This is a genomic window from Streptomyces sp. M41(2017) (genome assembly GCF_002078175.1).
In the GTDB taxonomy this organism is placed as follows: Bacteria; Actinomycetota; Actinomycetes; order Streptomycetales; family Streptomycetaceae; genus Streptomyces.
The window spans coordinates 3,951,568-4,066,910 of the sequence record NZ_MWFK01000001.1; the positions used below are offsets into that span (position 1 = coordinate 3,951,568).

Consider the following 115,343-nt stretch of genomic DNA (forward strand, 5'->3'; position numbering starts at 1 on the left):
TTCTACGTCCCGGACGCCTCCCGCAAGCTGGTCCAGGAGGGCCGTCCCGGCAAGTACGTCTTCGTGGAGGGCACACAGGCCCAGCTGGAGCTCACGGGCCGCGCGATGGAGGACTCCTACCGCCAGGCCTACGAGGCGTACCAGGAGATGCTCGCCGCCGGCGTGGCCCGCGAGGTCGCCCGCGCCGTCCTCCCGGTCGGTCTCTTCTCCTCGATGTACGCCACGTGCAACGCGCGGTCCCTCATGCACTTCCTCGGCCTGCGCACCCAGCACGAGCTCGCCAAGGTCCCGTCCTTCCCGCAGCGTGAGATCGAGATGGTCGGCGAGAAGATGGAAGCGGAGTGGGCCAGGCTCATGCCGCTCACACACGCGGCCTACAACGCGAACGGCCGTGTGGCGCCGTAAAGCGCCGGTGCGCACCGGTCCGGCACAGATGTACGGATCATCCGGGCGAGGTGTCCGTATTGCGGCATTTCGCGAAGTTCATCTAGCCTGATCAAACGGACCCGGCACTGCTTGAACCCCCGAGCAGGCAGTGCCGGGCTCCACCTTTGTCGTGCTTTGTCGTGTCCCCCGAGGGCAGACCCCGGGTTGAGCAGCGAGTAGCGTGTTACCCATGGCTCCGACCTCCACTCCGCAGACCCCCTTCGGGCGGGTCCTCACCGCCATGGTCACGCCCTTCACGGCGGACGGCGCACTCGACCTCGACGGCGCTCAGCGGCTCGCCACCCACTTGGTGGACGCAGGCAACGACGGCCTGATCATCAACGGCACCACCGGTGAGTCCCCGACCACCAGCAACGCGGAGAAAGCGGATCTCGTACGAGCCGTGGTGGAGGCGGTCGGCGACCGCGCCCACGTCGTCGCCGGCGTCGGCACGAACGACACCCACCACAGCATCGAGCTGGCCCGCGCCGCCGAGCAGGTCGGCGCGCACGGCCTGCTCACCGTGACGCCGTACTACAACAAGCCGCCGCAGGAGGGCCTCTACCGGCACTTCACGGCCATCGCCGACGCGACCGGCCTGCCGGTCATGCTCTACGACATCCCCGGCCGCAGCGGCGTCCCGATCAACACCGAAACCCTGGTGCGGCTCGCCGAGCACCCCCGTATCGTCGCGAACAAGGACGCCAAGGGGGACCTCGGTCGGGCCAGCTGGGCCATCGCCCGCTCCGGACTCGCCTGGTACTCCGGCGACGACATGCTGAACCTCCCGCTGCTCTCCGTGGGCGCGGTCGGATTCGTCTCCGTCGTCGGCCACGTCGTCACCCCGGAACTCCGCGCCATGCTCGACGCCCACCTCTCGGGCGACGTGCAGAAGGCCACGGAGATCCACCAGAAGCTGCTCCCCGTCTTCACCGGCATGTTCCGCACCCAGGGCGTCATGACGACCAAGGCCGCACTCGCCCTCCAGGGCCTGCCGGCCGGTCCGCTGCGCGCCCCGATGGTCGAGCTGTCGCCCGAGGAGACCGTCCAGCTCAAGATCGATCTTGGCGCCGGCGGGGTAGAGCTCTGAACACAGACTTCACAACTGAATAAGCACCACCGCGGGCCATGGGTCCGCACCCCACACAGACAACTGCTACTGCACGAACGTCACGCGCGCCACGTGCCTTGCCAGGTACGTGGCGTCCGTGGTGAGGAGAGTCTTTTGAGTCATCCGCATCCTGAACTCGGCGCACCGCCGGTCCTGCCGAAGGGCGGCCTGCGCGTCACCCCGCTCGGCGGCCTCGGCGAGATCGGCCGGAACATGACGGTCTTCGAGTACGGAGGCCGCCTCCTGATCGTCGACTGCGGAGTGCTCTTCCCCGAGGAGGAGCAGCCCGGAATCGACCTGATCCTGCCGGACTTCACGTCCATCCGGGACCGCCTCGACGACATCGAGGGCATCGTGCTCACGCACGGTCACGAGGACCACATCGGTGCCGTCCCGTTCCTCCTGCGCGAGAAGCCGGACATCCCGCTGATCGGCTCCAAGCTGACCCTCGCCCTCATCGAGGCGAAGCTCCAGGAGCACCGCATCCGGCCGTACACGCTGGAGGTGGCCGAGGGCCACCGCGAGCGCATCGGCCCCTTCGACTGCGAGTTCGTCGCGGTCAACCACTCCATCCCGGACGCCCTCGCGGTCGCCATCCGCACCCCCGCGGGCATGGTCGTCCACACCGGCGACTTCAAGATGGACCAGCTTCCGCTGGACGGCCGCCTCACGGACCTGCACGCGTTCGCGCGTCTGAGCGAGGAAGGCATCGACCTCCTCCTCTCGGACTCCACCAACGCCGAGGTCCCCGGCTTCGTCCCGCCCGAGCGCGACATCTCGAACGTGCTGCGCCAGGTCTTCGCGAGCGCGAGCAAGCGGATCATCGTGGCGAGCTTCGCCAGCCACGTGCACCGCATCCAGCAGATCCTCGACACCGCCCACGAGTACGGCCGCAGGGTCGCCTTCGTCGGCCGGTCGATGGTCCGCAACATGGGCATCGCCCGTGACCTCGGCTACCTGAAGGTCCCGCCGGGCCTGGTGGTCGACGTCAAGACGCTCGACGACCTCCCGGACCACGAGGTCGTGCTCGTCTGCACGGGCTCCCAGGGCGAGCCGATGGCCGCCCTCTCCCGGATGGCGAACCGCGACCACCAGATCCGGATCGTCCAGGGCGACACCGTGATCCTGGCGTCGTCACTGATCCCCGGTAACGAGAACGCGGTCTACCGCGTCATCAACGGCCTGACCCGCTGGGGTGCGAACGTCATCCACAAGGGCAACGCCAAGGTGCACGTCTCCGGTCACGCCTCGGCGGGCGAGCTGCTGTACTTCTACAACATCTGCAAGCCTCGCAACCTGATGCCGGTCCACGGCGAATGGCGCCACCTGCGGGCCAACGCCGAGCTCGGCGCCCTCACCGGTGTCCCGCACGACCGCATCGTCATCGCCGAGGACGGCGTGGTCGTCGACCTGATCAACGGCAAGGCGAAGATCTCCGGCAAGGTCCAGGCCGGGTACGTGTACGTCGACGGCCTCTCGGTCGGTGACGTCGGTGAGCCCGCGCTCAAGGACCGCAGGATCCTCGGGGACGAGGGCATCATCTCGGTCTTCGTGGTCATGGACGCCAGCACGGGCAAGCTCACGGGCGGTCCGCACGTACAGGCCCGCGGCTCCGGCATCGACGACGCCGCGTTCGCCGACGTCATCCCGAAGGTCACCGAAGTCCTGGAGCGGTCCGCTCAGGACGGTGTGGTCGAGCCTCACCAGATGCAGCAGCTCATCCGCCGCACGCTGGGCAAGTGGGTCTCCGACAACTACCGCCGGCGCCCGATGATCCTCCCGGTCGTGGTCGAGGTCTGACCCCCGGAGCACGTCAACCGGGAGCGGGCCGCCTCGATTTGCATCGAGGCGGCCCGCTCCAGTACGTTTACGTCTCCGCCTGAACGGGAACCCGACAGCTTCGTGCCTCGGATCAAGTCCCCGAAGGGGGCGGGAAATCCGACTCAGAACTTCTGATAAAGTCGGAGCCGCTGAAAAGGAAAGCGCGAAAAGCGCGGAACTTGATAGCATCGAGGAAATCGGGCCCGAAAGGATCTGATAGAGTCGGACTCGCCGGAAAGGGAAACGCGAAAGCGAAAACCTGGAAAGCACCGAGGAAATCGGATACGGAAACGGTCTGATAGAGTCGGAAACGCAAGACCGAAGGGAAGCGCCCGGAGGAAAGCCCGAGAGGGTGAGTACAAAGGAAGCGTCCGTTCCTTGAGAACTCAACAGCGTGCCAAAAATCAACGCCAGATATGTTGATACCCCGTCTCCGGCCGATCGGCCGGGACGAGGTTCCTTTGAAAAAGTCCTGCCCCTCGGGGTAGGCGCACAGCGAGGACGCTGTGAACGACCGGTCCTATTCCGACCGGTTGTTCCGCTCTCGTGGTGTCGTCCCGATTACGGGAAAACATTCACGGAGAGTTTGATCCTGGCTCAGGACGAACGCTGGCGGCGTGCTTAACACATGCAAGTCGAACGATGAAGCCCTTCGGGGTGGATTAGTGGCGAACGGGTGAGTAACACGTGGGCAATCTGCCCTTCACTCTGGGACAAGCCCTGGAAACGGGGTCTAATACCGGATAACACTCCTGCCTGCATGGGTGGGGGTTAAAAGCTCCGGCGGTGAAGGATGAGCCCGCGGCCTATCAGCTTGTTGGTGAGGTAGTGGCTCACCAAGGCGACGACGGGTAGCCGGCCTGAGAGGGCGACCGGCCACACTGGGACTGAGACACGGCCCAGACTCCTACGGGAGGCAGCAGTGGGGAATATTGCACAATGGGCGAAAGCCTGATGCAGCGACGCCGCGTGAGGGATGACGGCCTTCGGGTTGTAAACCTCTTTCAGCAGGGAAGAAGCGAAAGTGACGGTACCTGCAGAAGAAGCGCCGGCTAACTACGTGCCAGCAGCCGCGGTAATACGTAGGGCGCAAGCGTTGTCCGGAATTATTGGGCGTAAAGAGCTCGTAGGCGGCTTGTCACGTCGGTTGTGAAAGCCCGGGGCTTAACCCCGGGTCTGCAGTCGATACGGGCAGGCTAGAGTGTGGTAGGGGAGATCGGAATTCCTGGTGTAGCGGTGAAATGCGCAGATATCAGGAGGAACACCGGTGGCGAAGGCGGATCTCTGGGCCATTACTGACGCTGAGGAGCGAAAGCGTGGGGAGCGAACAGGATTAGATACCCTGGTAGTCCACGCCGTAAACGGTGGGAACTAGGTGTTGGCGACATTCCACGTCGTCGGTGCCGCAGCTAACGCATTAAGTTCCCCGCCTGGGGAGTACGGCCGCAAGGCTAAAACTCAAAGGAATTGACGGGGGCCCGCACAAGCAGCGGAGCATGTGGCTTAATTCGACGCAACGCGAAGAACCTTACCAAGGCTTGACATACACCGGAAAGCATTAGAGATAGTGCCCCCCTTGTGGTCGGTGTACAGGTGGTGCATGGCTGTCGTCAGCTCGTGTCGTGAGATGTTGGGTTAAGTCCCGCAACGAGCGCAACCCTTGTTCTGTGTTGCCAGCATGCCCTTCGGGGTGATGGGGACTCACAGGAGACTGCCGGGGTCAACTCGGAGGAAGGTGGGGACGACGTCAAGTCATCATGCCCCTTATGTCTTGGGCTGCACACGTGCTACAATGGCAGGTACAAAGAGCTGCGAAGCCGTGAGGCGGAGCGAATCTCAAAAAGCCTGTCTCAGTTCGGATTGGGGTCTGCAACTCGACCCCATGAAGTCGGAGTTGCTAGTAATCGCAGATCAGCATTGCTGCGGTGAATACGTTCCCGGGCCTTGTACACACCGCCCGTCACGTCACGAAAGTCGGTAACACCCGAAGCCGGTGGCCCAACCCCTTGTGGGAGGGAGCTGTCGAAGGTGGGACTGGCGATTGGGACGAAGTCGTAACAAGGTAGCCGTACCGGAAGGTGCGGCTGGATCACCTCCTTTCTAAGGAGCATCTAGGCCGCCAAGCTTGCTTGGTGGTCCAGGGCCATTACGTCGGCACACGTTCGACGGTGGTTGCTCATGGGTGGAACGTTGATTATTCGGCACTCTTGACTGTCTTCTCCTTCGAGTACTGTCCTTCGGGGCGTGGAAAGAATGAGGGAAGCAGGAAGAGGGTCGGGCACGCTGTTGGGTGTCTGAAGGTACGGCCGATGGTTGGCTGCCTTCAGTGCCGGCCCCAGTGAACTCCGGTGGTAACCGGGGGTGATGGGTGGTTGGTCGTTGTTTGAGAACTGCACAGTGGACGCGAGCATCTGTGGCCAAGTTTTTAAGGGCGCACGGTGGATGCCTTGGCACCAGGAACCGATGAAGGACGTGGGAGGCCACGATAGTCCCCGGGGAGCCGTCAACCAGGCTTTGATCCGGGGGTTTCCGAATGGGGAAACCCGGCAGTCGTCATGGGCTGTCACCCACTGCTGAACACATAGGCAGTGTGGAGGGAACGCGGGGAAGTGAAACATCTCAGTACCCGCAGGAAGAGAAAACAACCGTGATTCCGGGAGTAGTGGCGAGCGAAACCGGATGAGGCCAAACCTTGTATGTGTGAGACCCGGCAGGGGTTGCATGCAGGGGGTTGTGGGATCTCTCTTTCACAGTCTGCCGGCTGTGAGGCGAGTCAGAAACCGTTGATGTAGGCGAAGGACATGCGAAAGGTCCGGCGTAGAGGGTAAGACCCCCGTAGTCGAAACATCAACGGCTCGTTTGAGAGACACCCAAGTAGCACGGGGCCCGAGAAATCCCGTGTGAATCTGGCGGGACCACCCGCTAAGCCTAAATATTCCCTGGTGACCGATAGCGGATAGTACCGTGAGGGAATGGTGAAAAGTACCGCGGGAGCGGAGTGAAATAGTACCTGAAACCGTGTGCCTACAAGCCGTGGGAGCGTCGGATATGTGCTTGCACATGTCTCGTGACTGCGTGCCTTTTGAAGAATGAGCCTGCGAGTTTGCGGTGCGTTGCGAGGTTAACCCGTGTGGGGAAGCCGTAGCGAAAGCGAGTCCGAATAGGGCGATTCAGTAGCGCGCTCAAGACCCGAAGCGGAGTGATCTAGCCATGGGCAGGTTGAAGCGGCTGTAAGAGGTCGTGGAGGACCGAACCCACCAGGGTTGAAAACCTGGGGGATGACCTGTGGTTAGGGGTGAAAGGCCAATCAAACTCCGTGATAGCTGGTTCTCCCCGAAATGCATTTAGGTGCAGCGTCGTGTGTTTCTTGCCGGAGGTAGAGCACTGGATAGGCGATGGGCCCTACCGGGTTACTGACCTTAGCCAAACTCCGAATGCCGGTAAGTGAGAGCGCGGCAGTGAGACTGTGGGGGATAAGCTCCATGGTCGAGAGGGAAACAGCCCAGAGCATCGACTAAGGCCCCTAAGCGTACGCTAAGTGGGAAAGGATGTGGAGTCGCACAGACAACCAGGAGGTTGGCTTAGAAGCAGCCACCCTTGAAAGAGTGCGTAATAGCTCACTGGTCTAGTGATTCCGCGCCGACAATGTAGCGGGGCTCAAGCGTACCGCCGAAGTCGTGTCATTGCAGCAATAGGGCCAACGCCTGCTGTGATGGGTAGGGGAGCGTCGTGTGCCGGGTGAAGCCGCGCCGGAAGGCAGTGGTGGACGGTTCACGAGTGAGAATGCAGGCATGAGTAGCGATACACACGTGAGAAACGTGTGCGCCGATTGACTAAGGGTTCCTGGGTCAAGCTGATCTGCCCAGGGTAAGTCGGGACCTAAGGCGAGGCCGACAGGCGTAGTCGATGGATAACCGGTTGATATTCCGGTACCCGCTGTGAAGCGTCAAACATCGAGCCCATTAATGCTAAGGCCGTGAAGCCGCCCTGATCTCTTCGGAGTTGAGGGGAGTGGTGGAGCCGCCGGCCCAAGGTGGTAGTAGGTGAGTGATGGGGTGACGCAGGAAGGTAGTCCATCCCGGGCGGTGGTTGTCCCGGGGTAAGGGTGTAGGACGTTGTCTAGGTAAATCCGGACAGCACATAGTCTGAGACCTGATGCCGAGCCGATTGTGGTGAAGTGGATGATCCTATGCTGTCGAGAAAAGCCTCTAGCGAGTTTCATGGCGGCCCGTACCCTAAACCGACTCAGGTGGTCAGGTAGAGAATACCGAGGCGTTCGGGTGAACTATGGTTAAGGAACTCGGCAAAATGCCCCCGTAACTTCGGGAGAAGGGGGGCCATCACTGGTGATCCGATTTACTCGGTGAGCTGGGGGTGGCCGCAGAGACCAGCGAGAAGCGACTGTTTACTAAAAACACAGGTCCGTGCGAAGCCGTAAGGCGATGTATACGGACTGACGCCTGCCCGGTGCTGGAACGTTAAGGGGACCGGTTAGTCACTCTTCGGGGTGGCGAAGCTGAGAACTTAAGCGCCAGTAAACGGCGGTGGTAACTATAACCATCCTAAGGTAGCGAAATTCCTTGTCGGGTAAGTTCCGACCTGCACGAATGGCGTAACGACTTCTCGACTGTCTCAACCATAGGCCCGGTGAAATTGCACTACGAGTAAAGATGCTCGTTTCGCGCAGCAGGACGGAAAGACCCCGGGACCTTTACTACAGTTTGATATTGGTGTTCGGTTCGGCTTGTGTAGGATAGCTGGGAGACTTTGAAGTCATGGCGCCAGCCATGGTGGAGTCGTCGTTGAAATACCAGTCTGGTCGTGCTGGATGTCTAACCTGGGTCCGTGATCCGGATCAGGGACAGTGTCTGATGGGTAGTTTAACTGGGGCGGTTGCCTCCTAAAGAGTAACGGAGGCGCCCAAAGGTTCCCTCAGCCTGGTTGGTAATCAGGTGTTGAGTGTAAGTGCACAAGGGAGCTTGACTGTGAGACCGACGGGTCGAGCAGGGACGAAAGTCGGGACTAGTGATCCGGCGGTGGCTTGTGGAAGCGCCGTCGCTCAACGGATAAAAGGTACCCCGGGGATAACAGGCTGATCTTCCCCAAGAGTCCATATCGACGGGATGGTTTGGCACCTCGATGTCGGCTCGTCGCATCCTGGGGCTGGAGTCGGTCCCAAGGGTTGGGCTGTTCGCCCATTAAAGCGGTACGCGAGCTGGGTTTAGAACGTCGTGAGACAGTTCGGTCCCTATCCGCTGTGCGCGTAGGAATATTGAGAAGGGCTGTCCCTAGTACGAGAGGACCGGGACGGACGAACCTCTGGTGTGCCAGTTGTCCTGCCAAGGGCATGGCTGGTTGGCTACGTTCGGGAGGGATAACCGCTGAAAGCATCTAAGCGGGAAGCCTGCTTCGAGATGAGTATTCCCACCCCCTTGAGGGGTTAAGGCTCCCAGTAGACGACTGGGTTGATAGGCCAGATCTGGAAGGCGGGTAACCGCTGGAGGTGACTGGTACTAATAGGCCGAGGGCTTGTCCTCAGTTGCTCGCGTCCACTGTGTTGGTTCTGAAACCACGAACAACCGTCGTAGCTATGCCACGGCTCCGGTTGACAGTTTCATAGTGTTTCGGTGGTCATAGCGTGAGGGAAACGCCCGGTTACATTCCGAACCCGGAAGCTAAGCCTCACAGCGCCGATGGTACTGCAGGGGGGACCCTGTGGGAGAGTAGGACGCCGCCGAACTCATATTGAAGAGCTGGTCCCCGAACTTCGGTTCGGGGACCAGCTCTTTTTTGTTTTGCGTCACTTGGAGTTCACGTTGCGCGACCACGATTCCAGGCATGGGTACTGCTGCAATGCTCAGCGCCGCGGGCGTCGGAGCCGGTGACGAGGTCATCGTCCCGGCCTTCGGGAACGTGGAGGTCGCCGAGGCCGTGCACGAGGCCGGCGCCACCGTCGTCTTCGCCGACATAGACCCGGCGACGTACTGCCTCGATCCCCTCGCCGTCGACGCCGTCACAACGGCGAGGTCCGCGGCCGTCGTGGTCGTCCACCGGTTCGGCCGGACCGCCGACCTGCCGCGGCTGCACGAACTCGGCCGCCGGCACGGGCTGTTGGTGTTGGAACAGGGAGAATCCGCGTCGCCGTACGACGAGATCGCGCAGCGCCGGGAGCGGGCCGCCTACCTCGACGGCCGGCTCAGCGGAGTGCGGACGCCGGACGGCGGAGACGGACACACGTACCAGCAGTACGTGGTGCGGGTGCCCGGCAACGGGCGGCCCGACCGGGACGCCTTCGCACGAGCCGCGCGGGCCAAGGGGGTTGAGTGCCGGGTTCCGGTCAAGACGCCCGTGCACCGCATGCCCGGGTTCCGTCGGGACGTGCACCTTCCCGAGACCGAGCGGGCGGCGGACGAGACCCTTTCGCTGCCGGTGGAGGGGGCGTTGACCAAGCGGGAGATGCAGCGGATCGTCTCCGCGTGCAACGCGCTCGGGGGACTCCTCCAGCCCGCTTTCTGATCTCCATACCGGTGGTTGGGAACACCGTTGTGTTCGGGGTATGATCTATCTCGTTGCCGCGAGGGAAACCTCGCAGAGGCGGCAGGCCCCCCTAGCTCAGTCGGTAGAGCGTCTCCATGGTAAGGAGAAGGTCAACGGTTCGATTCCGTTGGGGGGCTCCAGCAGAAAAGGCCTCCGCCCTTGTGGGCGGGGGCCTTTCGCATGTCCGGAGTCTTTCGCATGTCCGGGGCCGACCGGAGGTCCGGCCGGCCCCGTCGACCACTAGTCGTTCTGCAGGCCCGGGACACGCATCGCGAGAATCGCCATGTCGTCCGACGGGGCGTCAGAGGCGAAGCGTTCCACCGCCCGCATGATGCGGGCCGCGACCGCTCCCGCCGTCAGACCCGTGCAGGTGGTGAGGACGTCCGCGAGACCGTCGTCACCGAGCATGCGCGTGCCTTCGCGGCGCTCCGTGACACCGTCCGTGACGCAGAGCAGGACATCGCCCGGATCGAGGGTGACCGTCTGCTCGTAGAGCTCCAGGTCCTCCATCACGCCGAGGAGCGGCTGGGGTTCGGCGGCCGGTTCGACCGTGCCGTCCTGGCGCAGACGCAGCGGGAGCGGGTGTCCGGCGCAGACCACCTTCAGGACGGCGCTGCCGTCCTCCTGGGGCCACAGCTCCCCGTACAGGAGGGTCAGGAAGCGGCTGCGGGCTCCCTCGTCGAGGATCGCGGAGTTCAGGCGCTCCAGGACGGCCGGGCCGCCGTAGCCCTCACGGGCCAGCAGGCGCAGGGCGTGCCGGGCGAGGCCGGTGACCGCCGCCGCCTCCGGGCCCGTCCCGCAGACGTCGCCGATGGCGAAGCCGTACGCGCCGTCGCGGATGGGGAAGAGGTCGTAGAAGTCGCCGCCGACTTCGTTGCCCTCTCCGGCCGCGCGGTAGATGACCTCGACCTCGACGTTCTCGATGTGAGGGAGCTCCGGGGGCAGGAGGCTGCGCTGGAGGGACTGGCTGATGGCCGTGCGCTCCGAGTACAGGCGGGCGTTGTCCAGGGCGAGGGCGGCCCGGCGGGAGAGGTCCTCGGCCAGTTCCAGGATCTCCTGGCGGAAGTGCTCGTCCGAGGGCTTGCCGAGGGTCAGCATGCCGATCACGCGGTTGCGGGCCACCAGGGGGAGGACGACGGTCTCGCCGCCGACCGCGGCGGCCGTGGCGAGCGTGGTGCCGATACCGGTGGTCGCCGAGGCGGTCTCGCCGAGGCCCAGGCTGCGCATGGAGGTGCGCAGGGCCGCCTCGTGGGCCGCCGCGGCGGGTGCCGACCAGACACGCGCGCCCGGGGTGGGCACCGGGTCCGGCGGAGAGATCTTCGACAGCAGCGCCTTGAGGCCGTCGATGCGTTCCTCGTCCTCGTGCAGCACGTACGAGAGGTAGGGCTCCGAGGACTGGTCGGCGATCGTGTAGACCGCGCACCAGGTGGCGAGGGTCGGGACGGTCATCTGGGCCATCAGGGCCAGCGTCTGGTCGCGGTCCAGGGTGCCGGCGAGGAGGTCGGAGGCCTCGACGAGGAACGACAGGGAGCCGCGGCGCAGGCGCTCCAGCTCGCCGAGCCGGGCGGACTCCACGGCGAGGGCGATGCGGTCGGCGGCGAACTGGAGGCGCAGTGCCTCCTCGTTGGAGTAGCGGCCCGGGGCTTCGGCGGCGACGCCGAGGGAACCGGTGAGGCGGCCCTCGACCTTCAGCGGGACCGTGACGACCGAGCGCATGCCGGTGCCGCCGAGGAGCGGGACGGCGCCGGGGACGACGGTCAGGTCCTCGTGGACGGCGGGCATCCTGGCCGAGCCGTAGCGTCCGGGGCCGGCTTCGACGGGGACGCGGGCGAAGCGCTGGCGGGCGGAGGGCAGGCCCGTCGAGGCGCGCACCTCCAACTCCGTCTCGTCGTCGGTCGCGAGGAGCAGGAACGCGGAGTCGGCGTCGAGCATGTCGCGGGCGCGCTCCACCGTGCGCTGGAGGAGTCCGTCGAGGTCGTCCGGGGCGGGCGAGCCGATGAAGATCTCGAACGGGTCCGTGGTCTGGCCCTCGGCGGTGGTGCCCGAGTCCGCCGCGGCGAGGCGCAACGGGGTCTGCAGGACGGCACGTTCGTGGTCGCGGACGAGGAGACAGACCGTCGACGGTTCTCCGCTCGTGTCCCGGACCCGAAGGTGCGAGGCGTAGACGGGGGTGACCCGGCCGTCGGCGCAGCGGATGCCGTAGCTGCCTTCCCAGCGGGAGAGTTGGAGGGCTTCGACGATGCCGGTGCTGGTGCCGGGGGTGTGCGGCCAGGCGGCGAGGTCGGTGAGCGGTTTGCCGGTGACCTGCTCGGCCGCGTACCCGAAGAGTTCCTCGGCGTCCTCGTTCCAGGCGTTGATGGCGCCGGTGCGGTCGATCTGGACGACCGCGACGCGGACGCGGCCGTCGGCGAGGGGGAGGAGGTGCGCGGGCAGGGAGGGGCCGGCGGCGCGGGTGCCGACCGCGCGCTCGGGGAGTTCGAGCTGGAACCAGACCTGCTTGTGGGTGGGCGTGTACTCGACACCCCAGCGGCCGGCGAGGGCGGCGCAGAGCTGGAGCCCGCGACCCCCCTCGCGGTCGGGGCTGCCCATGTTGATGGCGGCTCCCTGGAGTGGGATCTCGCGTTCGGGGTAGTGATCCGCCACCTCGATGCGCACGCCGTCGTCGCTGCGCAGACACAGAACGTCGGCGGAGGTGCCCGCGTGCACGACGGCGTTGGTGACCAGTTCGCTGGTCAGGACGACGGCGTCGTCCACGATGTCGGCGAAGCCCCAGCCCTGGAGGGTGTCGCGGACGAAGGAGCGGGCGGTCGCGACGGAGCGTCCCACCGGCTCGAAACTGGCGGCCGCGCGCGCGGTGATCACAGAACTCCTCTTCCGGTTGTCGGCGTGCACGGCTGCGTGGCCGCCCCGCTCCTGCGTGGGAAGAGCGTGGTTCCCCGTCGGCCGGGGATCCTGAGGGGCTTCCTCTGGATGCAGTCCGGTGGTCATGGTGCGGTGCCCCTCCGATGCCTGCCCGCTCGTGCTCGTGCCACCGCCCAGGCCGGACAGGTCCGGCATGGCTGGACAGCCGCATGCAAGGTTACTTACCTTCGCCGTCCATGCGGATGCCGGTCGCCAGTGTTTCCGTCCGGAAGGGCCGGGAGTTTCCGTTCCGCCGCGTGCCTGTGGTCGTCCGCGACCGGGGCCGGCTCCCGTTCCGCGGGGGCGCGGACAAGGCCCGATCGTGTGCGGACGATGTGCGAAGCTGCCGAACTGTTATGGCCTGGTTCAGCCGGGGTGAAACACTGGGCAGGCTCCATGGAGAAGGTCCGGGCACGCCGAGTGCCTCCTTCGCACGCCGAGCAGCAGTACCCGAGTACGCCGAGCAGTAATGGTCGACCCTTGCGGGAGGGACACAGTGGAGTCTGGCGCAGCGACGCGGGGCGGTAGGACGCGCGCGAAAGGCGGACAGTCCCTGAACAGCGGGCGTGCGTCGCGGGGAGGCACCACCGAGGTGGACACGGCGGCCCTCAACCGCATGCTGGCCGCCCTGGTGTCGATGCGGGACGGGAACTTCCGCAAGCGGCTCACGGTCTCCGGCGACGGGGTGATGTCCGAGATCGCCGCGGTGTTCAACGAGGTCGCCGACCGCAATCTGCACCTGACCGGCGAGCTGTCGCGAGTACGGCGGGTGGTGGGCCGTGAGGGAAAGCTCACGGAGCGGCTGGAGACGGGGGTCAGCGAGGGCTCCTGGGCGGCCGCGATCGACGCGTCGAACGCGCTGGTCGACGATCTCGTACGACCGGTCTCCGAGGTCGGCCGCGTCCTGTCCGCGGTCGCGGAGGGCGATCTGTCGCCGCGGATGGATCTGCGCGCGCAGGCGGCGGACGGGAACGGGCATCCGCTGCGCGGGGAGTTCCTGAAGGTCGGGCGGACGGTCAACAACCTGGTCGACCAGTTGTCGACGTTCACCGACGAGGTCACGCGGGTGGCCAGCGAGGTGGGTACGGAGGGCAAGCTGGGCGGGCAGGCCCGGGTGCGCGGGATGTCGGGTTCGTGGAAGGACCTGACGGACTCGGTCAACACGATGGCGTACCGGCTGACCGCGCAGGTGCGGGACATCGCGCTGGTGACCACGGCGGTCGCCAAGGGTGACCTGTCGCGCAAGGTCACGGTCCACGTGTCCGGCGAGATGCTGGAGCTGAAGAACACCGTCAACACGATGGTCGACCAGCTCTCGTCGTTCTCCTCCGAGGTGACACGGGTCGCCCGTGAGGTGGGCACCGAGGGCGAGCTGGGCGGTCAGGCGCAGGTGCCCGGGGTGGCCGGAGTCTGGAAGGACCTCACCGACTCGGTGAACCTGATGGCCGGCAACCTGACGGCCCAGGTGCGCGGGATCGCGCAGGTGACGACGGCGGTCGCGAGCGGTGACCTGTCGCAGAAGGTGACGGTCTCGGCGCGGGGCGAGGTCGCGCAGCTCGCCGAGACGATCAACCAGATGACCGAGACGCTGCGGACGTTCGCCGACGAGGTCACTCGCGTGGCCAACGAGGTCGGAGCCGGGGGACAGCTCGGCGGCCAGGCGAACGTGCCGGGCGCCGCGGGCACGTGGAAGGACCTGACGGACTCGGTCAACACGGTCTTCCGGAACCTGACGACGCAGGTGCGTGACATCGCCGCGGTGACGACGGCGGTGGCCAACGGCGACCTGTCGCAGAAGGTCACCGTGGACGTGGCCGGCGAGATGCTGGAGCTGAAGAACACCGTCAACACGATGGTCGACCAGCTGTCGTCGTTCGGTGTCGAGGTCACGCGGGTGGCGCGCGAGGTCGGCGTCGAGGGCGAGCTGGGCGGCCAGGCGCAGGTGCCGGGTGTGGCGGGGACGTGGAAGGACCTGACGGACTCGGTCAACACGGCGTTCCAGAACCTGACCGGTCAGGTGCGCAACATCGCGCAGGTGACGACGGCGGTCGCGAACGGTGACCTGTCGCAGAAGGTCACCGTGGACGTGTCCGGCGAGATGCTGGAGCTGAAGAACACCGTCAACACGATGGTCGACCAGCTCTCCAGCTTCGCGGACCAGGTGACGCGGATGGCCCGGGACGTGGGCACCGAGGGCCGGCTGGGCGGTCAGGCCCGGGTGGACGGCGTGTCCGGTACGTGGAAGGAACTCACCGACTCCGTCAACTTCATGGCGGGGAACCTGACTTCACAGGTGCGGCAGATCGCACAGGTGACCACGGCGGTGGCCCGGGGCGACCTCTCGCAGAAGATCGACGTGGACGCGCGCGGCGAGATCCTGGAGCTGAAGAACACCATCAACACGATGGTCGACCAGCTCTCCGCGTTCGCCGACCAGGTGACGCGGGTGGCGCGCGAGGTGGGTACGGAGGGCCGGCTGGGCGGTCAGGCGCAGGTGCCCGGCGTCGCCGGTGTCTGGCGTGACCTGACCGACTCGGTGAACGGCATGGCCGGCAACCTCACCGCCCAGGTGCGCAACATCGCGCAGGTGGCGACGGCGGTGGCCCGGGGTGACCTGTCGCAGAAGATCGACGTGGACGCGCGCGGCGAGATCCTGGAGCTGAAGAACACCCTCAACACGATGGTGGACCAGCTCTCGAACTTCGCCGAGCAGGTGACGCGGGTGGCCCGCGAGGTGGGCACCGAGGGCATGCTGGGCGGGCAGGCCGAGGTCCAGGGTGTCTCCGGCACCTGGAAGGACCTCACCCAGTCCGTGAACTTCATGGCCAACAACCTGACCATCCAGGTGCGCAACATCGCCGAGGTCACCACCGCGGTCGCGAAGGGCGACCTGTCGAAGAAGATCACCGTCGACGCGAAGGGCGAGATCCTCGAACTGGTCACGACCGTCAACACGATGGTCGACCAGCTGTCGAACTTCGCCGAGCAGGTGACGCGGGTGGCCCGCGAGGTGGGCACGGACGGCAACCTGGGCGGTCAGGCGCGGGTGCCGGGTGTCACCGGCATCTGGAAGGACCTCAGCGACAACGTCAACGTGATGGCCAACAACCTGACCAACCAGGTGCGGAACATCTCCCAGGTCGCGACGGCGGTGGCCAACGGCGACCTCACCAAGAAGGTCACGGTCGAGGCGAGCGGTGAGGTCGCGCAGCTCGCCGACACCGTCAACACCATGGTGAAGACGCTGAGTTCGTTCGCCGACCAGGTGACCCGGGTGGCCCGCGAGGTGGGCACGGACGGCATCCTCGGCGGGCAGGCGCGCGTACCGGGCGTGTCGGGCACGTGGAAGGACCTCACCGAGTCGGTGAACGGGATGGCGTCCAACCTGACCGGCCAGGTGCGCAACATCGCGATGGTCACGACGGCCATCGCGAAGGGCGACCTGACCAAGAAGATCGACATCGACGCGCGCGGCGAGATCCTGGAGCTGAAGACCACCATCAACACGATGGTCGACCAGCTGTCGTCCTTCGCCGAGGAGGTCACCCGAGTGGCCCGCGAGGTGGGCACCGAGGGGCAGCTGGGCGGCCAGGCACGGGTGCGTGACGTGGACGGCACCTGGCGCGACCTCACCGAGTCGGTGAACGAGATGGCCGGGAACCTGACCCGGCAGGTGCGCGCCATCGCGCGCGTGGCGACCGCGGTGACCCGCGGTGACCTGAACCTGAAGATCGACGTGGACGCGTCCGGCGAGATCCAGGAACTGCAGGACTACATCAACAAGATGATCGCCAACCTGCGCGACACCACGATCGCGAACAAGGAGCAGGACTGGCTGAAGGGCAACCTCGCCCGCATCTCCGCCCTGATGCAGGGCCGCCGCGACCTCGACGACGTGGCCTCGCTGATCATGAGCGAGCTGACGCCGGTCGTCTCGGCCCAGCACGGCGCGTTCTTCCTGTCCATGCCGCTGGTCGACGGCAAGGACGCGGGCGCCGAGAACGAGGAGGCGTACGAGCTGCGCATGCTCGGGTCGTACGGCTACTCGATGGGCTCCATGCCGACGTCGTTCCGGCCCGGTGAGGCGTTGATCGGGACGGCCGCGCAGGAGAAGCGCACGATCCTCGTGGAGAACGCGCCGAGCGGCTACCTGAAGATCTCGTCCGGGCTCGGTGAGGCGCCCCCGGCGCAGGTCATCGTGCTTCCGGTGCTGTTCGAGGGGACGGTGCTCGGTGTCATCGAACTGGCGTCGTTCACGCCGTTCACGCAGATCCAGAAGGACTTCCTGAACCAGATCGCCGAGATGATCGCGACGAGCGTCAACACCATCTCCGTGAACACCAAGACGGAGGTGCTGCTCCGGCAGTCGCAGGAGCTGACCGAGCAACTGCGCGAGCGCTCGGCGGAGTTGGAGAACCGGCAGAAGGCGCTCCAGGACTCGAACGCGGAGCTGGAGGACAAGGCCGAACTGCTGGCCCAGCAGAACCGCGACATCGAGGTGAAGAACACCGAGATCGAGGAGGCCCGCCAGGTCCTGGAGGAGCGTGCCGAGCAGCTCGCCGTCTCCATGCGCTACAAGAGCGAGTTCCTGGCGAACATGTCGCACGAGCTGCGGACGCCGCTCAACTCGCTGCTGATCCTCGCCAAGTTGCTCGCCGACAACGCGGACACGAACCTGACGCCCAAGCAGGTCGAGTTCGCCGAGACGATCCACGGCGCGGGCTCGGACCTGCTCCAGCTGATCAACGACATCCTCGACCTGTCCAAGGTCGAGGCGGGCAAGATGGACGTGTCGCCGACCCGGATCGCGCTCGTCCAGCTCGTCGACTACGTGGAGGCCACCTTCCGCCCGCTGACGGCGGAGAAGGGCCTCGACTTCTCGGTCCGGGTCTCGCCCGAGCTGCCCGCCACGCTGCACACGGACGAACAGCGCCTGCTCCAGGTGCTGCGCAACCTGCTGTCCAACGCGGTGAAGTTCACCGACTCCGGGGCGGTCGAGCTGGTGATCCGGCCGGCCGGCGCGGACGTGCCGGTGGCCATCCGGGAGCAGCTCCTGGAGTCGGGTTCGCTGCGGGACGCGGACGGCGACCTCATCGCGTTCTCCGTGACCGACACCGGTATCGGGATCGCCGCGAGCAAGATGCGGGTGATCTTCGAGGCCTTCAAGCAGGCGGACGGCACGACGAGCCGCAAGTACGGCGGCACGGGCCTCGGGCTCTCCATCTCCCGGGAGATCGCGCGGCTGCTGGGCGGCGAGATCCACGCGCAGAGCGAGCCGGGACGCGGCTCCACCTTCACGCTGTACCTGCCGCTGCACCCGAGCGAACTGCCGCCGCAGGGCTACGGGCAGCTGGCGCCGGCGATGGAGGCGGGGGAGCTGCTCGCCTCCGAGGCGGAGCTGGCGGGGTCGGGCGTCGAGATGACGGCCGAGGTGAAGTCGTACCAGGAGACCCAGAACGGACCCGCCGCGCTGTTCAGGAGGCGCCGCAGGGCGCTTCCCGCGGCCGAGGAGCACGGCGCCGCCCCCGGGCAGCCCGAGAGCGGTGCGGGAGGCTCTCAGGAGCAGTGGGCGATCCCGGAGACGGGATCGCAGCCGCGCCGGGGCATCCGCTTCGAGGGGGAGAAGGTCCTCATCGTCGACGACGACATCCGCAACGTGTTCGCGCTGACGAGCGTCCTGGAGCAGCACGGTCTGTCGGTGCTGTACGCGGAGAACGGCCGTGAGGGCATCGAGGTCCTGGAGCAGCACGACGACGTGACGGTCGTTCTGATGGACATCATGATGCCGGAGATGGACGGGTATGCGACGACCACGGCGATCCGCAGGATGCCGCAGTTCGCGGGACTGCCGATCATCGCGCTGACGGCGAAGGCGATGAAGGGCGACCGGGAGAAGGCGATCGAGTCGGGGGCCTCCGACTACGTGACCAAGCCGGTCGATCCCGATCACCTGCTCTCCGTGATGGAGCAGTGGATGCGCGAGGGGTGACAGCGGGGTGAGATGGGCGACACCGGGCGGGGGCGCGAGCCGTCCCCCGGTGACGCGGTGTCGACGGGCCGTCGACCGTGCGGCACGGTCGCGGCAGGGGCCCGACCTCGTACGACAGGTCGTACAACGGACTGGGCCCGAGGCCGTGTAGAAGCACGGGAAACGGGGAACCTTCTGGTCTCCCGCGACGTTTCTGCTACGTGCACAGTGACATCACGGTGACAGGGTGTGGCGACAGGCGGGGTGCGGCTACCATGACCGGCACAAGGACGGACGACGTAAGGGAGTCGTCCTCTGGGGCGGCCCCCGGTGGTACCCCAAGTCCTGCGGACAGGGGAGGCCCCATGCCGGGGCGAGGAGGGCGGGCCATGGTGCAGAAGGCCAAGATCCTCCTGGTCGATGACCGGCCGGAGAATCTGCTGGCGCTGGAGGCGATCCTCTCCGCGCTCGATCAGACACTGGTGCGGGCATCGTCCGGGGAGGAAGCGCTCAAGGCGCTGCTCACGGACGACTTCGCGGTCATCCTGCTGGACGTCCAGATGCCGGGCATGGACGGTTTCGAGACCGCCGCGCACATCAAGCGGCGTGAGCGGACCCGGGACATCCCGATCATCTTCCTCACCGCCATCAACCACGGCCCCCACCACACCTTCCGGGGGTACGCGGCCGGCGCTGTGGACTACATCTCCAAACCGTTCGACCCGTGGGTGCTGCGCGCGAAGGTCTCGGTCTTCGTCGAGCTGTACATGAAGAACTGCCAACTCCGGGAGCAGGCGGCCCTGCTGCGGCTCCAGCTGGAGGGTGGCGGCGGCAAGGCGACGCTCGGCGACACCAAGGAGCCCGCCGGGCTTCTCGCCGAACTGTCCGCGCGGCTCGCGGCCGTTGAGGAGCAGGCGGAGGCCCTGTCCAAGCAGTTGGACGACGACTCCGCGGACGCGGCGGCGGTCGCGACCGCCGCCCACCTCGAACGCAAGCTGACCGGACTCCGCAGAGCGCTGGACGCCCTGGAGCCGGGCACCGGGAGCGCACCGCCGCTGCCGTCGCAGAGCTGAACCGACGTCGGCGGAAACGTTGTCGACCTCGGCGCGGCCGACCCGGAAACCGGATGAGGACGCGTCAGTTCCGGTCCCCGGCAAGGGCGACACGAACGGGTGAAGCCGTGGGCACACGTGTCCCCTGTCGTCTCCACCGGTAACCTCACACACATGGCCTCACGTCAGTCCGCAGCCAAGAAGCCGCCCGCGAAGAAGGCGGCCGCTCCGACGAAGGCTCCGGCGAAGAAGGCCCCCGCGAAAAAGGCAGCCGCCAAGAAGGCGCCTGCCAGAAGGACCGCGGCCAAGAGGCCCGCTCCCGCGCCGGTGCCCAGCCCGACCGCGGGCGTGTACCGACTGGTGCGCGCCCTGTGGCTGGGTGTCGCCCATGCCGTCGGAGCGACCTTCCGCGGCATAGGGCGGGGTGCCAAGGGCCTCGACCCGGCCCACCGCAAGGACGGGGTCGCGCTCCTGCTGCTCGGCATCGCCCTGATCGTCGCGGCGGGAACCTGGTCCAACCTGCGTGGCCCGGTCGGCGACCTCGTCGAGATGCTCGTCACCGGTGCCTTCGGACGCCTCGACCTGCTCGTGCCGATATTCCTCGGCGTCATCGCGGCCCGGCTCATCCGCCACCCCGAGCAGCCCGAGGCCAACGGACGCATCGTCATCGGTCTGTCCGCGCTCGCGATCGGTGTGCTCGGACAGGTCCACATCGCGTGCGGGTCGCCCGCGCGCAGCGACGGCATGCAGGCGATAAGGGACGCCGGCGGACTCATCGGCTGGGGTGCCTCCACCCCGCTCACGTACACGATGGGCGACGTCCTCGCCGTGCCGCTCCTCGTGCTGCTCACGATCTTCGGGCTGCTGGTTGTCACGGCCACCCCGGTCAACGCGATCCCGCAGCGGCTGCGACTGCTCGGCCAGAAGCTCGGCATCGTCCAGGCCGACTTCGACGAGGACGCGTTCGGCGACGACGACGAGCGCTACGACGAGCAGTGGCGCGAGGCGACCCCGGGGCGTTCCCGCCGACGCCCGCAGGCTCCCGACGCGTACGACCCCGACAACGCCGAGCAGGACGCGCTCACCAAGCGGCGGAGCCGGCCCCGGCGGCCCGGCGGGCAGCAGCCCGACATGAACCGGCCGATGGACGCCGTGGACGTCGCCGCGGCGGCCGCCGCCGCGCTCGACGGCGCCGTGCTGCACGGGATGCCGCCCTCGCCGCTGGTCGCCGACCTGACGCAGGGCGTCAGCGTGGAGCGCGACGGCTACGAGGAGACCACGCCGGTGCCCGCCGCCCGGGCCAAGGGCCCGGTGCCGGGGGCCAAGCGGCCGAAGCAGGAGGCCCTGCCCTCCGAAGGGGTCGTGCCCGACCTCACCAAGGCGGCGCCGGACGCACCCCGCGACCTGCCTCCGCGCGCGGAGCAGCTCCAGCTCTCCGGGGACATCACGTACTCGCTGCCCTCGCTCGACCTCCTGGAGCGCGGCGGCCCGGGCAAGACACGCAGCGCCGCCAACGACGCGGTGGTCGCCTCCCTGCAGAACGTCTTCCGGGAGTTCAAGGTCGACGCGGCCGTCACCGGCTTCACGCGCGGTCCGACGGTCACGCGCTACGAGGTCGAGCTCGGCCCCGCCGTGAAGGTCGAGCGCATCACCGCACTGACCAAGAACATCGCGTACGCGGTCGCCAGCCCCGACGTGCGGATCATCAGCCCGATCCCCGGCAAGTCCGCGGTCGGCATCGAGATCCCCAACACCGACCGCGAGATGGTCAACCTCGGCGACGTGCTGCGACTCGCGGACGCCGCCGAGGACGACCACCCGATGCTCGTCGCGCTCGGCAAGGACGTCGAGGGCGGCTACGTGATGGCCAACCTCGCGAAGATGCCGCACGTGCTGGTCGCCGGCGCCACCGGCTCCGGCAAGTCCTCGTGCATCAACTGCCTGATCACCTCGGTCATGGTCCGCGCGACCCCCGAGGACGTGCGGATGGTCCTGGTCGACCCCAAGCGCGTCGAGCTGACCGCCTACGAGGGCATCCCGCACCTGATCACGCCGATCATCACCAACCCGAAGCGGGCCGCCGAGGCGCTCCAGTGGGTCGTCCGCGAGATGGACCTGCGCTACGACGACCTCGCCGCGTTCGGGTACCGGCACATCGACGACTTCAACGCGGCCATCCGCAGCGGCAAGGTCAAGCTGCCTGAGGGCAGCGAGCGCGAGCTGACCCCGTACCCGTACCTCCTGGTGATCGTCGACGAGCTCGCCGACCTGATGATGGTCGCCCCGCGTGACGTCGAGGACGCGATCGTGCGCATCACCCAGCTCGCGCGCGCCGCCGGCATCCACCTGGTGCTCGCCACGCAGCGCCCCTCGGTGGACGTCGTCACCGGTCTGATCAAGGCGAACGTGCCGTCCCGGCTCGCCTTCGCCACGTCCTCGCTCGCCGACTCGCGCGTCATCCTCGACCAGCCCGGCGCCGAGAAGCTCATCGGCAAGGGCGACGGGCTCTTCCTGCCGATGGGGGCCAACAAGCCCACGCGTATGCAGGGCGCCTTCGTCACGGAGGACGAGGTCGCCGCGGTCGTGCAGCACTGCAAGGACCAGATGGCGCCCGTCTTCCGGGACGACGTCACCGTGGGCACCAAGCAGAAGAAGGAGATCGACGAGGACATCGGCGACGACCTCGACCTGCTGTGCGCGGCGGCCGAGCTGGTCGTCACCTCGCAGTTCGGGTCCACCTCGATGCTCCAGCGCAAGCTGCGGGTCGGCTTCGCCAAGGCGGGCCGTCTGATGGACCTGATGGAGTCGCGCGGCATCGTCGGACCGAGCGAGGGATCCAAGGCCCGCGACGTGCTCGTGAAGGCGGACGAGCTCGACGGAGTGTTGGCCGTGATTCGCGGGGAAGCAGAAGCGTAGGCACTTCGGCGGAGGAAGACGGGACAGCCGGTCGGGTCAGGATGGACGCACGGCGGGACGTCCGAAGGTGGGGCGTTCGCCGCGCGGGTGGCGGAACGACACGTTCAGCCCCAGTCTGATATTCGAACGTGACTCACCCGTAAGGGATCGACGGGCAACCGTTTCCCTTCGTCGCACGTCAAGTTGAGCGAAGGGACGCGAACTGTCCCGGCGTCAGGATGACCGGCCATTCTGATGGCGTACAAAGTCCCACCGCCCGGTTGCCCCACCCTTTCGTACCCCCCCTAGACTGAACCTCCAGCACAGGTGGCTACACGCTCGAAAGGCGCCCCCGTGTCCATCGGCAACTCCCCTGACGGCAACACCCCCGAAGACGAGCGTCCGTTCGAAGACGACAGTGCGGTCGAGCGGATCTCGGTCGGCCGTGCCCTCCAGCAGGCGCGCATCGACGCCGGCCTGACCGTCGACGACGTCAGCAACGCCACCCGCGTCCGCATCACGATCATCCACGCCATCGAACAGGACGACTTCACCCCGTGCGGCGGCGACGTCTACGCCCGCGGCCACATCCGGACGCTGGCTCGCGCCGTCCAGCTCGATCCGGCACCCCTCCTCGCCCAGTACGACGCCGACCACGGCGGACGTCCCGCGCCGACGCCCGCCGCCCCGCTCTTCGAGGCGGAACGCATCCGTCCCGAGCGGCGCGGACCGAACTGGACGGCCGCGATGGTCGCCGCGATCGTCGCGGTGATCGGCTTCGTCGGGTTCACCGTCGTCAAGGGGGGCGACAGCGGCGACGACTCGAAGACCCAGGTCGCCGAGGGCTCGACGCCCACCGCCAGCAAGGCGGCCTCGCCCACGGCGAACGCCAGCAAGCCCGCCGACCCGAAGCCGGACCCGTCCGACAGCGCCATCGCGGCCGCCCCGGCGGACAAGGTGACCGTACGGGTCAGTGCCCCGGACGGACGCAGCTGGATCTCCGCCAAGGACCACAACGGCCGGATGCTCTTCGACGGCCTGCTGAACCAGGGCGAGTCCAAGACCTTCCAGGACAGCTCCAAGATCAACCTGATCCTCGGTGACGCCGGAGCCATCCAGCTCTACGTCAACGGCAAGAAGATCGAGGACGACTTCCGGCCGGGCGCGGTCGAGCGTCTGACCTACACGAAGGGCGACCCGCAGGTCGGCTGAGACCGGCGGAGACAAGCAGTCCACGGGGTTGGCCAAGATCGGCCAACCCCGTCGACGTGGGGTGTCGGAGAGACAAAGTAGTCTTGAGCCCATGCCTGAACGCCGTACCGTCGCACTCGTCACCCTTGGCTGCGCCCGTAACGAGGTGGACTCGGAGGAGCTCGCAGGCCGCTTGGAGGCGGACGGCTGGCACCTCGTGGAGGACGCCGAGCAAGCGGACGTCGCCGTCGTCAACACCTGTGGCTTCGTCGAAGCCGCCAAAAAGGACTCCGTCGACGCCCTGCTCGAAGCCAACGACCTCAAGGGGCACGGCAGAACCCAGGCCGTCGTGGCGGTGGGCTGCATGGCCGAGCGGTACGGCAAGGAACTCGCCGAAGCCCTCCCCGAGGCCGACGGCGTGCTCGGATTCGACGACTACGCCGACATCTCCGACCGCCTGCAGACCATCCTGAACGGCGGCATCCACGCCTCCCACACCCCGCGCGACCGCCGCAAGCTGCTGCCGATCAGCCCCGCCGAGCGGCAGACCGCGGGCGAGGAAGTAGCCCTTCCCGGCCACGGCGCCCCCACCGACCTGCCCGAGGGTGTCGCCCCGGTCTCCGGTCCCCGCGCGCCCCTGCGCCGCAGGCTGGGCGGTTCCCCTGTCGCCTCGGTGAAGCTCGCCTCCGGCTGCGACCGCCGCTGCACGTTCTGCGCGATCCCGTCCTTCCGCGGCTCGTTCATCTCGCGCCGCCCCAGCGACGTCCTGAACGAGGCCCGCTGGCTCGCCGAGCAGGGCGTGAAGGAGATCATGCTGGTCTCCGAGAACAACACCTCGTACGGCAAGGACCTCGGTGACATCCGTCTCCTGGAGACGATGCTGCCCGAGCTGGCCGAGATCGACGGCATCGAGCGGGTGCGGGTCAGCTACCTCCAGCCGGCCGAGATGCGCCCCGGCCTGATCGACGTCCTCACGTCGACGGAGAACGTCGCGCCCTACTTCGACCTGTCCTTCCAGCACTCCGCGCCCGACGTGCTGCGCTCCATGCGCCGCTTCGGCGACACCGACCGGTTCCTCGAACTGCTCGACACCATCCGGGCCAAGGCCCCGCAGGCCGGCGTGCGCTCGAACTTCATCGTCGGGTTCCCCGGCGAGAGCGAGGCCGACCTCGCCGAGCTGGAGCGTTTCCTCACGGGTGCCCGCCTCGACGCGATCGGCGTCTTCGGCTACTCCGACGAGGACGGCACCGAGGCGGCGACCTTCGAGAACAAGCTGGACGAGGACGTCGTCGCCGAGCGCCTCGCGCGCGTGTCCCGCCTCGCCGAGGAACTGGTCGCCCAGCGCGCCGAGGAGCGCGTCGGCGAGACGGTCCACGTCCTGGTCGAGTCGGTCGACGGCGAGGACGGAGCGTACGGCCGCGCCGCGCACCAGGCGCCCGAGACGGACGGACAGGTGCTGTTCACGAGCGGCGCGGGTCTGACCGTCGGCCGTATCGTCGAGGCCAAGGTGGTCGGTACGGAAGGTGTCGACCTGGTGGCCGAGCCGCTGATCGGCGCGCTCGCGTGTACGGAGACTGAGGAGGCGGCCAGATGACCGGAGTCCCGGCATCCGCGGCGGGCGGCTCCCCCAGCGCCAAAGGCGCGACGAGCGCCCCCGACGCGTCCGGTGCTCCGGGCGACGGCAAGCAGGTACGCGGCGGGAAGCTGCCCGCCGCGGCCGTCGACCAGGCCAGCCTGTGGAACATCGCCAACATCCTGACCATGATCCGGCTCGTCCTCGTGCCCGGCTTCGTGGCCCTGATGCTGGCCGACGGCGGCTACGACCCCGCCATGCGCGCCTGGGCCTGGGCGGCGTTCGCCGTCGCCATGATCACCGACATCTTCGACGGCCACCTTGCACGCACCTACAACCTGGTCACCGACTTCGGGAAGATCGCCGACCCCATCGCCGACAAGGCGATCATGGGCGCGGCGCTCATCTGCCTGTCCGGCCTCGGCGATCTGCCCTGGTGGGTGACCGTCGTCATCCTCGGCCGTGAGCTGGGCGTCACCCTGCTGCGCTTCGTCGTCATCCGTTACGGGGTCATCCCGGCGAGCCGTGGCGGCAAGCTGAAGACGCTGGCCCAGGGCACGGCGGTCGGGATGTACATCCTGGCGCTGACGGGGGCGCTGGCCACCCTGAGGTTCTGGGTGATGGCCGTGGCCGTCGTCCTGACCGTGGTCACCGGACTCGACTATGTGAGACAGGCCATCGTGCTGCGCCGGCAGGGAATCGCCGCGCGCCGGGCAGCAGCCGAGGAGGCCGCACGGTGACGTCCGCGGCCACCGAGGTGGTGCGACTACTCACGGTGAGGGGCGAGACCCTCGCCGTCGCCGAGTCGCTCACCGGTGGCCTGGTGGCCGCCGAGCTCACGGCGGTGCCGGGCGCCTCGAAGGCGTTCCGGGGCTCCGTGACCGCGTACGCCACCCCGCTCAAGCACCAGCTGCTGGGTGTCGACGCCACTCTGCTGGCCCAGCGCGGGGCGGTGGATCCGCAGGTCGCGGCCCAGATGGCGGCCGGAGTGCGCACGGCGCTCGGTGCGGACTGGGGGATCGCGACCACCGGCGTCGCCGGTCCGGATCCCCAGGACGGCCAGCCGGTCGGCACGGTGTACGTGGCCGTCGCGGGACCCTCCCGCGGGACATTTCCTGCCCCTGGCGGCGGGAAAGTGGCGCCACTGCGGTTGAACGGTGGCCGTGCGGAAATCCGTATGGAGAGTGTACGCAGCGTGCTCGCCCTGCTCCTGAAGGAGCTGGCGGGCGAACAGACCGGGAATGAGCGGGCACAGGATACGGAACAGAACGGGGGGTTTTGATGTTTGCAGCCCTGAGTGAACACGACATCGCTCCCCGCACGGCCGCGGCGCAAGGCGGTACGGTGGGGCGTGAAGGATGCGGCTACGCGGTCCGAGGAGGGAGCCACCGATGATTCTGCTCCGTCGCCTGCTTGGTGACGTGCTGCGTCGGCAGCGCCAGCGCCAGGGCCGTACTCTGCGCGAAGTCTCCTCGTCCGCCCGAGTTTCACTCGGCTATCTCTCCGAGGTGGAGCGGGGGCAGAAGGAGGCATCCTCCGAGCTGCTCTCCGCGATCTGCGACGCGCTGGACGTACGGATGTCCGAGCTCATGCGGGAAGTGAGCGACGAGCTCGCTCTCGCCGAGCTGGCCCAGTCGGCTGCGGCCACCGAACCGGTGCCCGCACCGGTGCGTCGCCCGATGCTCAATTCCGTATCGGTGGCCGGTGTCCCACCGGAACGGGTCACCATCAAGGCGCCTGCCGAGGCGGTCGACGTCGTCGCCGCCTGACGTTCACGGACTCACACCCTGAGCCGATCACGCACAGGGAAAGCCCCGGCCGGGGCGACCTCCAGGGAGACCTTGAGGGGCCTGGCCGGGGCTTTCGCGTTGTCCGGAAGCGGGTAGGGGAGAGCGGTATGGGTCCATTTGCCGGTATCCGGCCCGCCCTTCATGGTGGAGGGACGGGGCGAGGCCGACCGCCGGACCCGTCGTGAATCGGAGGTTGTGGATGTACGTCGTGAAGAGCCCCCTGTCCGACGCGGACCTGAAGACCGTCGCCGAGGCCTTGCAGGGCGCCCTGGTCGACCTGGTGGACCTCTCCCTCGTCGCGAAGCAGGTGCACTGGAACGTCGTGGGGCCCCGTTTCCGCTCCGTCCACCTGCAACTCGACGAGGTCGTGGACACCGCGCGCCTGCACTCCGACACCGTCGCCGAGCGCGCCGCGACGCTGGGCGTCCCGCCCGACGGACGCGCCGCGACGGTGGCGACCAGCAGCGGCATCGGCGTGACCCCCGACGGCTGGATCAAGGACGAGGACGCGGTGGCGGCCCTCGTCGACGCGCTCGGCGCCGTGATCACCCGGATGCGGGAACGCGTGGACTCCACCGGTGAGCCGGACCCGGTGAGCCAGGACATCTTCATCGGCATCACGGCCGACCTGGAGAAGCATCACTGGATGTTCCAGGCGGAGAACGGCTGAGGCTTGTCGGCCGACCGGGCCGACCGACGGACCGGTGCTTCGCCGCCGACCGTCCCCGTCGGCCGCCGATGAGATCACTCGTGACGCGTGTGTGGAATCGATGGCCCGGAGCCGGGCCGGAGGAGGGCGCCATGGCGGGGCGAATAGTGCGCCGGGGGGCCGCTCTGGTGCTGGGCGTGCTGTGGTGGTGCAGCGTGCTCCGGCTCGCTCTCGCACCCGACGCGGGGGTGCTCGAAGGGACGATAGCCGCGGGCGGGTGGGGGCTGAGCCTGCTCCCGGTGCACTGTGTGCCGAAGTCGCGCGCGGCCGGCGCCGTGGGTTCCGACCGGTGGTGGGCGTACTGGCGGGAGGCCTGGCGCCGCCGCGGGAGCGGCGAGGGGAACGGGCCGGCTCCGGGGGTGGGCTAGGCGGAGGCCGGGCCGCTGAGGGTGCCGTGGCCGGTCGCGCCGTTCCCCGCGCTCCTTTGGCGGGTCGTCCGGGTTGGCGGCTTCGGCGCCGAGGGCGGGGTGGGGGCCTTGGCTGTTTGTCCGGGGGCCAAGCGCTGTGCCTCGTCGCGCCGCTCTCCGGGCACCTCGACCCGAGCCCTGTCTCGTGGCTCCGGCTCCGTGGGACAGGGGTGCGGCCCGTGGCCGTTGTTCGGGTGCCGGGGTGATGGGGGTGCCGTGCTACCAGGGCATCGCGACGCCGCCGTTGGGGCGCAGGATCTGGCCTGTGGTGAACCCCGAGGCCTCCGAGGCCAGGTGCAGCACGGCGTGGGCGATGTCCTCGGGTTCTCCGACGCGGCCCAGCGGTGAGAGGCGGGCCATGAACGCCTCGGTGTGGGCCTGCTTCTCGCCGTGGTGGTCGGTCATGGGCGTGCGGACCCAGCCGGGCGCGACCGCGTTGACGCGGATCCCGTGCGGACCGACCTCCGTGGCGAGCGTCTTCGTCAACTGGACGACGGCCGCCTTCGAGACGCTGTAGCAGAACAGGCCCGGGCCGCCGGTGTCGATTGCGCCCGACGCCATCGTGACGATGCTGCCCCGGACCCTCTGGGCGATCATGGCCCGCGCGGCCTCCTGGCAGGCGTGGAGCACCCCTCTGAAATTGACGCTCAGCACCCGGTCGAGGTCCTCGTCCGCCGTCTCCAGGACGGGGCTGCTGTGCATGATCCCGGCGACCGCGGCCATGATGTCGACGCGGTCGCACGAAGCGACGGCCTGCTGGACCTGGGCGCGGTCGGCGACGTCGATGTGGTGGGTGTGGGCCGTTCCGCCCTGGTCCTTGACCAGGGTCGCCGTCTCGTGCAGGCCCTGGGCGTCCCGGTCCGCGCAATGGACGGTGGCGCCCGCCTCCGCGAGCAGAAGCGCCGACGCGCGGCCGATACCGCTCGCCGCGCCGGTGACGAAGGCGGTGCGTCCGGTGAGGTCGTACGCGACGAGGGTCATGAAGCGACGGTACGAGCGTTTCTGACGGTCCGTCAATTAGTTGTTCGGTGTTGATGTACGGCTCGCCGGCCGCCCGGCGGCGTGGGGCCCGCCTGGCAGTGGGGGCACCAGTACGTGGGGCGTTCGCGGGATCCGTCGCCCTGGTCGGCGACGCGGATCGGTGTTCCGCAGCGCAGGCAGGGCCGCGGGGCGCGCCCGTACACGTAGAGGTGCTGGTCGCTGCGGCCCGTGGTGATGCGGGCCGGGCGGTCGCGGTTGAACTCCAGCAGCTTCTTCGCCAGGTCGGGCAGCTGGGCGGCCAGGCCCGAGGGCAGGGCGCCGACCGGGAGCCAGGGGGTGACGCCGAGGAGGAAGCACAGCTCGCTCTTGTAGACGTTGCCGATCCCGGCGAGATTCCGCTGGTCGAGGAGGGCTTCGCCGAGGGCGCGGTCCGGGTCGCGCAGCAGGTTCTGCAGGGCCTTGTCCGGATCCCAGTCCGGGCCCAGGAGGTCGGGGCCGAGGTGTCCGACCGCGCGGTCCTCGTCCGTGGTCCGGAGCAGTTCGAGGACGGGGAGGCGGTACCCGACCGCGGTGCGGTCCGCCGTGCCGAGGATGGCGCGGATCTGGTGGGCGGGTCCCCCGCTCCAGCGCCGGCCCGGCTCGAACACCTTCCAGGAGCCGTCCATCCGCAGATGAGAGTGCAGTGTGAGGTCGCCCTCGATGCGGGTGAGCAGGTGCTTGCCGCGCGGAGTGACGTCGAGGACGGTGCGACCGGTGAGGTCCGCCGTGGCGAACTGCGGCACGCGGAGGTCGGAGCGGGTCAGTACCTTGCCCGCGAGGGCCTCATGCAGCCGCTTCGCGGCGTGCCAGACGGTGTCTCCTTCAGGCATGGGTCCAGGGTGGCACGGGTGGGGAGCGGGTGCCCCGGCGCGCGGGGCGAGGTCAGGCGCGCAGCCGCAGCCCGCGGGGGGTGGCGATGAAGCCCGCGGCTTCCAGAAGGGTGCCGAGGGGGGACGTCAGGGCCGACGCTCCGTTGACGCGCTCCACGGTGACCGTGCCGAGCGAGCCGGCGCGGGCGCATGCCGCGAGGGCTTCGGCCGCCGCGTGCAGGCGTACGTCCTCGCCGACCGGGCTCTGCGGATCGGCGGGCCAGGCCAGCAGGGTCTTGCCGCCGCGCTCCATGTAGAGGGTCAGCTCGCCGTCGACCAGGACGACCAGGGACCCCGCCTTGCGGCCCGGCTTGTGTCCCGCCTCGGTCGGCGACTCCGGCCAGGGCAGGGCCGCGCCGTACGCGTTCGCGGGGTCGGCCGCGGCCAGGACGACCGCGGGGGAGGTGGCGCGGGAGCGCGAGCGGCCGTTGAAACCTCGGTCGGCGGGGCCCGGGGATCCCGTGGGGCCGTACCCGTACGGCGAGGCGTTGCGCCGGGACGGCGCCGGTGGGTGGCCGGAGGCGTCGGCGTACGGGGAACCGGCCGAGAACGCGGAGTCGGCGGAGAAGGTGTGGGCTCCGCCGTCCCCGGAACCGGGGTCGTCGAAGCCGGGTCCGGCGAGGCCAGGTGCGCCGAATGCGGGCTCGTGTCCGTCGACGCCCGGACTGCCGAAGCTCGTGCCGTCTCCGTCGCCGTCGGGATCGAGCCGGCCCGAGGCATCCCCGCGGCCGCCGGTGCCCGGCAGCCCCGAGAGGTCCGGGAACCCGGGGACGTCCGCCGGGCCGCGGGCGGATCCCCGGCCGCGCGGCAGGCCGTGGTCGTCCGGGAAACCGTGCGCTCCGGGAGAGTCGTCCGGGAAGCCGTGGCCGCCCGGGGACATGAGCGGGGACGAACCGTCGCCGCGGTCCCGTGCGTTCGCCGCGGCGCGCAGGCGGTCCACCGCGCCGTCCATGGCGAACTGGGCCGCGCCGAGGCCCTCGACCACATAGCCGCGGCGTGCCTGGCCGCTGTCCTCGAACGCGGAAAGGATGCGGTAGACCGCGGAGAATCCGCCTTCCACGCCCTCGGCGGCGACGGCGCCCCGAGTGACCACTCCGTGCCGGTCGAGCAGGGTGCGGGCCAGGGCGTGGGCGCGCACGGTGGCGTCGGGCTCGCGGTCGGGCAGGAGCGACCAGCGGCCCGCCACGGTGGGTGGGCCGGTCCGTGACGGGGGACGTGCGCCGCCGGTCAGCGCGCCGTAACGCCCGCGCGGGATCGAGCGCTTGGCGCGGTGGGCGGTCGAACCGGCGGTGCGGCCCGAGCCGAGGAGGGAGCGCATCGGGGCGAGGGTGTCGTTCGTGAGGCGTCCGGACCAGGCCAGGTCCCAGATGGTGTCCGCCAGTTGGGGATCGGTGGCGTCGGGGTGGGTGGTGGCGCGGACCTGGTCGGCGATCTGGCGGAAGAAGAGGCCGTAGCCGCCGGTGAGGGTGTCGAGGACCGACTGGTGCAGTGCCGTCAGCTCCAGGGGGTGCGCGGCCGGAAGCAGCAGGGGGGCGGCATCGGCCAGGTACAGCGAGACCCAGCCGTCCTTGCCCGGCAGTGAACCCGCTCCGGCCCAGACCACCTCGCCGGCGGCCGTGAGCTCGTCGAGCAGCGCCGGTGCGTACCCGGCGACGCGGGAGGGCAGCACCAGCTTCTCCAGCGCGGACGCCGGCACGGACGCGCCCTGCAACTGCTCGACGGCGCGCACCAGTCCGTCGATGCCCCGCAGACCGTGACCGCTGCCGACGTGCTGCCACTGCGGGAGGAACTGCGCTAGCGCGGCGGGCGGAACCGGCTCCAGCTCGTGGCGCAGCGCGGCGAGGGAGCGCCGTCGCAGCCGGCGCAGGACCGCGGCGTCGCACCACTCCTGGCCGATGCCCGCGGGATGGAACTCGCCCTGGACGACCCGTCCGCCGGCGGCCAGCCGGTGCAGGGCGCCGTCCGTGACCGCCGTACCGAGGCCGAAGCGGGCTGCGGCGGTCGTGGACGTGAACGGCCCGTGGGTGCGCGCGTACCGGGCGAGGAGGTCTCCGAGAGGGTCCTTCACCGGTTCCGTGAAGGCCTCCGGGACGCCGACGGGCAGTGCGGTCCCGAGCGCGTCCCGCAGTCGGCCCGCGTCCTCGATCGCCGCCCAGTGGTCGGCCCCCGCGATCCGGACCCTGATGGCGCGGCGGGCGGCGGCCAACTCCTGGGCCCAGTGCGGCTCGGCGCCCCGCTCGGCCAGCTCGGCGTCCGTGAGCGGCCCCAGCAGGCGCAGCAGATCGGCCACACCTTCGACGTCCTTGATGCGCCGGTCCTCGGTGAGCCACTGCAGCTCGCTCTCCAGCTCGGCGAGCACGTCGGCGTCGAGCAGCTCACGCAGCTCGGCCTGGCCGAGGAGTTCGGCCAGCAGGCGGGAGTCCAGCGACAGCGCGGCGGCCCGCCGCTCGGCGAGGGGCGAGTCTCCCTCGTACAAAAACTGGGCGACGTAGCCGAAGAGGAGCGAGCGGGCGAAGGGGGAGGGCTCGGTGGTGGTGACCTCCACCAGGCGGACCTTGCGGGACTCGATGTCCCCCATCAGCTCTGTGAGGCCCGGGACGTCGAAGACGTCCTGGAGACATTCGCGGACCGCTTCGAGGACGATCGGGAACGAGCCGAACTCGCTTGCCACCTGGAGCAGTTGGGCGGCTCGCTGGCGCTGCTGCCAGAGGGGGGTGCGCTTGCCGGGGCTGCGGCGCGGGAGCAGCAGGGCGCGGGCGGCGCACTCGCGGAAGCGGGCGGCGAACAGGGCCGAGCTGCCGACCTGGTCCGTGACGATCTGATTGACCTCGCCCTTGTCGAAGGCGACGTCCGCCGCGCCGACCGGTGCCTGGTCGGCGTCGTACTCGGTGCCCGCCTTCGTGGGGGCCCGGTCGAGCAGGTCCATGCCCATGAGGTCGGCGTCGGGCAGCCGCAGCACGATGCCGTCGTCCGCGTGCATGACCTGGGCGTCCATGCCGTACCGCTCGGACAGCTTCGCCCCGAGGGCGAGGGCCCAGGGGGCGTGGACCTGGGCGCCGAACGGGGAGTGCACGACGACCCGCCAGTCACCCAGCTCGTCGCGGAAGCGTTCGACGACGATGGTGCGGTCGTCCGGGACGTGACCGCACGCCTCGCGCTGTTCGGTGAGGTATGCCAGGACATTGTCGGCGGCCCAGGTGTCGAGGCCCGCCGCGAGGAGGCGGAGCCGGGCGTCGTCCTGCGGCAGGGAGCCGACCTCGCGGAGGAACGCGCCGACGGCGCGGCCCAGTTCGAGGGGTCGGCCCAGCTGGTCGCCCTTCCAGAAGGGCAGCCTGCCGGGAACGCCGGGGGCCGGGGAGACGAGCACACGGTCCCGGGTGATGTCCTCGATGCGCCAGGAACTGGTGCCGAGGGTGAACACGTCGCCCACGCGGGACTCGTAGACCATCTCCTCGTCGAGCTCGCCGACCCGGCCGCCGCCCTTCTTGGGGTCGGCACCCGCGAGGAAGACGCCGAAGAGGCCGCGGTCGGGGATCGTGCCCCCGGAGGTGACGGCGAGCCGCTGGGCGCCGGGTCGGCCGGTGACCGTGCCCGCGACGCGGTCCCAGACGACGCGGGGCCTCAGCTCCGCGAAGGCGTCCGAGGGGTAGCGGCCGGCGAGCATGTCGAGCACGGCCGTGAACGCCGACTCCGGGAGCGCGGCGAAGGGGGCCGCGCGGCGGACGGTGGTGAGCAGGTCGTCGACCTGCCAGGTGTCGAGCGCCGTCATGGCGACGAGCTGCTGGGCCAGGACGTCCAAGGGGTTGGCGGGGATCCGCAGGGACTCGATCGAGCCGGTGCGCATCCGCTCGGTGACCACGGCCGCCTGCACCAGGTCCCCGCGGTACTTCGGGAACACGACGCCCGTGGAGACCGCGCCGACCTGGTGGCCCGCGCGGCCCACCCGCTGGAGCCCCGACGCCACGGAGGGCGGGGACTCGACCTGGATGACGAGGTCGACCGCGCCCATGTCGATGCCCAGTTCGAGACTGGAGGTGGCGACGACGGCGGGGAGACGGCCGGCCTTCAGGTCCTCCTCGACCTGGGCCCGCTGTTCCTTCGACACCGAGCCGTGGTGCGCCCGCGCGATGACGGCAGGCGCCCCCTGAGCCGCCCCCGAGCCGCCCATCAGCTCGGCGGGAGAGTGCGCTTCGTCCAGGGGCTCGCCGGTCGCCCGCTCGTACGCGATCTCGTTGAGCCTGTTGCACAGGCGCTCCGCGAGGCGCCGCGAGTTGGCGAACACGATCGTCGAGCGGTGGGACTGGACGAGGTCGGTGATCCGCTCCTCGACGTGCGGCCAGATGGAGGGCTTCTCCGCGCCGTCCTTGCCGTCGGCGGCCGGGGAGCCGCCCAGCTCGCCCAGGTCCTCCACCGGGACGACGACCGAGAGGTCGAACTCCTTGCCGGAGGGCGGCTGGACGATCTCCACCTTGCGCTGCGGGGAGAGATAGCGCGCGACCTCGTCCACGGGACGCACGGTCGCGGAGAGGCCGATGCGGCGGGCCGGCTTGGGCAGCAGCTCGTCGAGACGCTCCAGCGTGAGCGCGAGGTGGGCGCCGCGCTTGGTGCCCGCGACCGCGTGCACCTCGTCCAGGATCACCGTCTCGATGCCGGTCAGCGCGTCCCGCGTGGCCGACGTGAGCATCAGGAACAGCGACTCGGGGGTGGTGATCAGGATGTCCGGCGGGCGGGTGGCCAGCGCCCTGCGCTCGGCGGGCGGGGTGTCGCCGGAGCGGATCCCCACCTTCACCTCGGGCTCCGGCAGCCCGAGCCGCACCGATTCCTGCCGGATACCGGTCAGCGGGCTGCGGAGGTTGCGCTCCACGTCGACCGCGAGTGCCTTGAGGGGTGACACGTACAGCACGCGGCAGCGCTTCCTGGGGTCCGCGGGCGGGGGCTTCGAGGCCAGCTGGTCGAGTGCGGCGAGGAACGCGGCCAGCGTCTTGCCGGAGCCGGTCGGGGCGACGACCAGCACGTCGGAGCCCGCGCCGATGGCCGTCCACGCCCCGGCCTGGGCCGCGGTGGGCGCGGAGAAGGCCCCCGTGAACCAGCCGCGGGTCGCGGGGGAGAAGCCGTCGAGGGCCCGATGCGTGGAGCTGACCATGCGTCCATCCTGCACCCGCTCACTGACAATCGCTCTGACCTGCGCGGATGCACTGGCGGAACCGGTCCGTCGGCCGGCGTCCGGCGGGATCGGGCGAGGGCCGCGGTGGACGCCCGCGGTGGCTGCGGCTGCGGGATGTGGCGGACGCTCGCGGTGGCCGCGGCCGGGGATGGGGTCGCGTCCACGGTGGCTCCGGCCGAGGTGGCGGAGAATGAGGGCGTGGCAGGTTCGGGGCAGGAGCGGGCACGGCACTGGCAGTACGCGGAGCTGCCCGGTGTCGATCTCCTGCGCGCCCGCTACGTCGAGAAGATCTTCGTGCGGCACACCCACGAGAACTTCGTGATCGCCGCCATCGACGAGGGCGTCGAGGTCTTCCACCACGGCGGCGTCGACCAGTACGCGGGTCCGGGCGCGCTGGCCCTCGTCAACCCCGACACCCCGCACACCGGACGCGCAGGCGTCCCCGAAGGCTGGCGCTACGGCGCCGTGTACCCCTCCCCGGACCTCGTCGCGGAGATCGCCGCCGAGACCACCACCCTGCGCGGTGCCCCCGGATTCACCCGGCCCGTCCTCGACGACCCCTACGCGGCCGGCCTGGTCCACCAGGTGCTCCGGGCCGCCGACGAGGGCAACGCGCTGGCCGCCGACACCCTGCTGCGGGTCGCCGTGACCCGGCTGCTGCGCCGGAACGGCGGGCCCCTGCCGCAGCGGGCCGTGCGGACCGCGGGCGGCCGTCTCGCCGCACGCGCGCGTGCCGTGCTGGAGGAACGGATGGCCGAGCCGCCGACACTGGAGCGGCTCGCCACCGACCTCGGCACCAGCTCGTTCGCCCTGCTGCGCGCGTTCCGGGACGCCTACGGGATGCCGCCCCACACCTGGCTGACCGACGCCCGGGTGCGCCGCGCACGCCACCTCCTGGACGCCGGTTCCGCGCCCGCCGAGGCGGCCGTCGCCGTCGGCTTCACGGACCAGCCCCACCTCAACCGCCACTTCACCCGGATCGTGGGCGTGCCCCCGGGTGCCTACCAGCGCGAGCGCAAGAACGTACAAGACGGCGCGGGGCACCTCCTCGTACCGTCCGACACGTGGCAGAACAGACAGCTCTCGCGGACCGAACCAGTGAAGACGGCGGAAAACCCGACGCCGCCGTCGTCCGCGACGCACTCGGAGTCGGGGTCGCCGTCGGACTGTCCGGTTTCGCCTTCGGGGTGACGTCGGCCGGCAGCGGGCTCAGCCTTCTGCAGACCTGCGCTCTGAGCCTGCTGGTGTTCACCGGCGCCTCGCAGTTCGCGCTGGTGGGTGCGCTCGCGGCCGGAGGCAACCCGCTCACCGCAGCCGCGGGCGCCTTCTTCCTGGGGGTGCGCAACGCCTTCTACGGGCTGCGCCTGTCGCAGCTTCTCGCTCTCCCGCGCGCGGTGCGCCCGTTCGCCGCCCAGTGGGTGATCGACGAGACCACGGCCGTCGCGCTCGCGCAGCCCACCCGCCGCAGCGTCCGGCTCGGCTTCACGGTCACCGGTCTGTCGCTGTACCTCCTGTGGAACCTGACCACCCTGCTCGGCGCGGCCGGGGCCGAGGCCATCGGGGACACCGACAAGTGGGGACTGGACGCCGCCGGCCCCGCCGTCTTCCTGGCGCTGCTCGCGCCGATGCTGAAGACCACCACGGAACGGGCGGTCGCGGGGATCGCGGTCCTGCTCGGGCTCGGCCTGCTGCCCGTACTGCCCGCCGGAGTCCCCGTGCTGGTGGCCGCGCTCGCCGCCCCCGCCGTGCTCTACGTGACGGGACGCAACCGGGCGCGGACCGACGACGGGCCACACGCCCGCACACCGCGGACCCCGTCCACGACCGGGCCCGAGGCGCCGGCCGACGGGCCCGGCACCGCACCGCACGACGCATCTGAGGAAGACCGTTGAACATCTGGATCGCCATCGTCGCCACCGCCGTCGGCTGCTACGTCGTCAAGCTCGTCGGTCTGCTGATCCCCGCCGGGGTGCTGGAGCGGCCCCTCGTGCAGCGGCTCGCCGCCCTGCTGCCGGTCGCGCTCCTTGCCGCCCTCACGGCCCAGCAGACCTTCGCGGACGGGCGGGTCCTCGTCGTGGACGCGAAGGCCGCGGGGCTCGCGGCGGCGGCCGTAGCACTGATCCTGCGTGCCCCGTTCCTGCTGGTGGTCGCCGCGGCGGTCGCGGTGACGGCCGGGGTCCGCGCGATCACGGGGTGACACACGGGCACGCGCGCGTGGACCGCGCCGCGCCCCCGGAGCCGAGCGCGACCCCGATCCCGTCACGGGACGGGAGGGACCGTGGCCGGTGAGGTGGTCGCGGACAGTGGTGTCTGCCGGACGTCCTCAGCCGACGGATCTGCCGTGCGCCCGCAAGGTGCGCAGTGCCTCGATCGTCACCAGGGGACGGCTCTCCAGGGCGATGCCGGGCGCCCACTGACGCCACCGGACCGGCCAGCCGCCGTCCTCCTGCTGCTCGGCCGCGAGGTGGTCGAGGGAGCGTGACATCTCCTCGTCGGTGAACCACGCGCGCGCGAGCGAGCCCGGAGTGCCCGCGTAGTCGTGGGGGAAGTGATGCTCACGCTCCGCGTATCCGGGGGCGACGGGGAAGGCCGCCAGGTTCCCGGGGTCGAGCGCGGCGAGCCGGCTCTCCCGGACGAGGCGGCCCAGCCGGTCGGCGCATGCCTCCGCGCGCGGGCGGTCGGCCGCCGAATCGAGGAAGGCGACCGCCGCCTCGATCTCGTACGGATGGGACCGCTCCAGGGACTCGACCGCCTGCCAGCAGAAGTCGGTGGCACGGAACAGCCAGGCGTGCCACACCTCGTTGCGGTGCAGCAGGCCCACCACCGGACCGGTGGAGAGGAGTTCGCTCGGCGGGTCGTCGACGATCGTGAGGAAGGGGGCGGCCGGGTAGCCGCGCTGGCTGGGACGGATCGCCGGGAGCGCGCCGTCCGCCGTCGACACGGAGGTCAGATAGCGGCACACACGCTCCACCCGCTGGCCGCCGCAGCGCCCGATCGAGTCGAGGACCCGCAGCGCGTGCCCGGTGTGCAGTGGCTGGCTGACCGGGCCGCGCAGATCGGGTTCGAGCGCGTGACCGTAGCCTTCGTCGTCGTTGCGGTACGCGGCCAGCGCGGTCTCCACCGCGTCGGCGCCTCCGTCGAGGAAGTGATAAGCGAAGCGGCGCTGTTCCAGCACGCGCGCGGTGAGCCAGATGAAGTGCTCGGCGCGTGCGAGCGGGGAACGCGCCGGGGGCGTCTGGGGGAGTAGGGATGCTCCTGTTTCGGCCATGCGTCAGACCGTAGGGCGGAAAGCGGTCTCGGCATGGGCTCCCGGCACTGGCCCACCCCCAGGGGCGGGATACTGGTGTCATGCGGTTGACGGTCTTCTGGCAGCGAATGGCTGATCACTTCGGGGCGGGGTACGCCGACACCTTCGCGCGCGATCACGTGATGACGGAACTCGGCGGGCGCACCGTCAACGAGGCGCTGGACGCCGGCTGGGAGGCCAGGGACGTCTGGCGCGCGGTGTGCGCGTCGATGGACGTTCCGTACGAAAAGCGCTGACAGGCACCCGAAAAGGGCCTGGTCCGGGCCGGGAAAGTGTCCGGCGGGCATCGAACAAGGGGGGACCGGGTCCGATTGTCGGTGGCGTGGGCGAAACTTGCCCCGTGGCCCCGACAGACGAGCACCCGCAGGTCGATCAGCAGGCATCCCCGTCCGGCACGACACCACCCGACCCGCCCGGCGCGGGCGTCGTCGCGCAGGGCGGTCGCATGCCGCTCTGGCTGCCGCGTGCCATGGTGCTCGCGCTGACGCTCATCGCGGCGTTCCAACTCGGCAGTTGGGCGTTCCACCAGCTCACGGGCCTGTTGATCAACATCCTGATCTCGTTCTTCCTCGCGCTCGCGATAGAACCCGCGGTCAGCTGGATGGCCTCGCGGGGCATGCGCAGGGGACTGGCCGCGTTCTTCGTCTTCCTCGGCTCGCTGATCCTGACCGCCGGATTCATCACGCTGCTCGGCTCGATGCTCGCGGGGCAGATCATCAAGATGGTCGAGGGCTTCCCGGACTACCTCGACTCCGTCATCAACTGGATCAACGCGCACTTCCACACCGACCTGAGACGGGTCGACATCCAGGACAGCCTGCTCCACTCCGCCTGGCTCCGGAAGTACGTGCAGAACAGCGCCACCGGCGTCCTGGACGTCTCCGGGCAGGTCCTGGGCGGGCTCTTCCAACTGCTGACCATCGCGCTGTTCTCGTTCTACTTCGCCGCCGACGGACCGCGACTGCGGCGTGCGCTCTGCTCGGTTCTGCCACCGGCCCGGCAGGCCGAGGTGCTGCGCGCCTGGGAGATCGCCGTCGACAAGACCGGCGGCTATCTGTACTCGCGCGGCCTGATGGCACTGATCTCAGGAGTGGCGCACTACATCCTGCTGCAGGCGCTCGGCGTGCCCTACGCGCCCGTGCTCGGCGTGTGGGTCGGCCTGGTCTCGCAGTTCATCCCGACCATCGGCACCTATCTCGCGGGCGCCCTGCCCATGCTGATCGCCTTCACCGTCGACCCCTGGTACGCGCTGTGGGTGCTCGTCTTCGTCGTGATCTACCAGCAGTTCGAGAACTACGTGCTGCAGCCCAAGCTGACCTCCAAGTCGGTGGACATCCACCCGGCGGTCGCCTTCGGATCCGTCATCGCGGGCACGGCGCTCCTCGGAGCCGTCGGCGCCCTGATCGCCATCCCCGCCGTGGCCACGCTCCAGGCGTTCCTCGGGGCCTACGTGAAGCGCTACGAGGTCACGGACGACCCCCGCGTCCACGGGCACCGCACGCGCAGCTCGGAGGGGCTCGCCGCGCGCGTGCGGCGGCTGCTCGACCGGTGACCCTCACCAGGTGAGCACCGCGTCGACGCCTGCGGCGAGGACGGCCACGGCGTAGCAGCCGACCGCCCCGTACAGGACGCGCTCCCTGACCCGCTCGCTCCAGCCGGTGCGGGAGAGCAGCCATGCCAGCGCGGGCAGCACGAGAACGGCGTGCAGACTCACGCCGTGCAGCGGCTTGAGCGGTGCCGTCGAGCGGTAGGCGGCCTCCTGGTGGCCGGTACGGGCGAGAACGACCCCGCGGGCGATCATCGCGGCGCCGGAGGCCAGCGCGACCAGCAGGATCGCGAACCCGGAACGCAGGGCGAGCGGCATGCCGGGAGGCCCCGCCGGCCGGTTCCGGAACGACGCGACCGCGAACAGGGCCAGTACCGCGACCAGCACGCCGCCGCCCACGGCGAGCACCATGGACACCATCGTGTCGAAGCCGGTCTCCATGTCCAGATGCGAGGGCACCCGCCGCCACGCCTGAAGCGTGATCCCGCCGACCTCCACGACACAGTCCGCGGCGAACACGACGAGCAGCACCGTGCGCAGCCGGGCCCCGACACGCAGATACGACGTCACCCAGGTGACCGCGATCAGCGTCAGCCCGAAGGAGAGCCCGAAGGTGACGGGCTTGCGCCAGGAGACCGGACTGTCCCAGGGGCCGCCGTCGACGGCGAAGACCAGCAGATGCGCGCATCCCGACAGGACGAGCACGGCGCCCGTGGCATGGCAGAACCGCTCGGCCGCACGGAGCGAGGGCTTCTGCGGAGTCAGGGCGCGGACCCTCGTCGTTTCCATGGCGCACAGCCTGCCGGGCGGCCCCGGACGACGTCGTCGTACGGCCGGAGACACCGGTGCTGCGCCCGGGGGAGTAGCCCGGAACGGGTGCGCGCCGGGCCCGTGACGAGCGCGGATCCCAGGAGTTGTCGGACGGTGAACGTAGTCTCGGAAGTGCCGCGTGGTGCGCTTGACACGAAAATCGAACATCCATTCTTATGGAAGTTCCGGCGGAGCCCTCACCGAGGATTTCGGCAGGGTTTCCATGGAGATGTGCCCGAGTTATCCACAGGCCGGACGGGCGTCGGGGCGCATTGTCAGTGGCAGGCGTTAGCGTCTTTGACGTGAAGCGATCGACTCAAGCAAACCGGGTGGAACCCATGGCAGGAACCGACCGCGAGAAGGCGCTCGACGCCGCGCTCGCGCAGATTGAACGGCAGTTCGGCAAGGGTGCAGTGATGCGCCTGGGCGAGCGGCCGAATGAGCCCATCGAGGTCATCCCCACCGGGTCGACCGCGCTCGACGTCGCCCTCGGCGTCGGCGGGCTCCCGCGCGGCCGCGTGGTCGAGGTCTACGGCCCGGAGTCCTCCGGTAAGACGACCCTGACCCTGCACGCCGTCGCGAACGCGCAGAGGGCCGGCGGCCAGGTGGCGTTCGTGGACGCCGAGCACGCCCTCGACCCCGAGTACGCGAAGAAGCTCGGCGTCGACATCGACAACCTCATCCTGTCGCAGCCGGACAACGGCGAGCAGGCCCTGGAGATCGTGGACATGCTGGTCCGCTCCGGTGCGCTCGACCTCATCGTCATCGACTCCGTCGCCGCCCTGGTGCCGCGCGCGGAGATCGAGGGCGAGATGGGCGACTCGCACGTGGGTCTGCAGGCCCGTCTGATGAGCCAGGCCCTGCGGAAGATCACCAGCGCGCTCAACCAGTCGAAGACCACCGCGATCTTCATCAACCAGCTGCGCGAGAAGATCGGCGTGATGTTCGGCTCCCCGGAGACCACGACCGGTGGCCGGGCGCTGAAGTTCTACGCCTCGGTGCGACTCGACATCCGCCGCATCGAGACGCTGAAGGACGGCACCGACGCGGTCGGCAACCGCACGCGCGTCAAGGTCGTCAAGAACAAGGTCGCGCCGCCGTTCAAGCAGGCCGAGTTCGACATCCTGTACGGGCAGGGCATCAGCCGCGAGGGCGGTCTGATCGACATGGGCGTGGAGCACGGCTTCGTCCGCAAGGCCGGTGCCTGGTACACGTACGAGGGCGACCAGCTGGGCCAGGGCAAGGAGAACGCGCGCAACTTCCTGAAGGACAACCCCGACCTCGCCGACGAGATCGAGAAGAAGATCCTGGAGAAGCTGGGCGTCGGTGTGAAGAAGACCGAGGAGCCCGCGGTCGTGCCGGGAGCGGACACTGCGGTCCCTGCCGCCCCGGACGACGCCGCGAAGACGGTGCCCGCTCCGGCTGCCAAGGCCACCAAGGCCCGGGCCGCGGCGGCCAAGAGCTAGTCCATGACACGGCGAACCGACTGGGCCGAGTACGCCTCCCCTGCCGCCCCCAAGGGGCCGGGGCAGGGGTACGGCGGACGTGACGGCGGCCCGGACGGAGACGGTGACGGAGCGTACGGCGGTGCCGGGGGGTACGGCGGCCGTTCGTACGGCCCCGCCGGCGACGGGTTCGACGGCGGGGAAGGCTTCTCCGGAGACGGTCCTGACGACGGTGATCCGGACGCCGGCGGAGCCTCGGGCTTCGGCCCGGGCCGGAGTGACGGCCCTTCGGGCGAAGGGTCCCGGCGTGGCGGTGGCGCCGCCCGCGGTGCGGGCGGACGAGGGCGTCGGAGGCGCGGCGGTTTCGGCGATCCGTCCGACGACCCGCGGGACGGAGGCGACCCCTTCTCGTCGAGGGCCGAGAAGGCCGAGAAGAGGGAGCAGCCGAAGGACCCGGCCGAGCAGGCGCGCGCGATCTGCCTGCGTCTGCTCACCGGGACCCCGCGTACGCGCAAGCAACTCGCGGACGCACTGCGCAAGCGCGAGATCCCGGACGAGGTGGCGGACGAGGTCCTGTCACGGTTCGAGGAGGTCGGGCTGATCAACGACGGCGCCTTCGCGGAAGCCTGGGTCGAATCCCGGCACCACGGCCGGGGACTGGCCAGACGAGCCCTCGCCCAGGAGCTGCGGACCAAGGGCGTCGAACCGACGCTGATCGACGAGGCCGTCGGGCAGCTCGACTCCGACCAGGAAGAGGCGACCGCGTGCGACCTGGTCGCCCGCAAGCTGCGCTCCACGCGCGGCCTGGACCGCGACAAGCGACTGCGGCGCCTCGCGGGCATGCTCGCCCGCAAGGGCTACTCCCAGGGCATGGCCCTGCGGGTGGTCCGGCAGGCGTTGGAGGAAGAGGGCGAGGACACGGAAGGGCTCGCGGACGAGGGGTTCTGAGCCCGCGGGCCCGATCCCTCGACGGAGCAGCAGCACACGGTGTCCCGGAGTCCGGGCGCCGTCGTCCGGTCACGGGCTTCGGACACGGTGGACGCGCGGGGGCGCCGATCGCGTTCGGGGCCCGGACGGATGTGTGAGTGTGGACGTGTCCACGAGGGCGGCGCAGGAGTGACCGCGGCGCGGCTTACCTGCCGCGACGCCAACTGGTCCCGGACGGGGTGGGGTTAACCCCCGGCGGAAGACGCCTGGTCACCGCAGTGCACAGACACCTGTGCACGGACGACTGTGTACGCATGGCACAGCAACCCGGCACGCAGGAGGCAGCACCCGCACCGGCGCCGCATGGCTCCACGGAACTCTCCGACCTCGCCACGCTCAAGGCCCTCGCGCAGCCCCGGCGGCAGCGCATCCTCCAGCACCTCACCCTGCACGGCCCGGCGACCTCGGCGGGTCTGGCCCGCGAGCTCGGGCTGAACACCGGAGCCACCAGCTACCACCTGCGTGAACTCGCCCGGTACGGCTTCGTCGAGGAGCAGCCGGAAGCGGACGGTCACGGCCGGGAGCGCTGGTGGCGGGCGGTACCCGGGGACCGGCGGTTCCCGCCCCGCAGCCGGCAGAGCGCCGAGATGCGGCTCGTCATGGACGAGCTGAACCACCACGCCTACGCCGCCGACCTCGAACTCTTCGAGAAGGCCCAGGCCCGGATGCAGACGCGGACCGGCGCGGACGAGGACCCATGGGCCGACGCCTTCCCCTACTCGCGCGGCAGCATCCGACTCACACTTCCCGAACTGCACGCGTTCTTCGAGGAGTACATCGCGCTCCTCAACCGCTACAAGCGCCCCGACACCGACACTCCCGACGGCGCGCGCACCGTCCTCACCCGGTTCCTCGCCCATCCGGCCCCCGACAACGACAACCACACCGGAGCCGGAGCCGAGAGTGAGCCGACGCCCCACGGCAGCACGGCAGTCGACGACACCGAGGCATCCCACAACAGAAGAGAGAGCGACCCGACATGATGCTGCGCTACGCGCTGAAGACCGTCCGCGCCCGCAAGGGCGGCTTCCTCGGTGCCTTCGTCGCCCTGCTGTGCGCGGCGGCCCTCATCACCGCCTGCGGCACTCTCCTGGAGACCGGCCTGCGCGGCACGATCCGCACCGAGCGCTACGCCGCGGCGCCGATCGTGGTCTCCGCCGACCAGAACGTCCACCGGACGACCGTCAAGCACAAGAAGGGAAAGACCAAGGTCAAGCACAAGGCGAAGCCGATCGCCGAACGGGCCTGGCTCGCGGACGACCTCGCCACCCGGCTGCGCGGTCTGCCCGGAGTGCGCCGCGTCGTCCCCGAACTGACCTTTCCCGCCCAGCCGCTGACCGCCGCCTCCGCCGTGGAGAAGGACCGTCCCGCCTACGGGCACGCCTGGGACTCGGCCGTGCTCACTCCGTACCGGCTCACCGCCGGCAGGGCACCCGAGTCGGGCACCGACCTCGTCGTCGACCGGCACTTCGCCGAGCGCGCCCACCTGAAGCCCGGCGACCGCCTCACCGTCCAGTCGACACGGTCACCCCGCACCTACCGCGTCACCGGAATCGCCGCACCCGCCTCCGACGTCAGCCACCAGACCTCCCTCTTCTTCTCCACGGCCGAGGCCACGCGGCTGGCCGCCCACCCCGGCCAGGTGGGCGCCATCGGTGTCCTGCCCGAGAACGGCACCGATGTCCAGACGGTCGAGCGGGCCGTGACCGAGGCGCTGAACGGCACCACCGCACAGGTCGCTTCGGGTGACGAACGAGGCCCGGTCGAGTTCCTGGACGCCGCGGCCGCCCGCATCCGGCTGGTCAGCATGGGCGGCGCGATGGGCGGAACCTCCTTGCTGGTGGCCGTGCTGGTGGTCGTGGGCACCTTCGCCCTGTCGGTCCAGCAGCGTCATCGCGAACTCGCCCTGCTGCGGGCCATCGCCGCCACCCAGGGGCAGATCCGCACCCTGCTCGGACGCGAGGCCCTGATCGTCGGAGCGGCCGCCGGTGTCGGCGGAGCCATCGTGGGCCTGCCGCTGGGGAGTTGGCTGTACGACCGCTTCGTCGCCCTGGGTGCCGTCCCCTCCACGCTTCAGCACACCGTCAGTGTCTTCCCCCTGTTCGCCGCCGTCGGCGCGACGCTGGTCGGTGCCTGGGCCGCCGCCCGTATCTCGTCCCGCCGTGTCGTCCGCATCCGCCCGGCCGAGGCACTCGCCGAAGCACGGGTCGAGCGCACCCGCCCGGCATGGGGCCGGATGCTCGCCGGTCTCGTGCTCCTCGCGGGCGGAGCCGCGCTCGTCGCCGTGCTCAGCAGGCTGCGCACCGAGCCCGCGTCGACGCCCGTGACGTTCCTGGCCGTCGTGGTCCTCGCCACCGCCGTCTCCCTCCTCGGACCGCTGCTGGTCCGGGCCGCCACCGCCGGGCTCGCCGGCCCGCTGCGGCTGAGCGGCCCCGCGGGACGCCTCGCCCGTGCCAACCTCCGCGGCAACGCGGCCCGCATGGCCTCCGTCGTCACTCCGCTGACCCTCCTCGTCGGGATGACCTGCACCGTGCTCTTCGTCCAGCCCACGCTCGGGAACGTGGCCCGGGCCCAGGCGCGCGAGGGGGTCCGCGCCGACTACGTGCTCGCCGCTCAGGGCCCCGGTGTTCCGTCGGCGGCGGCCCGGGCCCTGCGCACGCGGCACGACGTCGTCACCGAAGTGGTCCGCACGACGGTCCGGGTGGGCCTCGACAAGTACGCGGCACAGGGCGTCACACCGGCCGGCCTGTCCCGCACCTGGGATCCCGACGTCACGGCGGGCACCCTGGACGACCTCGACAGCGGCACGGTCGCCGTCAGCGAACTCGCCGCGGACCAGCTCCATCTGAAGCCCGGAGACACGCTGCGTCTCACCCTCGGTGACGGAACGCCCGTCCGGCTCACGGTCGCCGCCGTCTACACCCGAGGCCTCGGCTTCGGGGACCTGACCTTCGCCCACGACCTGGTCGCCCGCCATGTCGACAACCCACTCGCCGCCTCCGTCCTGGTCCGCACAGCCCGCACACAGACACAACTCGCGACCAGGCTCCGTGAGTTCCCGGCCGTGCGGGTGCTCGCCCCGGCCGAGGCGGACTCGCTCCGGATCGAGCGGGAGCAGGCGAACGCCGAGGTGAACCTTCTCGCCATGGGGCTGGTGCTGGCCTTCACCGCCATCGCCGTCGTCAACACCCTCGCCATGTCGGTGTCCGAACGGGTCCGCGAGTTCGCGATGCTCCGCCTCGCCGGTGCGACCCGCCGTCAGGTGCTGCGCATGCTGCGGACCGAGGCGCTGTCGGTCCTGCTGCTCGCCACGGCCCTCGGCAGCGGGATCGCGCTCGCCGTCCTCACCGCCTTCAGCGTCGGCATGACGGGCAGCGCGGCCCCCGCGGTCACCCCGCTCGTGTACCTGACGGTCGTCGCGGTCGCCGGGCTGCTCGCCCTGGTCGCCACCGCGCTGCCCGGGCGCGTCGCCCTGAGGACGCGGCCCGTCCAGGTGGCCACGGCCAAGGAGTGAGTCCCGCCGGGTGGCGCGGGGGATACGGCGCCGGAAGGTGCGCGCCACTCCCGAAAGGGTGGCTCGGAAGGATGGTTGTAAGAGGTGGTGCACAAGGGCGGGCGCCCCTTACCCGAGGGGTGCCCGCCTTCGTATGCGCCGCGAGGCGTCAGGGTTCCGCGTGCGCCGGGGGCGGCGGCCCTACTCCTCCCCGTCGGCGGTCGTGACCGGGAGACCGGCCGCTCGCCACGCCTGGAAGCCACCGACCAGGTCGGTCGCCCGGTGCAGCCCCAGCTGACGCAGGGACACCGCGGCGAGACTCGACGCGTATCCCTCGTTGCAGAACACCACGACCTTCAGGTCATGGCTCGTGGCCTCAGGGGCACGATGGCTGCCGGTGGGGTCGAGCCGCCACTCCAGTTCGTTGCGCTCGACGACGAGAGCCCCGGGGACCAGGCCGTCGCGGTCACGCAGGGCGGCGTACCGGGTGTCGACCAGGAGGGCCTCGCCGGCCTGCGCGGCCGCGTACGCCTCCTCGGGTTCCACACGGTCGAGGCCCGCGCGGACCTGCTCCAGCAGCTCGTCGATGCCGACGGGATCGGGGGTGCTCACTGCCAGTCCTCCGGGCGTTCGACGTGCTCCAGACGCAGCAACTGGCCGGTGCGGCTGTAGCGGCGGATCTGCGGGAGCGGCGGGTAGTAGGCGTGGACCGAGATCGCGTGCTCCTCGGTGGACTCGTTGAGGACCTCGTGCACGTGGTGGCGGCCGAAGGCGCGGCCGGTGCCGGCGGACAGCGTGCGGTGCCGGTCGATGTCCTCGGTGAGTTCGAGGGTCTTCCAGCCGTCGGCGGGCAGCCGCGCGGCGAGCGAGTGTTCCTTGAGCTCGCCGGACGCCGTGAGGAAGGCACCGACCGACTCGGCGTGGTCGTGCCAGCCGGTACCGGTGCCGGGCGGCCAGCCGATGAGCCAGGCCTCGCTGCCGCCGGGGCCTTCGAGCCGCACCCAGGTGCGGCCTTCGGGGTCGAGGGGGAGCGAGGCGATCAGCTCGGCGTCGGCGGCCGTACGGCGGACGAAGGCGAGGAGATCGGCCTGGGTGGGGGTTCCGGAGGCGGCGGGGACAGCGGGAGACGCGGAGACAGAGGGTGAGACAGACACTCGGACCGTCCTGAGAGTTCGCGAGAGGGGCGCGCGAAGGCACGAAGCGGCGCGCGGGAGAAAGGATGCGAAGTCAGAAGGACGGGCGACACACGCAGCCCGCATAGCGGAGGAGGTCCATATGGACCCTCCGCCACAGGCGCACACAGGTGTCGGTCACGATCCGGAGTAGACCATGGCCGTGCAGGCGGGTCAACTCACTGTCACTATGTGGACCCCTGAGGGCCCACGGCGACGAATCCCCCAGCTCAGGTGGTCACGGAGTGTTCAACTCCGGCCGGCGGCCGCCTCCGCGGCGGGCTCCGCCGCCGGTCCGCCGAGGGCGGCCTCGGCCGCCTCGTACAGGTCGGCCGGCCGGACACCGCTGAGCGCGGTGACCAGATGGCCGTCGGGACGGACGAGGAGCACGGTGTGCGCCGCCGCACCCGGATAGCTCTCCGCGACGAGGAGTTCGGCGGGGTGCGGCAGCGCGGTCACGGCGGCGGCGAGCCGGGGCATGATGCCGGCCGTCATCCAGTGCTTGCGTTCCCACACCCCGGTGCCCGGCGCGATCAGCACGACGAGCAGGACGCCGCGCCCGAGCCGCTCGCGCAGCGGTACGAACGAGCCGTCCTCCGCCGTCACCCGCACGTCGGTGACCGGGGCGCCCGGCTCGGTGTCGACCGGGGCCTGCGACTCGGTGGGCGGGGGCGCGAGCGGGGAGTCGGCGTACGTCCCCGGCATGCCCAGCGGGCCGCGTCCGAGGTGGCCGTCCGTGAGGAGCGCGTCGTGGCCGCGCGCGGAACCGGGGACGTAGGCCCGAAGCCCTCCGCCGCCCCGCAGGACGGGCAGTGCCTGGTCGGCGGCGCGCAGCCGGGCGGCGACCACGGCCCTCCGCTCCGTCTGGTAGCTGTCGAGAAGGGCCTCGTGCGGGCCGTGGTGCCAGGCGAGCGCCAGCTTCCAGGCGAGGTTGTCGGCGTCCCGCAGGCCTTCGTCCAGTCCTTGGGTACCGAGGGCGCCGAGCAGGTGGGCGGCGTCCCCGGCGAGGAAGACCCGCCCGACGCGCCACCGCCGGGCGAGCCGGTGGTGCACGGTGTGGACGCCGGTGTCGAGCAGCTCGTACGCGGGGGTGGAGCCGCCGCTCCAGCCGCCGAGGGTCTCCCTGATACGGGCGACCAGCAGGTCGGGCGTGACCAGGTCCTTGCCCGGGGGCAGCAGCCAGTCCAGCCGCCACACGTCCTCGGCGAGCGGGCGCGCGGTCACCTCACCCACGGAGGGCCCGGACGTCCGCCACGGCGGCAGACGGTGCAGCAACGCTTCTCCGGGCCAGGGGAGTTCGGCCCGCAGCGCCGCCACCGCGTGCCGCTCGACCGCGGTGCGGCCGGGGAAGCGGATGTCCTGGAGCTTGCGCACCGTCGAGCGCGGTCCGTCGCATCCGACGAGGTAACTGCCGCGCCACCACGTTCCGTTGGGCCCACGGGTGTGTGCCGTGACGCCCGACGTCTCCTGTTCGACGGAGTCGAGACGGCTGTCGGTGGCGACCTTGATGAGCCGCTCGTGGACGATCGCCTCGCGCAGCGCGCCGGTCAGTTCGTGCTGGGCGATGTGCAGCGGAGCGCTGAACTCCTCCGCCTCCACCGTGCTTTCCGCGGCCCTGGAGGCACCCGCGCCCCGTGCGGTGACGGCCCCCCGAGGGCCGTCACCGCGGGACGCCCCGGTGTCCCGGGAACCCGTGGCACCGCCCCGTTCCCCGCTCCCGCTCACCCGGCCGCCGAAGGCGACCTCGCGCATCACCTGCTTGCGTCGCATCGACCGCCATCCGGCCCAACGGAAGCCGATGCCGTCGAGCGGGACCCTCGCGAGCCTGCCGACCAGGGCGGCCGTGTCCTCGCGCAGCACCACACTCCGCGCGAGTCGTTGTTCGTCCTTGCCCGGCCCCTCGTCCAGGACCACGGACGGGACCTCCTGGCGGGCCAGCGCAAGGGCCAGCGTGAGCCCGACGGGCCCTGCTCCGACGATGATCACCGGGTCCACGACGCGGTGCCCCCTGCCCGGAGCGGTGTCCTGAGAGACGTACGGGAACAGGCAGGTGGAGCGGGGTGCACGATCACAGAACGTATGCAACCCATTGCCGGTGCTTGCGTCAAGTGACGAGGGCAGTGGCGATCATGCCACTGCCCCCGCCGGTCAAGCAGATCGACTGTTCATCAGATACCGCCTGCGATGCCGCCGCCACCACCCGTGCCCGCGGTCCCGTCGATCGCGGCGTCGTTCAGCGGGAGCACCGCGCCGGTCGACTTCTTGCCGCGCCGCAGCCGGGCCTCCAGCCAGGAGGCGAAGCTGGTGATCGCGAAGTTCACGATGATGAAGATGACGGCGACCACGATGAAGCTCTGGACGACGTTCGCGTAGTTGGCCGCCAGCGTGCTGCGCGCGGTGAGCAGCTCCTGGTAGCCGATCATCACACCGCCCAGCGCGGTGTCCTTCACGATGACCACGAGCTGGCTGACGATCGCGGGCAGCATGACGGTGACCGCCTGCGGCAGCAGGATGCTGCCCATCGTCTGGCCCTTGCGCAGTCCGATCGCGTACGCGGCCTCCGTCTGCCCCTTGGGGAGGGCGAGGATGCCGGCCCGCACGACCTCGGCGAGGACCGAGGCGTTGTAGAGGACCAGGCCGGTGACGACCGCGTAGAACGGGCGGTCCTCACTGGCGATGCCCGCGGAGCGCGCGTACAGCTCGTTCGCGAACAGCATGAGCAGCAGGACCGGGATCGACCGGAAGAACTCGACCACGGCGCCGGCCGGAACGCGCACCCAGCGGTGGTCCGAGAGGCGGGCGATGCCGAAGACGGCGCCCAGCGGGAGGGCGATCACCATGCTGAGAGCGGCGGCCTTGAGCGTGCCGAGGAGACCCGGCCACAGATAGGTGTTCCAGGCGTCCGCCGTGGTGAACGGCTCCCAGAGGGCCCACTTGAGCTGGTTCTTGTCGTCCATCGCCGTCCAGACCCACCACAGGAACAGGGCGAGCAGAACGACGAAGACCACCGAGAGGACCACATTGCGGCGCTTGGCCCGGGGGCCGGGGGCGTCGTAGAGAACGGAGGTCATCGCTTTACCGCCAGTCGCTTGCCCAGCCAGCCGAGGATGAGGCCGGTGGGGAGGGTCAGGACCACGAACCCGAAGGCGAAGACGGCGGCGATGAGGACCGTCTGCGCCTCGGCCTCGATCATCGTCTTCATCAGGGTGGCGGCCTCGGCCACGCCGATGGCGGCGGCCACGGTCGTGTTCTTGGTCAGCGCGATCAGCACGTTCGCCAGCGGCACGATGACGGAACGGAACGCCTGCGGCAGCACGATGAGCCGCAGCGTCTGGCTGAAGCTCAGCCCGATCGCACGGGCCGCCTCCGCCTGTCCGACGGGCACGGTGTTGATGCCGGAGCGCAGGGCCTCGCAGACGAAGGCCGCCGTGTAGGCGACGAGGCTGAGGACCGCGAGCCGGAAGCCCTGGAGCTTGAAGTCGTCCGGTGCGCCCAACGTCACGCCGAAGATGTCGGCGAGTCCGAGTGAGCTGAAGACGATGATGACGGTCAGCGGGATGTTCCGGACGATGTTCACGTAGGCGGTGCCGAACCCGCGCATGAGGGGGACCGGGCTGACCCGCATCGCGGCCAGCAGGGTGCCCAGGACCAGGGAGCCGAGGGCGGAGTAGACGGTGAGTTTCACCGTCGTCCAGAACGCCCCGAGGACGTCATAACCTTGAAGAAAGTCGAACACGATCTCCCGCGCTTCCGGGTGGTGGCGTACGTGGCGGACGCGGTGCGCCGCCGCCGTGATCGCGGCGGGCGGCGGCGCACCGGCGGAACCCCGCGTGAACCGCGGATTCCTGCGTCACCTGAAGGTCCCTGCGTTACCTGGTGACTTCGGAGGGCCGGGCTACTTGACGATCACGCCGATCTTCGGGGCCGGCTCGTTCTTGTACTCGGCCGGGCCGAAGTTCTTCTTGACCGCCGCGTCCCAGGCGCCGTCGCCGACCATCTTGGTGAGAGCGGCGTTGATCTTCTTCTCCAGGGCGGAGTCGCCCTTCTTGATGCCGATGCCGTAGTTCTCGTTGCTCAGCTTGAGGCCGGCGAGCTTGAACTCACCCTTGTACTTGTCCTGCGCCGCGAAGCCCGCGAGGATCGAGTCGTCCGTGGTCACCGCGTCGACGGCGCCGCTCTGCAGGCCGGCGATGCACTCCGAGTAGCCGCTGTACTGACGCAGGTTGGCCTTCGGGGCGATCGTCTTCTGGACGTTCTGCGCCGACGTCGAGCCGGTCACCGAACAGAGCTTCTTGCCGTTGAGGTCGTCGCCCTTGGCGATCTTCGAGTCCGCCTTGACGAGCAGGTCCTGGTGGGCCAGCAGGTAGGGGCCCGCGAAGTCGACCTTGGCCTTGCGCTCGTCGGTGATCGAGTAGGTGGCCGCGATGAACTTCACGTCGCCGCGGGCGAGCGCGTTCTCACGGTCGGCGCTCTTCGTCTCGACGAAGTCGATCTGGCTCGGCTTGTAACCGAGCTCCTTGGCGACGTAGGTCGCGACGTCCACGTCGAAGCCGGCGAAGGAGCCGTCCGGCTGCTTCAGGCCGAGACCGGGCTGGTCGTACTTGATGCCGACCTTGATCTTGCCGCCGCCCGAGGAACCGCTGTCGTCCTTGTTGTCCGAACCGCACGCGGTGGCGGTGGCGGTGAGGGCGAGCACGGCGGCCGAGGCGGCGACGACCTTGGAGAGCTTCATGGAGAACATCCTTTGCGTGGAGAAAGAAGTACGGGCCGTCGAAGGGCGGTTCGCGCGCTCGGAGCCCCGCGCGCGAGGAGGGACGTCAGGGACGCCGGGAGTGGTCAGTGGTGCAGGATCTTCGACAGGAAGTCCTTGGCACGGTCGCTGCGCGGGTTGCTGAAGAACTGGTCGGGCACCGCCTCTTCGACGATGCGGCCGTCGGCCATGAACACGACCCGGTTGGCGGCCGAACGGGCGAAACCCATCTCGTGGGTGACGACGATCATGGTCATGCCGTCGCGGGCGAGCTGCTGCATGACCTCCAGGACCTCGTTGATCATCTCGGGGTCCAGGGCCGAGGTCGGCTCGTCGAAGAGCATGACCTTCGGGTCCATCGCCAGTGCCCGCGCGATCGCGACGCGCTGCTGCTGGCCGCCCGACAGCTGCGCCGGGTACTTGTCGGCCTGGGTGCCGACGCCGACCCGGTCGAGGAGCGCCCGGGCCTTCTCCTCCGCCGCCTTCTTGTCGGTCTTGCGGACCTTGGTCTGGCCCAGCATCACGTTCTCGAGCACGGTCTTGTGCGCGAAGAGGTTGAAGGACTGGAAGACCATGCCCACGTCGGCCCGGAGCCGCGCGAGCCCCTTGCCCTCCTGGGGCAGCGGCTTGCCGTCGATCGAGATGTCACCCGAATCGATGGTCTCCAGGCGGTTGATCGTGCGGCAGAGTGTGGACTTCCCGGACCCGGACGGTCCGATGACCACGACGACCTCACCCCGTGTGATCGTCAGGTCGATGTCCTGGAGTACGTGCAACGCGCCGAAGTGCTTGTTGACGCTCTTCAGGACGACCAGTTCGTCGGTCCCGGCCAGGTCGTCCTTGGCCACCGATACTTCGGTCATCGCTTTGGGGCTCCGTCCTCCTCGGTTTCGGAGGACAGTAGTGACCCCGCACGACCAGCGTCATTACATCTGAGGGGAACTTGAGCATCACGATCCGGTAGCAATCGGACACGTGTCGTAATGGCCGGCGCGAAGGCGCGTACCGGCTGGGTAACGGAAGCCGCAGGCAACCCGAAGGCCCTTGACGCCGTCCTTGTCCATCGGCGTGACTTCCTTGTTGGCGCACGCGTGCGTGCACCGTTCCACAGGGCACGCGCCGCGACCGTACGCCATTGCACGCGCCGAGACCGTACGACCGATGAACCGGAGGGGGCCGGAATGAGACTGCTGCTCGTCGAGGACGACAACCACGTCGCCGCGGCCCTGTCCGCCGTGCTCGCACGGCACGGCTTCGACGTCACCCACGCCCGCAGCGGCGAGGAGGCCCTGCAGGCCCTCGTCCCGGAGAGCGACGGCTTCGGGGTCGTCCTCCTCGACCTCGGACTGCCCGACCAGGACGGTTACGAGGTCTGCGGCAAGATCCGGAAGCGGACCGCCACCCCGGTGATCATGGTCACCGCGCGCGCGGACGTGCGCTCCCGCATCCACGGCCTCAACCTCGGCGCCGACGACTACGTGGTGAAGCCGTACGACACCGGGGAACTGCTGGCCCGCATCCACGCCGTCGCGCGGCGCACCGCCCACGACGACGCCGCGACCCCCGGTGAGGCCGCACTGCTCCTCGGTCCCGTCCGCATCGAGCTCCCCAACCGGCAGGTCACCGTCGGCGGCACCACCGTCCAGCTGACCCGCAAGGAGTTCGACCTGCTCGCGCTCCTCGCGCAGCGCCCCGGTGTGGTGTTCCGCCGCGAGCAGATCATCAGCGAGGTGTGGCGCACCAGCTGGGAGGGGACCGGACGCACCCTGGAGGTGCACGTCGCCTCGCTGCGTTCCAAGCTGCGCATGCCGGCGCTGATCGAGACCGTGCGCGGCGTCGGGTACCGGCTCGTCGCCCCGGCCGGGTAGCGGCCGCGGTGCGCACGCGTCTCCTCCCGCTGCTCATCGTCCTGATGGCGGCCGTCCTGCTCGCCCTCGGCGTTCCGCTCGCCGTCAGCGTCGCGGCGGCCCGCCAGCAGCGCGTCGTCGTCGACCGCATCGACGACACCGCGCGTTTCTCCGCCCTCGCCCAGTACGTCACCGAACCGCCGAGCGGCACCCAGGGCGGCTTCCCCGACGAACGCGCCGAGACGCTGCGCACCGAGCTGGCCCGCTACTACGAGGTGTACGGCATCCGCGCCGGCGTCTTCTACCGCAACCTGAGGCCCATGGCCAACGCCCCGGACGACTGGGGTCTGCCCCGGACGGGGGTGGCCCGCGACGCCTTCAACGAGGCGCTGGTCAGCCGCCGCAGCCACGACCCCGAGCAGGTCTGGCCCTGGCAGCGCCACCGGCTCGTCGTCGCCTCCCCGGTCATCAAGGACGGCGACGTCATCGCCGTCGTCGTCACCGACTCGCCCACCGGGCAGATGCGGTCCGCGACCCTGCACGGCTGGCTGATCATCGGGGCGGGCGAGATCGCCGCGATGCTCCTCGCGGTCGGCGCCGCGCTACGGCTGACCGGCTGGGTGCTGCGCCCGGTACGCGTCCTCGACGCCACCACGCACGACATCGCGACCGGGCGCCTCAAGTCCCGGGTCGCGGCGGCCGGCGGACCACCGGAACTCCAGCGCCTGGCCCGGTCGTTCAACGAGATGGCCGACAACGTCGAGGATGTGCTGGAGCAGCAGCGCGCCTTCGTCGCCGACGCCTCGCACCAGTTGCGCAACCCGCTCTCCGCACTGCTGCTGCGCATCGAGCTGCTCGCCCTCGAACTGCCCGAGGGCAACGAGGAGATCGCCTCCGTCCGCACCGAGGGCAAGCGTCTGGCCCAGGTCCTGGACGATCTGCTCGACCTGGCCCTGGCCGAGCACGCCGAGGCCGACGTGCGCCTCACGGACGTCGGCGCGCTGACCGCCGAGCGGGTCGCCTCCTGGCAGCCGGTCGCCGAAAGCCGGGGGGTACGGCTGGTGGGGGCCTGCCCGGCCGTCACCGCCTGGGCCGACCCGGTCACGCTGTCGAGCGCCCTGGACGCGGTGATCGACAACGCGGTGAAGTTCACGCCCGAGGACGGATGCGTCGAGGTGACGGTCGAGTCCAACGGCCGGACGTCGACCGTCGTGGTGACCGACTGCGGTCCCGGCCTCTCGGACGAGGACCTGACGCGCATCGGCGACCGCTTCTGGCGCAGCGCCGTCCATCAGAACGTCAAGGGCTCGGGCCTCGGCCTGTCCATCTCGCGGGCCCTGCTGGAGGCGGGCGGCGGCTCCATCGCGTACGACCACCAAGAGCCGCACGGCCTGCGCGTGACGGTGACGGTGCCGAGGTCGGAGCCCGGGCGCGTCACCTGAGCGGGGTGCGTCCGGTACGGCCGGCTACGGCTTGATCGACCGGTAGTAGCGCCGCGCGCCCTCGTGCAGGGGCAGCGGATCCGTGTAGATCGCGGTGCGCAGGTCCACGAGCTGGGCCGCGTGCACCTTCTGGCCGATGCGGTCGCGGCTGGCGATCACCGTGCGCGTGAGTTCCTCGGTCAGGTTCGCGTCCGCGTCGTCCCGTGTGATCAGGAAGTTGGCCACGGCCAGCGTCTGCACGGCCGCGCCGCGCTGTGCCTTCGGATAGGCGTCGGCGGGCATCACCGCGGCCCGGTAGTAGCGCGAGGCGCCGCCCTGCTCGTGCAGCTTCTTGACGAGGTCGCTGCCGATCGGCACCAGACGGATGTCGTCGGCCTCGGAGAGCTCGAGGACGGCGCTGGTGGGGAGGCCACCGGACCAGAAGAAGGCGTCGATCCTGTGGTCCTTGAGCATCTCCGGCATGTCCTTGATGCCGTTGTCGAGAGGCTCGATGTCGCTGTCGGCGTCCAGTCCCGCCGCCTGGAGCACGTGGTTCGCGATCAGCCGCACCCCGGAGCCGCTCGGACCGACGGCGACCTTCCTGCCCTTCAGATCCGCCACCGACCGTATGGACGACGAGCGCCGCACCACCAGGTGCACGTAGTCGTCGTACAGCCGCGAGCAGCCGCGCAGCCGGCCCGAGCCCGGCTTGTTCTGCAGGATGTACGTCTCCACGGCGTCGGCCGCCGCGATGCTGAAGTCGGCCTGGCCGGTGGCCACGCGCCGGATGTTCTCCTGCGACCCGTCGCTGTTCAGCAGCCTGACGTCGACATCGGGCATGTCCTTGGCCATGGCTCCCTGCAGGAGCGTGCCGTACTTCTGGTAGACCCCGGTCGGGGTGCCCGCGCTGAAGGTGATCGTCCCGTGCGGGGACTCCTCGCCGAACGGCAGCAGCCACCACAGCAGCAGCCCGACGACCGCGAGGACGGCCGTCGAGCCGAACAGCGCGCGGCGTCGGCCGATGTGGGGGAGTGCCGGGAACATGCGCGCGATCCTGCCAGCCCGAGGGCGGTCCTGACCAGGCCGGGACGGGCGGGACCGGGTCGTGGGGATCGATAGGCTCGGCCCATGCAGCCGTCCTTCCCGTCGCAGGACCCTTCTCCCGCAGCTCGAGCTGCTTCCCCGACGGCGTCTCCGGAGGCCGCGCGGGGCGCCTCGGCCGTCGGCGATCCGGCCGCCGCCCCCTCGCCCGCGGCCCTCTCACCGGGCTCCCCTTCCCCGGCCGCGCTGGTCCGGGAGTTCCACCGGGCGTTCGGGCTGCACACCGGCAGCGTCCCGGCCGAGGTCTCGCCGGCGCTGGCCGCGCACCGCGGGGAACTGCTGGCCGAGGAGGCCGCGGAAGTGGCGGAGGTCTCGGTCGGGGGTCCGCTCGACCGGCTGGCGCACGAACTCGCCGACGTCGTGTACGTGGCGTACGGCACGGCCCTCGTCCACGGGATCGACCTCGACGCGGTGATCGCCGAGATCCACCGGGCCAACATGACGAAGATCGGCCCCGACGGCCAGGTCGCCCGCCGGGCCGACGGCAAGGTCCTCAAGGGCGCGCACTACCGGGCCCCGGACGTCGCCGAGGTCCTGCGCCGCCAGGGATGGAGCGCGCCGGACGCCTAGGGGTGTGGCGTCCGGGCGGGGCCGTACGTGGCGTTCCGGCCGCCGGGAACCGTGCCGGGTCCTGCGGCCTGGAGGTCGTCCGGGGCCGAGCCGTCGCCGAGGGCACGTTTTCACTCGGGCCTCGGACAGACGTACGCGCGTACCCCTTCCACGGCCTCGGACCCGCTTGTTAACTTCGCGGAGCGGCGCCGTGCGACGTCGCTGAGCGAACCGCCCGGCAAGGTCGCCGGACCGCCCGGGACGAGCAGGGGGAGCGTATGGACGAGCCGGCCGAACTCGATCTGCCCGTCGAGGGCGGAACCCTGCGGGTCCTGCGGTTCGGTGGCGGGCCGCGCACCGCGCTCGCCGCCCACGGCATCACCGCGTCCGGCATGGCGTTCGGCGCCCTCGCCCGCCACCTCTCCGACGAGTGGAGCCTGTTCGCGCCCGACCTGCGGGGACGCGGCGGGAGCACCGACACCCCGGGCCCGTACGGCCTGGACCGGCACGCCGGCGATCTGTGCCGGCTGGCGGAAGGCCTCGGCGACGGGGCCCCGGTCGCGCTGACCGGGCACTCGATGGGCGCGTACGTCGCGCTGCTCGCCGCCGCGCGCAGCCCCGAACTGTTCGACCGGCTCCTGCTCGTCGACGGAGGGCTGCCCCTGCCGGTGCCGCCCGGCGCCGATCTCGACGGCATCCTCGACGTGACGCTCGGCCCCGCGATCGTGCGCCTCGGCCGGACGTACGAGACCGACCAGGACTACGTCGACTTCTTCCGCGCCCACCCGGCCCTGGGCCCGGACTGGAACGCCGACGTCGAGGCGTACGTCCGCTACGACCTCACGGGTCCCGAGGGCGCCCGCCGGTCGAAGGCACGCGAGGAAGCCGTACGGCAGGACGGGCGGGATCTGCTGGCCTCCGGGGACCGCTTCGCGGCGGACCTGGAGCGGCTCTCCGTCCCCGCGCTGCTGCTGCACGCGCCGCTCGGGCTGCTCGGCCAGGAGCCGCCGATGCTGCCCGCCACCGTGATCGAGCGCTGGACCGGCGGGTCGGTGGACCTGCCCGCCGAACTGGTCGAGGACTCCAACCACTACACGATCCTGCTGGGCGCCGCCGCGAAGACGGTGGCGGAACGGTTCACCGGCCTCGCCTGACGCCGGATCGGCGGGCGGCGGGGCCCGCGGGCGGCCGACGGTCAGCCGGAGGACCCGGCGATCCGGTCCAGCCACTCCTCCATGAGCCCGCGCTCCGGTGCGGTCCGGGCGTCGGTCCCCGCGGACCCCGCGCTCGCCCGGCTCCTGGGCCGGCCGACGGTACCGGTCGAGGACGCCCTGCGGCCCTCAGTCACCGCGTGACCTCCGCGGGCCCGGACGGCACGGTGACGGTCCGCCCTGGACCGGGTCCCGGACGGCACGGTGACGGCCGCCAGCGACCGGGCGCGGTACGGCCCGGAGCGCGGGCCGCGGCCGGACCCGTAGCGGCGGCCCGGTCCGCGCCCTGCCCGTGCGCCGTCCCGGCCGTGGGGCGCCTGCGTCCTGACCCACTCCGGCAACCGCCTACCCTTGTCACATGAGCAGCGGCGACCGGAGTCAGGCAGTGGACGTTCAGGAATCCAAGACGTACGAAGTGCGCACCTACGGGTGTCAGATGAACGTCCATGACTCCGAGCGGCTCTCCGGGCTCCTGGAGGACGCCGGATACGTGCGGGCCCCCGCGGGCTCGGACGGCGACGCGGACGTCGTCGTCTTCAACACCTGCGCCGTCCGCGAGAACGCCGACAACAAGCTCTACGGCAACCTGGGCCGCCTCGCCCCGATGAAGACCAAGCGCCCCGGCATGCAGATCGCCGTCGGCGGCTGCCTCGCCCAGAAGGACCGCGACACCATCGTCAAGAAGGCGCCCTGGGTGGACGTCGTCTTCGGCACGCACAACATCGGCAAGCTGCCGGTCCTGCTGGAGCGCGCCCGCGTCCAGGAGGAGGCGCAGATCGAGATCGCCGAGTCCCTGGAGGCGTTCCCCTCCACCCTGCCGACCCGCCGCGAGAGCGCGTACGCGGCCTGGGTGTCGATCTCCGTCGGCTGCAACAACACCTGCACCTTCTGCATCGTCCCGGCGCTGCGCGGCAAGGAGAAGGACCGCAGGACCGGCGACATCCTCGCCGAGATCGAGGCCCTGGTCGGCGAGGGCGTCTCCGAGATCACGCTCCTCGGGCAGAACGTCAACGCGTACGGCAGCGACATCGGCGACCGCGAGGCCTTCAGTAAGCTGCTGCGCGCCTGCGGAAGGATCGAGGGCCTGGAGCGCGTCCGCTTCACCTCGCCCCACCCGCGCGACTTCACCGACGACGTGATCGCCGCCATGGCCGAGACGCCGAACGTGATGCCGCAGCTGCACATGCCGATGCAGTCCGGCTCCGACACGGTCCTGAAGGCCATGCGCCGTTCGTACCGCCAGGAGCGCTTCCTCGGGATCATCGACAAGGTCCGGGCCGCCATCCCGCACGCGGCGATCACCACCGACATCATCGTGGGCTTCCCCGGCGAGACGGAGGAGGACTTCGAGCAGACCCTGCACGCCGTGCGCGAGGCCCGCTTCTCGCAGGCCTTCACCTTCCAGTACTCCAAGCGCCCCGGCACCCCGGCGGCCACCATGGAGGGGCAGATCCCCAAGGAGGTCGTCCAGGCGCGCTACGAGCGTCTCGTCGCGCTCCAGGAGGAGATCTCCTGGGACGAGAACAAGAAGCAGGTCGGCCGCACGCTGGAGTTGATGGTCGCCGAGGGCGAGGGCCGCAAGGACGGCGCCACCCACCGGCTCTCCGGCCGCGCCCCCGACAACCGCCTGGTCCACTTCACCAAGCCCGAGACGGAGGTCCGCCCCGGCGACGTGGTCACCGTCGAGATCACGTACGCCGCCCCGCACCACCTCCTCGCCGAGGGTGCCGTGCTGGACGTGCGGCGCACGCGCGCCGGAGACGCCTGGGAGAAGCGCAACGCCGCCGCGGCCGCCAAGCCGGCGGGCGTCATGCTCGGCCTGCCGAAGATCGGCGCCCCCGAGCCCCTGCCGGTCGCGGCGGGCACGGGCAGCGGCTGCGGCTGCGACTAGCCGGGTCCGGCGGGGCTCCCGCGACGCGGCGCACGCCACGCGCCCCCGGTGTTCCGGGCGTTGCGCGGTCGGGCGGAGTCCGGTCCCGCGCGTCGGGCCCCGGGCAGCCGCCGGGTGTCGGCGTTACGCTGCGGATCATGCTTGTAGCCGCCGCAGTCTGCCCCTGCCCCCCGCTGCTCGTCCCCGAGGTCGCCGCCGGCGCGGCACCCGAACTGGACGCCGCTCGTGCGGCGTGCACGGACGCGCTGGGCCTGCTCGCCGCGTCCCGTCCCGACCTGCTGGTCGTCGTCGGCCCCGCCGAGCAGAGCGGCCGCGGACCGCACCCGGAGGGAACGCGCGGCTCCTTCGCCGGCTTCGGGGTCGACCTCGCCGTCCGTCTCGGCGGGGACGGCGCGGCCGGCACCGGCGCCGACACCGCGGACCGCCCGCTCCCGGCCTCGCTCGCCGTCGCCGCCTGGCTGCTGGAGCGCACCGGCTGGTCCGACGCCCCCGTCGAGGGACTGGGAGTGGGAGAACCCCTGGAAGCCGAGCGGTGCGTTCGGACGGGCGCTCAGCTCGCCGCCCGGGCCGAGCGGGTGGCGCTGCTCGTGATGGGCGACGCCAGCGCGTGCCGGACCCTGAAGGCGCCGGGCTATCTCGACGAACGCGCGGCGGGTTTCGACGCGGAGGCCGCCCGCGCCCTCGGAACGGCGGACGTCGACGCGCTCAAGGCACTGGACGCCGAACTGGCCCAGGAGTTGAAGGTCGCCGGGCGGGCCCCCTGGCAGGTCCTCGCGGGCGCCGCGGAGGGCGCGGGTCTGGCCGGGGCCCTGCTCTACGACGAGGCGCCCTACGGCGTCGGATACATCGTGGCGGCCTGGTCCTAGGTCGCGCCGGGTTCGTGGACGCCGCCGGGATCCGCCGGGCGAAGCCGTCCCCGGAAACGGCGGACGGCCGGAAGCACGGGGCTTCGCGGCCGTCCGCCGATGTCCGCGCCGATCAGGGCGCCTGAGGCGGCGTCGGCATGTCCGGCGGTGTCGACGGCCTGTCGCCCTCCTTCGCCGCGAGGCGGTCCACGGCGTCCCTCGCCTTGCCGGTGCCCGTCCGGATCGTGCCGCTGTACTTGTGCTTGGTCTTCTCGTCCACGATCCTGGCGGCCTTCTCCAGGCCGTCGTTGACCTTGTGCCCGTGCTGCTGCGCGAGCCCCGAGACCTTGTCCCTGGCCGGCTCCAGCCTGGCTTTCAGATTGTCCATCAGACCCATGGTTCGCCTTCCCTCGACGGCAGTTACCTGTGGGCGCTCTCACCGGCTGCGTTGTCGGCGGCCTGGTCGGCGGTCTGCTGCCTGGGGATGTCGACGTCCTCCGTGGTGCCGGCCTCGGCGGTTCCCGCCGTCGCCCCGCCCCCGGTCCCGGACGAACCCTTCGCGTCCACCGCCACCTCCGCCTCGGTGCGGGCCGGCCCTGCGGGGGCCTGCGCCTCGGCGGTCGACGCCTCCTCCGTCGTCTTCGACCTGCGGAGAAGCCATGCAAATACGCCCATATCCACTCCATACGTTACTCGTGAGGGCGAAATCCCGCGTTGCCCGGTGCGTCCGATTGCGTCACCCGGGTCACCGGCTCCCGGCACCGGCGGCCGGAACCTCGCAACAGGCAACGAACCCGGACCGGGCCCGTCACGTAGCTCGTTAGGGGAGAGGCTCCGGGGTTTGCGAGACTGGGACCGTGAGCAGCGCACCCCCCGCCCCCCGGGTCATCGCCGTCGTCGGACCGACCGCGGCAGGAAAGTCCGATCTGGGCGTTTTCCTCGCCAAGAGCCTCGGCGGTGAAGTCGTCAACGCCGACTCCATGCAGTTGTACCGAGGGATGGACATCGGCACCGCCAAACTGACGGACGAGGAACGCGGCGGGGTCCCCCACCATCTGCTCGACATCTGGGACGTGACGGTCACGGCCAGCGTCGCCGAGTACCAGCGCCTCGCCCGCGCCCGTATCGACGCCCTGCTCGCCGAAGGCCGCTGGCCGGTGCTGGTGGGCGGCTCCGGACTGTACGTGCGCGGCGCCGTCGACAACCTGGAGTTCCCCGGCACCGACCCCGAGGTGCGCGCCCGCCTCGAGGAGGAGCTGACCCTGCGCGGCTCCGGCGCCCTGCACGCACGGCTCGCCATGGCGGACCCCGAGGCCGCCCACGCGATCCTGCCCAGCAACGGCCGCCGCATCGTCCGCGCCCTCGAAGTCATCGAGATCACCGGCAAGCCCTTCACCGCCAACCTGCCCGGCCACGACTCCGTGTACGACACCGTGCAGATCGGCGTCGACGTGGCGCGCCCCGAGCTGGACGAGCGCATCGCCCGCAGGGTCGACCGCATGTGGGACGCCGGGCTCGTCGACGAGGTGCGCACCCTGGAGGCGCGCGGCCTGCGCGCGGGGCGCACGGCGGCACGCGCGCTCGGATACCAGCAGGTGCTCGCGGCGCTCGCCGGGGAGTGCACCGAGGACGAGGCGCGCGCGGAGACCGTCCGCGCCACCAAACGCTTCGCGCGCCGTCAGGATTCATGGTTCCGGCGCGACCCGCGGGTGCATTGGCTCAGTGGGGCTGCGGCGGATCTCACAGAACTTCCCGAGCTCGCACTGGCGTTGGTGGAGCGACCGGTCACAGCCTGATCACGTCATGGCATCGGGACGCTCCGGCCGTCATCGGGGCCTCCGGTGGCGTGCCATCATCGAGCTTCGATCGACCAGTGAAGTCCGAGTTGGGAGGGCGCGTGGCGATGGAGGCCGGCCCTCGCGACACTGCACGAGGCACTGAGCACGGTGCCGTTCCGGACGGAGACGGTCTGAGCATCGACCCGGACGCCGATCGCGGCGTCGAGCCCGAGCTGGGCGGGGAACCCCTCAGCTCGGACGGACCCGACGACACCCCGGCCGGGGTGATCGCCGACGGACCGGAACCCGGTGCGATGTCCCCCGAGCCCGAGGTAGAGGTCGAGCTGCGCCCGCAGCGCCGTCTGCGCCTCTGGCAGCTCGCCCCCATCGTCGCGCTGGCGGCCACCGGATCCCTGATGTTCGCCTTTCCGCTGGCCTTCGAGTTCGGTGACGGCGGTGCCGTGGTCGCCATGCTCGGCCTGCTGATCTGCTCGTGCGCCGCCGGCTGGGGCATGATGGCCGCCCGCCGCGTCGGCTACGCCCTGCCCGGCTTCCCCGCGCGCGGCTCCGGCCGCCGCCCCGACTGGCGTGTGGTGATCGCGTACGTCGTGGTCGTCGCCGCGGTGGCGGTGCTCGCCGTGTGGCGCGTGGCGCGACTGCGCTGACCCCGGCGCCGGACCGCGACGCCCGGGCCCGACCCCGTACGATCGAGGAATGAGCACGCGGATCGCCTTCCTCAAGGGGCACGGGACCGAGAACGACTTCGTGATCGTCCCCGACCCGGAGAACGTCATCGACCTCCCGCCGGCCGCTGTCGCCGCCCTGTGCGACCGCCGTGCGGGCATCGGCGGCGACGGTCTGCTGCACGTCGTGCGCTCCGCGGCCCACCCGGAGGCCCGGGCCATGGCCGCCGACGCCGAGTGGTTCATGGACTACCGCAACGGCGACGGCTCGGTCGCCGAGATGTGCGGCAACGGAGTGCGCGTGTTCGCCCGCTACCTCCAGCGCGCCGGACACGTGGCCGAGGGCGACATCACGGTCGCCACGCGCGGCGGCGTGAAGACCGTGCACCTCGCCAAGAACGGCGATGTCACCGTCGGCATGGGCAGGGCCCTCCTCCCCGAGGCGCAGGTCACGGTCGCCGTCGGAGAGCGCAGCTGGCCCGCGCGCAACGTGAACATGGGCAACCCGCACGCCGTCGCCTTCGTGGACGACCTCGCCGACGCCGGCGACCTCTACGCACCGCCGCCGTTCACCCCCGCCTCGGTGTACCCGGACGGGGTCAACGTCGAGTTCGTGGTCGACCGGGGTCCGGGCCACGTCGCCCTGCGGGTCCACGAACGCGGCTCGGGCGAGACCCGCTCGTGCGGCACCGGCGCCTGCGCCGTGGCCGTCGCCGCGGCCCGCCGTGACGGCGCCGACCCGGCCGTCACCGGCACCCCCGCGACGTACACCGTCGACGTCCCCGGCGGCCGTCTGGTCATCACGGAGCGGGCCGACGGCGAGATCGAGATGACGGGCCCCGCGGTGATCGTCGCCGAGGGCGAGATCGACGCCGACTGGCTGGCCGCTTCCTCAAGCTGATCGAACCCGAGGGCGCCGTCCGGTGCCGAGGGGTCCGGGTGGCCGCGGGGAAGCCCGTCGTACCGCCCTCGGCCGTACGTCCGTGCCGCCCCTTTCAGAAGTTCGAAACTGTAAACCCCCGGACAGTCGCTCGAATGGGTGATCCGTTTCACGCTCGGCGAGAGGCGGTCAACCGGGCGTGGTGGGCTCGGTAGCATCAAGCACCGGCCCGGACGGGGGACCGACACCATCCCCTGAGCCGAGTACGCCCTGGGGCACCCGTCCGCCGGTCTTACGCAGCCGGAGGTGCCCATGAGTGCGGAGGCGACGAATCCCGCGACGCCAGGCCCCGCGACGCCCGCCCCGCAGCGCACGGCCCCGCTCGAACCGGGAGTGGCCCCAGCGCACCGCAGGAAGGGACGTCCGCGGATCGATCTGCGGCGACTGGGCCGGGCCGCACTGCTGGGACCCACCGCGCGCGACCGGCTGCCGGACGCGATCGGGCACGTGGCGGAGGCGCACCGCGCCCACCACCCCGACGCCAAACTGGAACCCCTGCGCCGGGCGTGGGTCCTCGCGGAGTCCTCGCACCGCGGCCAGATGCGCAAGAGCGGCGAGCCCTACATCACGCACCCTCTGGCCGTGACCCTGATCCTCGCCGAACTGGGCGCCGAGACCACGACCCTGACCGCCTCCCTGCTCCACGACACCGTCGAGGACACGGAAGTGACGCTGGATCAGGTCCGCGAGGAGTTCGGCGACGAGGTCTGCTATCTGGTCGACGGAGTCACCAAGCTGGAGAAGGTCGACTACGGCGCCGCCGCCGAACCGGAGACCTTCCGCAAGATGCTGGTCGCGACCGGCAACGACGTCCGCGTGATGTCGATCAAACTCGCCGACCGGCTGCACAACATGCGGACGCTCGGCGTGATGCGCCCGGAGAAACAGGCGCGCATCGCCAAGGTGACCCGCGACGTGCTGATCCCCCTCGCCGAGCGCCTCGGCGTCCAGGCGCTCAAGACCGAGCTGGAAGACCTCGTCTTCGCGATCCTGCACCCCGAGGAGTACGAACACACCCGGGAGCTGATCGTCGACAACGCGAGCCGCCCGGACGACCCGCTCGCGGAGATCGCCGAGGAGGTACGGGTGGTCCTGCGGGACGCCGGCATCCAGGCCGAAGTCCTCATAAGGCCACGGCACTTCGTCTCCGTGCACCGCGTGTCGCGCAAGCGCGGCCCGATGCGCGGCGCCGACTTCGGCCGCCTCCTCGTCCTCGTGAACGAGGACGCCGACTGCTACGGCGTGCTCGGCGAACTCCACACCTGTCTCACCCCGGTCGTCTCGGAGTTCAAGGACTTCATCGCCGTTCCCAAGTTCAACCTGTACCAGTCGCTCCACACGGCGGTCACCCGGGGCGACGGCCAGGTCGCCGAAGTCCTCATCCGCACCCACCAGATGCACAAGGTCGCCGAGGCCGGCGTCATCGCCCTCGGCAACCCCTACGCCCCGCCGTCGGAGGACCAGCCGGACGGCGGCGACCGCCCCTTCGAGGGCGAGCGCGCCGACCCCACCCGCCCCGGCTGGCTCTCCCGCCTGCTGGACTGGCAACAGGGCGCCCCCGACCCCGACACCTTCTGGTCGACCCTGCGCGAAGACCTCGCCCAGGACCGCGAGATCACCGTGTTCCGCGCGGACGGCGGCTCCCTCGGCCTTCCGGAGGGCGCCAGTTGCGTCGACGCCGCCTACGCGCAGTACGGGGAGGACGCGCACGCCTGCATCGGCGCGCGCGTCAACGGCCGCCTGGCGACGCTGAGTACGGTCCTCAAGGACGGCGACACCGTTCAGCTCCTCATGGGCCAGGACCCCGCCTCCGAGCCCTCCAGGGAGTGGCTGGAGCACGCCCACACGGCCGCCGCCCGGATCGCCATCCAGCGCTGGATGGCCACCCACCCCGCACCCGGCGCCGAGGAGGCCGCCGCCACGGGCCCCAGGCCGCCCGCCGAGACCCCGCCGACGCGTCCCGCCGCCGCCCACCCCGCCCGCCCCGCCAACGCCCTCGTGGACCAGCCGGGCGCCTCCGTCCGCATGGCAGGCTGCTGTACGCCCGTCCCGCCGGACGAGGTCACCGGCTTCGCCGTGCGCGGGGGAGTGGTCACCGTGCACCGGGTGGAGTGTCCCGGAGCGGCACGGATGAAGGGCGACGGGCGCCCGGAGGTCGGTGTGCGCTGGGGCGCCACCACCGAGTGCCGCGTCACCCTGGTCGCCGAGTCCTTCGGCCGGCCGCACCTGCTGGCCGACCTCACCGAAGCCATCGCCGGGGAAGGCGTCGCCATCGTGTCGGCGACCGTGGAACCTCCCAGCCAGCAGCGCGTGCGCCACACCTACACCCTTCAACTCCCGGACGCGGCACACCTCCAGGGCCTGATGCGCGCCATGCGCAACGTGCCCGGCGTGTTCGACGTGAGCCGGGCCCAGCATCCGGCGGCCGCCCAGTAGCCACCGGCCCCGACGTCCGCGCTCGCCCGATGGGCCTCCGGAGGGACACGTTCGGGTGGGCCGGGCGCGCGTCGCCACCACCGGCCCGGCGCACGCTGGTAGCGGTGGTCCATGCCGCTCGAAGCCGCCCCCGCCCCTGTCCCCGCTCCCAGCCGCCCGAGGAGCCGCCGCGTCCAGGCGGCCCTGCTCGCCTCGGCCGTCTCCGTCTGCCTGATCGCCGCGAGCGCCCCCTCCCCGGGCACGGCCCTCGGCATCGGCGACCGGCTCTTCCCGACCCTCGGCAACCCCGGCTACGACGTCGCGTCGTACGACCTCGCGTTCACCTACTCCGGCGCCAACGACAAGCCGCTCACGGCCGTGACCACCATCGACGCCCTGACGACCGCCCGGCTGGACCGCGTCAACCTCGACTACGCCCACGGAACGGTGCGGTCGGTCGAGGTCAACGGCGCGCCCGCCGACTTCGCGAGCGCGGGCGACGACCTGGTGGTGACCCCGGCCAGGACGCTGCCCGCCGGGAGCCCGCTGCACATCACCGTGCGCCACACCAGCGACCCGGTGCCCGCCAAGGACCAGGACGGCGGCTGGGTCCGCACGAAGGACGGCCTCGCGATGGCCAACCAGGCCGACGCCGCGCACCTGGTCTTCCCGTGCAACGACCACCCCTCCGACAAGGCGATGTTCACCTTCCACGTCACGGCGCCCGAGGGCTACACCGCCGTGGCCAACGGACTCCCGGAGGGCACCCGGCGGGCGGGCGGAACCACCACCTGGTCGTACCGCGGCGAACACCCCATGGCCACCGAGCTGGCCCAGGTCTCCATCGGCCGCTCCAGCGTGCTGCACCGCACCGGTCCGCACGGCCTGCCCGTCCGCGACGTCGTCCCCACCCAGGACCGCGCGGCGCTCGAACCGTGGCTCGCCAGGACCCCCGACCAGATCGCCTGGATGGAGAGCAAGGTCGGGCGGTACCCCTTCGAGACGTACGGGCTGCTGATGGCCCAGGCGCAGACCGGCTTCGAGCTGGAGACACAGACGCTCTCCCTGTTCGAGAAGGACCTCTTCACCGAGCCCGCCTACCCGAAGTGGTACGTCGAGTCGATCATGGTGCACGAGCTGTCCCACCAGTGGTTCGGCGACAGCGTCAGCCCCCGCACCTGGTCCGACCTGTGGCTGAACGAGGGGCACGCCACCTGGTACGAGGCCCTGTACGCCGAGGAGAAGGCGAACCGGCCCATGGAGAAGCGGATGAAGGCGGCCTACGCCATGTCCGACGCGTGGCGCGCCGCCGGCGGCCCGCCCGCGGCACCCAAGGGACCGAAGCCCGGCCACAAGATCAGCATCTTCCGGCCGAACGTCTACGACGGCGCGGCCCTCGCCCTTTACGCGCTGCGCCAGGAGATCGGGCGTCCCGCCTTCGAGCGTCTGGAGCGGACCTGGGTCACGGTCAACCGCGACGGCGTCGCCTCCACGGCCGACTTCGTGGACCTCGCGTCCGCCATGGCGGGCCGCGATCTGAGGGGCTTCTTCAAGGCATGGCTCTACGGCGAGAAGACGCCCCCGATGCCGGGCCACCCCGACTGGAAGAGCGACACCCCGCAGGCCCGCAAGGGCGCGTGAGACAGCGGGGTCCACGCGCGCGTGCGGCGACGGGGTGACGGAAGGTGTCCGGGCGTCGCACCGCGGACCGGTGACGGCGGCACGACGGGGCGTGGCCTCGTGACGACGGCCCGTCGCCGACGCCGGGCGGAACACCCGGGACCGCAGCACGCGCGGGCAGGTCCGCGGGTGCGCGACGGTGCCTGTTAAGTCGCGTGACGAGACGGCCCGTACCGTGCGACCATCTTCGAGCCGACGGAGCAGCCCCCTCACCGGGGGCGATCCGGCGGTGACCGGGAATCTCCCGGCGGCCCCGGACGTTGTTCCCTGTGACGGACGACATCTGTCGGCCTTCCGCTTCCGCTCTACGTAAGGATCCAATGACCTCCTCTTCTTCCCCTTCCCAGGACGCGCAGAGCCCCGCGCAGAACTACCCCGAAGGTCTTCGGGCCGATGCCCTGATGGAAGAGGACGTCGCCTGGAGCCAAGAGATCGACGGAGACCGGGACGGCGACCAGTTCGACCGCTCCGAGCGCGCGGCCCTGCGCCGCGTGGCGGGCCTTTCCACCGAGCTCGAGGACGTCACCGAGGTCGAGTACCGACAGCTCCGTCTGGAGCGCGTCGTCCTCGTCGGTGTGTGGACCACGGGGACCGTTCGGGACGCGGACAACTCGCTGGCCGAGCTGGCCGCCCTCGCGGAGACCGCGGGAGCACTCGTGCTCGACGGCGTCGTCCAGCGCCGCGACAAGCCCGACGCGGCCACCTACATCGGTTCCGGCAAGGCCAACGAACTCCGGGACATCGTCATCGAGACCGGCGCGGACACGGTGATCTGCGACGGTGAGCTGAGCCCCGGCCAGCTGATCCACCTCGAAGACGTCGTCAAGGTCAAGGTCATCGACCGTACGGCCCTGATCCTCGACATCTTCGCCCAGCACGCCAAGTCCCGAGAGGGCAAGGCGCAGGTCGCGCTCGCGCAGATGCAGTACATGCTGCCGAGGCTCCGAGGCTGGGGTCAGTCGCTGTCCCGTCAGATGGGCGGCGGCTCGGGCGGCGGTCTCGCCACCCGTGGTCCCGGTGAGACGAAGATCGAGACGGACCGGCGTCGTATCCGCGAGAAGATGGCGAAGATGCGCCGGGAGATCGCGGACATGAAGACGGGCCGCGACATCAAGCGCCAGGAGCGCCGCCGCAACAAGGTGCCCTCGGTCGCGATCGCCGGCTACACCAACGCCGGCAAGTCGTCCCTGCTCAACCGCCTCACGGGCGCGGGCGTCCTCGTCGAGAACGCGCTGTTCGCGACCCTCGACCCGACCGTCCGCCGGGCGGAGACCCCGAGCGGCCGGCTGTACACGCTGGTCGACACGGTCGGTTTCGTACGGCATCTGCCGCACCACCTGGTCGAGGCGTTCCGCTCCACCATGGAGGAGGTCGGCGACTCCGACCTCATCCTGCACGTGGTGGACGGATCGCACCCCGACCCGGAGGAGCAGCTGGCCGCCGTGCGCGAGGTCGTCCGGGACGTCGGCGCGACGAAGGTGCCCGAGATCGTCGTGATCAACAAGGCGGACGCGGCGGACCCGCTGGTGCTCCAGCGGCTGCTGCGGATCGAGAAGCGCTCCATCGCGGTCTCGGCCCGCACCGGCCAGGGCATCGCCGAGCTGCTCGCCCTGATCGACAACGAGCTGCCCCGCCCCTCGGTCGAGATCGAGGCGCTCGTGCCGTACACGGAGGGTCAGTTGGTCGCCCGCGCCCACACCGAGGGCGAGGTGATCTCCGAGGAGCACACCGCGGAGGGCACCCTCCTCAAGCTGAGGGTGCACGAGGAGCTGGCGGCGGACCTCGCTCCGTACGTCGCGGAGCCCGCGCTCCGCTAGACGTCCGCGCCCCGCACGACGCGAAGTCCCGCCCCCTCACCCGAGGGAGCGGGACTTCGTCGTCCAGCAGGCCGGCGGACGCGCCGGGGGCTACCGGCCGCCGTACTCCTTGCTCATCTGCTCGTACAGCGACCGCGCGCCGCGCCCCAGCCGTGGGCCGGCCAGCCAGGTGTTGCCGGCCGGGCCGATCGACGTGTTCGACACGAGTTCGGTCTTCCCGTCGATGACGCGGAACCAGCCGCCGCCGGACGAACCACCGGTCATGGTGCAGCCGATGCGGTACATCGCCGGCAGGGCCGGGTCCAGCGAGAGACGCCCCGGCCTGTCGACGCACTTGAACATCTTGAGGCCGTTGTACGGCGGCGCGGCCGGGTAGCCCCAGGCGCCCATCGCACCGACCTCCCGCGCGGTCGGCGCGGAGAAGTCGACGGGCAGCGCGTTGCCGACCGTCTCCTCCAGCGACCTGTCCCCCTGCTCCGGCTTCACATGCAGCAGGGCGTAGTCGTACGGAGCGCCCGCACCGCCCGTCTCGTCGCCGCCCGAGATCCACTCCTGGGACGTCGAGGCCCAGTCCGCCCACCACTGGCCGTAGGGGGCGACCTCCGAGGCCGTCGCGGTGCCGAGCTGCGCCTCGGACTTCCCCTGGTCGTTGTACGACGGCACGAAGGCGATGTTGCGGTACCAGCCGCCGTCGCCGCCCGCGTGCACACAGTGGCCGGCGGTCCACACGAGGTTGGACTTCCCGGGGTGGTTCACGTCCTTGACGACCGTGCCCGAACAGACCATGGAGCCCTTGGGGGAGTCGAAGAAGACCTTGCCCACGGGCGCCGCGTGCTGGTGGTACGGGGTCTTCTCCGCCTGTGCCCGCACCGGATCGGGCTCCGGGTCACTGATCCCCTGGTCCGCCGTCGCGTCCTTCGCGGAGATCGTCTTGTCGGGATCCTCGGCGGACTTCATCCGCTCCGGCTTCCACAGTCCGTCGATCACCGGGTTGACGAAGTCCTCGGCCCGGCCGAGCCACTTGTCGCGGTCCCAGTTCTTCCAGGCGCCGTTCTTCCACTGGTCGACGTCGATGCCGTGCTGCCTGAGCCTGTCCCTGATGTCGTCCGGGACCTTGATCTTGTCGTCGCCGCTCGCCGAACCCTGCGAGGCGGACGGGGTGGACCCGCCCGCCTCGTCGTCGCCAGGACCGCAGGCGGTCGCGGTGAGCGCCAGCGCCGCCATCAGGCCGGTGGCGGCGAGGACCGTACGACGCCGTCTTGAAGAACGCATGCTGCGGTAACCCCCGTTGAAGCTCTGGCTTCCGTGTCCGTCGTGCGCCGGGCCGCTCCTCGCGGAGCCCTCCCGGACGCGACACCCCACTATGCACAAGCAGTCGGGGACGAACAGCGGTGGGCCGGTGAACGTTCCTCCGCACCGGCCCACCGCTGTTCATCCCCGGCGCCTCACGCCGTCCGGGTCACCGCCCGGCGAACTTCCCGCTCACCGAGTCGTACACGCCCTTGGCCACCGGCCCCAGCCGCGGACCCGCGAGCCAACCGGACTTGACCGGACCGATCGAGGTGTTGGAGACCAGGGCCGGCTTGCCGTCCGAGCCCGCGGCCACCCAGCCGCCGCCTGAGGAACCGCCGGTCATGGTGCAGCCGATGCGGTACATGGTCGGGTCCGCCTGCGCGATCGACAGCCGTCCCGGCTTGTCCGTGCACTGGAACATCTGCTGGCCCTCGAACGGCGGCGCGGCCGGGTAACCCGTCGCCGTGACGCTCGACACCTTCGTCACGGCGGGGGCGTTGAAGTTCACCGGCAGCGCCGAACCCACCGTCTCCTCCAGCGACTTGCCGTCGCTGCCCTTCTCCGGCGTCACATGCAGCACGGCGAAGTCGTACGAGGCCCCCTGCCCGCCCGTCGAGCCACCCTGCTCGATCCACTGGTCGGAGGTCTGCGCCCAGTCGCTCCACCACACTCCGTAGGGGGCGACCTCCTCGCGCGGCGCGTTCTGCAACTGCGCGGCGGTCTTGCCGGCGTCGTTGTACGAGGGCACGAAGGCGATGTTGCGGTACCAGCCGCCCTTCTTGCCCGCGTGGACGCAATGGCCGGCGGTCCAGACGAGGTTGGACTTGCCCGGGTGGGCCGGGTCCTCGACCACCGTCGCCGAGCAGACCATCGTGCCCTCGGGGGAGTCGAAGAACACCTTGCCGGACTCCGGCACCCCGGCGTGGTACGCGGGCTTCACGGCGCGCGCGGTCACCGGAGCCGGCTCCGGGTCGGTGACGCCCTGGTCACCGCTGAGGTCAGCGTCGTCGACGCCCTTGTTCTCGTCCGGGTCGTCCGCCCCGCGCATCCGCTCGGGGTCCCACAGGCCCTTGATGATCGGGTTGATGAAGTCGTCGGCCTCGCGCAGCCAGTCGTCCCGGTCCCAGTTCTTCCAGGCGCCGTTCTTCCACTTGTCGACGTCGAAGCCGTGCTCCTTGAGCTTGTCCTTGAGGTCGTCCGGGATCTTGATCTTCCCGTCGCTGCTCGCGGACGCGGAGGCGCTGGACTTGGCGTCGGCGTTGTCGTCGCCCGAGTTGCAGGCGGTGGCGGTCAGCGCCAGCGCCGCGGTGAGGCCGACCGCGGCCAGAACAGGGGACGTTCCGCGGCGCGCGCCCCTCCCTCGGCGTGCGGCGAAGGGCGGGCGTATGGATCGCATGGTGCAACTCCCCCTGGGCGTCTGTGAACTGGTCAGGATCCGTCGATCCGGAACCCGTCGGTACGGGACGTGCGGGACGCACGGGACCGCTGGTGACGATCGATCGGCCGTGACCGGCGATCGTCCGGTATCGCTGAACGGCACCACACACTATGCGCTCGCTGTGGGGGACATCCGACGGAACGGCAACGGTTCCGTCACGGCAAGGATCTTCGATCCACCCGCTTCCCAACGCCCGCGGCGTCGTTGATACGTACGGGGGGCCTGAGGCCTGCGTTCGAAACCCCTCGCCAACTCGCCTCTGGACAGCGGGAGGACCTGAAGTCGTGGCCGTGACCGAATCAGCGGTGGTGCCGTCGAAGGCTCCTGGTGAAGCCGAAGGAGCGCGGAACGGCGCGTCCACGGAGACCGAGGGAGCGCGCGCGGCGCACGAGGGGATCCTGCGGCGCCAGTCGGCGCGCGAGTCCGCGGCCCGCACCTACGCGCGCGCCCTGCCGATCGTCCCGGTGCGGGCCCGCGGCCTGACGATCGAGGGCGCCGACGGCCGCCGCTATCTCGACTGCCTCTCCGGCGCGGGGACGCTGGCCCTCGGGCACAACCACCCCGTCGTCCTGGAGGCGATCAGGAAGGTCCTCGACTCGGGTGCGCCGCTGCACGTCCTCGACCTCGCGACCCCGGTCAAGGACGCCTTCACCACCGAGCTGTTCCGCACACTGCCGCCGCGGTTCGCGGAACGGGCCCGCATCCAGTTCTGCGGCCCCGCCGGCACGGACGCCGTGGAGGCCGCTTTCAAGCTGGTGCGCGCCGCCACCGGGCGCACCGGCCTCCTCGCGTTCACCGGTGCCTACCACGGCATGACAGCGGGGGCGCTCGAAGCGTCCGGGGGCGCGGCCGACGTCCGGGTGGCGCGCCTGCCCTACCCGCAGGACTACCGCTGCCCCTTCGGCGTCGGCGGGGAGCGCGGCGCCGAACTCGGAGCGCGGTGGACGGCGTCGCTTCTCGACGACACCAAGTCGGGGGTGCCGATGCCGGCGGGGATGATCCTCGAACCCGTCCAGGGGGAGGGCGGCGTGATCCCGGCGCCGGACACCTGGACGCGGCGGATGCGGGAGATCACGGCGGCGCGGTCCATCCCGCTCATCGCGGACGAGGTCCAGACCGGCGTGGGCCGGACCGGTGCCTTCTGGGCCGTCGAACACAGCGGGATCACCCCCGACGTGATGGTCCTTTCCAAGGCCATCGGTGGCAGCCTGCCGCTGGCCGTCGTGGTCTACCACGACGACCTCGACGTGTGGGAACCCGGCGCCCACGCGGGCACGTTCCGCGGCAACCAGCTCGCCATGGCCGCCGGCACGGCCACCCTCGCGTACGTGCGTGAGAACGGTCTGGCCCAGCGTGCGGCCACCGTCGGAGCCCGCATGCTGATCGAACTCAGGTCACTGGCGGCGGAGTTCCCCCTCATCGGCGACGTGCGGGGCCGAGGCCTGATGATCGGTCTCGAATGCGTGGACCCGGAAGCACCCCCGGCCTCCACACCCGACGGTCCCCGGCCCGCCGCTCCCGAAGTGGCGGCGGCCGTCCAGCGGGAATGCCTGCGCAGAGGCCTGATCGTGGAACTGGGCGGCCGCCGGTCGAGCGTGGTCCGCCTGTTGCCCCCGCTGACGATCAGCGACGAACAGACGACCGCCGTCCTCGACCGGCTCGCGGACGCGGTGCGGGCGGTGGCCCATGAGGACCGGCGTCCCGGACGGGACGGAACGCGGGGCGCCGACCGCCCCCGGTGACGGTCCGTAGCCGTCCCGAGCCCGACGCATCTCCCCACCCTCCGGTGCGTCGCCGCGCCCACCCGAACGACCCCCAAGGAATGCCCGTGAACACCGTCCCCGCACCCGACCACCGCCCCCTCGCACGCGAGCGGACCGCCGGGGACCCGGTCCCGCAACGCTCCGTGGCGGAATCGGTTCCCCGGCAGAAGGCCGGCCGCCGGGAGTCCGAGTGGTTGCGCGGATGTACCGCCGACCCCCTGGAGCACCCCGACACCCGAACCGCCGCCCAGGCCGCGGCAGTCGAGAACCTGCTGCGCTGCTGGGTACGGGAGAACGACCTGGCCGCCCCGGACCACGGCACCCTCCGTATCCCGCTTCCCGCCAGCGGTGCGATCCTGCTGGTCCCCGTCCACTACTGGTCGGCAACCGGCTGGCACCGCTTCGGCCTCCCGCACCTCGCCTACGCCCCCGAAGGCGCGCCTCCCGCGGACGCGGTGACCGTGGCCGCACTCCTCGCCCGCGAGGCGGCCGCAGCCGGCACACCGACCGCGGCCGACCGGCCCGCCGGCGGCGGACAGACCGCGCAGACCGAGGACGGTAACGTGGGGCAGGCCGCGCACGGTGAGGACGGCAGCGTCGGGCAGGCCTCGCGCACCGGAACTGTCGTGGACGTGCGGGACTCCGTTGACCGGACCCCTTCCGACACACTGCCCGCCGTTCCGCTGCCGTTCCTCCCGTCACCCCGCACCGATCACGCGACGGCAGTGCCGCGCCGCCGTGCCGCCCGTACCGAGGACAGCCCGGCCGGTGAGGGCGCCGACCTCGTGGGACGCGTCGCCGACTCGGTCCGGCGCACCGCCGTGTTCATCGAAGACCGGCGGGAACACCCCGCCGACACGGGCGACCGCTTCCTGGCCGCCGAGCAGGCACTCCTCCTCGGCCACCCGCTGCACCCGACCCCGAAGGGCCGCGAGGGCCTCTCCGATGCCGAAGGCGCCCTCTACTCGCCGGAGTTGCGTGGATCGTTCCCGCTGCACTGGATGGCCGTCGCACCCGCAGTCCTCGCGTCCGACTCCGCGTGGACGGAGCGGGGCCGGCCCGTGTCCGCGGAGCAGCTGGCCCGGCGGCTGGCCGGCCCCGACCTGGCGCTACCCGACGGATACGCCGCCGCCCTGCCCCTGCACCCCTGGCAGATGCGCGAGCTGAAGCACCGCACGGAGACCGCCGCCCTGCTGGACGCCGGACTGCTCCTCGACCTCGGCCCCCTCGGCGATGCGTGGCACCCCACCTCCTCCGTCCGCACCGTCCACCGCTCCGGCGCGCCCGCGATGCTGAAACTCTCCCTCGGGCTGCGCATCACCAACTCCCGCCGTGAGAACCTCCGCAAGGAGCTGCATCGGGGAGTCGAGGTCCATCGCCTCCTGCGCAGCGGCCTGTGCAAGGAGTGGCAGGCCGTCCACCCGGGCTTCGACATCGTCCGCGACCCGGCGTGGCTCGCCGTCGACGGGCCGGACGGCAAGCCCGTCCAAGGGCTCGACGTGATGATCCGGCACAACCCGTTCGGGCCGGCGGACGACGCCGGCTGCGTCGCGGGACTCGTCTCACCCCGACCGCACGAGTCCGCCGACGGCCGCCCCCTCATGCGGTCCCGGCTCACCGCGCTCATCACGGGGCTCGCCGCACGCACCGGACGCCCACGCGGTGCCGTCGCCGCCGAGTGGTTCCTGCGCTACCTCGAACACGTCGTCCGTCCCGTCCTCTGGCTCGACAGCGAGGCGGGCATCGCCCTGGAGGCACACCAGCAGAACACCCTGCTCCTGCTGGACGCCGACGGCTGGCCCACCGGCGGCCGCTACCGGGACAACCAGGGTTACTACTTCCGTGCCTCCCGCCGCGCCGACCTCGACGCCCGGCTGCCCGGAATCGGCGAGCGCAGCGACACCTTCGTCTCCGACGAGGTCACCGACGAACGCTTCGCCTACTACCTCGCCATCAACAACGTCCTCGGACTCATCGGCGCCTTCGGCTCCCAACGGTTGGCCGACGAGCGCCTGTTGATCGCCGCCTTCCGCCGCTTCCTCTCGGACGTCGCCACCGGCCCGGCCAGGCTTCGCACGACGATGCCCGCCCTGCTGCTCGACTCACCTGTCCTGCGCTGCAAGGCCAACCTGCTGACCCGGCTGCACGGCCTCGACGAACTCGTCGGCCCCGTCGACACGCAGTCCGTCTACGTCTCCCTCTCCAACCCCCTTCATTCCTGAGGAACATGACCCACCCCGTCTCCTGAGAGGAGCCTCGTGCCTCCCACCGACGCGAGCACCGAAGCTGACACGCATCCCGCCGCGCAGGTCGCTCCCGGATCCGGCCCGGACACCGGAACCCGACCGCACACCGGCTCGGCCCTGGACGCCCCCACGGACTGCGAGGACACCCTCGACCTCCGCCTTCCCGACGACCTGATCGCCCTGTTCGCCGCTGGCGGGGAACAGGCGGGGGACGCCGACGCCCGGGTCGGTGACGCCTGGACCCGCGCGGCGGCAGGGATCGAGGGCGTCGAGGCGCCGGGAACCGGGGACGGCGGTGCCGGTGGGGCCGATCTGCTCGACCGGGTCGGCGGCTGGGGCCCGGTCGCCACCGATGTCGGCGTCTTCCAGCTTGTCCCCGTACGGCCCGACCGGGACGCCCCGCTCGTGTCGCGCTGGATGAACGACCCCGCCGTCGCTGCCTTCTGGGAACTGGAGGGCCCTCAGTCCGTCGTCGAGAAGCACCTGCGCCCCCAGGTGGACGGAGACGGACGCAGCGTGCCCTGTCTCGGGGTGCTGGACGGCATCCCGATGAGCTACTGGGAGATCTACCGCGCGGACCTCGACCCCCTGGCGCGCCACTACCCCGCCCGGCCCCACGACACCGGTATCCATCTCCTGATCGGTACCGTCGCCGACCGTGGACGAGGTCTCGGCTCCGTCCTGCTCAGAGCCGTCGCCGACCACGTCCTGGACAAGCGTCCCTCCTGTGCCCGCGTCGTCGCGGAACCCGACCTGCGCAACACACCCTCCGTCTCCGCTTTCCTGAGCGCCGGTTTCCGCTATTCCGCCGAGGTCGACCTGCCCGACAAGCGGGCCGCCCTCATGGTCCGGGACCGGGCTCTGCGCGATCTGCTGTGAGCCGTCACATCTGGTACACCGCTCGACCCGGTCCGGTTCCCATGTGTGGGCCCCTCGTCCGCCCCACAGCTGCGGACCCCCCTCCACCGGCCGGTGGATCCACCCTCCCCGCACCCGTCCTGATCGCGCCCCCGGCCCCGGCCTTGATCGCCCGGCTGTCAGTGGCGCCCCGTAGGCTGGCACCGCTATGACGAAGCCCTCACTCCCCGAACTCCTGCATGCTGCCGTCACTGCTGTCGGCGGCACGGAGCGCCCCGGCCAGGTGACCATGGCCGAAGCCGTCGCGGGTGCCATCGACGACAGCTCCCACCTGCTGGTCCAGGCGGGCACCGGCACCGGAAAGTCCCTCGGATATCTGGTGCCCGCGCTCGCCCACGGAGAGCGGGTGGTGGTGGCGACCGCCACCCTGGCGCTCCAGCGACAGCTCGTGGAGCGGGACCTCCCGCGCACCGTCGACGCACTGCACCCGCTGCTGCGCCGCCGCCCCGAGTTCGCGATGCTGAAGGGCCGCTCGAACTACCTGTGCCTGCACCGCCTGCACGAGGGCATGCCGCAGGACGAGGACGAGGGACTGTTCGACCAGTTCGAGGCCGCCGCCCCCACCAGCAAGCTGGGTCAGGACCTGCTGCGGCTGCGCGACTGGTCCGACGAGACCGAGACCGGCGACCGTGACGACCTCACTCCCGGAGTCTCCGACCGGGCCTGGGGCCAGATCTCGGTGTCCTCCCGCGAGTGCCTCGGCGCGACCAAGTGCGCCTACGGAGCGGAGTGCTTCGCGGAGGCGGCCCGCGAGCGCGCCAAGCTCGCCGAGGTCGTCGTGACCAACCACGCGCTGCTCGCGATCGACGCCATCGAGGGCGCCCCGGTCCTCCCGCAGCACGAGGTCCTGATCGTCGACGAGGCGCACGAACTGGTCTCCCGCGTGACCGGCGTCGCCACCGGCGAGCTCACCCCCGGGCAGGTCAACCGCGCCGTCCGCCGCTCCGCGAAGCTGGTCAACGAGAAGGTGGCCGACCAGCTCCAGACCGCGGCCGAGGGCTTCGAACGCCTGATGGAGCTGGCCCTGCCGGGCCGCCTGGAGGAGATCCCCGAGGACCTCGGATACGCCCTGATGGCGCTCCGGGACGCCACCCGCCAGGTGATCTCGGCCCTGGGCTCCACCCGCGACAAGTCCGTCCAGGACGAGGACGCCGTCCGCAAGCAGGCCCTGGCCTCCGTCGAGTCGGTGCACGACGTGGCGGAGCGCATCACGAACGGCTCGGAATGGGACGTCGTCTGGTACGAGCGCCACGACCGCTTCGGCGCCTCCCTCCGTGTGGCGCCCATGAACGTGTCGGGCCTGCTGCGGGAGAAGCTCTTCACGGACCGCTCCGTCGTCCTGACATCCGCGACGCTCAAACTGGGCGGTGACTTCAACGGGGTGGGTGCCTCCCTCGGGCTCGCCCCCGAAGGCACGGCGGGCGACGACGTCCCCCAGTGGAAGGGCGTCGATGTCGGCTCGCCCTTCGACTACCCCCGCCAGGGAATCCTCTACGTGGCCAAGCACCTCTCCCGCCCCGCGCGGGACGCCGACCGCGGAGACATGCTGGACGAGCTGACCGACCTGATCCAGGCCGCCGGCGGTCGCACGCTCGGCCTGTTCTCCTCGATGCGCGCGGCCCAGCTCGCGGCGGAGGAGCTGCGCACCCGCATCCCCGCGTACCCGATCCTGCTCCAGGGCGAGGAAACGCTCGGTGAGCTGATCAAGAACTTCGCGGCGGACCCGAAGACCTGCCTCTTCGGCACCCTGTCGCTCTGGCAGGGCGTGGACGTGCCGGGCACGAGCTGCCAGCTGGTCGTCATGGACAAGATCCCGTTCCCGCGCCCGGACGACCCGCTCATGAGCGCCCGCCAGAAGGCGGTCGAGGACAACGGAGGCAATGGTTTCATGGCCGTCGCCGCCACCCACGCCGCCCTCCTGATGGCACAGGGCGCCGGCCGTCTGGTCCGCGCGTCCGGTGACCGCGGCGTGGTCGCCGTCCTGGACCAGCGCCTGGCCACGGCACGCTACGGCAGCTATCTGAAGGCCTCGCTGCCCGACTTCTGGTACACCACCGACCGCAACCAGGTCCGCCGGTCCCTCACCGCGATCGACCAGAAGGCGCAGGAGACCGAGGCCGTCCGGGCGGCGGCCGCGGAGCAGGCGGCGTCTGCGACGGAGGAGGCGGAGACGGTCGAAACGGTCGGCGATGTCGAGGCGGCGGAGGCCTCGGAGGACGCCTAGACCGGTCTCGACGGCGAGCGGCTGGGCGGATCGGGGACTCGGCGCCGTCGTCGACGCCGGGCGAGGCGATCAGGTCGCGCGGGGCGCCCGGGACGCGTGTGCCGCGCCCCTTTACGCAACAGGGGCGCGGCAGCAGCACACACAGGGCCCCGGAACCGGCGCAGTTGGTTCCGGGGTCCGGTCAGAGGCGGGGGTGGGGATCCACCCCCGCGGTGTCACACCCGGCGCAGCACCGCGACGACCTTGCCGAGGATGGTCGCCTCGTCGCCGGGGATCGGCTGGTAGGCGGAGTTGTGCGGCAGCAGCCAGACGTGGCCGTCCTCCCGCTTGAAGCGCTTCACCGTGGCCTCGCCGTCCAGCATCGCGGCGACGATGTCGCCGTTCTCCGCGACCGGCTGGCGGCGGACCGTCACCCAGTCCCCGTCACAGATGGCGGCCTCGATCATCGAGTCTCCAACGACCTTCAGGACGAACAGCTCACCGTCGCCCACCAACTGGCGGGGGAGCGGGAACACGTCCTCGACCGACTCCTCGGCGAGGATCGGGCCACCGGCGGCGATCCGGCCGACGAGCGGTACGTACGACGCGGCCGGCTTGCCCGCCGTGTCCGTGGGCTGCACCGACGACTGGTCGGAGCCCCGCACCTCGTAGGCGCGCGGGCGGTGCGGGTCCCGGCGAAGGAAACCCTTGCGCTCCAGTGCCATGAGCTGATGCGCGACCGAGGAGGTGCTGGACAGGCCGACGGCCTGTCCGATCTCCCGCATCGACGGCGGGTAACCGCGCCGCTGCACGGAGTCCCGGATCACCTCGATCACCCGGCGTTGCCGGTCCGTGAGTCCCGAGCTGTCGGCTCGGATGCCTGGAGGTCGCCCAGGCAGGGAGCGCTTGGGCCCCTCATGATTCGCGGCTTCGTTCATCGCATGCACCGGCTCGAGTCGGCCCTGGGAGCGGTCCTGGGCAGTGATGGTGGCGCTGTCTGCGGTGGTGGTCACGTCGGCCCCTCTCGATGGTCTCCCTGCTGGACAACGGTAGTTGCTTTCGAAAGGTTGCGCCAAACACACGTTCGAGTGAAAAACCGCAGTTTGTCTGTCGTGATCATGTGTCTGGGTGTATAGCTGGCGACGCGCCGAACGGACAAAAGGGTCCATTGCTGTACTCTCCACCGCCGCCGGCGGTGGCCGTCCTCGCTGACCTGGGCCGACGCCCAGTCTGCCATTCCCTGGCCGGCGGGCCGGGAACCGGCTCCCCTTCCGTGCGCCGACCACGCTAGCCCCGCGTGTCCGGGATGGGTATGCCTGTGCGACACATGCCCTTACGCGTGCGACACGCGGGGATAGGGCGACTTGACGCGCCAGGCCCCACATCTAGTGGTTGGATTGCGACAGCAGCCCAGAAGTTGTGGTCCCCCGGGTCTCCGGGCCCTCGGACATCGCCTATGCTTGAGGCTGCTTCGCGGGGCCCATGAGGTCCCGAGAGGTCTATGAGCCGTGCTGTGAAGGAGGGTTGGAGCCATGCACTGCCCCTTCTGCAGGCACCCCGACAGCCGCGTCGTCGACAGTCGTACGACCGACGACGGCACGTCGATCCGCAGGCGCCGCCAGTGCCCCGACTGCTCCCGTCGTTTCACGACCGTGGAGACGTGCTCGCTGATGGTGGTGAAGCGGTCCGGCGTGACCGAGCCCTTCAGTCGCACCAAGGTCATCAACGGCGTCCGCAAGGCGTGTCAGGGACGGCCGGTGACCGAGGACGCGCTCGCGCAGCTCGGCCAGCGGGTCGAGGAAGCGGTGCGTGCCACCGGAAGCGCCGAACTGACCACCCACGACGTGGGCCTGGCCATACTCGGACCCTTGCAGGAGCTCGACCTGGTGGCCTACATGAGGTTCGCCTCGGTCTACCGGGCCTTCAACTCGCTCGACGACTTCGAAGCCGCCATCACGGAGCTTCGCGAAGTGACGCAGCGCACCGCCGCGGACGACGACGACCCGGCTGTGACGCGCGACGAGAACGACCGCGGACGCGGAGGAGCCGTCGAGGTTCCCGTGTCCGCCACCGCCGCCGACTGACCGCGGGGCCGGACGCCCGGAGCGTCCGGTCCTCGCCGGTGAGTGACGCACACAGACCTGCTGCGACCAGCCGTGCTCTGCGGCACGCGGCACCAGAAACACATCGCGCCACGGGAAGAACGTGGCCTTTCAGGGCGTTTTAGCCTGATACAGGGAGGCGGCATGACAGAGACGGCGAGCGGTCCGGCACGAGGATCTCGCACCAAGGGCGGGGCCAAGGCCACCAAGGGACTGCGCATCGAGCGTATTCACACGACCCCCGGCGTGCACCCGTACGACGAGGTGGAGTGGGAGCGCCGTGACGTCGTCATGACCAACTGGCGCGACGGCTCGGTCAACTTCGAGCAGCGTGGCGTCGAGTTCCCCGGCTTCTGGTCGGTGAACGCGGTCAACATCGTCACCAGCAAGTACTTCCGAGGTGCCGTCGGCACCCCGCAGCGTGAGGTGAGCCTCAAGCAGCTCATCGACCGCATCGTGAAGACGTACCGGAAGGCCGGCGAGGACTACAAGTACTTCGCGTCGCCCGCCGACGCCGAGATCTTCGAGCACGAGCTGGCGTACGCCCTCCTGCACCAGATCTTCAGCTTCAACAGCCCCGTCTGGTTCAACGTCGGGACGCCGCAGCCCCAGCAGGTCTCCGCCTGCTTCATCCTGTCCGTCGACGACTCCATGGAGTCGATCCTCGACTGGTACAAGGAAGAGGGCATGATCTTCAAGGGCGGTTCCGGCGCGGGCCTGAACCTCTCGCGCATCCGCTCCTCCAAGGAGCTCCTCTCCTCCGGCGGCAACGCCTCGGGTCCCGTCTCCTTCATGCGCGGCGCCGACGCCTCCGCCGGAACGATCAAGTCGGGCGGCGCCACCCGCCGCGCGGCCAAGATGGTCATTCTCGACGTCGACCACCCCGACATCGAGGACTTCATCCAGACCAAGGTCAAGGAAGAGGAGAAGATCCGCGCCCTGCGCGACGCGGGCTTCGACATGGACCTGGGCGGCGACGACATCACGTCCGTCCAGTACCAGAACGCCAATAACTCGGTCCGCGTTAACGACACGTTCATGCAGGCCGTCGAGGTGGGCGGCAAGTTCGGCCTCACCTCGCGCATGACCGGCGAGGTCATCGAGGAGGTCGACGCCAAGTCGCTCTTCCGCAAGATGGCCGAGGCGGCCTGGGCCTGCGCCGACCCGGGCATCCAGTACGACGACACGATCAACAAGTGGCACACGTGTCCGGAGTCCGGCCGTATCAACGGCTCGAACCCGTGCAGCGAGTACATGCACCTGGACAACACGTCCTGCAACCTCGCCTCCCTGAACCTGATGAAGTTCCTCAAGGACGACGGCAAGGGCCGCCAGTCCTTCGAGATCGAGCGCTTCTCCAAGGTCGTCGAGCTGGTCATCACCGCGATGGACATCTCCATCTGCTTCGCGGACTTCCCGACCCAGAAGATCGGCGAGAACACCCGCGCCTACCGCCAGCTCGGCATCGGCTACGCCAACCTCGGCGCCCTGCTGATGGCGACCGGCCACGCGTACGACTCCGACGGCGGTCGCGCCCTCGCCGGCGCCATCACCTCGCTGATGACGAGCACGTCGTACAAGCGCTCCGCCGAACTCGCCGCGGTCGTCGGCCCGTACGACGGCTACGCCCGCAACGCGCAGCCGCACCAGCGCGTCATGAAGCAGCACGCCGACGCGAACACGAAGGCCGTCCGCGTGGACGACCTGGACACCCCGATCTGGGCCGCCGCCACGGAGGCCTGGCAGGACGTGGTCCGCCTCGGCGAGAAGAACGGCTTCCGCAACGCGCAGGCCTCGGTCATCGCCCCGACCGGCACCATCGGTCTCGCGATGTCCTGCGACACCACCGGCCTTGAGCCCGACCTCGCCCTGGTCAAGTTCAAGAAGCTGGTCGGCGGCGGTTCGATGCAGATCGTCAACGGCACCGTGCCGCAGGCCCTGCGCCGCCTGGGATACCAGGAGGAGCAGATCGAGGCGGTCGTCGCCCACATCGCCGAGAACGGCAATGTCGTCGACGCCCCCGGCCTCAAGCACGAGCACTACGAGGTCTTCGACTGCGCCATGGGCGAGCGCTCCATCTCCGCGATGGGCCACGTCCGCATGATGGCCGCGATCCAGCCGTGGATCTCCGGCGCGCTCTCCAAGACGGTCAACCTGCCGGAGACGGCGACCGTCGAGGACGTCGAAGAGGTCTACTTCGAGGCGTGGAAGATGGGTGTCAAGGCGCTCGCCATCTACCGCGACAACTGCAAGGTCGGCCAGCCTCTCTCCGCGAAGACCAAGGAGACGGAGAAGACCGAGGTCACCGCCAAGGCGGAGGAGACCATCCGTACCGCGGTCGAGAAGGTCATCGAGTACCGCCCGGTCCGCAAGCGTCTCCCCAAGGGCCGTCCCGGCATCACCACCTCCTTCACGGTGGGCGGCGCCGAGGGCTACATGACCGCCAACTCCTACCCGGACGACGGCCTCGGCGAGGTCTTCCTGAAGATGTCGAAGCAGGGATCCACCCTCGCCGGCATGATGGACGCCTTCTCGATCGCCGTCTCGGTCGGCCTGCAGTACGGCGTGCCCCTGGAGACGTACGTCTCCAAGTTCACCAACATGCGCTTCGAGCCGGCCGGTATGACGGACGACCCGGACGTGCGGATGGCGCAGTCGATCGTCGACTACATCTTCCGCCGCCTGGCGCTCGACTTCCTGCCCTTCGAGACGCGCTCCGCGCTCGGCATCCACTCCGCCGAGGAGCGTCAGCGTCACCTGGAGACGGGCTCCTACGAGCACTCCGAGGACGACGTCGACGTCGAGGGACTGGCCCAGTCGGCGCCCCTCGCGCAAGAGCTGAAGGCCGTCGCCACGCCGAAGGCCGAGGCCGCGGTGGCCGTGCCCGCCCCGAAGGAGGCGCACACCAGCGCCGAGCTCGTCGAGATGCAGCTGGGCATCCAGGCCGACGCCCCGCTCTGCTTCTCGTGCGGTACGAAGATGCAGCGAGCCGGCTCCTGCTACATCTGCGAGGGCTGCGGCTCGACCAGCGGTTGTAGCTGACGCCGGGCCCCCAGCGGGCGCGTATCAGCAGGTCAGGGCGGTGGAGCCGGGAATCGGCTCCACCGCCCTGCGGCGTTGTGCGCGCGGCGAGCCCTGGAGACGCGGCGAGCGATCGGCGCACGCCGAGGCGCGGGCGCGACGGTGTCCGAAGGGGCGGAAGGGCGGTGCCTCAGGCCTCCTGCGGGCTGCCCATGACCCGCGCGAACGTGGCGGGGTCCGTGTCGAAGCCGTGGACGCCCGGGTGGAACGTCCACTCCCCGGAGTGGTCCCGGACGAACTCGCCGATGGTCGCCGCGGTCGAGCCCAGTACGTCCCCGAAATCGCCCTCCGTCAGAACGGTGTAGCCCTCGCGCAGCCGGAACCCGGGGTTCAGTACACCGGCGAACGTCTTCGGCCCCGTGCGCTGCTGGATGAGGACGCCGACCACCACGCGCGCGTACTGGCTGTTGAGGCGATCGAGCTCCAGGGTCATGACCTCGTCCCAGCCGAAGCCCTTGCCGTCCTTGCTGTCCCGGTTCAGATAGATGGTGCCGTCCGGGGACCGGCTGTCGAAGTGCACGACATAGGCCGGATCCCCCTGCGGTGCCGACGCCGGATACGTCGCCGCGATGATGTCGAGATCGGTCGCGGGCTCGCCGACCGGACTCGGGTCCCACTTGACCGCCAACTCGGCTTTGCGTATGCCCTTGTTGAGACCGTTCATCGGATCTCCCCTCCGCGTTCTCCCAGCAGTGACCTGGCCAACTGCCCGACAGGCGCGGCCGGTTGCCCATCGTGCCACGCGCGCCGCGGCACCCGTGCGGATCAAGTCCGCCGGACCGTGACCGGTGCCACGCCCGGTGGCCTTACGATGGCGCGGTGCTGGTCAAGTGGATTCGCTGCACCGTGGTCGATCGCCGCGGTTTCGAACGGGGGCAGCGGAAGTGGGCGGGACTGCTGGGGGAGCCGGGTTTCCGGGGGCAGGGCGGGGGATGGAGCAGGGGACGGTCCGGCGTCGCCCACATCTTCTCCTTCTGGGAGAGCCGCGCCTTCTACGACTCGTTCATGGCCCGCTCCCACGACCGGCTGGCCGCCGCGCAGTCCGGCACGTTCAAGGACACCCAGGTCAAGCTGTTCGACCACCGCTTCGACGTGAAGACCGGCTTCGAGGCGCGCTTCACGGACGCCGACGTGGTGCGGGTCGCGCACTGCCGTGTCCATGAGGACAGGGCCGAGCACTTCGCGCTCATGCAGGAGAAGGTCTGGAACCCCGCGATGGCCGGTTCGCCCGGCATGGTGCGCGGGCTGTTCGGTGAGGCGCCCGGCAGCGAGTTCCTTGTCCTGTCCATGTGGCAGTCGTCCGGCGAGCACGGCAAGTACCGCGAGGAACGGGTGGAGAGGCTCGCCCTGCGCGCCCAGATCGAGGCAGACGTGGCCGCCCTCGCCGGCGACATCGTGCAGCTGGAACCCGGCTGGATCGTCTGACGGCCTCTCTCCCGCCGCGTCCCTGATGTGCGGGAACGGTGTGACCTACGCCGTATGAGCCCGTACGACTGCTCGATCCGCGCCGACACGATCTAGGGTTTTGGCATGGCACGACCACGGCGCATCGTTCTAGTCCGCCACGGCGAGTCGGTGGGCAATGCCGATGACACCGTGTACGAACGCGAGCCCGACCACGCGCTGGCGCTCACCGAGAAGGGCCGGCAACAGGCCGCCGAGACCGGTGAACGGCTGCACGATGTCTTCGGCCGCGAGCGCGTCAGCGTTTACGTCTCCCCGTACCGGCGTACCCACGAGACGTTCCGGGCCTTCCGCCTGGACCCCGCGCTCGTCCGCGTGCGTGAGGAGCCGCGCCTGCGCGAGCAGGACTGGGGCAACTGGCAGGACCGCGACGACGTGCGTCTCCAGAAGGCCTATCGCGACGCCTACGGGCATTTCTTCTACCGGTTCGCGCAGGGCGAGTCCGGAGCGGACGTGTACGACCGGGTCGGCGGCTTCCTGGAGAGCCTGTACCGGAGTTTCGAGGCTCCCGACCACCCGCCGAACGTGCTCCTGGTGACCCACGGACTGGCGATGCGGCTGTTCTGCATGCGCTGGTTCCACTGGACGGTCGCCGAGTTCGAGTCCCTGTCGAACCCGGGGAACGGCGAGACGCGGATGCTCGTTCTGGGGGACGACGGCCGGTACACCCTGGACCGGCCCTTCGATCGCTGGCGTGAGCCGGAATCGTACGGATTCACCGGATAGAGTGGCAGAGCGATGATCGCTGACTCCTCTCCCGACGGCCGGCTCGACCGCGCCCTCGCCAGCCTCCGCGGACTCGCGGTGGGGGACGCGCTGGGCTCGCAGTTCTTCGTGCCCGCGAACTACCCGCTGCTCAAGCGCCGCGAGCTGCCGCCCACCCCCTGGCAGTGGACCGACGACACCGAGATGGCCTGCTCCGTGGTCGCGGTGCTGGCCGCGCACCAACGCATCGACCAGGACCGGCTCGCCCACTCCTTCGCCGAGCACCACGACTTCGACCGGGGCTACGGCCCGGCGGTCAACCGCATGCTGCGGCAGATCCGTGAGGGCGGCGACTGGCGCGAGCTGGCATCCGCCCTGTTCAAGGGCCAGGGCTCCTGGGGCAACGGCGCGGCGATGCGGATCGCCCCCCTGGGCGCCTGGTACGCGGACGACCCGGAGCAGGCGACCCATCAGGCGGAGATCTCCGCCTACACGACGCACCAGCACCGCGAGGCCGTCGTCGGCGCCATGGCCGTCGCCGCGGCCGCCGCGCTTGCCGCCGACCCGGCGGGCCCTCCGAGCGCCGAGACCCTGCTCGACGGGGTCATCGCCCTGGTGCCCCGCAGCGCCGTCGGTGCCGGGCTGCGGCGCGCCCGGGACATGCTCGACTACGGCGACGCCGCGACCGTGGCCGCCGTCCTCGGCTGCGGACGGCGCACGTCGGCGCACGACACCGTCCCCTTCGCCCTCTGGTCGGCCGCCCGCGCCCTGGGTGACTACGAGAAGGGCTTCTGGGTCACCTCCCAGGTCGGCGGCGACGTGGACACGACGTGCGCCATCGTGGGCGGAGTGGTCGCCTCGGGGAAGGCCGGATCGCCTCCCGCGGCCTGGCTGGAGGCCACGGAGGAACTGCCGGAGTGGGTGCCGGCGTAGGGACGGACAGGCGCGCGGCATCACCGGACCCGTGGCGGGACAGGCGCCGGACGGATTTCCGGAGGACTGCTCGCTGAGGTGGCCCGGGTGCCGGCGGACGTGCGCCAAGCGGGATCCACGCGTGCGCGTGGGGCCCGGGTGTCGCCCGCCAGGACCCGGGCGGCCGCAGAGGCGGTCGGTCCATGACGGTGCCCGTGCTGGAAACCGCTCATCTGTCACAGGCTCGCTACAGCCCCTCGACCAGCCCCTCAGCCGCGTTGACCGTGGATAGCCTGTGCGCCACGCCGCCCGTTGATCATGGCGGGTGTGCGCCGACGAGACACCGGTCGGCAGCCTCCCCGCCGAAGTGGCGCGTCGAGGGCTGCCCGGAGACCGGTCGGGAGGGGGTCCCTTGTCCGACATACCGTCCACGCCGGAGCCCGGCGACGAGGCACCGGCGACACGCAGAAGTCCTGAAGAGGGCAAGGGGGGCCCGGAGACCGCGGAACGGCCTCCGAAGACGGCGGAGCCCGGGGGCGCGGCCGGTGCGGGCTCCGCTGCCGGGCCAGGCGGTGGCACCCCGGCCCAGGACGCCCGAGCCGTGGCCGAGGGGGCAGCGTCCCGGGCACGTGCCGACCGGGAGATCCACGGAAGCGGCAGCTGGGCGACTCCGCCGCCCCCCTCGCCCTCGCTGCTCGCCGGACTTCAGGCGGAGCCGCCCGCGCCCGTGCGGACGGCCACCCTGTGGGCCGTGCTCGCGACCGGCGTGCTGAGCATGCTGCTCCTCGACGACGGCCTGGCGATCAACCTCCTGATCGTCGCCGTCCCCGCAGCACTCGCCGCCTATTTCGCGGGACGGGCCGCGGGACGCCGCACGCGCGCGTGGAGCCTGGTCTGGGCCGTGGGCGGACTCGGCCTGCTGATCGTGCCCGCTCTGCGGGACGCGGACTGGCCTTCGTTCCTGGCCGTGGTGACCGCGGTCGCGCTGGGCTCCCTCGCGCTGAACGGTGGACGCACCTGGGCCGCGGTCCTCCTGGGACCGATCGGCGTCTTCAACGCCCTTGTCCCCGGACCCCTCTGGGGCTGGCGTGGTCTGCGGGAACGATTCGGTGGCGCCCGTCGCAGTGTGGGCGTCGGACTGCGCGCGCTCGTGGTGACCGCGGTCCTGCTGCTGGTCTTCGGCGCCCTGTTCGCCGGAGCCGACTCCGCATTCGCGAGCCTGCTCGGAGACCTCATGCCGGACGCCTCCGTCACGGGTGGACCCTGGCGTCTGGTGCTGCTGGCGTTCGGCCTGGTGGGAGCGTTGGCGGTGGCTCACACGGCGGCCGCACCGGCGAAGTGGGACCGGGTCGCCGTGCCCGCCGGGCGTCCGCGGAACCGCGTCGAGTGGGCCCTGCCGCTGATCCTGCTGGTCCTGCTCTTCGCCGCCTTCAACGCGGTCCAGCTCGCCGTCCTGTTCGGCGGCTACGACGCCGTGCTGGAGAAGACCGGCCAGACCTACGCCGAGTACGCGCGCCAGGGCTTCTGGCAGTTGCTGCTCGTCACCCTGCTGACCCTGCTGGTCGTGGTGTTCGCGCTGCGCTGGGCGCCACGGGACGGCGCGGCCGACCGCAAGCTGGTCCGCGGCGTACTGGGAACTCTGTGCGCGCTGGCGCTCGTTGTCGTGGCATCCGCTGTGCGACGTATGGACATGTATGTGGAGGCTTATGGGCTCACGCGGCTCAGGGTGTCGGTGGTCGCCGGCGAGCTGTGGCTCGGACTCGTCATCGTGCTCATCATGGCGGCCGGAGTGTGGGGTGCCCGCTGGCTCCCCCGCGCGGTGGCGGCGAGTGCGGCGGCCGGTGTGCTCGCGTTCGGACTGATGTCGCCCGACAGCCTGATCGCCGAGCGGAACGTCCAGCGGTACGAGGAGACGCAGAAGTTCGACCTCGACTACGCGCGGAGCCTCTCGGCGGACGCCGTACCCGCCCTGGACAAGCTGGAGGAGCCGATGCGGTCGTGCGCTCTGCGGATGATCGCCGACGACCTGGGACGGGAGGACCAGCCCTGGTACGCCACCAGTTGGGGTGAGGCCAGGGCCCGGGACATCCTTCGCGACCGTCCGCCGTCCGGCTCCGCTGACTGGAGCCTGTGCAGCCGGATCGGGGACGATCTCGTGTACCGCTGAGCCAGGTCGTGCGGTTCCGTCGTACAGCGGAGGGCCGGGCCGTGACTCTCGCCGCCGGTCCTCAGGACCGTGGCCCGGCCTCCGCGGTACGACCCTCAGCCCGCGACGGGAGCCGGCGCCCCGGAGAGGGCCTCCAGGTCGCTTTTGCGCACCCGGATCACCAGCGTGGCCACGATCAGGGCGAGCAGGCCCATCGCCACGGCCGGCACGAAGGCGGTCGAGATGCCCTGGGCCAGCACGTCGTGACTCCAGGGGGAGGGCAGTTGGTGCGTCCTCGCGAACTCGGCCTTCTGCCCGGGCGACGCTTCCGCCAGGAAATTCGGGACCTGCTTCCGGGCCTCGTCCCGGCTGGCCGTCCCGAAGACCGTGGTGAGGATGGAGAGGCCGAGGGAACCGCCGACCTGCTGCGTGACGTTGAGCAGACCGGAGGCCGCGCCCGCCTCGTGCTGGGCGACACCGGCGACCGCGGTCACCGTCAGCGTCACGAAGTTCAGCCCCATGCCGAAGCCGAACAGCAGCATCGGGCCGAGGACACCGCCGAGGTAGGAGTCGTCGGGACTGATGAAGGTGAGCCAGCCGAGGCCGAGGGTGACCAGCGCCGAGCCGGCGATCATGAAGGGCTTGGGGCCGAGCACCGGCAGGAACCGCTGCGACAGACCCGCGCCGATGGCGATCGCCACCGTCACGGGAAGGAAGGCGACACCGGCCGAGATCGGGCTGTACCCCAGCACGTTCTGCACGAAGAGCACGATGTAGAAGAACATGCCGAACATGGCGGCGGCGAGGCTGAGCATGATCAGATACGTGCCGGAGCGGTTGCGGTCGGCGAACATCCGCAGTGGCGTGATGGGCTCCTTGGCCCGTGTCTCGATGGCTGCGAAGGCCACCAGCAGGACCACGGCCGCGGTGAACGAACCGATCGTGAGGCTGTCCTTCCAGCCGTCCTCGGCGGCGCGGATGAAGCCGTACACCAGCGATGCCATGCCGGCGGTGGAGGTGAGCGCACCCGCGATGTCGAAGCGACCGGGATGGCGTTCGGACTCGTTGATGTACATCGGCGTGAGCACGGCGATCAGGATGCCGATGGGCACGTTGACGAAGAGGACCCATCGCCAGTCGAGCCATTCCGTGAGCATCCCGCCGGCGAGCAGGCCGATGGCGCCACCGCCGGCCGAGACCGTCGCGAAGACGGCGAACGCCCGGTTCCGCTCCGGTCCCTCCGGGAAGGTGGTCGTGATCAGCGCCAGCGAGGTCGGCGACGCGATCGCGCCACCGACGCCCTGCAGGGCCCGCGCGGCGAGCAACTGCCAAGGTTCCTGCGCGAGTCCGCCGAGCAGCGAGGCGAAGGTGAACAGCAGGATGCCGGCCATGAAGACCCGGCGCCGGCCGAGGATGTCACCGGCTCGCGCACCGAGCAGCAGCAGGCCGCCGAAGGTCAGGGTGTACGAACTGACCACCCATGTCAGGTCGGTGGTGCTGAACTTGAGCGCGTCTTGAATGTGCGGGAGCGCGATGTTCACAATCGTCGCGTCGAGTACCACCATGAGTTGGCAGGCCGCGATGACGGTGAGCGCGATGCCGGGATGTCCCTCCCGGCGGGCCGCACCAGGTTTGGTGTCCTGAGTCAACTGAGAGGTCGTCACTATGGTTCCCCCACAAGTGCGTTAGTGAACGCTCGCGTTCACTGTCGCGCCAACGGTAGTGAGTCCCCGACAGTGAACGCAAGCGTTCACTCAAGTCCCCGTCCGAAGATGTCGACGGGACCGCCGCTCCCCGTGAACGGTCCACCGGCACGCCGCCCGCCCCCACCCGGCAACCCACCGCTCGTCCCCACCCCGATGTCCGCTCCTCGCACACTCCCCGCACAACGGAGACACTCTGATGGTTACTTCGCGTTGGACGGCCGCCCCCGCTCAGGCGTCCTCCCCGCGCCGGCGCGGTGCCGTTCTCGAGCGCGCGATCCTCGAGGCCGCGCTGGAACAGCTCGGCACCGTCGGCTGGAACGGCCTCACGATGGAGGGCGTCGCCGCCCGCGCCCAGACCGGTAAGGCGGCGGTCTACCGTCGCTGGCCCTCCAAGGAGGACCTCGTCGCCGACGCGCTCCAGGCGGGCCTGCCGAACCTGACCGAGGCCCCCGACCTCGGCGGCGTCCGGGAGGACCTCCTCGAACTGTGCCGCCGGGTGCGGGAGGCGATGTTCTCGCAGCCGGGCTTCGCGCTCCGCTCGGTCCTTCACGAATGCGACGTGACCCAGGCCGAACGCTTCAATCGAGTGATCCTCGGCGGTGTCGTGGAACCCACGATGCGTCTGCTTCGGGACGTCATCCACCGCGGGATCGCACGGGGTGAGGTCCGAGCGGACGCGGCCAACCCGTACGTCTTCGACGTCATCCCGGCGATGATGATGTATCGCTCCAAGGTGTGCGCGAGCGAATGGAGCGATCAGGATCTGCAGGGGATGATCGACCAGCTCATGGTCCCGCTGCTGCGCGGCGGCGTGGCCTGATCCGCATCCGCCGACCGGTGTCGCCGCGGGTCGTCCGGCCGCTCGGGGAGCCTGGGTGTCGCGGCGGCCTCCGGGCGGCGTAGTCTGAGGACGCCATGCCGTACGAACCACCCACCCACACCGTCGAGCGCTCCCTCCGCGCCACGACCGGAGCGAAGGTCATTGCCGGTGTCGACGAGGTGGGCCGCGGAGCCTGGGCCGGCCCCGTCACCGTCTGTGCCGCTGTCACCGGTCTGCGCCGCGCCCCCGAAGGCCTGACCGACTCCAAGCTCCTCACCGTGAAGCGCCGCACCGCGCTCGCCGTGGAGTTGGAGAAGTGGGTGACGTCGTACGCGCTCGGACACGCCTCCCACGAGGAGATCGACCAGATGGGGATGACGGCCGCCCTGCGTCTCGCGGCCGTCCGCGCCCTGGAGACCTTGCCGGTCCGCCCCGACGCGGTCATCCTCGACGGGAAGCACGACTATCTCGGCGCTCCCTGGAAGGTCCGTACGGTGATCAAGGGCGACCAGTCCTGCATCGCTGTCGCGGCCGCGTCCGTGATCGCCAAGGTTCAGCGCGACAAAATGATGGCCGAACTGGGCATCGAACATGCAGACTTCGGTTTTGCGGCCAACGCGGGTTACCCGTCGCCGGTCCACAAGGCCGCGCTGGAGGAGCGGGGGCCCACCCCGTACCACCGGTTGTCGTGGGCGTATCTTGATGCGCTGCCCCAGTGGCGGCATCTCAAGAAAGCCCGCAGCTGGGCGGACGGAAACGTTCCGGAGATCGAGGGTCAGCTCGGCTTCGATTTCTGACGGTTTCGTTCGCACTCATGTGCCACCCGCCGACGCGCGTCGTGTCGGCGTTTGATAAGTATCAGCTCATGCCTCTCATTCCCGAGGAGCCTCAGATTCACGAGAGTGCCCAGGGTCCCCGCGTCACCCCGGCCAGCAGCCGCACCGCGCCGACCCCTCGCCCCGTACCCGGTCCCCGCCCCGTGGCTCCGCCGCGTCCAGGCCGCCCGGGTCCTGTCCGGCCCATGCCGGCCCAACGCACCGCGCGCGAGCCGGTCGTGGCCGCGCCGGGGCCGTCCGCCAAGGTTGCGGCACCCGCTGCCGCCGCCCCGCAGCTCCAGCTCATCCCGGCCTCGGCCGAGGGCGCGCTGGACGCCGCCGAAGAAGCCGTCGACCTGCTGCTGGACTCCGGCCGCGCCCCCGGTGAGGTGCTGGTGATCACCACCGGCGACCTCCACCCGTGGGCCGCGCACGAGCTTTCCTTCGGTGAGGCCGCCTACTGGGCACAGCACGAAGCGGGTGACGACGTCTTCTATGCCGACGCCTCCGCCGTCGGCCGTGCCGCTTCCCGCCCCGTCGTCGTGGTCGCCGTCAACGGTGGTTCCCCCGAGGCTGTCGCCTCGGGCCTGCCGCTGGCCCTCGGCCGTGCCGGTGCCCTGCTGATCGTCTGCGGTGACCCGCAGCAGATCAACTCGGTCCTGGGCGCAGGAGTCTGATCGCGTTCCGGACGTCGTCCGGAACGCGATCCGCGGGACATCGAAGGTGCCGCCGCGGTGGTACCTGCTCAGTGGTCACTTCGTCCTACCCGCATATCGCACCCGGTTCCAACGGTGAGATGTGCTGGGCTGACGTGTGTCGCCGGGGGTGGCATGTTCATGCCACCCCTCTTCGGCGATCCCGGATGCTCTGCGGCGATCACCGGGGCAGTTGTGCGAGGCGGCGCGGGATCGGTAGGGGCTGGTGGCCTCGTTCCGTTCGCTACGAGGTGGTGTGCTTGGACGGGCGCCCGGGCGCACTGGCTGGATCCGTGGCGTCGGCAGACTGTCGGGCGGCACCCGGCTCACTCGATCGGGGCGAGCCATCGAGTGATCATGGCACTCCGCCCTCCCCGTGATGAGCCAGTGGTGCGTCGCCACAGGTCGGTCAGGCGGCGGAACGGCTTGGGGGTGGTCCCTCAGCGTGCGGCGGCCCGGCGCAGTACCTCCGACGCGGCCCCTCCCGTGCGGGGCAGCGGCGGCAGTGCCTCGCCTGTGAAGAACTCCGCTGGGGAGTCCGTGTTGGGCCGGCGCCCACCACGCCCCTCGCCGAGAACCTGCCAGCCGTCACGCGTGAGGGTGATGTACGCACCGCAGCGCAACCCGTGCAGCGTGCAGGCGTCCCGCAGCCCCCACATCCACGCCCCGTCCTCCTCGGTCCAACGCGCGTCGCCGTCCCGGCAGTACAGCAGTACGGCCGTGCGCACCGGAGAGCGGCGCCGCAGGTCGTGCGGGATGACCTTGCGCAACTGGGCGAGCAGCGCGTTGCGGAACATCCAGCCGTCCGCGGGGGCCGAACGCCGCGTGAACGACGCGCTCGCCAGCAGCCGCTCGTCCGGATCGAGCACCGCCACGACCGCCGTCGCCGGTCTCGGCCGGTGTCGGGCGTGCAGCCCGCTGACGACCTCACGGGGATTGCGCAGCAGCGGAATTCCGGCCGAGGCCCATTCGGCGGGTTCGAGCATGCGGGCCAGTGGGTTGGCGGAAGCGGCAGACAGGTCGGCAGACGTCGACATGGCTGCCGCCGAGGACGGAGCGAATCCGAAGGTCACGGTCCTCCCTTCGGCTACGCGCCCAGACTGCGGGCGGGGTCGGACTTGGGGGATGCGCACGCCGCAGCAGAGCCCTACCGGACCACGGGAGAACCGAGCGGGGAGCGGACTCCAATTCTTCCTGTCGAACTGGGTTGCGGCAACGAGCAATTGGGGCCACGGGCCGTTTTCTGGCGATTGGCCGCCTATATACCTGCCCGGTGTTCAGCCGGGGGACACGCGGGTCACGCCTGCACGGCGAGGACCAGCGGCAACACCCCCTGGGCCCCGGCTCTGCGCAGCATCCGTGCGGCCACGGCGAGGGTCCATCCGGTCTCCGTGGCATCGTCCACCAGCAGGATCGGGCCGTCGGCTTCCTTCAGGGCCGCCGCCAGCTCCGGTGACACCGCCAGCGCGCCGTCGAGTGCCTTCAACCGCTGTGCGCTGTTGCTCCGGGAGATGTGTGCGCCGTCGCCGACGTACTCCACCGATCCCAGCAGAGGGAGGCGGCCGATCTCAGCGATACCCGCGCCGAGCGACCGGATCAGCTGCGGCCGTGAACGGGAGGCCACGGTCACGACGCCGACGGGGCGGGGCTGTGCGTCGGACTGCGCGGAGGACCAGCCCCCCGGCCCCTTCGCCCAGTCGGCCAGCACACCGACCACGGCCTTGGCGACGTCGTCCGGTACGGGACCGTCCGGTGCCTGCGGGGCGAGCAGGGGCCGCAGCCGGTTGCCCCAGCCGATGTCCGACAGCCGTCCGAGAGCACGTCCCGGAGACGCCTGTTCGCCCGCCGGGATGCGCCCCTTCAGATCGACGCCGACCGCCGGCAGCCCGGTCGGCCACATCTTGCGGGGTTCGACATCGACGCCCGCGCGCCCGAGTTCTCCGTTCGCCGCGTCCAGTGCCGCTGAGGACACGGATGCCTGGAACCGAGCGCCCGCGCAATTGTCGCAGCGGCCGCACGGTGCGGCTCCCTCGTCGTCCAGCTGCCGCCGCAGGAACTCCATGCGGCACTCGGTCGTGGAGACGTAGTCCCGCATCGCCTGCTGTTCCGCGGCGCGCTGCTTGGCCACCCAGGCGTACCGCTCGGTGTCGTACGTCCAGGGTGTCCCCGTGGAGATCCAGCCGCCCTTGACCCGGTGCACGGCGCCGTCCACGTCAAGCACCTTGAGCATGGTCTCCAGGCGGGATCTGCGCAGATCGACCAGCGGTTCGAGTGCGGGCAGGGACAGCGGGCGCTCCGCCCGGGCCAGTACGTCCAGCGTGCGCCGTACCTGCTCCTCGGGCGGGAAGGCGATCGACGCGAAGTACTCCCAGATGGCCTGGTCCTCCTTGCCGGGCAGGAGCAGCACCTCGGCGTGCTCCACGCCGCGGCCCGCACGTCCCACCTGTTGGTAGTAGGCGATGGGGGAGGAGGGGGAGCCGAGGTGGACCACGAAACCCAGGTCGGGCTTGTCGAAGCCCATGCCGAGCGCCGACGTGGCGACCAGGGCCTTGACGCGGTTGGCGAGGAGGTCCTCCTCGGCCTGCTGACGGTCCGCGTTCTCCGTCTTCCCGGTGTACGACGTCACGGTGTACCCGCTCTGGCGCAGGAACGCGGTGACCTCTTCGGCGGCGGCGACCGTGAGGGTGTAGATGATGCCCGAGCCCGGGAGATCGTCGAGGTGCTCCGCCAGCCAGGCCATCCGGTGCGCGGCGTCGGGCAGCCGCAGCACGTTCAGGCTCAGGCTCTCGCGGTCCAGCGGGCCGCGCAGGACCAGTGCGTCCGTGCTGCCGCCGGTGCCGAGCTGTTCCGCGACATCGGCCGTCACGCGCGCGTTGGCCGTCGCGGTGGTCGCCAGCACCGGGACGCCGGGCGGCAGGTCGGCGAGCATGGTGCGCAGGCGGCGGTAGTCCGGCCGGAAGTCGTGACCCCAGTCGGAGATGCAGTGCGCTTCGTCGACCACCAGCAGGCCCGTGGCGGCGGCCAGCGCGGGCAGCACCTGGTCGCGGAAGTCGGGGTTGTTGAGCCGCTCCGGACTCACCAGCAGGACATCGACCTCGCTCGCCGCCACCTCGGCCTGGATGGTCTCCCACTCCTCCGTGTTGGAGGAGTTGATCGTCCGAGCGCGAATGCCGGCGCGGGCCGCCGCCTCCACCTGGTTGCGCATGAGGGCGAGGAGCGGAGAGACGATCACCGTGGGTCCGGCGCCCCTCTCGCGCAGCAGCGCGGTCGCGACGAAGTACACCGCGGACTTGCCCCAGCCGGTGCGCTGCACGACCAGTGCCCTGCGCTTGTCGGCCACCAGCGCCTCGATGGCGAGCCACTGATCCTCGCGCAGACGAGCCTCCCCCTGCCGGGCGCCGACGAGCCGGGCCAGGACGGTGTCGGCGGCAGCCCGCAGTTCTTCGCGGGCAGCGCCTGGCGGGATATCAGTGGCTGTGGGTCGCGGGTCTTCGTTGGTCATGGCCCCATGCAACCCGATGGGTCGGACAAACCGCGAACGAGACCGTCCACCTGTGGACAACCCTTGGCGTGATCATGGCCATGGTTATCCACAGCCAAAAACGGAATCCCAAGATCCGCGAGATGGTCACCGCATGACGAATCACGACGAAGCGACCGACACGTCCGGTGACGAGAACAGCGAAGTGCAGGGCGCTCCCGACGCCGGCCGCACGCACGACTGGCCGACCGCGGGCGGCGTACAGGGTGGCCGACACCGGATGCGTCACCGAACTGCCTCCGACGGCTGGAGCCTCCCGCACGCTCGCTCGGCCTGCGACGACTCCGTTCCGCCTGAGCACTCCGGACGCTCGGCCGCCGTCGGCGGCGCCAATGGTTCCGGCGCAGAGCGCGTACAAACCACGGGCCAGGCCGCTGACGGCGGTCATCAGGACGGTCCGACGGGCGCCGATGACGTAGCCGGGGCGGCCGGCGCCGCGATCTCGGGCCGGCCGGCGATTCCCGCCGAGACGAAGAATCGAGGCCTGCCGACGCTCCCCGATGCTGCTGGTGGGCAACACGAGGTCACGCATCAGGTGACCCTGCGGACCCCGGCGGAGCTGGCCGACGCGCTGCCCTATCTCCTGGGGTACCGCCCCGAGGACAGCATCGTGCTGGTCGCACTGCACGACCGGGAGCGCCGGGGCAGGATCGGTGGCCGGGCCCGCCTGGGCATCCCCGCGAACGAGGAGGACTGGCCGTCCGTCTCCGAACAGCTGACACAGGGCCTGATCAAAGGAAGCGAGCGGCGCGGAGCCCGGCCCGAGAGCATGGTCGCCTACCTGTGCCAGGAACCCGGATCGGGTGAGTCGGGGCACGACGTCATGGAGCGGCTCCGCCCACTCGCCCAGTTGCTCCGCACAGCCTCCGGACGACTCGACGTTCCGGTCATCGAGGCGCTCTGCATCTCCGACGGCCGCTTCTGGTCGTACACCTGCCCCGGCCAGGGGTGCTGTCCGCCGGAGGGCTCGTCGATGGGGCTTCCCGGCACGTCCGTCCTGGCCGCTGCCGCGACCTATGCGGGTCTTCAGGTGCGCGGTTCCCTGCGGGAGCTGACGGCCAGGCTCACTCCCTGGGAGACCACCGCCGCGCCGGGACAGGAGGTGGCCCTCGACACCGCCAGCATGGCGATCGTCCCGAGGATCCTGGACGACGCAGGCCGCGCCGGGGTGGCCGAGGAAGCCCTCGCACTGGCCCGCCGGATCAGGGACCGACTGGCGGCCGCTCCCGCGGTGCCCGGGATGCGTCCGGCCGATCTGCGTGACGACGGACTCCTGGAGGACGAGGAAGCCGCAACACTGATCCTCGCCCTCCAGGACCGCGCGACCCGCGACCGCGCCGCGGAGTGGATGGAGGGCGACGAAGCAGGTCCGGCCCTGCGCCTGTGGCGCGCGCTGGCCCGCCGCTGCGTCGGCCCCTACCGCGAGCACGCGGCCGCACCCCTCACCCTCGCCGGATGGGTCGCCTGGTCCACCGGCGACGAACTGGAGGCCCGAGAGGCACTCGCGATGGCCCTCGGCTCCGACCCCGACTACCTGTTCGCGCGTCTCCTGCACCAGGCGTGCAACGAGGGCCTGGATCCGGAGTCCATCCGCCGCTGCCTCCGCGCGGAACGAACCGGTCGCGGGCCGGTGCGGAACGTCCAGTCACCCGATCCCGGCGCGCCCCGTTCCCCGGCGGACGCGGAGCCGGACCTGGAAGGGGAATCCCATGGGCTCGGCGCGGCCCCGTCACCAGCCTCGCGGCGCCGCCGGCGTACCCGTATGAGCGTGAGCGCCAGTGTCCGGCCGCCCCGCCGCGGTCCTGGAGCGGCAGGCGGCCAGCGGAGCCGTCCGGTCCAGCCTTCCCGAGTCGGAGATCGACCGGGACGAGCAGGCGACAAGGCGGACGGGCAGCTGCACGCGTCGGGTGGTGACGGAGGCGGGCGAGGCGCGGAAGAGGACGGGTGAGCTGGGTGGCGGCGGGAGCGGGGAGTGCGCGTGCGGAGGACACAGGAGCCTTTATCCCTCGCGGCCGGAGATGGTCGAGAGGTCGGCGGAGCAGTGAGGCCCCGCCCGTGAAGACGTCCTGTGCTCGCCCGGGGCAGGCGATGGCCCCACGACTCAGGGCGGCGGGAGTCCGCCAACGCCCTGCCCGCCGCCATTCGGTCGGCTGAGGGGGCGAAAGCGTGACCCGGGGCGGGGCTGCCCCGTTCACCTGAGTGGCGGAGTCCGGGGCCGGGTTGCGCCGCAGCGTCACCCCCCGAATCCGCGGCGCCACCCATCAGGCGCCGAACGCGTTCCAGGCGCACCGAGCGCGGAGGAAGCCATCCGATGCCCATGACCAGTCCGTCCTCTGCCCCCGACGACGTCCGTCCGTCCGCGACCGACACCGCGCAAGCCGTCAGACGCGCGGGTGACCCGGGGGTCACCCGAGCGGGCATCCGGGACACCGGGCCGCTTTCCCTTCCAGGCGGGCGCGGCCCGACCGCTCCACAGGCACCCCTTGGAGGACCCGGTCGGACGGGGGTGCTGCCGCCCGCCCACACCGCCCTGATCTGCGTCGCACTTCCGGACCTGGCCGTCTCGACGGACGAGGGGCAGCTGAGCGGCCGCGGACTGGAGGGGATCTATCGGGCGGGGCGGCGCCTCCTGGCGCGCTGCCGACTGAGTGTCGCCGGCAGGGAGCCACTCCCCGTGCAGGCACGCATGGTCGCGGCGGACGTGGCCCGCTTCGTGGGCACCCTTCGGGTGGCTCCCGACGCGGGGCCCGACCCGGACGTGGTCGTCGAGCGGACACGCCATGCGGACGGAACCGAGCGGATCACCCTGCGGAGTTCGTCGCCGCGCACACTGCGCCTGCCCGTCGAGATCGCCCTCGGGACGGATCTCGCGGAACTGGGCTCCATCGCCTCCGGCCGCCCGGGCCCCGAGCTGGCACCCAGCGTCCATGCCGCCGGACTCCGCTGGTCCTCCGCCGCGGGACACGTTGCGGTGACCGCCGATCCGCCGCCGGCCGACGCACTGGCCTCGGCGGGACTGTTGCGGTGGGAGGTCGAACTGCCGCCCGGCGGCACGTGGAGCGTGGAGCTGCGGGTCCGCCTCGACGGAGCGGGACCGATCAGAGCCGTCGGCCGGGGCGCCGCGAGCCCGTTCTCCCCGGCGCGGGCAGTGAGCGACAAGCTCGGCGCGGAAGCCCTCCTGCGGACGTCGGTCGAGGATCTTCAGGCGTTGCTGCTGCGCGACCCCCGGCACCCGTCCGACATCCACCTCGCGGCGGGCGCGCCGTGGCGGTGCGGGCTGGCACCGGCCGACGCCCTGGTGGCGGCCCGGATGACGTTGCCCCTCGGGACGCGTCTGGCAGTCGGCACCCTGCGAACCCTGGCCCGCACCCAGCTCACAGGCCCCGGACCGCGTGCCGGGCTGATCCCGGGGCCGCTGCGGGACGCGGGACCACACCTGCCGCCCGGGTGCACGGCGACCGAGGCGACGCTCCTCTTCCCGGTGCTTCTCGCGGAGGCTCGGCGATGGGGACTCCCGGAACAGGAGGTGGAGGAACTGCTCCCTGCGGCCGAGCGCTGCCTCGAATGGCTGCGGACCACGGTCGGCGACGGCACGTATCTCTCCGACGCACAGCCGACCGGACCCCTTCGCTGCGAGACCCAGGCTCACGCCCACCGAGCGGCTCTGCTCGGCGCCGATCTGCTCGACACGTACGGCCGGACGGGAGGTCTGGGACTTCGGCAGTGGGCTCAGGACATGCGGACGGCCTTCCGTGCCGACTTCTGGGCCGATGACCTGGGCGGAGGCAGACCGGCCGCCGCCCGGGCACAGGACGGGCGTCTCGCGCCCCAGCTCGGCTCGAGTGCCGCCCATCTCCTCGACACCGGACTGCTCGGCTCCGGTGAGGCGGCTCCCGGCCTGCTCGACAAGGTGCGCACCGAACAGCTCGCCCGCCTGCTCGGAAGCCCGGCCATGGACTCCGGCTGGGGGCTGCGCAGCCTGGGGGCGAAGGAAACGGCGTACAACCCGTTCGGTCACCGCGCGGGGGCCGTGCGCGTCCAGGAGACAGCTGTGGCGGTCGCCGGGCTTGCCGCCGCGGGCCATGAGAAGGAGGCGGCCTCGCTGCTGTGCGGCGCCTTCGCGGCTGCCCAGTGCTTCGGGCACCGCCTCCCGGACATGTACGCCGGAGAGCAGCGGACGGAAGGCAGCGCCCCGCTCCCGCACCCGGCCGCGTCACGGCCGGCGGCCGTCTCCGCGGCGGCCGCGGTACTGCTGCTCAGCACACTCGCCGGAATCCGCCCCGATGCGCCCGCCGGGACGGTCACCCTGCGTCCGTTCCGAGCTGCGCCTCTGGGCGAGATCGGGCTCACCGGCCTGCGGGTCTCGGGCGCGCCCTTCTCCGTGCGCGTCAGCAGACTGGGACTCGCCATGGTCGAGGAGGCAGGTGACGGGCTGCAGTTGGGACTGTGACATGCCCCGGAACGCGTACGGCGTCGGGGGCCCTCGACGGCCGAGGGGTGTTACCGGACAGAAGTCGATCATCCGTGGTCGGAGCTGACGAACGAGGTGTTTATCGTCAGGCAGACGACTATGATCGCGGCATGCCCTACGACCCGTCAGCCTTTCCGCCCTTCGCCGTGACCGTGGACCTGGTCGTGCTGACCGTGCGCCGCCATGCCCTGTGCGCGTTGGCGGTACGGCGGGGGGAGCAGCCCTTCCAGGGACGGTGGGCGCTGCCCGGCGGATTCGTACGGGACGACGAGGATCTCGCCCAGGCCGCGGCGCGCGAACTGGCCGAGGAGACCGGCCTGAGTGCCCATGACCCTTCCCTGCCCACCCAGGACAACGGCGCGCACCTCGAACAGCTCGCGACCTATGGCGACCCCAAGCGGGATCCCCGGATGAGGGTGGTCAGTGTCGCGCACCTGGCGCTGGCCCCCGATCTGCCCGCGCCCCGGGCCGGCGGCGACGCGAACAGCGCCCGCTGGGCGCCGGTCGAGGAGCTTCTCCAGCAGGGCGGGTACGGGCGGGACGGGGAACAGGTCGCACCCCTCGCCTTCGACCACACCCAGATCCTCTCGGACGGCGTGGAGCGAGCCCGCTCCAAGATCGAATACTCGTCCCTGGCGACTGCTTTCTGCCCGACCGAGTTCACGGTCGGCGAGCTGCGCCGTGTCTACGAGGCGGTGTGGGGCGTGGTGCTGGACCCGCGCAACTTCCATCGCAAGGTGACCGGCACGCCGGGCTTCCTGGTGCCCACAGGCGGCACGACCACCCGCCAGGGCGGCCGCCCCGCCCAGTTGTTCCGCGCCGGCGGCGCCACCCTCCTCAACCCGCCGATGCTGCGCCCCGAGGTCTGACGGGCGGGGAGCGGACGCCGTTTCGGGGTTCTGCGCCTCGACATACTCGCCAGTGCCATGAAGCAGGTCCGCGATGAACCGCATGGTGCCCGGAATTTCCTTTATGTCGCGCTATCTTGCTTTGGGTGATCCAGGCCATCGGACTGACCAGCAACACCCGCAAGGAGCACCCGCCCGCCGTCGACGACGTGTCCTTCGATGCGCACGCGGGCCGTGTCACAGCGCTTCTCGGAGCCCCGGACTCGGGCAATACGACGGCGTTGAAGCTCATGCTCGAACTCCAACAGGGCCGCGGAATCACCTACTTCCGGGGACGCCCGCTGCACCGGATCGCCCATCCGTCCCGCGAGGTCGGCGTCGTCATGGGTGAGGTGCCCGGCCATCCGGCCCGCACGGTGCGAGGTCAACTCCGCATGCTGTGCGCCGCCGTCGGCGTGCCCGTGCGCAGAGCGGACGAAGTGCTCGAAGTGGTGGGCCTCGTCAGCCTCCGCGACGAGCGGCTGAGCACGCTCTCCCGCGGCATGGACCGCCGCCTCGGGCTGGCCTCCGCGCTCCTGTCCGACCCGCACACCCTCGTGCTCGACGATCCGGCGGACGGCCTCTCTCCTCGAGAGGCCCGCTGGTTGCACGGGATTCTGCGCGCCCACGCGGCGCAGGGCGGCACGGTGCTGTTCACCACGAACGACCCCAAGGAGGCCGCCCGGACCGCCGACCGGGTCGTCACCCTGGACCGCGGACGGCTCGTCGCGGACCAGGAGGCCGCGGACTTCGCCCGCACCCGACTGCGTCCGCGCGTGATCGTGCGCAGCCCGCACGCCGCCCGGCTCGGCGCACTCCTGACCAGGGAGGCCCGCACCACGCAACGCTCCGTCGAAGTGGTGCGCGAGGAGGGGAACCGGCTCTCGGTGTACGGCAGCACCTGCGCCGATGTCGGAGAGGCCGCCTTCCGGAACGGCATCCTTGTCCACCAACTCGCGGACGAGGTGGGTGACATGGGGCCCTCGTCGGCGCATCCCCCCGAAACGCGGGAGCAGGCGCCAGATGGGGAGGAGGAGCAGCCGAGCGGTGAGGCGGACGAGTCGCGGACCCGGCCATCGCGTCCCGCCCGAACACCGGCCGAGAGCGGCCCTTCGCTCCTGCCGCCGCCCATCGCCGTACGCCACGCCCCGGGTCCGCTGCGCCCCCTGCGCTACGAACTGCGCCGGTCCGCCGGGGTCGGCACCGGCTATCTCACCGCGGCGGTCGTACTCATCACCTCGGCCGTCCTTTCCGTGCTCCTCGCCCGCATCGGTCACACGCCCCAGGCGCGACTGCTGGCCGCCTGGCCGCTGGAACTTCCGCTGCCGCCGGCTGCACTGGGCGCCGGGCTGCTGGGCGCCCTCGCGTTCGGAGAGGAGTTCCGTCACCCCGCCCTGGCCACGGATCGCGGCACCGTCCCCCGTCGGCTGGGACTGCTCACCGCCAAACTCCTCGTCGCCTCCGCCATCGCCCTGCTGCTCGCCGTCCTCACCGTCGGGTGCGACCTCGAGATGCTCTATCTCGTCTACGGACGGGAGCTCACGAGCGTTCCCGCTGACTGGCTCTCCCTGGGCGCCAGTTGGATCGGGCTCGTGGTCGGGTGCGCGTGGGCCGGTGTACTGGCCGCCGGAATCTTCCGCTCGACGCCGGCCGGACTCGCCGCGGTTCTCGCCGTGCCGATCGTCGTCGTACCACTCGTACAAAAGGTCATGCAGGGCCCGTCTGTGCGGACGGCGGCCGGGTTCTCGGAGCGGTTGCGGGAGCTGGTTCTGGTGCAGTGGCCGTTCGGCGGGGGGCGGTATCTGGCGGCCGGCGTGGAGGTGCTCGCCCAACCTGTGGGCGGCGCTCTGACGTTGTCGCTGACGGCTCTGCTCTGCGCATATCTGCTCACGACCCTGCGGAGCCGGGTCCGGTGACGACCGTCCGGACCCTTCCGTTCCTGCTGTGTACACAACTCCCCGAAGAACGCCCATTTCTTTCCGATAAGGCGTCAATTGCGACGGGGTGAGCGATCACCCTTTCGTGTGCTTTTCACCAAAGACCTCAAGGGAGTTGGGGAGCACGCCGACAAAAGACCCGTGAGTACCCTTGCGCAGACCATGATGACCGCCGCCCGCTCCTCCGACTCCGGCCTGGCAGGCCCGGGCGAACTCGACCGTTACCCCTATGCCGAAGCTCCCGGTGTCGACCGCGTGAGTCCCCCCGTGTGGGAGAGCGCCGAGCCCGAGCTGGGCCGCGTCGGCCGGCGCGCGGCGGGCAGCCGCGGACGCGGGCTGCACGGCCAACTCGTCCAGCAGCTCGGTCAGATGATCGTCTCCGGAGACCTCGGCGCGGACCGTCCGCTCGTGCCCGAGGAGATCGGCCAGCGATTCGAGGTGTCCCGGACCGTCGTCCGTGAGTCCCTCCGCGTCCTTGAGGCCAAGGGGCTGGTCAGTGCCCGCCCGAACGTGGGCACGCGCGTGCGTCCCGTCAGTGACTGGAATCTTCTGGACCCGGACATCATCGAGTGGCGCGCCTTCGGCCCCCAGCGGGACGACCAGCGTCGCGAGCTGGCCGAGCTCCGCTGGACCATCGAGCCGCTCGCCGCGCGCCTCGCCGCCGGACACGGACGCGAGGACATCCAGCAGAGGCTCGGCGACATGGTCGAGATCATGGGCCACGCCATGTCGCAGGGTGACTCCCTGACGTTCTCGCGGGCCGATGCCGAGTTCCACTCGCTGCTCATCCAGCTCGCGGGCAACCGGATGCTGGAACACCTCTCCGGGATCGTGTCGTCCGCTCTGCAGGTCTCCGGAGCTCCGATCACCGGCTGTGACCGACCGAACGAGGCATCCCTGGGGCACCACGGTCGCATCGTGGACGCCCTGGCCGCCGCCGACGGCACTGCTGCCGAGACGGCGATGCGGCAGCTGCTGACCGTCCACCCCGAGGTGGAGCGCGTCGTGCCCGCTCCGCGCGAGCACTGATCGCGCACCGAGGGTGACGCGGTCCGGGGTGTGTGCGTGTCCGGGGCGTCGATCGGTCGGCGAAGCCATCTCCCTCTACCGTCGGGACCTTGCCGGATCCTTCCCCGATCCGGCAAGGTCCCGACGGTGTGACTGCGCGATGGACCATGGACTGACCTGGTCTGACCGCATCCGACCTCTTTTGAGCGCTTACGGGGTGTGACTCGGGCCACGTAGATTGGGCGTAACGCTCAACCGGGCAGCGCGATGACCTAAGAGGTGATAGTCGAGGAGGGAATACAGACGCCGTTCATGGCGCTGTCCCTCTCCCCGGCACCCGCCCGCGCCGTCGGCCCATCCCCAAGTCGGCGGTCGTCGGTTCCTGTCCACAGCGGACGGGGCCGGAAGCCGTTTTCCAACGTTCCGAGAGGTTGTTCGTGTCGGCCAGCACATCCCGTACGCTCCCGCCGGAGATCGCCGAGTCCGTCTCTGTCATGGCGCTCATTGAGCGGGGAAAGGCTGAGGGGCAGATCGCCGGCGATGACGTGCGTCGGGCCTTCGAAGCTGACCAGATTCCGGCCACTCAGTGGAAGAACGTACTGCGCAGCCTCAACCAGATCCTCGAGGAAGAGGGTGTGACGCTGATGGTCAGTGCCGCGGAGCCCAAGCGCACCCGAAAGAGCGTCGCAGCGAAGAGTCCGGCCAAGCGCACCGCCACCAAGACGGTGGCGGCGAAGACGGTGACCGCCAAGAAGGCCACCGCCACCGCGGCTCCGGCCGGCCTCGCCGGCGACCCGGCCGAGGACGAGTCCGCCGTCAAGGCAACTGCCGCCAAGAAGGCGACGGCCAAGAAGGCCGTCGCCAAGAAGACGGTCGCCAAGAAGACCGCGGCCAAGAAGACCACCGCCAAGAAGGACGACGCCGAGCTCGGCGACGACGAGGCGACCGAGGAGACTCCGGCCAAGGCCGGTACCGAGGAGCCCACCGAGGACGGCGCCCAGGGCTTCGTCCTGTCCGACGAGGACGAGGACGATGCGCCCGCGCAGCAGGTCGCCGCCGCCGGTGCCACCGCCGACCCGGTCAAGGACTACCTGAAGCAGATCGGCAAGGTCCCGCTGCTCAACGCCGAGCAGGAGGTCGAGCTCGCCAAGCGCATCGAGGCCGGTCTGTTCGCCGAGGACAAGCTGGCCAACGCCGACAAGCTCGCCCCCAAGCTCAAGCGCGAGCTGGAGATCATCGCCGAGGACGGGCGCCGCGCCAAGAACCACCTCCTGGAGGCCAACCTCCGCCTGGTGGTCTCCCTGGCCAAGCGCTACACCGGCCGCGGCATGCTCTTCCTGGACCTCATCCAGGAGGGCAACCTCGGTCTGATCCGCGCGGTCGAGAAGTTCGACTACACCAAGGGCTACAAGTTCTCCACGTACGCCACGTGGTGGATCCGTCAGGCGATCACCCGCGCGATGGCCGACCAGGCCCGCACCATCCGTATCCCGGTGCACATGGTCGAGGTCATCAACAAGCTCGCGCGCGTGCAGCGCCAGATGCTCCAGGACCTGGGCCGCGAGCCCACTCCGGAGGAGCTGGCCAAGGAACTGGACATGACCCCTGAGAAGGTCATCGAGGTCCAGAAGTACGGCCGTGAGCCCATCTCGCTGCACACCCCTCTGGGTGAGGACGGTGACAGTGAGTTCGGTGACCTCATCGAGGACTCCGAGGCCGTCGTTCCGGCCGACGCGGTCAGCTTCACGCTCCTCCAGGAGCAGCTGCACTCGGTTCTCGACACCCTGTCCGAGCGCGAGGCGGGCGTCGTCTCGATGCGCTTCGGTCTCACCGACGGTCAGCCGAAGACCCTCGACGAGATCGGCAAGGTGTACGGCGTGACCCGTGAGCGGATCCGCCAGATCGAGTCCAAGACGATGTCGAAGCTGCGTCACCCGTCGCGTTCCCAGGTGCTGCGCGACTACCTCGACTAGGCCTCGGCCTTACGTTACGGAGGGCCCGGTTCCCCACAGGGGAGCCGGGCCCTCGGCATGTGCGCGGCATGCGTGCCCGTGTCCGCTGGATCACTGTGGGTGTTCCATGGTCATCCCAGTGTGAGGAGCGCGCATGCGTCGTCCCTTTGCCTCCGTCCTGGCCCTTGCGGCCGCCGCAGCGGTGATACCGCTGACCTCGCCCGCCCAGGCGGCGGTCGACAGCATCGTCGTCGGCAGCTACCCGGTCCAGATCTCCGACAGTCCCTGGACGGTCGCGCTGTCCAGCCGTGACCGGTTCGGAGGTACGCGCGCGGGACAGTTCTGCGGAGGGGTGGTCATCGGCCCGACCACCGTCCTGACCGCCGCCCACTGTCTGGGCAGCGATGTGCTGGGCTCGCCACCCCGTCAGGCTCGCGATCTGAAGGTCATCGCCGGCCGCGGAGACCTGCTGGCCAGTGACGGAAAGGAGATCCCGGTACGCGACATCTGGATCAATCCGCACTATGACACCTACACGAACTCCGGCGACTTCGGCGTGCTGACGCTGTCGGAGCCGCTGTCCGCCGCCGCGGTGATCCGCATGGCCCCCTCGGGACACCCTGCCTACGAGGCCGGGACGGCCGCCAAGGTCTACGGCTGGGGCGACACGACCGGCGGCGGCGACTACGCGCGCAGCCTGCGGGCCGCGGACGTACACGTCCTGTCCGACGACGCCTGCAGGCGGGCGTACCCGGGCAGTGCGGACGGCACGTACGACGCCGCGTCCATGGTGTGCGCCGGTGAACCGGGCGGCGGCCGTGACGCCTGCCAGGGGGACAGCGGCGGGCCGCTCGTCGCCCAGGGGCGTCTCATCGGCCTGGTGTCCTGGGGGAGCGGCTGTGGGCGCCCTGGGAGCCCTGGCGTGTACACCCGGGTGTCCGAGGCCGCTCGTGCGCTCGGAGCCGCTCACTGAGGCCTTCAGGCGCCGTGGTACGAGTGTGGGCGGTCACTCCCTGGAGTCCAGGAAGCGGCCGCCCACTCACCGGCCTGTCGCCGGCACCCGCTCGTCGTTGATGCGAAGGTCAGTGTTCTTCGTCGTTGACGCTTTCGGGAGCGGACGTGAGCCGCTCCGTCTCGTCCTGTATCTCAGCGGCGATCTTCTTGAGTTCCGGCTCGAACTTGCGACCGTGGTGGGCGCAGAAGAGCAGTTCTCCGCCGCTCAGGAGGACGACGCGCAGATATGCCTGGGCGCCGCAACGGTCGCAGCGGTCAGCGGCCGTCAGCGGGCTCGCGGGGGTCAGAACAGTAGTCACGTCGCCTCTTCTCTAGCTCGACGAGCTGTCGTACCAGGGTCAACATCCAACCAGGCCGAAAACGTTCCCGCTCGCGGCTTTTCCTCGAAATTTTCTTTCGAGACGGTTGTCTGCTGCCGGTTGGCGGCGAATGAGCCGTATTGCGTGTCTTCGTGTCTGTACGGGTTCGCGCTGTCTGTCAGGGGGTCTGTCCGCCCGGCTGGGTTGCCGGTTGTTCATGAGGACGTGCCCGGAGCCTAAATGGTTCATGCCTCGAAGGGAACGTGATATGTACTTCACTCCATCGAGGGATCGAACACCCATGCGACCCTGGACTAGTGTGAGTTTAGTGCGAGGGTGGCGTTACAACGGCTCTACCAGGCCTCGGTACCCTCTGAGCGGCAACCGAAGCCGGGCCCTTACCCAAAAGGGTCCCACCTGAAATTCAGCGAGGAGCGAACCGCGTGACCGCCGAGACGTCCGTGCCGTCCACAGCGCTGCTGACCGGAGCAGACCGGGACGGTTCCAACTACACCGCGCGGCACCTGCTCGTCCTTGAGGGGCTCGAAGCCGTCCGCAAGCGCCCTGGCATGTACATCGGCTCGACCGACAGTCGTGGCCTGATGCACTGCCTCTGGGAGATCATCGACAACTCCGTGGACGAGGCCCTCGGGGGCTACTGCGACCACATCGACGTGATCCTTCACGACGACGGCTCCGTCGAGGTGAAGGACAACGGCCGTGGCATCCCCGTCGACGTGGAGCCCAAGACGGGGCTCTCCGGCGTCGAGGTCGTCATGACCAAGCTCCACGCCGGCGGAAAGTTCGGAGGCGGCTCCTACGCGGCCTCCGGCGGTCTGCACGGCGTGGGCGCCTCTGTGGTGAACGCCCTCTCGGCCCGCCTGGACGTCGAGGTGGACCGCAGCGGCAACACGCACGCGGTGAGCTTCCGGCGGGGCACCCCCGGAGCCTTCAAGGCCGACGGGCCCGACTCCGCCTTCGACCCGACGACCGGGCTCCGCAAGGTCAAGCGGATCCCGAAGAACCGCACCGGCACGCGCGTGCGCTACTGGGCCGACCGCCAGATCTTCCTCAAGGACGCAAAGCTCTCCTTGGACCATCTCCACCAGCGTGCCCGCCAGACCGCTTTCCTGGTCCCGGGACTCACCATCGTCGTCCGTGACGAGTTCGGGCTCGGTGAGGGCGGCAGCAAGGGCGAGGAGTCGTTCCGCTTCGACGGCGGGATCAGCGAGTTCTGCGAGTACCTGGCCAGTGACAAGCCGGTCTGCGACGTGCTCCGCTTCTCCGGGCAGGGCTCCTTCAAGGAGACGGTTCCCGTCCTCGACGACCACGGGCAGATGACCCCGACCGAGGTCACCCGCGAACTCGGCGTCGACGTCGCGCTGCGCTGGGGCACGGGGTACGACACGACCCTCAAGTCCTTCGTGAACATCATCGCCACTCCCAAGGGCGGCACCCACGTCGCCGGCTTCGAGCAGGCCGTGGCCAAGACGATGAACGAGGTCCTGCGGGCCAAGAAGATGCTCCGGGTCGCCGAGGACGACATCGTCAAGGACGACGCCCTGGAGGGTCTCACCGCAGTCGTCACCGTGCGCCTCGCCGAACCCCAGTTCGAGGGGCAGACCAAGGAGGTCCTCGGGACCTCGGCGGCACGCCGCATCGTGACGAACGTGGTGAGCAAGGAACTCAAGGCATTCCTGACCACCACGAAGCGTGACGCCGCGGCTCAGGCCCGGGTGGTCATGGAGAAGGCCGTCTCGGCCGCCCGGACGCGGATCGCCGCCCGTCAGCACAAGGACGCCCAGCGCCGTAAGACAGCCCTGGAGTCCTCCTCGCTGCCCGCCAAGCTCGCCGACTGCCGCAGCGACGACGTGGGCCGCAGCGAACTGTTCATCGTCGAGGGCGACTCCGCGCTCGGTACGGCGAAGCTGGCTCGGAACTCCGAGTTCCAGGCGCTGCTGCCGATCCGCGGCAAGATCCTCAACGTTCAGAAGGCGTCCGTCACGGACATGCTGAAGAACGCCGAGTGCGGCGCGATCATCCAGGTCATAGGAGCCGGGTCGGGCCGGACCTTCGACATCGACGCGGCGCGGTACGGGAAGATCATCCTTCTCGTCGACGCCGATGTGGACGGCGCGCACATCCGGATCCTGCTGCTGACCCTCTTCCAGCGCTACATGCGGCCCATGGTCGAGGCCGGGCGGGTGTTCGCCGCGGTGCCGCCGCTGCACCGGATCGAGCTCAGTCAGCCCAAGAAGGGGCAGGACAAGTACGTCTACACGTACTCGGACCGTGAGCTGCGGGACACGCTGCTCGAGTTCCAGCGCAAGGGTGTGCGCTACAAGGACTCGATCCAGCGGTACAAGGGTCTCGGCGAGATGGACGCCGATCAGCTGGCCGAGACGACGATGGATCCGCGGTACCGGACCCTGCGACGGATCAACATCTCCGATCTGGACGCTTCCGAGCAGGTGTTCGACCTGCTGATGGGGAACGATGTGGCTCCGCGCAAGGAGTTCATCTCCAGCTCGGCTGCGACGTTGGACCGGTCGCGCATCGACGCATAGCCCTGCGGGTGAGATGGCGGTGCGGCTCCGGTCCGGTAGGTGGGTCGGGGCCGTGCCGGTACATCCGCCCGTCGCTGTTGGATCAGACGTGGGTCGAGAGGCGGGAGCTGCTCGATCCGGGCGTGACCGACGGGCATCTGATGTACCGGCACGGCCCCTCGCGCCGGACGCCGTCTGCGGGCAGCGGCCGGCCGGGGCGCGTCCCTTTCGTCGGGTGCCGGGTACGGGCGTGAATTTCGGGCCCTCCGGCGTTTGAGGCGCGGGGTCCGGGGCGGAGCCCCAGGGATGGGACGGGTAGGGGCGGCGGGGGTGAAGCACGTCCTCCGTCAGGCCGGGAGTTGGTCGGGGGCGGGGGCTCCACCCGTGGGTGGAGGAGCGAGGGCATGGAGGATCCACCCGCGATCCACCTGGGCTCCGATTTGCTGAGCAGGCGATTTCCGTAGCGTCGTGGATGTCGGCAGCACCCGCCGCCGACATCCGCTCCTCGCCCACGGAGGCCCTGCATGTCCGGGCTCATGAACGCAGTCGTGATCGTCGCCGTCGCCGTCCTGGTGATCGCGCGCCAGTTCCGGGCCACTCGTATCGGCACGGACAGGCGGTGGTGGCTCGTGCCCGCCGTTCTCGCCTTCATCGCCCTGCGCGAACCCGGCCTGATCGACCCGCATCACCAGCTCGAGGCGTCCGTACTGCTGGGCACCGAGCTGGTCATGGGGCTGGCGATCGGAGCCGGCTGGGCGTGGACGACCCGGATATGGGCCGAGCCGGACGGAGCCCTGTGGAGCAAGAGCACCAAGGCGAGCGGGGCCATCTGGATCGGCGGGATATGCCTGCGTGGTGGCCTCTTCGGCCTGGGCGCGCTGCTGGGCGTGCACCAGGACTCCGCCGCACTGATGCTCGGGCTGGCGGCCACCCTGCTGGTTCGTGCCGGAGTGGTGATGTGGCGGGCGCAGTCCCTGCGGCCGACGGCGTACGGACAGGCCTCGGCGTACGGTGACGGCGTGGCGCAGGCCCGGTGGAAGGAGCGCGTGTGACCGACAACGCGTGGACACGCTGGCCCTCCCGGGAGGCCCTCTCGCGAGAAGGCGTGCACACGGCCCGCCGCGTGCTCGGCCGCGTCACCCGATCCATCGCCCTCGGCATTCTCATCGCGACGACCCTCACGAACACCGAGCTGAACGGATGGGCCCTCGCCGGAGGTGCCGTGGGCATCGTGGTGTGCGGGTTCCTCGCCTGGGCCTTCTGGCGGACCACGCTGGAGAACCGCCTACTGCCCTCCCTGGGGCTGCTCGCCGCTCTGCTGACGATCGCGACGGTGGGGCAGGGGGTGGGGTTCCGGATCGCGTCTCTCGTCCTGCTGTGCGGCTGCGCCATCAATGCCATCGAACGGCTGCCCCTCGCGTACGCGATGCCCGCCACGGCCGTAGCCCTGTGCGCGTTCGCGGCGGTCAACAACGACGCCTGGCTGACGACTGCGGCCACCACGGTCGGCCTGGCCCTCGCCGGGTACGTCGTGCGCCTCGACGCGGAGGCGCGGGGGAGCGCGCAGCGGCTGCTGGCCCAGGAGCGTGCGGCTCGTGTGGCCGAGGCGGAGTCGGCGGCGCTCGCCGAGCGCGCCCGTATCGCCCGGGAGATCCACGACGTGCTCGCGCACAGCCTGTCCGCGCAGCTGGTGCACCTCGAGGCGGCGCGGCTGCTGATCGAGAGAGGTGCCGACCAGGCGACGGTTCTGGAACGAGTCGTGGCGGCCAGGGGCATGGCCCGTGAGGGGCTCGCGGAAACCCGGCAGGCGCTCTCGGCGCTCCGGGGTGAGATGTCTCCGGTGGAGGACTTTCTCGGCGAGCTCGTCACCACCAATGAACGCGCCGATGTCACGGTGACGGGCGAGCGTCAGCTACTGCCGGCGGAGGCGTCGCAGGCGGTGCGCCGGGTCGCCCAGGAAGCGCTGACGAACGTGCGCAAGCACGCTCCGGGCGCCAAGGTCCACATCCGGCTGGACTACGGCGAGCACGAAGTGACGCTGGATGTCCGGGACTCGGGAGGAAGGCCGGGCGAGCTGAGTGGTTCGGGAGCCGGGTACGGTCTGCTGGGCATGCGGGAGCGTGCCGAGCTGCTGGGCGGCTCGCTGGAGGCCGGCCCGGGCGAGGAGGGGTTCGTGGTGACGTTGAGGGTGCCCGTATGACCGAGCGGGAGGAAGGCGGGAAGCCGGCCCGAGTCGTCGTGGCGGACGACCAGACGGTC

General features: G+C 70.5%; 82 protein-coding genes, 1 tRNA gene, 3 rRNA genes and 1 pseudogene (2 of these 87 only partly in view). 63 read left to right on the forward strand and 24 right to left on the reverse strand.

Annotated elements, in window-relative coordinates:
* The 8 genes from thyX to B0675_RS17490 form a co-directional block, all read left to right on the forward strand.
* Positions 1 to 405, forward strand: partial view of an FAD-dependent thymidylate synthase gene (gene thyX / locus B0675_RS17450; RefSeq protein ID WP_081221844.1) — the 3' portion only. The gene continues 336 nt to the left of window position 1, outside the view; 405 of the gene's 741 nt are visible here — the last part of the coding sequence; its start codon lies beyond the left edge, outside the window; it ends in the stop codon at positions 403 to 405.
* A gap of 211 nt (positions 406 to 616) precedes the next feature.
* On the forward strand, positions 617 to 1,516 hold the full coding sequence (dapA, locus tag B0675_RS17455) for a 4-hydroxy-tetrahydrodipicolinate synthase (RefSeq protein ID WP_081219743.1): 900 nt from the start codon (positions 617 to 619) through the stop codon (positions 1,514 to 1,516).
* Positions 1,517 to 1,651: 135 nt separating this feature from the next.
* On the forward strand, positions 1,652 to 3,337 hold the full coding sequence (locus B0675_RS17460; protein ID WP_081219744.1) for a ribonuclease J: 1,686 nt from the start codon (positions 1,652 to 1,654) through the stop codon (positions 3,335 to 3,337).
* Between the two features lie 595 nt (positions 3,338 to 3,932).
* Positions 3,933 to 5,458: ribosomal RNA gene (locus tag B0675_RS17470) — 16S ribosomal RNA — on the forward strand.
* Positions 5,459 to 5,773: 315 nt separating this feature from the next.
* Positions 5,774 to 8,895, forward strand: a 23S ribosomal RNA gene (locus B0675_RS17475).
* Positions 8,896 to 8,981: 86 nt separating this feature from the next.
* Positions 8,982 to 9,098 (forward strand): 5S ribosomal RNA (rrf, locus tag B0675_RS17480).
* The 16S, 23S and 5S rRNA genes sit together here, the layout of an rRNA operon.
* Positions 9,099 to 9,211: 113 nt before the next feature.
* Complete coding sequence (locus B0675_RS17485; protein ID WP_081219745.1) at positions 9,212 to 9,874, forward strand: DegT/DnrJ/EryC1/StrS family aminotransferase; 663 nt, start codon at positions 9,212 to 9,214, stop codon at positions 9,872 to 9,874.
* Between the two features lie 85 nt (positions 9,875 to 9,959).
* Positions 9,960 to 10,035 (forward strand) — tRNA-Thr (locus B0675_RS17490).
* A gap of 100 nt (positions 10,036 to 10,135) precedes the next feature.
* On the opposite strand, the gene B0675_RS17495 is transcribed toward B0675_RS17490, so the two are convergent.
* Positions 10,136 to 12,883: a SpoIIE family protein phosphatase gene (locus B0675_RS17495; protein ID WP_081221845.1), complete on the reverse strand. Its 2,748-nt coding sequence runs from the start codon at positions 12,881 to 12,883 to the stop codon at positions 10,136 to 10,138.
* Between the two features lie 409 nt (positions 12,884 to 13,292).
* Here B0675_RS17495 and B0675_RS17505 point away from each other — a divergent pair, with 409 nt between their 5' ends.
* The 10 genes from B0675_RS17505 (at position 13,293) to B0675_RS17550 (ending at position 28,342) form a co-directional block, all read left to right on the forward strand.
* Positions 13,293 to 18,785 (forward strand): HAMP domain-containing protein, encoded by a 5,493-nt coding sequence (locus tag B0675_RS17505; RefSeq protein WP_107482652.1) that lies wholly within the window; start codon positions 13,293 to 13,295, stop codon positions 18,783 to 18,785.
* 368 nt (positions 18,786 to 19,153) lie between these two features.
* Complete coding sequence (locus B0675_RS17510) at positions 19,154 to 19,837, forward strand: response regulator (protein WP_081219747.1); 684 nt, start codon at positions 19,154 to 19,156, stop codon at positions 19,835 to 19,837.
* 153 nt (positions 19,838 to 19,990) lie between these two features.
* Positions 19,991 to 22,732 carry a DNA translocase FtsK gene (locus B0675_RS17515; RefSeq protein ID WP_241539806.1) on the forward strand — a complete coding sequence of 914 codons (2,742 nt, stop codon included), beginning with the start codon at positions 19,991 to 19,993 and terminating at the stop codon, positions 22,730 to 22,732.
* A gap of 333 nt (positions 22,733 to 23,065) precedes the next feature.
* Complete coding sequence (locus tag B0675_RS17520; RefSeq protein WP_081219749.1) at positions 23,066 to 23,923, forward strand: helix-turn-helix domain-containing protein; 858 nt, start codon at positions 23,066 to 23,068, stop codon at positions 23,921 to 23,923.
* Between the two features lie 91 nt (positions 23,924 to 24,014).
* Positions 24,015 to 25,496, forward strand: coding sequence for a 30S ribosomal protein S12 methylthiotransferase RimO (gene rimO / locus B0675_RS17525; RefSeq protein WP_081219750.1), 1,482 nt, complete (start codon positions 24,015 to 24,017; stop codon positions 25,494 to 25,496).
* Positions 25,493 to 26,215 (forward strand): CDP-diacylglycerol--glycerol-3-phosphate 3-phosphatidyltransferase, encoded by a 723-nt coding sequence (pgsA, locus tag B0675_RS17530; RefSeq protein ID WP_081219751.1) that lies wholly within the window; start codon positions 25,493 to 25,495, stop codon positions 26,213 to 26,215. The genes rimO and pgsA overlap by 4 nt, the downstream gene beginning before the upstream one ends.
* Positions 26,212 to 26,757: a CinA family protein gene (locus B0675_RS17535; RefSeq protein WP_081219752.1), complete on the forward strand. Its 546-nt coding sequence runs from the start codon at positions 26,212 to 26,214 to the stop codon at positions 26,755 to 26,757. The genes pgsA and B0675_RS17535 overlap by 4 nt, the downstream gene beginning before the upstream one ends.
* A gap of 109 nt (positions 26,758 to 26,866) precedes the next feature.
* Positions 26,867 to 27,244: a helix-turn-helix transcriptional regulator gene (locus B0675_RS17540; RefSeq protein WP_005481441.1), complete on the forward strand. Its 378-nt coding sequence runs from the start codon at positions 26,867 to 26,869 to the stop codon at positions 27,242 to 27,244.
* Positions 27,245 to 27,464: 220 nt separating this feature from the next.
* On the forward strand, positions 27,465 to 27,935 hold the full coding sequence (locus B0675_RS17545; RefSeq protein WP_081219753.1) for a DNA starvation/stationary phase protection protein: 471 nt from the start codon (positions 27,465 to 27,467) through the stop codon (positions 27,933 to 27,935).
* 131 nt (positions 27,936 to 28,066) lie between these two features.
* Positions 28,067 to 28,342, forward strand: coding sequence for a hypothetical protein (locus tag B0675_RS17550; RefSeq protein ID WP_081219754.1), 276 nt, complete (start codon positions 28,067 to 28,069; stop codon positions 28,340 to 28,342).
* 258 nt (positions 28,343 to 28,600) lie between these two features.
* On the opposite strand, the gene B0675_RS17555 is transcribed toward B0675_RS17550, so the two are convergent.
* From B0675_RS17555 to B0675_RS17565, 3 genes are read right to left on the reverse strand one after another with little or no spacing between them, the layout of a single operon-like run.
* Positions 28,601 to 29,362: an SDR family NAD(P)-dependent oxidoreductase gene (locus B0675_RS17555; RefSeq protein ID WP_081219755.1), complete on the reverse strand. Its 762-nt coding sequence runs from the start codon at positions 29,360 to 29,362 to the stop codon at positions 28,601 to 28,603.
* A gap of 32 nt (positions 29,363 to 29,394) precedes the next feature.
* On the reverse strand, positions 29,395 to 30,231 hold the full coding sequence (locus B0675_RS17560; protein WP_081219756.1) for a DNA-formamidopyrimidine glycosylase family protein: 837 nt from the start codon (positions 30,229 to 30,231) through the stop codon (positions 29,395 to 29,397).
* 52 nt (positions 30,232 to 30,283) lie between these two features.
* Positions 30,284 to 35,413 (reverse strand): ATP-dependent helicase, encoded by a 5,130-nt coding sequence (locus tag B0675_RS17565; RefSeq protein ID WP_081219757.1) that lies wholly within the window; start codon positions 35,411 to 35,413, stop codon positions 30,284 to 30,286.
* Between the two features lie 135 nt (positions 35,414 to 35,548).
* Here B0675_RS17565 and B0675_RS17570 point away from each other — a divergent pair.
* The 3 genes and pseudogenes from B0675_RS17570 to B0675_RS17580 form a co-directional block, all read left to right on the forward strand.
* A pseudogene (locus tag B0675_RS17570) lies at positions 35,549 to 36,385 on the forward strand (AraC family transcriptional regulator); the annotation flags it as partial.
* Positions 36,386 to 36,498: 113 nt separating this feature from the next.
* Positions 36,499 to 37,326: an AzlC family ABC transporter permease gene (locus tag B0675_RS17575; RefSeq protein WP_081221847.1), complete on the forward strand. Its 828-nt coding sequence runs from the start codon at positions 36,499 to 36,501 to the stop codon at positions 37,324 to 37,326.
* On the forward strand, positions 37,323 to 37,631 hold the full coding sequence (locus tag B0675_RS17580; RefSeq protein ID WP_081219758.1) for an AzlD domain-containing protein: 309 nt from the start codon (positions 37,323 to 37,325) through the stop codon (positions 37,629 to 37,631). The genes B0675_RS17575 and B0675_RS17580 overlap by 4 nt, the downstream gene beginning before the upstream one ends.
* 126 nt (positions 37,632 to 37,757) lie before the next feature.
* On the opposite strand, the gene B0675_RS17585 is transcribed toward B0675_RS17580, so the two are convergent.
* A complete protein-coding gene (locus tag B0675_RS17585) occupies positions 37,758 to 38,702 on the reverse strand; it encodes a hypothetical protein (RefSeq protein WP_081219759.1) in 945 nt (314 codons plus the stop codon).
* A gap of 80 nt (positions 38,703 to 38,782) precedes the next feature.
* Here B0675_RS17585 and B0675_RS17590 point away from each other — a divergent pair, with 80 nt between their 5' ends.
* Positions 38,783 to 38,977, forward strand: a complete 195-nt coding sequence (locus B0675_RS17590; RefSeq protein WP_081219760.1) for a DUF3046 domain-containing protein — start codon at positions 38,783 to 38,785, stop codon at positions 38,975 to 38,977.
* 104 nt (positions 38,978 to 39,081) lie between these two features.
* Positions 39,082 to 40,293, forward strand: a complete 1,212-nt coding sequence (locus tag B0675_RS17595; RefSeq protein WP_081219761.1) for an AI-2E family transporter — start codon at positions 39,082 to 39,084, stop codon at positions 40,291 to 40,293.
* A gap of 3 nt (positions 40,294 to 40,296) precedes the next feature.
* Here B0675_RS17595 and B0675_RS17600 read toward each other — a convergent pair whose 3' ends face one another.
* On the reverse strand, positions 40,297 to 41,076 hold the full coding sequence (locus tag B0675_RS17600; protein WP_081219762.1) for a hypothetical protein: 780 nt from the start codon (positions 41,074 to 41,076) through the stop codon (positions 40,297 to 40,299).
* A gap of 359 nt (positions 41,077 to 41,435) precedes the next feature.
* Here B0675_RS17600 and recA point away from each other — a divergent pair, with 359 nt between their 5' ends.
* From recA to B0675_RS17620, 4 genes are all read left to right on the forward strand, one after another.
* Positions 41,436 to 42,563, forward strand: a complete 1,128-nt coding sequence (gene recA / locus B0675_RS17605; protein ID WP_081219763.1) for a recombinase RecA — start codon at positions 41,436 to 41,438, stop codon at positions 42,561 to 42,563.
* Positions 42,564 to 42,566: 3 nt separating this feature from the next.
* Positions 42,567 to 43,490: a recombination regulator RecX gene (recX, locus tag B0675_RS17610; RefSeq protein WP_081219764.1), complete on the forward strand. Its 924-nt coding sequence runs from the start codon at positions 42,567 to 42,569 to the stop codon at positions 43,488 to 43,490.
* 293 nt (positions 43,491 to 43,783) lie between these two features.
* Positions 43,784 to 44,512 carry a winged helix-turn-helix domain-containing protein gene (locus B0675_RS17615; RefSeq protein WP_081219765.1) on the forward strand — a complete coding sequence of 243 codons (729 nt, stop codon included), beginning with the start codon at positions 43,784 to 43,786 and terminating at the stop codon, positions 44,510 to 44,512.
* Complete coding sequence (locus B0675_RS17620; protein WP_081219766.1) at positions 44,509 to 47,043, forward strand: FtsX-like permease family protein; 2,535 nt, start codon at positions 44,509 to 44,511, stop codon at positions 47,041 to 47,043. Before B0675_RS17615 ends, B0675_RS17620 begins: the two co-directional genes overlap by 4 nt.
* Positions 47,044 to 47,223: 180 nt before the next feature.
* Here B0675_RS17620 and B0675_RS17625 read toward each other — a convergent pair whose 3' ends face one another.
* The 7 genes from B0675_RS17625 to B0675_RS17655 all read right to left on the reverse strand — a co-directional run bounded on the left by B0675_RS17625 (position 47,224) and on the right by B0675_RS17655 (position 53,807).
* A complete protein-coding gene (locus tag B0675_RS17625) occupies positions 47,224 to 47,640 on the reverse strand; it encodes a rhodanese-like domain-containing protein (protein ID WP_081221848.1) in 417 nt (138 codons plus the stop codon).
* Complete coding sequence (locus tag B0675_RS17630; protein ID WP_081219767.1) at positions 47,631 to 48,176, reverse strand: cysteine dioxygenase; 546 nt, start codon at positions 48,174 to 48,176, stop codon at positions 47,631 to 47,633. The genes B0675_RS17625 and B0675_RS17630 overlap by 10 nt, the downstream gene beginning before the upstream one ends.
* Positions 48,177 to 48,443: 267 nt before the next feature.
* Positions 48,444 to 50,189: an FAD-dependent monooxygenase gene (locus B0675_RS17635; protein WP_081219768.1), complete on the reverse strand. Its 1,746-nt coding sequence runs from the start codon at positions 50,187 to 50,189 to the stop codon at positions 48,444 to 48,446.
* A 173-nt stretch (positions 50,190 to 50,362) separates the two neighbouring features.
* Positions 50,363 to 51,265, reverse strand: coding sequence for an amino acid ABC transporter permease (locus B0675_RS17640; protein ID WP_081219769.1), 903 nt, complete (start codon positions 51,263 to 51,265; stop codon positions 50,363 to 50,365).
* A complete protein-coding gene (locus B0675_RS17645; protein WP_081219770.1) occupies positions 51,262 to 51,930 on the reverse strand; it encodes an amino acid ABC transporter permease in 669 nt (222 codons plus the stop codon). Before B0675_RS17645 ends, B0675_RS17640 begins: the two co-directional genes overlap by 4 nt.
* Positions 51,931 to 52,089: 159 nt before the next feature.
* Positions 52,090 to 52,926 carry a glutamate ABC transporter substrate-binding protein gene (locus tag B0675_RS17650; RefSeq protein WP_081219771.1) on the reverse strand — a complete coding sequence of 279 codons (837 nt, stop codon included), beginning with the start codon at positions 52,924 to 52,926 and terminating at the stop codon, positions 52,090 to 52,092.
* 104 nt (positions 52,927 to 53,030) lie between these two features.
* A complete protein-coding gene (locus tag B0675_RS17655; protein WP_081219772.1) occupies positions 53,031 to 53,807 on the reverse strand; it encodes an amino acid ABC transporter ATP-binding protein in 777 nt (258 codons plus the stop codon).
* A 318-nt stretch (positions 53,808 to 54,125) separates the two neighbouring features.
* On the opposite strand from B0675_RS17655, the gene B0675_RS17660 reads away from it, so the two are divergent.
* Together B0675_RS17660 and B0675_RS17665 are read left to right on the forward strand one after the other, a co-directional pair.
* Positions 54,126 to 54,812: a response regulator transcription factor gene (locus B0675_RS17660; RefSeq protein ID WP_081219773.1), complete on the forward strand. Its 687-nt coding sequence runs from the start codon at positions 54,126 to 54,128 to the stop codon at positions 54,810 to 54,812.
* 8 nt (positions 54,813 to 54,820) lie between these two features.
* On the forward strand, positions 54,821 to 56,233 hold the full coding sequence (locus B0675_RS17665) for a HAMP domain-containing sensor histidine kinase (protein ID WP_081219774.1): 1,413 nt from the start codon (positions 54,821 to 54,823) through the stop codon (positions 56,231 to 56,233).
* 24 nt (positions 56,234 to 56,257) lie between these two features.
* Here the strand turns inward: B0675_RS17665 and B0675_RS17670 are convergent, their stop codons facing one another.
* Positions 56,258 to 57,256 (reverse strand): TAXI family TRAP transporter solute-binding subunit, encoded by a 999-nt coding sequence (locus B0675_RS17670; RefSeq protein WP_081219775.1) that lies wholly within the window; start codon positions 57,254 to 57,256, stop codon positions 56,258 to 56,260.
* A 243-nt stretch (positions 57,257 to 57,499) separates the two neighbouring features.
* Between B0675_RS17670 and B0675_RS17675 the strand changes: the two genes are divergently transcribed.
* The 4 genes from B0675_RS17675 to B0675_RS17690 all read left to right on the forward strand — a co-directional run bounded on the left by B0675_RS17675 (position 57,500) and on the right by B0675_RS17690 (position 61,830).
* Complete coding sequence (locus B0675_RS17675; protein ID WP_241539952.1) at positions 57,500 to 57,883, forward strand: MazG nucleotide pyrophosphohydrolase domain-containing protein; 384 nt, start codon at positions 57,500 to 57,502, stop codon at positions 57,881 to 57,883.
* Between the two features lie 257 nt (positions 57,884 to 58,140).
* Positions 58,141 to 59,016, forward strand: a complete 876-nt coding sequence (locus B0675_RS17680; RefSeq protein ID WP_081219777.1) for an alpha/beta hydrolase — start codon at positions 58,141 to 58,143, stop codon at positions 59,014 to 59,016.
* A 415-nt stretch (positions 59,017 to 59,431) separates the two neighbouring features.
* Positions 59,432 to 60,964: a tRNA (N6-isopentenyl adenosine(37)-C2)-methylthiotransferase MiaB gene (miaB, locus tag B0675_RS17685; RefSeq protein WP_107482653.1), complete on the forward strand. Its 1,533-nt coding sequence runs from the start codon at positions 59,432 to 59,434 to the stop codon at positions 60,962 to 60,964.
* A gap of 137 nt (positions 60,965 to 61,101) precedes the next feature.
* The gene (locus tag B0675_RS17690) at positions 61,102 to 61,830 is read left to right on the forward strand and encodes a class III extradiol dioxygenase subunit B-like domain-containing protein (protein WP_081219779.1); all 729 of its coding nucleotides are present in this window, start codon (positions 61,102 to 61,104) and stop codon (positions 61,828 to 61,830) included.
* 112 nt (positions 61,831 to 61,942) lie between these two features.
* On the opposite strand, the gene B0675_RS17695 is transcribed toward B0675_RS17690, so the two are convergent.
* Together B0675_RS17695 and B0675_RS17700 are read right to left on the reverse strand one after the other, a co-directional pair.
* Positions 61,943 to 62,206 carry an antitoxin gene (locus tag B0675_RS17695; RefSeq protein ID WP_081219780.1) on the reverse strand — a complete coding sequence of 88 codons (264 nt, stop codon included), beginning with the start codon at positions 62,204 to 62,206 and terminating at the stop codon, positions 61,943 to 61,945.
* Positions 62,207 to 62,229: 23 nt separating this feature from the next.
* Entirely contained in the window at positions 62,230 to 62,484 is a 255-nt protein-coding gene (locus B0675_RS17700; protein WP_081219781.1) for a hypothetical protein, read from the reverse strand.
* A 182-nt stretch (positions 62,485 to 62,666) separates the two neighbouring features.
* Here B0675_RS17700 and miaA point away from each other — a divergent pair, with 182 nt between their 5' ends.
* The 6 genes from miaA (at position 62,667) to hflX (ending at position 71,122) form a co-directional block, all read left to right on the forward strand.
* Positions 62,667 to 63,605, forward strand: coding sequence for a tRNA (adenosine(37)-N6)-dimethylallyltransferase MiaA (miaA, locus tag B0675_RS17705; RefSeq protein WP_081219782.1), 939 nt, complete (start codon positions 62,667 to 62,669; stop codon positions 63,603 to 63,605).
* 107 nt (positions 63,606 to 63,712) lie between these two features.
* Positions 63,713 to 64,252: a hypothetical protein gene (locus B0675_RS17710; protein ID WP_081219783.1), complete on the forward strand. Its 540-nt coding sequence runs from the start codon at positions 63,713 to 63,715 to the stop codon at positions 64,250 to 64,252.
* A 49-nt stretch (positions 64,253 to 64,301) separates the two neighbouring features.
* Positions 64,302 to 65,171, forward strand: a complete 870-nt coding sequence (gene dapF, locus B0675_RS17715; protein WP_081219784.1) for a diaminopimelate epimerase — start codon at positions 64,302 to 64,304, stop codon at positions 65,169 to 65,171.
* Between the two features lie 291 nt (positions 65,172 to 65,462).
* Positions 65,463 to 67,646 (forward strand): HD domain-containing protein, encoded by a 2,184-nt coding sequence (locus B0675_RS17720; RefSeq protein WP_081219785.1) that lies wholly within the window; start codon positions 65,463 to 65,465, stop codon positions 67,644 to 67,646.
* Positions 67,647 to 67,757: 111 nt separating this feature from the next.
* Positions 67,758 to 69,266, forward strand: a complete 1,509-nt coding sequence (locus B0675_RS17725; RefSeq protein ID WP_081219786.1) for a M1 family metallopeptidase — start codon at positions 67,758 to 67,760, stop codon at positions 69,264 to 69,266.
* Between the two features lie 359 nt (positions 69,267 to 69,625).
* Positions 69,626 to 71,122: a GTPase HflX gene (gene hflX / locus B0675_RS17730; RefSeq protein ID WP_081219787.1), complete on the forward strand. Its 1,497-nt coding sequence runs from the start codon at positions 69,626 to 69,628 to the stop codon at positions 71,120 to 71,122.
* Between the two features lie 90 nt (positions 71,123 to 71,212).
* Here hflX and B0675_RS17735 read toward each other — a convergent pair whose 3' ends face one another.
* Positions 71,213 to 72,394 (reverse strand): hypothetical protein, encoded by a 1,182-nt coding sequence (locus B0675_RS17735; RefSeq protein WP_081219788.1) that lies wholly within the window; start codon positions 72,392 to 72,394, stop codon positions 71,213 to 71,215.
* 187 nt (positions 72,395 to 72,581) lie between these two features.
* On the reverse strand, positions 72,582 to 73,811 hold the full coding sequence (locus B0675_RS17740; protein WP_081219789.1) for a hypothetical protein: 1,230 nt from the start codon (positions 73,809 to 73,811) through the stop codon (positions 72,582 to 72,584).
* Between the two features lie 326 nt (positions 73,812 to 74,137).
* On the opposite strand from B0675_RS17740, the gene B0675_RS17745 reads away from it, so the two are divergent.
* The 4 genes from B0675_RS17745 to B0675_RS17760 all read left to right on the forward strand — a co-directional run bounded on the left by B0675_RS17745 (position 74,138) and on the right by B0675_RS17760 (position 81,004).
* Positions 74,138 to 75,595, forward strand: a complete 1,458-nt coding sequence (locus tag B0675_RS17745; RefSeq protein ID WP_081219790.1) for a diaminobutyrate--2-oxoglutarate transaminase family protein — start codon at positions 74,138 to 74,140, stop codon at positions 75,593 to 75,595.
* A gap of 215 nt (positions 75,596 to 75,810) precedes the next feature.
* The gene (locus tag B0675_RS17750; RefSeq protein WP_241539953.1) at positions 75,811 to 77,838 is read left to right on the forward strand and encodes an IucA/IucC family protein; all 2,028 of its coding nucleotides are present in this window, start codon (positions 75,811 to 75,813) and stop codon (positions 77,836 to 77,838) included.
* Positions 77,839 to 77,874: 36 nt separating this feature from the next.
* The gene (locus B0675_RS17755; RefSeq protein WP_081219791.1) at positions 77,875 to 78,741 is read left to right on the forward strand and encodes a GNAT family N-acetyltransferase; all 867 of its coding nucleotides are present in this window, start codon (positions 77,875 to 77,877) and stop codon (positions 78,739 to 78,741) included.
* A gap of 187 nt (positions 78,742 to 78,928) precedes the next feature.
* On the forward strand, positions 78,929 to 81,004 hold the full coding sequence (locus B0675_RS17760; RefSeq protein WP_081219792.1) for an ATP-dependent DNA helicase: 2,076 nt from the start codon (positions 78,929 to 78,931) through the stop codon (positions 81,002 to 81,004).
* A gap of 215 nt (positions 81,005 to 81,219) precedes the next feature.
* Here B0675_RS17760 and lexA read toward each other — a convergent pair whose 3' ends face one another.
* Positions 81,220 to 81,996, reverse strand: a complete 777-nt coding sequence (lexA, locus tag B0675_RS17765) for a transcriptional repressor LexA (protein ID WP_081219793.1) — start codon at positions 81,994 to 81,996, stop codon at positions 81,220 to 81,222.
* A 519-nt stretch (positions 81,997 to 82,515) separates the two neighbouring features.
* Between lexA and nrdR the strand changes: the two genes are divergently transcribed.
* The gene (gene nrdR, locus B0675_RS17770; protein WP_081219794.1) at positions 82,516 to 83,067 is read left to right on the forward strand and encodes a transcriptional regulator NrdR; all 552 of its coding nucleotides are present in this window, start codon (positions 82,516 to 82,518) and stop codon (positions 83,065 to 83,067) included.
* Positions 83,068 to 83,229: 162 nt separating this feature from the next.
* Positions 83,230 to 86,127 (forward strand): vitamin B12-dependent ribonucleotide reductase, encoded by a 2,898-nt coding sequence (locus tag B0675_RS17775; protein ID WP_081219795.1) that lies wholly within the window; start codon positions 83,230 to 83,232, stop codon positions 86,125 to 86,127.
* A gap of 169 nt (positions 86,128 to 86,296) precedes the next feature.
* Here the strand turns inward: B0675_RS17775 and B0675_RS17780 are convergent, their stop codons facing one another.
* Positions 86,297 to 86,830 (reverse strand): TerD family protein, encoded by a 534-nt coding sequence (locus tag B0675_RS17780; protein WP_081219796.1) that lies wholly within the window; start codon positions 86,828 to 86,830, stop codon positions 86,297 to 86,299.
* A gap of 155 nt (positions 86,831 to 86,985) precedes the next feature.
* Here B0675_RS17780 and B0675_RS17785 point away from each other — a divergent pair, with 155 nt between their 5' ends.
* The 4 genes from B0675_RS17785 to B0675_RS17800 all read left to right on the forward strand — a co-directional run bounded on the left by B0675_RS17785 (position 86,986) and on the right by B0675_RS17800 (position 91,414).
* Positions 86,986 to 87,591, forward strand: coding sequence for a DUF4937 domain-containing protein (locus B0675_RS17785; protein ID WP_081219797.1), 606 nt, complete (start codon positions 86,986 to 86,988; stop codon positions 87,589 to 87,591).
* Between the two features lie 105 nt (positions 87,592 to 87,696).
* Positions 87,697 to 88,356 (forward strand): histidine phosphatase family protein, encoded by a 660-nt coding sequence (locus B0675_RS17790; RefSeq protein WP_081219798.1) that lies wholly within the window; start codon positions 87,697 to 87,699, stop codon positions 88,354 to 88,356.
* A 12-nt stretch (positions 88,357 to 88,368) separates the two neighbouring features.
* Complete coding sequence (locus B0675_RS17795) at positions 88,369 to 89,268, forward strand: ADP-ribosylglycohydrolase family protein (RefSeq protein WP_081219799.1); 900 nt, start codon at positions 88,369 to 88,371, stop codon at positions 89,266 to 89,268.
* Between the two features lie 670 nt (positions 89,269 to 89,938).
* On the forward strand, positions 89,939 to 91,414 hold the full coding sequence (locus B0675_RS17800; protein WP_241539954.1) for a DUF4173 domain-containing protein: 1,476 nt from the start codon (positions 89,939 to 89,941) through the stop codon (positions 91,412 to 91,414).
* Between the two features lie 95 nt (positions 91,415 to 91,509).
* Here B0675_RS17800 and B0675_RS17805 read toward each other — a convergent pair whose 3' ends face one another.
* Complete coding sequence (locus B0675_RS17805) at positions 91,510 to 93,057, reverse strand: MFS transporter (RefSeq protein WP_081219800.1); 1,548 nt, start codon at positions 93,055 to 93,057, stop codon at positions 91,510 to 91,512.
* A 238-nt stretch (positions 93,058 to 93,295) separates the two neighbouring features.
* Here B0675_RS17805 and B0675_RS17810 point away from each other — a divergent pair, with 238 nt between their 5' ends.
* The 3 genes from B0675_RS17810 to B0675_RS17820 all read left to right on the forward strand — a co-directional run bounded on the left by B0675_RS17810 (position 93,296) and on the right by B0675_RS17820 (position 95,411).
* Entirely contained in the window at positions 93,296 to 93,919 is a 624-nt protein-coding gene (locus B0675_RS17810) for a TetR/AcrR family transcriptional regulator (protein WP_081219801.1), read from the forward strand.
* 95 nt (positions 93,920 to 94,014) lie between these two features.
* Complete coding sequence (locus tag B0675_RS17815) at positions 94,015 to 94,716, forward strand: ribonuclease HII (RefSeq protein ID WP_081219802.1); 702 nt, start codon at positions 94,015 to 94,017, stop codon at positions 94,714 to 94,716.
* A 68-nt stretch (positions 94,717 to 94,784) separates the two neighbouring features.
* Entirely contained in the window at positions 94,785 to 95,411 is a 627-nt protein-coding gene (locus B0675_RS17820) for a hypothetical protein (RefSeq protein ID WP_081219803.1), read from the forward strand.
* 458 nt (positions 95,412 to 95,869) lie between these two features.
* On the opposite strand, the gene B0675_RS17825 is transcribed toward B0675_RS17820, so the two are convergent.
* Positions 95,870 to 96,502, reverse strand: a complete 633-nt coding sequence (locus B0675_RS17825; RefSeq protein WP_081219804.1) for a hypothetical protein — start codon at positions 96,500 to 96,502, stop codon at positions 95,870 to 95,872.
* Positions 96,503 to 96,726: 224 nt separating this feature from the next.
* Entirely contained in the window at positions 96,727 to 98,931 is a 2,205-nt protein-coding gene (locus B0675_RS17830; RefSeq protein ID WP_081219805.1) for a RecQ family ATP-dependent DNA helicase, read from the reverse strand.
* A gap of 133 nt (positions 98,932 to 99,064) precedes the next feature.
* Here B0675_RS17830 and B0675_RS17835 point away from each other — a divergent pair, with 133 nt between their 5' ends.
* From B0675_RS17835 to B0675_RS17865, 7 genes are all read left to right on the forward strand, one after another.
* Positions 99,065 to 100,918, forward strand: coding sequence for a DUF4192 domain-containing protein (locus B0675_RS17835; RefSeq protein WP_241539807.1), 1,854 nt, complete (start codon positions 99,065 to 99,067; stop codon positions 100,916 to 100,918).
* Between the two features lie 561 nt (positions 100,919 to 101,479).
* On the forward strand, positions 101,480 to 103,420 hold the full coding sequence (locus tag B0675_RS17840; protein ID WP_107482808.1) for a glycogen debranching N-terminal domain-containing protein: 1,941 nt from the start codon (positions 101,480 to 101,482) through the stop codon (positions 103,418 to 103,420).
* Positions 103,421 to 103,551: 131 nt separating this feature from the next.
* Entirely contained in the window at positions 103,552 to 104,310 is a 759-nt protein-coding gene (locus B0675_RS17845; protein WP_081219806.1) for an NUDIX hydrolase, read from the forward strand.
* Positions 104,311 to 104,435: 125 nt separating this feature from the next.
* On the forward strand, positions 104,436 to 106,244 hold the full coding sequence (locus tag B0675_RS17850) for an ABC transporter ATP-binding protein (protein ID WP_081219807.1): 1,809 nt from the start codon (positions 104,436 to 104,438) through the stop codon (positions 106,242 to 106,244).
* 162 nt (positions 106,245 to 106,406) lie between these two features.
* Positions 106,407 to 107,294, forward strand: coding sequence for an FCD domain-containing protein (locus B0675_RS17855; protein WP_081219808.1), 888 nt, complete (start codon positions 106,407 to 106,409; stop codon positions 107,292 to 107,294).
* Between the two features lie 416 nt (positions 107,295 to 107,710).
* The gene (locus B0675_RS17860) at positions 107,711 to 109,246 is read left to right on the forward strand and encodes an RNA polymerase sigma factor (RefSeq protein ID WP_107482809.1); all 1,536 of its coding nucleotides are present in this window, start codon (positions 107,711 to 107,713) and stop codon (positions 109,244 to 109,246) included.
* Between the two features lie 133 nt (positions 109,247 to 109,379).
* Positions 109,380 to 110,198, forward strand: a complete 819-nt coding sequence (locus B0675_RS17865) for a serine protease (RefSeq protein WP_081219810.1) — start codon at positions 109,380 to 109,382, stop codon at positions 110,196 to 110,198.
* 109 nt (positions 110,199 to 110,307) lie between these two features.
* On the opposite strand, the gene B0675_RS17870 is transcribed toward B0675_RS17865, so the two are convergent.
* Positions 110,308 to 110,538: a hypothetical protein gene (locus B0675_RS17870; RefSeq protein ID WP_081219811.1), complete on the reverse strand. Its 231-nt coding sequence runs from the start codon at positions 110,536 to 110,538 to the stop codon at positions 110,308 to 110,310.
* A 443-nt stretch (positions 110,539 to 110,981) separates the two neighbouring features.
* On the opposite strand from B0675_RS17870, the gene B0675_RS17875 reads away from it, so the two are divergent.
* The 4 genes from B0675_RS17875 to B0675_RS17890 all read left to right on the forward strand — a co-directional run.
* On the forward strand, positions 110,982 to 113,105 hold the full coding sequence (locus tag B0675_RS17875; RefSeq protein ID WP_081219812.1) for a DNA topoisomerase IV subunit B: 2,124 nt from the start codon (positions 110,982 to 110,984) through the stop codon (positions 113,103 to 113,105).
* Positions 113,106 to 113,608: 503 nt separating this feature from the next.
* A complete protein-coding gene (locus tag B0675_RS17880) occupies positions 113,609 to 114,136 on the forward strand; it encodes a CcdC protein domain-containing protein (RefSeq protein WP_081219813.1) in 528 nt (175 codons plus the stop codon).
* Positions 114,133 to 115,284, forward strand: a complete 1,152-nt coding sequence (locus tag B0675_RS17885; RefSeq protein WP_081219814.1) for a histidine kinase — start codon at positions 114,133 to 114,135, stop codon at positions 115,282 to 115,284. The genes B0675_RS17880 and B0675_RS17885 overlap by 4 nt, the downstream gene beginning before the upstream one ends.
* Positions 115,281 to 115,343 carry the beginning of a response regulator transcription factor gene (locus tag B0675_RS17890; protein ID WP_081219815.1) on the forward strand. It continues 624 nt past the right edge of the window, so only the first 63 of its 687 coding nucleotides appear in the window; it begins with the start codon at positions 115,281 to 115,283; the stop codon falls past the right edge of the window. The genes B0675_RS17885 and B0675_RS17890 overlap by 4 nt, the downstream gene beginning before the upstream one ends.

Bases quoted from the DNA above. Each gene is read 5' to 3' on its own strand.
- dapA (WP_081219743.1), top strand. From the start codon at position 617: ATGGCTCCGACCTCCACTCCGCAGACCCCCTTCGGGCGGGTCCTCACC.
- B0675_RS17485 (WP_081219745.1), top strand. From the start codon at position 9,212: ATGCTCAGCGCCGCGGGCGTCGGAGCCGGTGACGAGGTCATCGTCCCG.
- B0675_RS17495 (WP_081221845.1), bottom strand. From the start codon at position 12,883: ATGACCACCGGACTGCATCCAGAGGAAGCCCCTCAGGATCCCCGGCCG.
- B0675_RS17510 (WP_081219747.1), top strand. From the start codon at position 19,154: ATGGTGCAGAAGGCCAAGATCCTCCTGGTCGATGACCGGCCGGAGAAT.
- B0675_RS17515 (WP_241539806.1), top strand. From the start codon at position 19,991: ATGGCCTCACGTCAGTCCGCAGCCAAGAAGCCGCCCGCGAAGAAGGCG.
- rimO (WP_081219750.1), top strand. From the start codon at position 24,015: ATGCCTGAACGCCGTACCGTCGCACTCGTCACCCTTGGCTGCGCCCGT.
- pgsA (WP_081219751.1), top strand. From the start codon at position 25,493: ATGACCGGAGTCCCGGCATCCGCGGCGGGCGGCTCCCCCAGCGCCAAA.
- B0675_RS17540 (WP_005481441.1), top strand. From the start codon at position 26,867: ATGATTCTGCTCCGTCGCCTGCTTGGTGACGTGCTGCGTCGGCAGCGC.
- B0675_RS17545 (WP_081219753.1), top strand. From the start codon at position 27,465: ATGTACGTCGTGAAGAGCCCCCTGTCCGACGCGGACCTGAAGACCGTC.
- B0675_RS17550 (WP_081219754.1), top strand. From the start codon at position 28,067: ATGGCGGGGCGAATAGTGCGCCGGGGGGCCGCTCTGGTGCTGGGCGTG.
- B0675_RS17555 (WP_081219755.1), bottom strand. From the start codon at position 29,362: ATGACCCTCGTCGCGTACGACCTCACCGGACGCACCGCCTTCGTCACC.
- B0675_RS17560 (WP_081219756.1), bottom strand. From the start codon at position 30,231: ATGCCTGAAGGAGACACCGTCTGGCACGCCGCGAAGCGGCTGCATGAG.
- B0675_RS17565 (WP_081219757.1), bottom strand. From the start codon at position 35,413: ATGGTCAGCTCCACGCATCGGGCCCTCGACGGCTTCTCCCCCGCGACC.
- B0675_RS17585 (WP_081219759.1), bottom strand. From the start codon at position 38,702: ATGGCCGAAACAGGAGCATCCCTACTCCCCCAGACGCCCCCGGCGCGT.
- B0675_RS17590 (WP_081219760.1), top strand. From the start codon at position 38,783: ATGCGGTTGACGGTCTTCTGGCAGCGAATGGCTGATCACTTCGGGGCG.
- B0675_RS17600 (WP_081219762.1), bottom strand. From the start codon at position 41,076: ATGGAAACGACGAGGGTCCGCGCCCTGACTCCGCAGAAGCCCTCGCTC.
- recA (WP_081219763.1), top strand. From the start codon at position 41,436: ATGGCAGGAACCGACCGCGAGAAGGCGCTCGACGCCGCGCTCGCGCAG.
- recX (WP_081219764.1), top strand. From the start codon at position 42,567: ATGACACGGCGAACCGACTGGGCCGAGTACGCCTCCCCTGCCGCCCCC.
- B0675_RS17615 (WP_081219765.1), top strand. From the start codon at position 43,784: ATGGCACAGCAACCCGGCACGCAGGAGGCAGCACCCGCACCGGCGCCG.
- B0675_RS17620 (WP_081219766.1), top strand. From the start codon at position 44,509: ATGATGCTGCGCTACGCGCTGAAGACCGTCCGCGCCCGCAAGGGCGGC.
- B0675_RS17640 (WP_081219769.1), bottom strand. From the start codon at position 51,265: ATGACCTCCGTTCTCTACGACGCCCCCGGCCCCCGGGCCAAGCGCCGC.
- B0675_RS17650 (WP_081219771.1), bottom strand. From the start codon at position 52,926: ATGAAGCTCTCCAAGGTCGTCGCCGCCTCGGCCGCCGTGCTCGCCCTC.
- B0675_RS17655 (WP_081219772.1), bottom strand. From the start codon at position 53,807: ATGACCGAAGTATCGGTGGCCAAGGACGACCTGGCCGGGACCGACGAA.
- B0675_RS17660 (WP_081219773.1), top strand. From the start codon at position 54,126: ATGAGACTGCTGCTCGTCGAGGACGACAACCACGTCGCCGCGGCCCTG.
- B0675_RS17670 (WP_081219775.1), bottom strand. From the start codon at position 57,256: ATGTTCCCGGCACTCCCCCACATCGGCCGACGCCGCGCGCTGTTCGGC.
- B0675_RS17680 (WP_081219777.1), top strand. From the start codon at position 58,141: ATGGACGAGCCGGCCGAACTCGATCTGCCCGTCGAGGGCGGAACCCTG.
- miaB (WP_107482653.1), top strand. From the start codon at position 59,432: ATGAGCAGCGGCGACCGGAGTCAGGCAGTGGACGTTCAGGAATCCAAG.
- B0675_RS17690 (WP_081219779.1), top strand. From the start codon at position 61,102: ATGCTTGTAGCCGCCGCAGTCTGCCCCTGCCCCCCGCTGCTCGTCCCC.
- B0675_RS17695 (WP_081219780.1), bottom strand. From the start codon at position 62,206: ATGGGTCTGATGGACAATCTGAAAGCCAGGCTGGAGCCGGCCAGGGAC.
- B0675_RS17700 (WP_081219781.1), bottom strand. From the start codon at position 62,484: ATGGGCGTATTTGCATGGCTTCTCCGCAGGTCGAAGACGACGGAGGAG.
- B0675_RS17710 (WP_081219783.1), top strand. From the start codon at position 63,713: ATGGAGGCCGGCCCTCGCGACACTGCACGAGGCACTGAGCACGGTGCC.
- dapF (WP_081219784.1), top strand. From the start codon at position 64,302: ATGAGCACGCGGATCGCCTTCCTCAAGGGGCACGGGACCGAGAACGAC.
- B0675_RS17720 (WP_081219785.1), top strand. From the start codon at position 65,463: ATGAGTGCGGAGGCGACGAATCCCGCGACGCCAGGCCCCGCGACGCCC.
- B0675_RS17725 (WP_081219786.1), top strand. From the start codon at position 67,758: ATGCCGCTCGAAGCCGCCCCCGCCCCTGTCCCCGCTCCCAGCCGCCCG.
- hflX (WP_081219787.1), top strand. From the start codon at position 69,626: ATGACCTCCTCTTCTTCCCCTTCCCAGGACGCGCAGAGCCCCGCGCAG.
- B0675_RS17735 (WP_081219788.1), bottom strand. From the start codon at position 72,394: ATGCGTTCTTCAAGACGGCGTCGTACGGTCCTCGCCGCCACCGGCCTG.
- B0675_RS17740 (WP_081219789.1), bottom strand. From the start codon at position 73,811: ATGCGATCCATACGCCCGCCCTTCGCCGCACGCCGAGGGAGGGGCGCG.
- B0675_RS17760 (WP_081219792.1), top strand. From the start codon at position 78,929: ATGACGAAGCCCTCACTCCCCGAACTCCTGCATGCTGCCGTCACTGCT.
- nrdR (WP_081219794.1), top strand. From the start codon at position 82,516: ATGCACTGCCCCTTCTGCAGGCACCCCGACAGCCGCGTCGTCGACAGT.
- B0675_RS17775 (WP_081219795.1), top strand. From the start codon at position 83,230: ATGACAGAGACGGCGAGCGGTCCGGCACGAGGATCTCGCACCAAGGGC.
- B0675_RS17780 (WP_081219796.1), bottom strand. From the start codon at position 86,830: ATGAACGGTCTCAACAAGGGCATACGCAAAGCCGAGTTGGCGGTCAAG.
- B0675_RS17790 (WP_081219798.1), top strand. From the start codon at position 87,697: ATGGCACGACCACGGCGCATCGTTCTAGTCCGCCACGGCGAGTCGGTG.
- B0675_RS17795 (WP_081219799.1), top strand. From the start codon at position 88,369: ATGATCGCTGACTCCTCTCCCGACGGCCGGCTCGACCGCGCCCTCGCC.
- B0675_RS17810 (WP_081219801.1), top strand. From the start codon at position 93,296: ATGGTTACTTCGCGTTGGACGGCCGCCCCCGCTCAGGCGTCCTCCCCG.
- B0675_RS17815 (WP_081219802.1), top strand. From the start codon at position 94,015: ATGCCGTACGAACCACCCACCCACACCGTCGAGCGCTCCCTCCGCGCC.
- B0675_RS17820 (WP_081219803.1), top strand. From the start codon at position 94,785: ATGCCTCTCATTCCCGAGGAGCCTCAGATTCACGAGAGTGCCCAGGGT.
- B0675_RS17830 (WP_081219805.1), bottom strand. From the start codon at position 98,931: ATGACCAACGAAGACCCGCGACCCACAGCCACTGATATCCCGCCAGGC.
- B0675_RS17835 (WP_241539807.1), top strand. From the start codon at position 99,065: ATGACGAATCACGACGAAGCGACCGACACGTCCGGTGACGAGAACAGC.
- B0675_RS17845 (WP_081219806.1), top strand. From the start codon at position 103,552: ATGCCCTACGACCCGTCAGCCTTTCCGCCCTTCGCCGTGACCGTGGAC.
- B0675_RS17865 (WP_081219810.1), top strand. From the start codon at position 109,380: ATGCGTCGTCCCTTTGCCTCCGTCCTGGCCCTTGCGGCCGCCGCAGCG.
- B0675_RS17880 (WP_081219813.1), top strand. From the start codon at position 113,609: ATGTCCGGGCTCATGAACGCAGTCGTGATCGTCGCCGTCGCCGTCCTG.